The 114,525-nt window shown below is 74.1% G+C and carries 96 protein-coding genes, 2 pseudogenes and 1 riboswitch (1 of these 99 only partly in view); of the genes and pseudogenes, 42 read left to right on the forward strand and 56 right to left on the reverse strand.

Annotated features, from left to right (window positions below; genetic code table 11):
- Positions 1–107: 107 nt before the first annotated feature.
- Both ACFYXE_RS25390 and ACFYXE_RS25395 read right to left on the reverse strand, forming a co-directional pair.
- Positions 108–2,759, reverse strand: coding sequence for a polynucleotide kinase-phosphatase (locus tag ACFYXE_RS25390; RefSeq protein ID WP_389315938.1), 2,652 nt, complete (start codon positions 2,757–2,759; stop codon positions 108–110).
- A complete protein-coding gene (locus ACFYXE_RS25395; protein WP_389315940.1) occupies positions 2,756–4,306 on the reverse strand; it encodes a 3' terminal RNA ribose 2'-O-methyltransferase Hen1 in 1,551 nt (516 codons plus the stop codon). Before ACFYXE_RS25395 ends, ACFYXE_RS25390 begins: the two co-directional genes overlap by 4 nt.
- A gap of 317 nt (positions 4,307–4,623) precedes the next feature.
- Between ACFYXE_RS25395 and ACFYXE_RS25400 the strand changes: the two genes are divergently transcribed.
- The 6 genes and pseudogenes from ACFYXE_RS25400 (at position 4,624) to ACFYXE_RS25425 (ending at position 10,369) form a co-directional block, all read left to right on the forward strand.
- Positions 4,624–5,040, forward strand: a complete 417-nt coding sequence (locus tag ACFYXE_RS25400) for a hypothetical protein (RefSeq protein WP_389315942.1) — start codon at positions 4,624–4,626, stop codon at positions 5,038–5,040.
- Positions 5,024–5,674 (forward strand): annotated as a pseudogene (locus tag ACFYXE_RS25405) (caspase domain-containing protein); the annotation flags it as partial. The gene ACFYXE_RS25400 and the pseudogene ACFYXE_RS25405, both read left to right, overlap by 17 nt.
- A 180-nt stretch (positions 5,675–5,854) precedes the next feature.
- Positions 5,855–6,802: pseudogene (gene cdgB, locus ACFYXE_RS25410) on the forward strand (diguanylate cyclase CdgB); the annotation flags it as partial.
- A 120-nt stretch (positions 6,803–6,922) separates the two neighbouring features.
- The gene (locus ACFYXE_RS25415; protein ID WP_389315944.1) at positions 6,923–7,612 is read left to right on the forward strand and encodes a response regulator transcription factor; all 690 of its coding nucleotides are present in this window, start codon (positions 6,923–6,925) and stop codon (positions 7,610–7,612) included.
- 43 nt (positions 7,613–7,655) lie between these two features.
- Positions 7,656–8,369, forward strand: coding sequence for a DUF4255 domain-containing protein (locus ACFYXE_RS25420; RefSeq protein WP_389315946.1), 714 nt, complete (start codon positions 7,656–7,658; stop codon positions 8,367–8,369).
- Positions 8,366–10,369 carry an AAA family ATPase gene (locus ACFYXE_RS25425; protein WP_389315948.1) on the forward strand — a complete coding sequence of 668 codons (2,004 nt, stop codon included), beginning with the start codon at positions 8,366–8,368 and terminating at the stop codon, positions 10,367–10,369. The genes ACFYXE_RS25420 and ACFYXE_RS25425 overlap by 4 nt, the downstream gene beginning before the upstream one ends.
- Before the next feature lie 117 nt (positions 10,370–10,486).
- On the opposite strand, the gene ACFYXE_RS25430 is transcribed toward ACFYXE_RS25425, so the two are convergent.
- The 3 genes from ACFYXE_RS25430 to ACFYXE_RS25440 form a co-directional block, all read right to left on the reverse strand.
- A complete protein-coding gene (locus ACFYXE_RS25430) occupies positions 10,487–11,857 on the reverse strand; it encodes a hydrogenase expression protein (RefSeq protein ID WP_389315950.1) in 1,371 nt (456 codons plus the stop codon).
- Between the two features lie 5 nt (positions 11,858–11,862).
- Positions 11,863–12,210, reverse strand: coding sequence for a hypothetical protein (locus ACFYXE_RS25435; RefSeq protein ID WP_389315952.1), 348 nt, complete (start codon positions 12,208–12,210; stop codon positions 11,863–11,865).
- Between the two features lie 102 nt (positions 12,211–12,312).
- Positions 12,313–15,564: a BTAD domain-containing putative transcriptional regulator gene (locus ACFYXE_RS25440; protein WP_389315954.1), complete on the reverse strand. Its 3,252-nt coding sequence runs from the start codon at positions 15,562–15,564 to the stop codon at positions 12,313–12,315.
- A 479-nt stretch (positions 15,565–16,043) separates the two neighbouring features.
- Here ACFYXE_RS25440 and ACFYXE_RS25445 point away from each other — a divergent pair, with 479 nt between their 5' ends.
- From ACFYXE_RS25445 to ACFYXE_RS25460, 4 genes are all read left to right on the forward strand, one after another.
- A complete protein-coding gene (locus tag ACFYXE_RS25445) occupies positions 16,044–17,630 on the forward strand; it encodes a phage tail sheath subtilisin-like domain-containing protein (protein WP_361180978.1) in 1,587 nt (528 codons plus the stop codon).
- A gap of 102 nt (positions 17,631–17,732) precedes the next feature.
- Complete coding sequence (locus ACFYXE_RS25450; RefSeq protein WP_205040150.1) at positions 17,733–18,176, forward strand: phage tail protein; 444 nt, start codon at positions 17,733–17,735, stop codon at positions 18,174–18,176.
- Positions 18,176–18,622, forward strand: coding sequence for a hypothetical protein (locus ACFYXE_RS25455; RefSeq protein ID WP_361180979.1), 447 nt, complete (start codon positions 18,176–18,178; stop codon positions 18,620–18,622). Before ACFYXE_RS25450 ends, ACFYXE_RS25455 begins: the two co-directional genes overlap by 1 nt.
- On the forward strand, positions 18,619–18,777 hold the full coding sequence (locus tag ACFYXE_RS25460; protein ID WP_361180980.1) for a DUF6760 family protein: 159 nt from the start codon (positions 18,619–18,621) through the stop codon (positions 18,775–18,777). Before ACFYXE_RS25455 ends, ACFYXE_RS25460 begins: the two co-directional genes overlap by 4 nt.
- 857 nt (positions 18,778–19,634) lie before the next feature.
- Here ACFYXE_RS25460 and ACFYXE_RS25465 read toward each other — a convergent pair.
- A complete protein-coding gene (locus ACFYXE_RS25465; protein ID WP_389315958.1) occupies positions 19,635–20,252 on the reverse strand; it encodes a hypothetical protein in 618 nt (205 codons plus the stop codon).
- Positions 20,253–20,403: 151 nt separating this feature from the next.
- Here ACFYXE_RS25465 and ACFYXE_RS25470 point away from each other — a divergent pair, with 151 nt between their 5' ends.
- From ACFYXE_RS25470 to ACFYXE_RS25505, 8 genes are all read left to right on the forward strand, one after another.
- Positions 20,404–22,533, forward strand: coding sequence for a hypothetical protein (locus tag ACFYXE_RS25470; RefSeq protein ID WP_389315960.1), 2,130 nt, complete (start codon positions 20,404–20,406; stop codon positions 22,531–22,533).
- 84 nt (positions 22,534–22,617) lie between these two features.
- A complete protein-coding gene (locus ACFYXE_RS25475) occupies positions 22,618–23,055 on the forward strand; it encodes a phage tail protein (protein ID WP_361180987.1) in 438 nt (145 codons plus the stop codon).
- A gap of 1 nt (position 23,056) precedes the next feature.
- Complete coding sequence (locus ACFYXE_RS25480; protein ID WP_361180986.1) at positions 23,057–23,806, forward strand: LysM peptidoglycan-binding domain-containing protein; 750 nt, start codon at positions 23,057–23,059, stop codon at positions 23,804–23,806.
- Complete coding sequence (locus tag ACFYXE_RS25485) at positions 23,803–25,722, forward strand: VgrG-related protein (RefSeq protein ID WP_361180985.1); 1,920 nt, start codon at positions 23,803–23,805, stop codon at positions 25,720–25,722. Before ACFYXE_RS25480 ends, ACFYXE_RS25485 begins: the two co-directional genes overlap by 4 nt.
- A 45-nt stretch (positions 25,723–25,767) precedes the next feature.
- Positions 25,768–26,181 (forward strand): GPW/gp25 family protein, encoded by a 414-nt coding sequence (locus tag ACFYXE_RS25490; protein ID WP_361180984.1) that lies wholly within the window; start codon positions 25,768–25,770, stop codon positions 26,179–26,181.
- 6 nt (positions 26,182–26,187) lie between these two features.
- Entirely contained in the window at positions 26,188–28,149 is a 1,962-nt protein-coding gene (locus ACFYXE_RS25495; protein WP_361180983.1) for a putative baseplate assembly protein, read from the forward strand.
- A gap of 1,199 nt (positions 28,150–29,348) precedes the next feature.
- Positions 29,349–29,885: a phage tail protein gene (locus ACFYXE_RS25500; protein WP_361180988.1), complete on the forward strand. Its 537-nt coding sequence runs from the start codon at positions 29,349–29,351 to the stop codon at positions 29,883–29,885.
- 2 nt (positions 29,886–29,887) lie between these two features.
- Positions 29,888–31,075: an NADase-type glycan-binding domain-containing protein gene (locus ACFYXE_RS25505; RefSeq protein WP_389315964.1), complete on the forward strand. Its 1,188-nt coding sequence runs from the start codon at positions 29,888–29,890 to the stop codon at positions 31,073–31,075.
- An 84-nt stretch (positions 31,076–31,159) separates the two neighbouring features.
- Here the strand turns inward: ACFYXE_RS25505 and ACFYXE_RS25510 are convergent, their stop codons facing one another.
- Positions 31,160–32,083, reverse strand: coding sequence for an LLM class F420-dependent oxidoreductase (locus ACFYXE_RS25510; RefSeq protein ID WP_389315966.1), 924 nt, complete (start codon positions 32,081–32,083; stop codon positions 31,160–31,162).
- A gap of 248 nt (positions 32,084–32,331) precedes the next feature.
- On the opposite strand from ACFYXE_RS25510, the gene ACFYXE_RS25515 reads away from it, so the two are divergent.
- The gene (locus tag ACFYXE_RS25515) at positions 32,332–32,553 is read left to right on the forward strand and encodes a hypothetical protein (RefSeq protein ID WP_361164610.1); all 222 of its coding nucleotides are present in this window, start codon (positions 32,332–32,334) and stop codon (positions 32,551–32,553) included.
- Positions 32,554–32,618: 65 nt separating this feature from the next.
- Here ACFYXE_RS25515 and ACFYXE_RS25520 read toward each other — a convergent pair whose 3' ends face one another.
- The 3 genes from ACFYXE_RS25520 to ACFYXE_RS25530 all read right to left on the reverse strand — a co-directional run bounded on the left by ACFYXE_RS25520 (position 32,619) and on the right by ACFYXE_RS25530 (position 34,789).
- Positions 32,619–33,101, reverse strand: a complete 483-nt coding sequence (locus ACFYXE_RS25520; protein WP_361164607.1) for a DUF6099 family protein — start codon at positions 33,099–33,101, stop codon at positions 32,619–32,621.
- A gap of 190 nt (positions 33,102–33,291) precedes the next feature.
- Positions 33,292–33,627 (reverse strand): nucleotide pyrophosphohydrolase, encoded by a 336-nt coding sequence (locus ACFYXE_RS25525; protein WP_389315969.1) that lies wholly within the window; start codon positions 33,625–33,627, stop codon positions 33,292–33,294.
- Positions 33,611–34,789, reverse strand: coding sequence for an AAA family ATPase (locus ACFYXE_RS25530; RefSeq protein ID WP_389315971.1), 1,179 nt, complete (start codon positions 34,787–34,789; stop codon positions 33,611–33,613). Before ACFYXE_RS25530 ends, ACFYXE_RS25525 begins: the two co-directional genes overlap by 17 nt.
- A gap of 212 nt (positions 34,790–35,001) precedes the next feature.
- On the opposite strand from ACFYXE_RS25530, the gene ACFYXE_RS25535 reads away from it, so the two are divergent.
- A complete protein-coding gene (locus ACFYXE_RS25535) occupies positions 35,002–36,165 on the forward strand; it encodes a 4-hydroxybenzoate 3-monooxygenase (protein ID WP_389316277.1) in 1,164 nt (387 codons plus the stop codon).
- Between the two features lie 96 nt (positions 36,166–36,261).
- On the forward strand, positions 36,262–37,938 hold the full coding sequence (locus ACFYXE_RS25540) for a methyltransferase (protein WP_389315973.1): 1,677 nt from the start codon (positions 36,262–36,264) through the stop codon (positions 37,936–37,938).
- 51 nt (positions 37,939–37,989) lie between these two features.
- Here ACFYXE_RS25540 and ACFYXE_RS25545 read toward each other — a convergent pair whose 3' ends face one another.
- The 5 genes from ACFYXE_RS25545 to tsaD form a co-directional block, all read right to left on the reverse strand.
- The gene (locus tag ACFYXE_RS25545) at positions 37,990–38,361 is read right to left on the reverse strand and encodes a hypothetical protein (protein WP_389315975.1); all 372 of its coding nucleotides are present in this window, start codon (positions 38,359–38,361) and stop codon (positions 37,990–37,992) included.
- Positions 38,362–38,398: 37 nt separating this feature from the next.
- A complete protein-coding gene (locus ACFYXE_RS25550) occupies positions 38,399–38,791 on the reverse strand; it encodes a cell division protein SepF (protein ID WP_361164593.1) in 393 nt (130 codons plus the stop codon).
- Between the two features lie 253 nt (positions 38,792–39,044).
- Positions 39,045–40,394: an enterochelin esterase gene (gene fes / locus ACFYXE_RS25555; RefSeq protein WP_389315978.1), complete on the reverse strand. Its 1,350-nt coding sequence runs from the start codon at positions 40,392–40,394 to the stop codon at positions 39,045–39,047.
- A 154-nt stretch (positions 40,395–40,548) separates the two neighbouring features.
- Positions 40,549–41,187, reverse strand: coding sequence for a GNAT family N-acetyltransferase (locus ACFYXE_RS25560; protein ID WP_389315980.1), 639 nt, complete (start codon positions 41,185–41,187; stop codon positions 40,549–40,551).
- Positions 41,184–42,251 (reverse strand): tRNA (adenosine(37)-N6)-threonylcarbamoyltransferase complex transferase subunit TsaD, encoded by a 1,068-nt coding sequence (tsaD, locus tag ACFYXE_RS25565; RefSeq protein WP_389315982.1) that lies wholly within the window; start codon positions 42,249–42,251, stop codon positions 41,184–41,186. The genes ACFYXE_RS25560 and tsaD overlap by 4 nt, the downstream gene beginning before the upstream one ends.
- Positions 42,252–42,396: 145 nt before the next feature.
- On the opposite strand from tsaD, the gene cbiE reads away from it, so the two are divergent.
- Positions 42,397–43,644, forward strand: coding sequence for a precorrin-6y C5,15-methyltransferase (decarboxylating) subunit CbiE (gene cbiE, locus ACFYXE_RS25570; protein ID WP_389315984.1), 1,248 nt, complete (start codon positions 42,397–42,399; stop codon positions 43,642–43,644).
- Positions 43,641–44,390: a precorrin-4 C(11)-methyltransferase gene (cobM, locus tag ACFYXE_RS25575; RefSeq protein ID WP_361164581.1), complete on the forward strand. Its 750-nt coding sequence runs from the start codon at positions 43,641–43,643 to the stop codon at positions 44,388–44,390. Before cbiE ends, cobM begins: the two co-directional genes overlap by 4 nt.
- A 19-nt stretch (positions 44,391–44,409) precedes the next feature.
- On the opposite strand, the gene ACFYXE_RS25580 is transcribed toward cobM, so the two are convergent.
- The gene (locus tag ACFYXE_RS25580) at positions 44,410–45,534 is read right to left on the reverse strand and encodes a cobalt-precorrin-5B (C(1))-methyltransferase (RefSeq protein WP_361164578.1); all 1,125 of its coding nucleotides are present in this window, start codon (positions 45,532–45,534) and stop codon (positions 44,410–44,412) included.
- A gap of 17 nt (positions 45,535–45,551) precedes the next feature.
- Between ACFYXE_RS25580 and ACFYXE_RS25585 the strand changes: the two genes are divergently transcribed.
- A complete protein-coding gene (locus ACFYXE_RS25585; RefSeq protein ID WP_389315986.1) occupies positions 45,552–46,316 on the forward strand; it encodes a cobalt-precorrin-6A reductase in 765 nt (254 codons plus the stop codon).
- Between the two features lie 25 nt (positions 46,317–46,341).
- Here the strand turns inward: ACFYXE_RS25585 and ACFYXE_RS25590 are convergent, their stop codons facing one another.
- The 3 genes from ACFYXE_RS25590 to ACFYXE_RS25600 are packed head-to-tail and all read right to left on the reverse strand — an operon-like array spanning position 46,342 to position 49,801.
- Positions 46,342–47,895, reverse strand: coding sequence for a precorrin-2 C(20)-methyltransferase (locus ACFYXE_RS25590; protein WP_361164572.1), 1,554 nt, complete (start codon positions 47,893–47,895; stop codon positions 46,342–46,344).
- A complete protein-coding gene (locus tag ACFYXE_RS25595) occupies positions 47,892–48,533 on the reverse strand; it encodes a precorrin-8X methylmutase (protein ID WP_361164569.1) in 642 nt (213 codons plus the stop codon). The genes ACFYXE_RS25590 and ACFYXE_RS25595 overlap by 4 nt, the downstream gene beginning before the upstream one ends.
- Positions 48,530–49,801 carry a cobalamin biosynthesis protein CobG gene (locus tag ACFYXE_RS25600; RefSeq protein ID WP_389316279.1) on the reverse strand — a complete coding sequence of 424 codons (1,272 nt, stop codon included), beginning with the start codon at positions 49,799–49,801 and terminating at the stop codon, positions 48,530–48,532. The genes ACFYXE_RS25595 and ACFYXE_RS25600 overlap by 4 nt, the downstream gene beginning before the upstream one ends.
- A 123-nt stretch (positions 49,802–49,924) precedes the next feature.
- A riboswitch (cobalamin riboswitch) is annotated at positions 49,925–50,045 on the forward strand.
- A 37-nt stretch (positions 50,046–50,082) separates the two neighbouring features.
- On the opposite strand from ACFYXE_RS25600, the gene cobN reads away from it, so the two are divergent.
- Entirely contained in the window at positions 50,083–53,706 is a 3,624-nt protein-coding gene (gene cobN, locus ACFYXE_RS25605) for a cobaltochelatase subunit CobN (protein ID WP_389315989.1), read from the forward strand.
- Positions 53,707–53,734: 28 nt separating this feature from the next.
- Here the strand turns inward: cobN and ACFYXE_RS25610 are convergent, their stop codons facing one another.
- Positions 53,735–55,048 carry an amidohydrolase gene (locus tag ACFYXE_RS25610; RefSeq protein ID WP_389315991.1) on the reverse strand — a complete coding sequence of 438 codons (1,314 nt, stop codon included), beginning with the start codon at positions 55,046–55,048 and terminating at the stop codon, positions 53,735–53,737.
- A gap of 140 nt (positions 55,049–55,188) precedes the next feature.
- Here ACFYXE_RS25610 and ACFYXE_RS25615 point away from each other — a divergent pair, with 140 nt between their 5' ends.
- Entirely contained in the window at positions 55,189–55,863 is a 675-nt protein-coding gene (locus ACFYXE_RS25615) for a histidine phosphatase family protein (protein WP_389315993.1), read from the forward strand.
- A gap of 157 nt (positions 55,864–56,020) precedes the next feature.
- Here ACFYXE_RS25615 and ACFYXE_RS25620 read toward each other — a convergent pair whose 3' ends face one another.
- From ACFYXE_RS25620 to ACFYXE_RS25635, 4 genes are all read right to left on the reverse strand, one after another.
- Complete coding sequence (locus tag ACFYXE_RS25620) at positions 56,021–56,932, reverse strand: ANTAR domain-containing protein (protein ID WP_389315995.1); 912 nt, start codon at positions 56,930–56,932, stop codon at positions 56,021–56,023.
- Positions 56,933–57,087: 155 nt separating this feature from the next.
- Positions 57,088–58,425: an enolase C-terminal domain-like protein gene (locus ACFYXE_RS25625; protein WP_389315997.1), complete on the reverse strand. Its 1,338-nt coding sequence runs from the start codon at positions 58,423–58,425 to the stop codon at positions 57,088–57,090.
- Positions 58,426–58,513: 88 nt separating this feature from the next.
- Entirely contained in the window at positions 58,514–59,464 is a 951-nt protein-coding gene (locus tag ACFYXE_RS25630; protein ID WP_389315999.1) for a 5-dehydro-4-deoxyglucarate dehydratase, read from the reverse strand.
- 212 nt (positions 59,465–59,676) lie between these two features.
- Positions 59,677–60,459, reverse strand: coding sequence for an ArsR/SmtB family transcription factor (locus ACFYXE_RS25635; RefSeq protein WP_389316001.1), 783 nt, complete (start codon positions 60,457–60,459; stop codon positions 59,677–59,679).
- 64 nt (positions 60,460–60,523) lie between these two features.
- Here ACFYXE_RS25635 and ACFYXE_RS25640 point away from each other — a divergent pair, with 64 nt between their 5' ends.
- The 3 genes from ACFYXE_RS25640 (at position 60,524) to ACFYXE_RS25650 (ending at position 64,102) form a co-directional block, all read left to right on the forward strand.
- A complete protein-coding gene (locus ACFYXE_RS25640) occupies positions 60,524–61,996 on the forward strand; it encodes an MFS transporter (RefSeq protein WP_389316003.1) in 1,473 nt (490 codons plus the stop codon).
- Positions 61,997–62,122: 126 nt separating this feature from the next.
- On the forward strand, positions 62,123–63,028 hold the full coding sequence (locus tag ACFYXE_RS25645) for a PhzF family phenazine biosynthesis protein (protein ID WP_389316005.1): 906 nt from the start codon (positions 62,123–62,125) through the stop codon (positions 63,026–63,028).
- Between the two features lie 126 nt (positions 63,029–63,154).
- The gene (locus tag ACFYXE_RS25650; RefSeq protein ID WP_389316007.1) at positions 63,155–64,102 is read left to right on the forward strand and encodes an NADP-dependent oxidoreductase; all 948 of its coding nucleotides are present in this window, start codon (positions 63,155–63,157) and stop codon (positions 64,100–64,102) included.
- Positions 64,103–64,229: 127 nt separating this feature from the next.
- Here ACFYXE_RS25650 and ACFYXE_RS25655 read toward each other — a convergent pair whose 3' ends face one another.
- The 14 genes from ACFYXE_RS25655 to ACFYXE_RS25720 all read right to left on the reverse strand — a co-directional run bounded on the left by ACFYXE_RS25655 (position 64,230) and on the right by ACFYXE_RS25720 (position 78,352).
- Positions 64,230–65,495 carry a lytic transglycosylase domain-containing protein gene (locus ACFYXE_RS25655; RefSeq protein ID WP_389316009.1) on the reverse strand — a complete coding sequence of 422 codons (1,266 nt, stop codon included), beginning with the start codon at positions 65,493–65,495 and terminating at the stop codon, positions 64,230–64,232.
- A 74-nt stretch (positions 65,496–65,569) separates the two neighbouring features.
- On the reverse strand, positions 65,570–66,544 hold the full coding sequence (locus ACFYXE_RS25660) for a hypothetical protein (RefSeq protein ID WP_389316011.1): 975 nt from the start codon (positions 66,542–66,544) through the stop codon (positions 65,570–65,572).
- 25 nt (positions 66,545–66,569) lie between these two features.
- Positions 66,570–67,118 carry a hypothetical protein gene (locus tag ACFYXE_RS25665; protein WP_361164530.1) on the reverse strand — a complete coding sequence of 183 codons (549 nt, stop codon included), beginning with the start codon at positions 67,116–67,118 and terminating at the stop codon, positions 66,570–66,572.
- Between the two features lie 26 nt (positions 67,119–67,144).
- The gene (locus ACFYXE_RS25670; protein ID WP_389316281.1) at positions 67,145–67,789 is read right to left on the reverse strand and encodes a hypothetical protein; all 645 of its coding nucleotides are present in this window, start codon (positions 67,787–67,789) and stop codon (positions 67,145–67,147) included.
- A 245-nt stretch (positions 67,790–68,034) separates the two neighbouring features.
- Positions 68,035–68,550 carry a hypothetical protein gene (locus tag ACFYXE_RS25675; protein ID WP_389316013.1) on the reverse strand — a complete coding sequence of 172 codons (516 nt, stop codon included), beginning with the start codon at positions 68,548–68,550 and terminating at the stop codon, positions 68,035–68,037.
- A complete protein-coding gene (locus ACFYXE_RS25680) occupies positions 68,547–69,869 on the reverse strand; it encodes an MCE family protein (protein WP_389316015.1) in 1,323 nt (440 codons plus the stop codon). Before ACFYXE_RS25680 ends, ACFYXE_RS25675 begins: the two co-directional genes overlap by 4 nt.
- Positions 69,866–71,164 carry an MCE family protein gene (locus ACFYXE_RS25685; RefSeq protein WP_389316283.1) on the reverse strand — a complete coding sequence of 433 codons (1,299 nt, stop codon included), beginning with the start codon at positions 71,162–71,164 and terminating at the stop codon, positions 69,866–69,868. The genes ACFYXE_RS25680 and ACFYXE_RS25685 overlap by 4 nt, the downstream gene beginning before the upstream one ends.
- 119 nt (positions 71,165–71,283) lie before the next feature.
- Positions 71,284–72,339, reverse strand: coding sequence for an MCE family protein (locus ACFYXE_RS25690; RefSeq protein ID WP_389316017.1), 1,056 nt, complete (start codon positions 72,337–72,339; stop codon positions 71,284–71,286).
- Complete coding sequence (locus ACFYXE_RS25695; protein ID WP_389316019.1) at positions 72,336–73,436, reverse strand: MCE family protein; 1,101 nt, start codon at positions 73,434–73,436, stop codon at positions 72,336–72,338. Before ACFYXE_RS25695 ends, ACFYXE_RS25690 begins: the two co-directional genes overlap by 4 nt.
- On the reverse strand, positions 73,433–74,494 hold the full coding sequence (locus tag ACFYXE_RS25700; protein WP_389316021.1) for an MCE family protein: 1,062 nt from the start codon (positions 74,492–74,494) through the stop codon (positions 73,433–73,435). Before ACFYXE_RS25700 ends, ACFYXE_RS25695 begins: the two co-directional genes overlap by 4 nt.
- Positions 74,491–75,744, reverse strand: coding sequence for an MCE family protein (locus ACFYXE_RS25705; protein WP_389316023.1), 1,254 nt, complete (start codon positions 75,742–75,744; stop codon positions 74,491–74,493). The genes ACFYXE_RS25700 and ACFYXE_RS25705 overlap by 4 nt, the downstream gene beginning before the upstream one ends.
- A 1-nt stretch (position 75,745) precedes the next feature.
- Positions 75,746–76,552 carry an ABC transporter permease gene (locus ACFYXE_RS25710; protein WP_361164506.1) on the reverse strand — a complete coding sequence of 269 codons (807 nt, stop codon included), beginning with the start codon at positions 76,550–76,552 and terminating at the stop codon, positions 75,746–75,748.
- 4 nt (positions 76,553–76,556) lie between these two features.
- The gene (locus tag ACFYXE_RS25715) at positions 76,557–77,321 is read right to left on the reverse strand and encodes an ABC transporter permease (RefSeq protein WP_361164503.1); all 765 of its coding nucleotides are present in this window, start codon (positions 77,319–77,321) and stop codon (positions 76,557–76,559) included.
- Positions 77,318–78,352 (reverse strand): ABC transporter ATP-binding protein, encoded by a 1,035-nt coding sequence (locus ACFYXE_RS25720; protein WP_389316026.1) that lies wholly within the window; start codon positions 78,350–78,352, stop codon positions 77,318–77,320. Before ACFYXE_RS25720 ends, ACFYXE_RS25715 begins: the two co-directional genes overlap by 4 nt.
- A gap of 671 nt (positions 78,353–79,023) precedes the next feature.
- Between ACFYXE_RS25720 and ACFYXE_RS25725 the strand changes: the two genes are divergently transcribed.
- From ACFYXE_RS25725 to ACFYXE_RS25745, 5 genes are all read left to right on the forward strand, one after another.
- Positions 79,024–79,656: a hypothetical protein gene (locus ACFYXE_RS25725; RefSeq protein WP_361164497.1), complete on the forward strand. Its 633-nt coding sequence runs from the start codon at positions 79,024–79,026 to the stop codon at positions 79,654–79,656.
- A 116-nt stretch (positions 79,657–79,772) separates the two neighbouring features.
- Positions 79,773–81,389 carry a DUF6801 domain-containing protein gene (locus ACFYXE_RS25730; RefSeq protein ID WP_389316028.1) on the forward strand — a complete coding sequence of 539 codons (1,617 nt, stop codon included), beginning with the start codon at positions 79,773–79,775 and terminating at the stop codon, positions 81,387–81,389.
- A 40-nt stretch (positions 81,390–81,429) separates the two neighbouring features.
- Entirely contained in the window at positions 81,430–82,389 is a 960-nt protein-coding gene (locus ACFYXE_RS25735; protein WP_389316285.1) for a hypothetical protein, read from the forward strand.
- Positions 82,390–82,602: 213 nt separating this feature from the next.
- The gene (locus ACFYXE_RS25740) at positions 82,603–83,805 is read left to right on the forward strand and encodes a helix-turn-helix domain-containing protein (RefSeq protein WP_361164488.1); all 1,203 of its coding nucleotides are present in this window, start codon (positions 82,603–82,605) and stop codon (positions 83,803–83,805) included.
- A 348-nt stretch (positions 83,806–84,153) separates the two neighbouring features.
- Positions 84,154–84,510 carry a PRC-barrel domain-containing protein gene (locus ACFYXE_RS25745; protein ID WP_389316030.1) on the forward strand — a complete coding sequence of 119 codons (357 nt, stop codon included), beginning with the start codon at positions 84,154–84,156 and terminating at the stop codon, positions 84,508–84,510.
- Here ACFYXE_RS25745 and ACFYXE_RS25750 read toward each other — a convergent pair.
- Together ACFYXE_RS25750 and ACFYXE_RS25755 are read right to left on the reverse strand one after the other, a co-directional pair.
- On the reverse strand, positions 84,483–84,725 hold the full coding sequence (locus tag ACFYXE_RS25750) for a hypothetical protein (protein WP_389316032.1): 243 nt from the start codon (positions 84,723–84,725) through the stop codon (positions 84,483–84,485). The two genes, ACFYXE_RS25745 and ACFYXE_RS25750, sit on opposite strands and share 28 nt — an antisense overlap.
- 90 nt (positions 84,726–84,815) lie before the next feature.
- The gene (locus ACFYXE_RS25755) at positions 84,816–85,835 is read right to left on the reverse strand and encodes a winged helix-turn-helix domain-containing protein (protein ID WP_389316034.1); all 1,020 of its coding nucleotides are present in this window, start codon (positions 85,833–85,835) and stop codon (positions 84,816–84,818) included.
- Positions 85,836–86,117: 282 nt separating this feature from the next.
- Between ACFYXE_RS25755 and ACFYXE_RS25760 the strand changes: the two genes are divergently transcribed.
- The 3 genes from ACFYXE_RS25760 (at position 86,118) to ACFYXE_RS25770 (ending at position 87,686) form a co-directional block, all read left to right on the forward strand.
- The gene (locus ACFYXE_RS25760) at positions 86,118–86,531 is read left to right on the forward strand and encodes a hypothetical protein (protein WP_389316036.1); all 414 of its coding nucleotides are present in this window, start codon (positions 86,118–86,120) and stop codon (positions 86,529–86,531) included.
- A gap of 336 nt (positions 86,532–86,867) precedes the next feature.
- Complete coding sequence (locus ACFYXE_RS25765; protein WP_389316038.1) at positions 86,868–87,281, forward strand: SRPBCC family protein; 414 nt, start codon at positions 86,868–86,870, stop codon at positions 87,279–87,281.
- Between the two features lie 24 nt (positions 87,282–87,305).
- A complete protein-coding gene (locus tag ACFYXE_RS25770) occupies positions 87,306–87,686 on the forward strand; it encodes a hypothetical protein (RefSeq protein ID WP_389316040.1) in 381 nt (126 codons plus the stop codon).
- 77 nt (positions 87,687–87,763) lie between these two features.
- Here the strand turns inward: ACFYXE_RS25770 and ACFYXE_RS25775 are convergent, their stop codons facing one another.
- Both ACFYXE_RS25775 and ACFYXE_RS25780 read right to left on the reverse strand, forming a co-directional pair.
- Positions 87,764–90,052 (reverse strand): SUKH-4 family immunity protein, encoded by a 2,289-nt coding sequence (locus ACFYXE_RS25775; RefSeq protein WP_389316042.1) that lies wholly within the window; start codon positions 90,050–90,052, stop codon positions 87,764–87,766.
- 125 nt (positions 90,053–90,177) lie between these two features.
- Positions 90,178–90,444, reverse strand: coding sequence for a hypothetical protein (locus ACFYXE_RS25780; RefSeq protein WP_389316044.1), 267 nt, complete (start codon positions 90,442–90,444; stop codon positions 90,178–90,180).
- A gap of 170 nt (positions 90,445–90,614) precedes the next feature.
- Here ACFYXE_RS25780 and ACFYXE_RS25785 point away from each other — a divergent pair, with 170 nt between their 5' ends.
- Entirely contained in the window at positions 90,615–90,836 is a 222-nt protein-coding gene (locus ACFYXE_RS25785; protein WP_389316046.1) for a hypothetical protein, read from the forward strand.
- 24 nt (positions 90,837–90,860) lie between these two features.
- Here ACFYXE_RS25785 and ACFYXE_RS25790 read toward each other — a convergent pair whose 3' ends face one another.
- The 5 genes from ACFYXE_RS25790 to ACFYXE_RS25810 all read right to left on the reverse strand — a co-directional run bounded on the left by ACFYXE_RS25790 (position 90,861) and on the right by ACFYXE_RS25810 (position 98,326).
- Positions 90,861–91,334, reverse strand: coding sequence for a hypothetical protein (locus ACFYXE_RS25790; protein WP_389316048.1), 474 nt, complete (start codon positions 91,332–91,334; stop codon positions 90,861–90,863).
- Positions 91,335–91,590: 256 nt separating this feature from the next.
- The gene (locus ACFYXE_RS25795; protein ID WP_389316050.1) at positions 91,591–91,737 is read right to left on the reverse strand and encodes a hypothetical protein; all 147 of its coding nucleotides are present in this window, start codon (positions 91,735–91,737) and stop codon (positions 91,591–91,593) included.
- A gap of 593 nt (positions 91,738–92,330) precedes the next feature.
- The gene (locus ACFYXE_RS25800; protein WP_389316052.1) at positions 92,331–93,704 is read right to left on the reverse strand and encodes a class I SAM-dependent RNA methyltransferase; all 1,374 of its coding nucleotides are present in this window, start codon (positions 93,702–93,704) and stop codon (positions 92,331–92,333) included.
- A 137-nt stretch (positions 93,705–93,841) separates the two neighbouring features.
- Positions 93,842–95,911, reverse strand: coding sequence for an APC family permease (locus tag ACFYXE_RS25805; RefSeq protein ID WP_389316054.1), 2,070 nt, complete (start codon positions 95,909–95,911; stop codon positions 93,842–93,844).
- A 180-nt stretch (positions 95,912–96,091) separates the two neighbouring features.
- Positions 96,092–98,326 carry an MMPL family transporter gene (locus tag ACFYXE_RS25810; protein ID WP_389316056.1) on the reverse strand — a complete coding sequence of 745 codons (2,235 nt, stop codon included), beginning with the start codon at positions 98,324–98,326 and terminating at the stop codon, positions 96,092–96,094.
- 189 nt (positions 98,327–98,515) lie between these two features.
- Here ACFYXE_RS25810 and ACFYXE_RS25815 point away from each other — a divergent pair, with 189 nt between their 5' ends.
- From ACFYXE_RS25815 to ACFYXE_RS25830, 4 genes are all read left to right on the forward strand, one after another.
- Complete coding sequence (locus ACFYXE_RS25815) at positions 98,516–98,848, forward strand: winged helix-turn-helix domain-containing protein (protein ID WP_361164441.1); 333 nt, start codon at positions 98,516–98,518, stop codon at positions 98,846–98,848.
- Entirely contained in the window at positions 98,848–99,087 is a 240-nt protein-coding gene (locus tag ACFYXE_RS25820; protein ID WP_389316058.1) for a hypothetical protein, read from the forward strand. Before ACFYXE_RS25815 ends, ACFYXE_RS25820 begins: the two co-directional genes overlap by 1 nt.
- A gap of 195 nt (positions 99,088–99,282) precedes the next feature.
- The gene (locus tag ACFYXE_RS25825) at positions 99,283–99,951 is read left to right on the forward strand and encodes a potassium channel family protein (RefSeq protein WP_389316060.1); all 669 of its coding nucleotides are present in this window, start codon (positions 99,283–99,285) and stop codon (positions 99,949–99,951) included.
- Positions 99,951–100,619, forward strand: coding sequence for a TrkA family potassium uptake protein (locus tag ACFYXE_RS25830; protein WP_361164433.1), 669 nt, complete (start codon positions 99,951–99,953; stop codon positions 100,617–100,619). The genes ACFYXE_RS25825 and ACFYXE_RS25830 overlap by 1 nt, the downstream gene beginning before the upstream one ends.
- 456 nt (positions 100,620–101,075) lie before the next feature.
- On the opposite strand, the gene ACFYXE_RS25835 is transcribed toward ACFYXE_RS25830, so the two are convergent.
- The 9 genes from ACFYXE_RS25835 to ACFYXE_RS25875 form a co-directional block, all read right to left on the reverse strand.
- Positions 101,076–101,816, reverse strand: a complete 741-nt coding sequence (locus ACFYXE_RS25835) for a DUF3159 domain-containing protein (RefSeq protein WP_389316062.1) — start codon at positions 101,814–101,816, stop codon at positions 101,076–101,078.
- Between the two features lie 3 nt (positions 101,817–101,819).
- On the reverse strand, positions 101,820–102,218 hold the full coding sequence (locus ACFYXE_RS25840) for an OB-fold nucleic acid binding domain-containing protein (RefSeq protein WP_361164427.1): 399 nt from the start codon (positions 102,216–102,218) through the stop codon (positions 101,820–101,822).
- Between the two features lie 106 nt (positions 102,219–102,324).
- Positions 102,325–103,008, reverse strand: coding sequence for a response regulator (locus ACFYXE_RS25845; RefSeq protein WP_361164424.1), 684 nt, complete (start codon positions 103,006–103,008; stop codon positions 102,325–102,327).
- A 59-nt stretch (positions 103,009–103,067) separates the two neighbouring features.
- Positions 103,068–105,614: an ATP-binding protein gene (locus ACFYXE_RS25850; protein WP_389316065.1), complete on the reverse strand. Its 2,547-nt coding sequence runs from the start codon at positions 105,612–105,614 to the stop codon at positions 103,068–103,070.
- Between the two features lie 144 nt (positions 105,615–105,758).
- Entirely contained in the window at positions 105,759–106,472 is a 714-nt protein-coding gene (locus tag ACFYXE_RS25855) for an ABC transporter ATP-binding protein (protein ID WP_389316287.1), read from the reverse strand.
- Positions 106,473–106,577: 105 nt separating this feature from the next.
- Positions 106,578–107,807, reverse strand: coding sequence for an alginate lyase family protein (locus ACFYXE_RS25860; RefSeq protein WP_389316067.1), 1,230 nt, complete (start codon positions 107,805–107,807; stop codon positions 106,578–106,580).
- Between the two features lie 256 nt (positions 107,808–108,063).
- Complete coding sequence (locus ACFYXE_RS25865) at positions 108,064–108,996, reverse strand: ABC transporter ATP-binding protein (protein ID WP_389316069.1); 933 nt, start codon at positions 108,994–108,996, stop codon at positions 108,064–108,066.
- Entirely contained in the window at positions 108,989–111,700 is a 2,712-nt protein-coding gene (locus ACFYXE_RS25870) for a hypothetical protein (protein ID WP_389316071.1), read from the reverse strand. Before ACFYXE_RS25870 ends, ACFYXE_RS25865 begins: the two co-directional genes overlap by 8 nt.
- Positions 111,701–111,962: 262 nt before the next feature.
- Positions 111,963–114,525, reverse strand: the 3' portion of a protein-coding gene (locus ACFYXE_RS25875) for an FtsX-like permease family protein (protein ID WP_389316073.1). The gene runs 701 nt beyond the window's last position; only the last 2,563 of its 3,264 coding nucleotides appear in the window; the start codon falls outside the window, past its right edge; the stop codon is at positions 111,963–111,965.

Consider the following 114,525-nt stretch of genomic DNA (forward strand, 5'->3'; position numbering starts at 1 on the left):
CCATCTTTCCCCGGCCGGACGGCCGACGCCCGTCTTTGCGGGCAATGGCCCGCGCCCACCACCGCGACTCCAGCGGACCCGGAGCCCCCGCGGGGCCGCGGGCCCGCTCAGAGCCGCGGGTCCACCGGCTCCGACTCCAGGGCGAGGACCGCGAAGACCGCCTCGTGCACCCGCCACAGCGGCTCGCCCGCCGCGAGCCGGTCGAGGGCCTCCAGGCCGAGCGCGTACTCCCGGGTCGCCAGCGAGCGCTTGTGGCCGAGGGTCCGGCCGCGCAGCTTCGCCAGGTTCTCCGGGCGCGTGTACTCCGGGCCGTAGACGATCCGCAGGTACTCACGGCCGCGGCACTTCACGCCGGGCTGCACGAGCCGGCCGTCCGCGTTCCTGGCGAGCGCCTCGACCGGCTTGACGACCATGCCCTCGCCGCCCCGGTTCGTCATCTCCAGCCACCAGTCCACGCCCGCCCGCACCGACGCCTCGTCCGCCGTGTCGACGTACTGGCGACGGGTGGTCTGCAGCAGGTCGGAGCCCTGTCCCCCGTCGTGCTCCACCATGCGGTCGATCAGGGCCAGTTGTGCGTCGTGCGCGAGCCCGGCGAGGCTGCGGCCCTGGACCGCGAGGAGCTGGAACGGCGCCAGCCGCACGCCCTCCAGGCCGTCGGTGGGCCAGCAGTAGCGGCGGTAGGCGTCGGTGAACGCGGCGGCGTCCGCGGCGCGTTCCCGCTGCCGGGCCAGGAGCGGGCCCGCGTCCACCCCGCGTGCCGTCGCGGCCTCCAGCGCGGCGAGCGCGCCGGGAAAGACGGCGGCCGACGCGGCGCCCACCGCGGCGTACTGCGTGCGGAGCAGGCCGGATGCCTTCAGCGACCACGGCATCAGCTCCGCGTCGAACAGCAGCCAGTCCGTCGCCAGCTCGTCCCACAGGCCCGCCTCGGTGACGGCGTCGCGGACCCGGCCGAGGATCTGCTCGGTGACGGCGGGGTCGGCGAAGAAGGGGCGGCCGGTGCGGGTGCAGAGGGAGCCGGTCGGACCGTCCCCGACGCCGAACCGCTCGCGGGCCACGTCCGCGTCGCGGCAGACCAGCACCACCGCGCGCGAACCCATGTGCTTCTCCTCGCACACGACCCGCCCGACCCCGTCCGCCGCGTAGCCGGCGAAGGCCTCCGCCGGGTGCTCCAGGTAGCCCTCGCGGTGCGAGGTCGCCGTCGGGGCCATCGTCGGCGGCAGGTACGGCAGCAGCCGCGGGTCGACCGCGAAGCGGCTCATGACCTCCAGGGCCGCCGCCGCGTTCTCCTCGCGCACGGCGACGCGCCCCGCGTGCCGGGTCTCCACCACGCGGCGGCCCCGCACGTCGTCCAGGTCGAGCGGCCGTCCTTCGTGCCCGCCGGGGGCCTCGGTGCGCAGCGGCTTGACCGGCTCGTACCAGACCCGTTCCGCGGGTACGTCGACGAGCTCGCGCTCCGGCCAGCGCAGCGCGGTCAGCCGGCCGCCGAAGACGGCACCGGTGTCCAGGCAGATGGTGTTGTTCAGCCAGGTCGCGGTGGGCACCGGCGTGTGTCCGTAGACGACGGCGGCCCGGCCGCGGTACTCCTCCGCCCACGGGTAGCGCACCGGCAGGCCGAACTCGTCGGTCTCGCCGGTCGTGTCGCCGTACAGGGCGTGCGAGCGCACCCGGCCCGACGTGCGGCCGTGGTACTTCTCGGGCAGCCCGGCGTGGCAGACGACGAGGCGTCCCCCGTCCAGGACGTAGTGCGAGACGAGGCCGTCCACGAACTCCCGCACCTGCGCGCGGAACTCCTCGCTCTCCCCCGCGAGCTGCTCGACGGTCTCGGCCAGGCCGTGGGTGTGCTGGACGGCGCGGCCCCTGAGGTGGCGGCCGAGCTTGTTCTCGTGGTTGCCGGGCACGCACAGGGCGGTGCCCGCGGCGACCATCCCCATGACGCGGCGCAGCACGCCCGGGGTGTCCGGGCCGCGGTCGACGAGGTCGCCGACGAAGACGGCGGTGCGGCCCTGCGGGTGCACGCCGTCCGCGTAACCGAGCTTGCCGAGCAGGGTCTCCAGCTCGGCGGCGCAGCCGTGGATGTCGCCGACGATGTCGAAGGGACCGGTCAGGTGGGACAGGTCGTTGTAGCGCTTCTCGGTGACGACGGCGGCGCCCTCGATCTCGTCCACCCCGCGCAGGACGTGCACCTTGCGGAAGCCCTCGCGCTCCAAGTGGCGCAGGGAGCGGCGCAGTTCGCGCTGGTGGCGCTGGACGACGCGGCGGGGCAGGCCCGCGCGGTCCTCGCGGGTCGCGTTGCGCGCGGCGCAGACGTCCTCGGGGACGTCGAGCACGATGGCGATGGGCAGCACGTCGTGCTTCCTGGCCAGTTCGATCAGCTGCCTGCGGCTCTCGCTCTGCACGCTGGTCGCGTCGACGACGGTACGGCGGCCCGCGGCCAGGCGCTTGCCCGCGATGTAGTGGAGCACGTCGAAGGCGTCGCCGCTGGCGCTCTGGTCGTTCTCGTCATCGGCGACCAGGCCCCGGCAGAAGTCGCTGGAGATGATCTCGGTCGGCCTGAAGTGCCGTCGCGCGAAGGTGGACTTGCCCGATCCGGTGGCGCCGACGAGGACGACGAGGGAGAGGTCGGTGACGGGGAGCGTGCGGCCCGGGGCCGGGGCGCCGGTCGCGCCGGTGCCGGTGACGTCTTCGTTCTCGTCGGCTTTGGCGTCGGCATTGGTATTGGTGTTGGTGTTGGTGTTGATGTTGGTGTTGGCGTTCGTCATGCGGCCCGCACCTCCTTCGTGGCGTTCGAGTCGTTCTGGGCGGGCCGGCCGTTCTCGGCGGTCCGGTCGTTCCCGGTGTCGGCGGTCTTCTCGGCGCGGGTGAAGAGCGCCATCTGGGTGGGCGGTCCGACCTCGGGGTCGTCGTCGCCGACCGGGGCGAACTCCACTCCGTAGCCGTGCCGTTCGGCCACCGCGGCCGCCCAGGCGCGGAACTGCTCGCGCGTCCACTCGAAGCGGTGGTCGCCGTGGCGGACGTGGCCCGCGGGGAGCGACTCCCAGCGGACGTTGTACTCGACGTTCGGCGTCGTCACCAGGACGGTGCCGGGCCGCGCCGAGCCGAACACCGCGTACTCCAGGGCGGGCAGGCGGGCCTCGTCGAGGTGCTCGATCACCTCGCTGAGCACGGCCGCGTCGTACCCCGCCAGGCGCTGGTCGGTGTACGCGAGCGAGCCCTGCAGGAGCCGGACGCGCCGCGCCTGCCGCTCGCCCATGCGGTCGAGGCCGAGCCGCCGCGCGGCGACGGTCAGCGCGCGCACGGACACGTCGAGCCCGACGATCTCCGTGAACCGCACGTCCGTGAGCAGCGCCTGCAGCAACTGGCCCTGCCCGCAGCCCAGGTCGAGCACCCGGCCCGCACCGGCCGCGGTGAGCGCCGCCACGATCGCCTCGCGGCGCAGCACGGCGAGCGGCACCGGCTTCTCCTCGGTGTCGGTGTCCTCGTCGACGGCGTTGTCGAGCTGCTCGACGTCGGTGTCGTCCGCGTCGGCGAGCCGGACCAGTTCGAGCCGCTCCCTGGCCTGCCGGGTCAGGGCGTAGCGCCCGGCCAGGTAGCGGCTGGTGATGAGCTGCTGCTCGGGGTGGCCGGCGAGCCAGCCCTCTCCGGCCCGCAGCAGCTTGTCGACCTCGTCCGGCGAGACCCAGTAGTGCTTGCTGTCGTCGAGGACGGGCAGCAGCACGTACAGGTGCCGCAGCGCCTCGCCCAGGGTCAGCGTCCCGTCGGGCGCGTCGAGCACGAGCCGCACGTACCGCGAGTCGCCCCACTCGGGGAACCGGGTGTCCAGCGGCACCGGCGTCACCGTCACCGTCCAGCCGAGCGGCTCGAACAGCGCCCGCACCAGGCCGGCCCCGCCGCGCGCGGGCAGCGCGGGCAGCTCGACGTGCAGCGGCAGCGGCTGCGCGGCCCGCTCGGGGCGGGCGGCGCACACCCCGCGCAGCGCGCTGGAGAACACCGTGCTCAGCGCCACGGCGAGCAGCGAAGAGGCCGCGTACGGGCGATCGTTCACGTACTGCGCGAGCGCCGCGTCCGGCCCGGTGCCGTGGTCCTTGCCCTTGCCCTTGCCCTTGCCGCGCCGCACGAGGGCGACGGGATCGACCTCCAGGAGGAGCGCAGCGGTGCAGCGCTCGGCGGTCGCCTCGGGGTAGAGGACATGGGCGGTGCCGTAGGAGGTGGAGAACGCCTGGGACTTGTCGGGGTGCTTGTGCAGCAGGAACCCGAGGTCGGTCGCCGGGCGTTCGGGGGTGCCGGTGGTGCTGATCGTCAGGAACACAGTGGGTGGGCCTCGAAACGGGGTGTGAGCCGCGGCGACCGGCGGGCGCGGCGGCACGCGGGGTGCGGACGCGCCGGGCCGGAGGGACCACGGCGGTGGGAGCGCGCTGCGGCGACCACGGCTCCCGGCCCCGGAGGGGCACGGCAGCCGTGCCGGTGCCGCGCGGCGGCCGTCCGCCCGCGCGACGCCGTGTCTCCGGCGCGCCCCTTCAACGTACAGCGAACATCACCGGCGGGCCCGGGGATTTCGTCCCGGGCCGCAGGGCCGGAGCGCACGCCGGAGGTAACCTGTGCGGACACGACCTAGGGGGCCCGCGGGTGCGGTTGGAGTTGAGTCTGCCCGGCACGGGTGTGCCGGAGGAGGAACTGCGGTCCCTGCACGGGTGGCTGCTCTCGGAGCCCGCCGCGCGCCGGCACGCCCGCCCCGAGCTCGGCGCCTCGCAGCCGTCGCCCCCCGGCGCCCAGGGCGATCTGATCGACCTCGTGTCGCTGCTGGTCGGCTCCGGTTTCAGTGCCGCCTCGCTGGCCCTTTCGCTGCACGCCTGGCGCGCGACGCGCCCGCAGGGCCCGACCATCACCGTCGAACGGCCCGACGGGCAGCGGATCACCCTCTCCGCGGCCACCGCCGAGGAGGCACGGCTCCTCCTCGCCTCGCTCGTCGACGGCGCCGCGCCCGCCGGCGGGAACGACGGGAACGACGAGGACGACGAGGACAGCGATGACGGGTCTGCCTGACCCGTCGGCCTCCCGGGCGGTCCTGATCGGCGCCAGCGCCTACGAGACGCTCGACGACCTGCCCGGAGTCGGGCACAGCGCGGCGGTCCTGGGGAGCCTGTTCACCCGGAGCGACGTGTGGGGGCTGCCCCCGGAGCACTGCCAGGTGGTCCTGGACCCGCGCGCCCCGCGCCAGTTGTCCAAGCCCGTGGCCGAGGCGGCACAGCAGGCGACCGACGCCCTGGTGATCTACTACGCCGGGCACGGGCTGATCGAGCCCCGCACCGGCCAGCTCCACCTGGCCGTGGGCGACAGCGACCGGCTCTCGGTGCACGACACGGCGGCGCCGTACGAATGGATCCGGCGCTCGATCGAGCAGAGCCCGGCCGCCCGGAAGATCGTGGTGGTCGACTGCTGTTACAGCGCACGGGCGTTCGGCGTGCAGTCCGCGGAGGCCGCCCTGGAGGTGGAGGGCACCTATCTGCTGGTCGCCTCGGCGGAGCACGCCGTCGCGATCGCGCCGCCCGGCGATCAGTACACGGCGTTCACCGGGGAGTTGATACGGCTGATCTCCGACGGCGACCTGGAGGGCGGCGAGTTCCTCGACCTGGACACGGTCTTCAAGAAGCTGCGCCTGGAACTGCGCCTGAAGGGCATGCCCGAGCCGCACCGGCTGTGCCGCAACAGCCTGGGCGGGGCACCGTTCGTCCGCAACACCGCCTACGAGCCGCTGCCCGCGGCCCGGTCCGGCTGGAGCACGTGGACGGCCGACCAGCCGGGGGACGCGGCGTCGGCGGCACCGACCGAGTCGGAGCCGTACGTCCGCCTCGCCACCCTGCGCAGCCTGCTGGACCAGTTGATCCACCAGGTCGCCCCCGCGCAGAGCCTCGCGGACACCCTGCAGACCATCACCGACGGCGTCGTGGCCGGTCTGGGCTACGAGGTCGCGGCCCTCAACCTGGTCCGGCCGGACGGCGATCTGGTCGTGGCGGCCGTCGCGGGCGACCCGGCCGCCGCGTCGCTGCTCACCGGCCGCGTCGGCTCCCGCGACGCCTGGGACCGCCGCCTCGCCATGGGCGAGGCCTGGGGCGCGCTGCGCTTCATCCCGCACACCGAGGGCCGGGTCCTCGACGACGACGATGTCCCGCAGTGGCACACCGAGGGGCCCGAGCCCCGCTTCGAGGACGCCTGGCACCCCTCCGACCGCCTCTTCGCGCCCCTGCACGCCGCCGGGGGCAGGGGGCCCGACGAGTTGATCGGGGTCATCTCCGTCGACCGGCCGCGCAACGGCCGCCACCCCGGCGCCTGGGGCCGCGAGGCCCTGCAGGTGTACGCGGCGCACGCCGCCATCGCGATCAGCAACGCGCGGCTGCGGGCCAACATGCAGCGCGCCCTGGTCCGCCTGGAGCGCGAGCAGCAGGCACTGCGGGCCAGCGAGGAGTCCTTCCGCCAGGCCTTCGAGTACGCGCCCTCCGGCATGGCCATCGCCGAGATGGGCGGCGACCGGCACGGCCGGATCCTGCGCACCAACGACGCGCTCTGCCGCCTCCTCGGCAGGCCCGCGTCGGCCATGCGGCGCTACTCCTTCTCCGACCTCGTGCACCCCGAGGACATCGGCACGCTCCTGCGCACCTCCGCCGAGGGCGGCCGCGCCGAGCTGCGCCTCGCCCGCCGCGACGGCACGTACGTCTGGGTGTCCCTGCGCAACTCCGTGGTGGCCGACGCGGCCGACGGGCCCCGCTTCCTGCTCACCCACGTCGAGGACATCGAGGACCCGCGGCGCGGCACGGCGGCGGCCGGTCAGGGCCGCTGAACGCCCGCGTTGATTCATCGGCAATCGTTTGTTGATCCGGCGGGGTCACCCTGTGCCCGACGCTATTCGGGGGAAGACAGGGAACATCAGTTGTCGGATACACGAATACCGGTGGCGGTGCACGCCACGGACCCCCTCAGCCGGGCCGGGGTCATCAGTCATCTCCGGCACCAGCCCACCGTGGAACTGGTGGACCGCATCGGCGACGACCCGCCGCCGCCCCCGCTGCCCGGCCGGCCTGCCGCGACCTCGCAGGACCGGGTCGCCGTCATGCTCGTCGACCGGCTCGACGACCCGGCGGGCACCGAGCTGCGCCGCCTGGCCCGCTCCACCGAACAGCGCGTCGTGCTCATCGCGAGCGAACTGCGCGAGCCGGAACTGCTCGCCGTCGTCGAGTACGGCGTGCGGGCCATCCTCTGGCGCCACCAGGCGACCCCGCAGAAGCTGCTGCGCGCCGTGCACAGCGCCGCGCGCGGCGAGGGTGAGCTGCCGCCCGACCTGATCAACCGGCTCATGACGCAGCTGGGCCGGCTGCGGCTCTCCGCGCTCGACGGTTCGCCGTCCCCCGCGGGCGCCCACGTGCCGACCCTGGGCATGGCGCCCCGCGAGGTGGACGTGGTACGGCTGATCGCCGAGGGGATGGACACCAAGCAGATCTCGGAGAAGCTCGCCTACTCCGAACGCACCGTCAAGAACGTCCTGCACGCGCTGATGACGCGCCTGCAGCTGCAGAACCGCGCGCATGCCGTCGCGTACGCGCTGCGGGAGGGATACATCTGATGCGACCGAACCACCTTCCCGCACACCTCCGGGGAGTCCGGCCGTGATCCACGAAGTCGACGAGGCGCTGCGCGCGCTGCTGCGCGGGGCGCTGCCCGAGGGGACCGGCGACGTCGTCTTCGAGGCGCCGACCCGCGACTGGGCGGCGCGCCGCAACGCCCCCACGCTCAACTCCTACCTGTACGACATCCGCGAGGACGTCGCCCGGCGCGAGCGCGGCGCGTTCGCGGAGCGCGGCGCGGACGGCACGGTGCTGCGCAGGCGGCAGCCGCTGCGCTGGTTCCGGCTGTCCTACCTGCTCACCGCCTGGACCAACCGGCCCGAGGACGAGCACCGGCTGCTGTCGGCCGCCCTCGGCACCCTGCTCGGCCACGAGGTGCTGCCGCCGGACGGCCTGCCGGACGCCCTGGCCGCGCTGCGCACCACGCTGCCGCTGAGCGTCGCGGTGCCGCCGCCCGAGTCCCGGTCCATCGCGGACATCTGGTCGGCGCTCGGCGGCGAGCTCAAGCCGTCGCTCGACGTGGTGCTCACCGTGCCGTTCCCGGTCTCGCCGACGTACGAGGTGGCCCCGCCGGTCACCGAGGGCGCGGCCGTGGGCATCCGCGGGCTCGACGGCGAGCAGGGCGAGGCGCGGCCCCGGATGCTGCGCAAGCAGCGGACCGAACCGCTGCCGGCCGAGACGGACTGGGGCCGGGCGAACGCGCACCGGGACGACGCGCACCGGAGCACCGGGCCCCAGGGCAAGGGCACGCGGTGAGCGCCGACGCGGTACCGGCGCACCTGGAGAAGCTGCGCGGCCGGGTGGCGGAGCTCGTCGCCCGGCGCGCCGCGGACGACCCGACGGCGGCCGACCCGCTGCGCGGTCTGTACGTCACGCCCGAGGCGGCACATCGCCTCGCCACGGCGCCCTCCCCGGTGCCCGGCGCCCCGCCGCAGGACGACGGGCACGGGCCGGGCGATCCGCTGGCGGACCTTGCGGAGCGGTTCGGCCTGAGCCCGCTGGACCTGCGGATCCTGCTCGCCGCCCTCGCACCCGACGTGGACCGCCGCTTCGAGCCGCTGTACGGCTACCTCAACGACGACGTGGGGCGCCGCAGGGCCACCGTCGCGCTCGCCCTCGACCTGGCGGGCACCGGGCCGCACGACGCGTCCGCGCGGGCCCGCTTCCATCCACGGGCGCCGCTGCGGGCCGGCGGCCTGGTCGTCGTGGAGGACGAGGAGCGGCCGCTGCCGGGGCGGGCCCTGCGTGTCCCGGAACGCGTGGTGTCCCAGCTGCTCGGCGACGACGCGGTGGACCCCGAGCTGACGTCCCACCAGGTGGAGTTGGTGCCCGCCGGGGCGGCCGAGCCCGCGCATCCGCTCGCCGTCCGCATCGCCGCACTCGCCACCGCGGCGCCCCTGCTCGTGCACCTGCGCGAGCGCAGGGAGGGCACCGCCGCCGGTCCGGTGGTGGACGCGCTGAGCGCGGCCGGGCTGCCCGTGCTGTGCCACCGGCCCGCGCCGCGCGCCGGGGACGACGCGACCGCGGCGGTCACCGCGCTGGTGCGCGAGGCCCGGCTGCGGCGGGCCGCGCTCGTCGTGGGTCCGCTGCCGTCCGAGCCCGGCGCCCTGGTGCGGTCCCTGGCGACCGGCGACGTGCCGGTGGTGTTCTTCGGGAGCGAGGCGTACGACCCGGGCTGGGCGCCGGACGCGGGGCTGCTCGCGCTGGAGGCGCCGCACGACGGCGTCGACCCGGCCCGCGCCTGGCACACCGAACTCGCCCGGCACTTCCCCGCGTACGCACCGGACTTCGACCTCGGCGAGGCCGTCGCGCCCTACCGGCTCAGCGAGCCGCAGATCCGCCGGGCCGCGCGGGACGCCGCGGGGCTCGCCGCGTTCGACGGGACCGCGCCGACCGCCGCGCACCTCCAGCTCAGCGCCCGGCTGCAGTCCGCGCCGCTGCTCGACAAGCACGCCCGGCGCATCCGCCCCGAGGTCGGCTTCGACGACCTGGTGCTGCCCGGGGAACCGCTCGGCCTGCTGCACGAGTTGACGCTGCGCGCCCGGCACCGCGACAAGGTGCTCGGCGAGTGGCGGCTGCGCACGGGCGGCGGCCGGGGCCGGGGGGTGATCGCGCTGTTCGCCGGGGACTCGGGCACCGGCAAGACGCTGTCGGCCGAGGTGGTCGCCGGTGAACTGGGCCTCGATCTCTACGTGGTGGACCTGTCCGCGGTCGTCGACAAGTACATCGGCGAGACGGAGAAGAACCTGGAGCGGATCTTCGTGGAGGCGGACCGCACGGACGCGGTGCTGCTCTTCGACGAGGCCGACGCCGTCTTCGGCAAGCGCTCGGAGGTCAAGAGCTCGCACGACCGGTACGCCAACCTGGAGAGCGCGTACCTGCTGCAGCGTCTGGAGGCGTTCGACGGGATCGCGGTGCTGACCACGAACCTGCGGGCCAACATCGACGACGCGTTCACCCGGCGCCTGGACCTGGTGGTGGACTTCCCGTTCCCGGACGTCGAGCAGCGTCTCATGCTGTGGCGGACCTGCCTGGCCGGGACGCCGTGCGCGCCGGATCTGGAGGACGAGATCGCGCTCTGCGCCAAGGAGTTCGAGCTCGCGGGCGGCGCGATCCGGTCGGCCGCGGTCACCGCCGCGTATCTGGCCGCGGGGCACGGCGGGCCGCTGTCCGGCGCGGACGTGCGGGCCGGGGCGCTGCGCGAGTACCGCAAGATGGGACGCCTCGCCCCGGGCACCTCGCTGCCCTGGCAGTGAGGCGGCACGGCCACCGGCCTCACGAGGGTGGGGCGCCGGGGGAGATCCCCCGGCGCCCCACCCTTTGCCGTCCGGCCGTCCCGGTCCGGCTGCTTCGACCAGTCGGAAAGGGCCCGGCTACTTCGGCCAGTCGGAGATCGTCCAGCCCATGCTGTTGCGGTCGTCGCACTTCCAGGTGAGCGCGCTCTTGTCGTTCTGCATGTCGACGAGGCACTCGCCGGAGCCGACGGCGACGATGCGGGTCAGTCCGTCGTCGCGCCGCTCCAGCTTCCACTTCTGGTTGTCCGGCAGGCGGCCGGTGCGGATGTTCTCCGCCGGGGCGTGGAAGATCTGGACGATGTTGGTGTTCACCTTCTGGTCCATGATCGCGCCCGGGGCACTGGCGGACTCCAGGGAGTAGGTGTCCGACTCGGGGTAGTGGTGCAGGATCCAGTCCTGGTTCTTGCCGAACTGGTCGGACTGGGAGGCGTTCTGGCCGATGTAGGTGCCGTCGGCCTGCTTGCCCTCCTTGACCTCCAGGTACCAGCCGCTGCCCTCGTTGCTGCGGATCGTGCGCAGCTTGGGCCCCTTGGGCTTGTCCTCCTGGGGGCCGCCGCCGGGCTTGGGCTTCGGCGCGTCGTCCTTGTCCTCCTCCGGCGGGGGCTCCTCCTTCTTCTCCTTGCTGGGACTCGGCGACGGGCTCGGCGCCTTCTTCATGCCGTCGTCCTGCGGGAGGACCTGCTGGCTGCCCGGCTTCTCCGTGGCCTGCGTGGCCATGGTCGGCTTGTGCTGGAACCACATGACGGCGAACGCCAGGAGCAGCGCGAACAGGATGGAGAGCAGCACCATGGCCCAGCGCGGGATCACCGACGGCTGTTCGTAGGTACCGCGCAGCTCGATCGGTTCGGGCACCCCGGAGCGCAGCACGGAGACGGTGAAGGGGTGCTTGCGGGTCCCGCCGACCCAGCTGATCGCCCCGGGCTTGATGCGCAGGTCCGCGAAGCCGGCCCGGCCGGGCTCGACCTGCACGGAACCGGGCTCGGACTCGACCTCCAGGGCGTCGCCGTTCTCACGGCCGGACAGGGAGGCGGTCAGCTGCTGGTTGCCCAGGTTGTCGACGGCCACCGCGGCCTTGGCGCCCAGCCGGCCGCGGACGACCAGCGGCAGCAGCTCCGGGCGGATCTCGGCGAACGGGCCGACGGTGACCTGCCCCTCGGCGACGTTCCCGGCCTGCGGCGTCTCACGGGGCGTCACCCGCACGCCGAACGGCGTCGGGCCCGCCAGCGCGTCCGGGGTCCTCGGCGGCGCGAACCGCACCTCGGCGGTGCCTTCCGCACCCGGGTACAGGCGCAGCACGTCGGGCTGCACACGGGCCCAGCCCGCGGTGGCCCCGACCACCTGGAGGCGGTACTCCTCGACGGTGTCGCCGGTGTTGCGCACCCGCAGCCGCACACTGGCGCTCGCGCCGGGCTCCACGGTGGTCGCATCGGGTTCGAGCGAGGTCCACATGCCGCTCACCGCCCCGTCACGGCGGTGTTCTCGACGACGGCCGCCGGTCGGCGCCGCGGTCCTGCGGCCGTGTCCTGTGCGCTGTCGTGCCCTGGGTTCTGGCCGGTGGGGACCACGGCCTGCTGGTAACGAATGAGCTCAGCCTCTGTGTCGGCGTCGGTGACACCGGGCCTCCGGGCGCCGGTGGGTGTGCACGGGTTCCTGGAGCCGGGAGCCGCCGGACGGCGCCGGGCGTGCACGACGCCCGCCCGGTCCTCGACGGCGTCACGGGCCTGGGATGCGACGTGGGACCGGCCCGCCGGGCGCCCGGGTTCGAGTACCGCGGCCGGGTCGAGGGAGGTGCACCACGTCATACGGGCACGGTAGAAGGCACGCCCGGTTCTCGCCCTGTACGAAAGGGCGGCGTCGGGGGCAAGGCCCGCTGCCCTCGCGGCCGTTCGCCGGGCGGCCGCGGCTCAGCGGTGCACCGAGAGCGCGGGCCCGCGCGCCCCGGCCCGCGGTTCCAGCCGGCCGAGCAGCGCGGCGATCTCGGCGGCCTCCAGGGCGCCGCGCCGCTCCATGACGCGGTGCGCGATCCGCAGCGCGGCCCTGGCCCGGTCGAGGTCGCCGAGGGCGAGCAGCGCCCGCCCGCGGGCGGCCATCGCGAGCGCGTGACAGAACGCGTCGCCCAGCTCGCCCTCGACGGCCAGTGCCGCGTCCGCGCAGCGCAGCGCCTCGCCGGGTCTGTCCTGGTCGAGTGCGCAGTACGCGAGGCGGGCCCAGCACAGCGCCTCCCAGCGCGGGTTGCGGGAGCGGCCGTGCAGGATCTGGGCCTCGCGCAGCTGCTCGGCGGCGGCGGCCGCGCGGCCGTCCCGCAGCAGCGCGCAGCCCGCCTGGTAGAGGACGTGCGCGAGCGTGGAGGTGCTGCCCGAGAGCCGGGCCTGGCGCACCGCCTCGACGATCGCGGTGTCGGCGGCCGTGCGGCGGCCCAGGCAGACGTAGGCCCGCGCCATGTGGGACAGGATGCGGAGCCGGTCGCCGTGGCCGCCCAGGGCGCCGAACCTGGCGTAGGCCAGGCGCAGTTTCTCCAGCGCCTCCTCGTAGCGGCCGGTGCCCATGAGGACGATGCCCAGCTCGTGGCTGCCCTCGGCGCCGACCAGCAGGTCGCCGCAGCCCGCGGCGAGGCTCAGGCTCTCGCGCAGGGCGCGCTCGGCGCGTTCGTAGGTCTCGGTGCCGTAGTGCGGGGCGCCGATGAGGCGCAGCGCGCGGGCCGCCGACCGGTCGTCGCCGTGGCCGCGGGCGGTGTGCAGGGCCAGTTCGGCGAGCGGCTCCAGGTCGCGGTGGCGGGCGGTGCCGACGATGAGGTGGGACCAGGCGGTGAGCAGGTCGACGGTGGGGCGCAGGCCCGGCGGGCCGCCCGCCGGGGCGCCGGCGGGGTCGCCCGCGGCGTCCGGGACGTGCCGCAGGGCGTTCTCCGCGGCGGCGCAGAGCCGGGAGTGCGCGACGACCAGCCAGTCGCGGGCGGCGCTCTCGTCGGGGAGCGCCTTGCCCGCGGAGCCGGGGGTGTGCAGCAGTTCGGGCAGCACGCTGTGCGGTTTGGTGCGGCGGATCGCGGTGACGACGGTGGCCAGCACGTAGTCGAGGAAGCGGAGCCGGGCGTCGGCGCGTTCGCGGGCGCTCTCGGTGCGCTCGCACCGGCGGCGGGCGAAGAGCCGGACCAGGTCGTGGAAGCGGTAGCGGTCCTCGCCGTGCAGCTCCATGAGTCCGGCGTCGACGAGGCGTTCCACCAGCGCCTCCGCCTCCTCGTCGGGCACGTCGAGCAGGGCTGCGGCCGCGCCCCGGCAGAACGAGGGCATGTAGCAGAGCGAGACCATCCGGAAGGCGCGGGCGAGCTCCGGCTCCAGGGCTTCGTAGCCGAGCCGGAAGGTGGCCTCGACGCCCAGGTCGTCGACCCGCAGTTCGTCGAGCCTGCGCTGCTCGTCGCGCAGTCGTGCCACGAGGTCGGCGACGGGCCTGCCGGGGCGCGCGGCGAGCCGGGCGGCGGCGATGCGCACGGCCAGGGGCAGGCCGCCGCACAGGGCGACCAGTTCGCGCGCGGCCTCCGGTTCGGCGGCCGCGCGGTCCTCGCCCGCCATGGCGCAGAGCAGGCCGAGGCCCTGGCGCTCGTCCATCGCCTCGACGTCGACGAGGCGCGCGCCGGGCAGGGTGATGGTCCGCGAGCGGCTGGTGACCAGGACCGCGCAGCCGGGCGTGCCGGGCAGCAGCGGGCGCACCTGGGCGGTGTCGCGGGCGTTGTCCAGGAGGACGAGCACGCGGCGCCCGGCCAGGAGCGAGCGGTACAGGGCGGTCTGCTGGTCGAGCCCGTCGGGCACGGCGCTCTCGGGCACGCCGAGGGCGCGCAGGAACCCGGCGAGCGCGCCGCCGCTGTCCGCGCCGGGCGCCGGGTCCGAGCCGCGCAGGTCCACGTAGAGCTGGCCGTCGGGGAACTCGTCCCGTAAGGCGTGGGCGACGTGCACGGCGAGCGCGGTCTTGCCGACGCCGCCGAGCCCGGTGAGGGTGGCGACGGCCATCGCGCTGCCGGACGCGGCGGCGCGCAGCGTCTCGGTCAGCCGCCGCGCCTCGCTCTCGCGGCCCGCGAAGTCGGGTACGTCGGGCAGCAGTTGGGCCGGGACGAGGGGGGCGGACGCGGCGGCGGCGCGTCCGGCGGACGGTACGGCGGGCGGTGCGGCGGCGGGCGGGGGCAGGGGCCGGGCGGCGGGCTCCGGACGGCCGGGGGCCGCGCCGGGTATCGCTTCGCGCGCGCCGCCGGGGGGTGCGGCCGGTTCCCGGTCCGGCCGGGGCCGGGGGGCGTGCCGCTCCGGCGGTACGGGGGTCCGGTGCCGCTGCGCTCCGACGCGCGGGGACTGCGGGTGCGCGAGGGGGCCGGGGGTGGTGTGGGCGGGGAGCGGGGTGCCGTGCAGGAGCCCTTCGTACAGGGTGCCGAGTTCCTTGCCGGGGTCCACGCCGAGTTCGGTGGCGAGGGTGCGGCGCGTGCTCTCGTACACGGCGAGGGCGTCCGCGCGACGGCCGCCGCGGTCCAGGGCGAGCATCAGGAGGGCCTGGGCCCGCTCGCGCAGCGGGTGCTCGGCGGCGAAGGCGCTCAGTGGTCCCGCGGTCTCGCCGTGGCAGCCCAGTTCGAGCGCGCAGGCGAAGAGCTCCTCCTGGGCGGTGACGGTCAGCTCGGTGAGCCGGTCGCGCTGCCGCTGGGCGTACGGGCCGGGCAGGCCGGCCAGCGGGGCGCCGTCGGACAGGGCGAGCGCGGCGGTCAACTCCGCGTGGGCGGCGCCGTGTTCACCGGTCGCGCGCAGCGCGCGGGCGGCGGCGACCCGGTCCTCCAGTTCGCAGGCGTCGAGGGCGGCGCGCGGCACCCGCAGGGCGTAGCCGTCGCCCGCCGAGACCAGGATCCTGGCCGGTTCGCGGGCGCGCCGGTCCGGTTCGAGCAGGGCGCGCAGCCGGGAGACGTACGTCCGCAGGGCGCCGACCGCGCGCGGCGGCGGCTCCTCGTCCCACAGTGCGTCGACCAGTTCGGCCGCGGACACCGGGTGTCCGGCGCGCAGCAGCAGCGCCGCCAGCGTCGCGCGCTGCTGCGGCGGCCCGAGCGCCAGGGGCTGCCCGGCGCGCCGCGCCCGCACCGGTCCGAGCACCTGGAACCGCAGCGCCCCGCCCAGGTCGTCCGCGTCGTCCCGCATGGTCAGCCCGTACTCCTTGCCCCGTGACGCACCGCGAGGTGCCCGTTCGTACCGGTCACGGATGACCGTACGCACCAAACGTTACGTCAGCCCCAGAGGTCGCCCGACCCTCGAGGGGGGACGGCTGCACCATGTTGACCAGGTATTGACGCTGTGTGCACGGGAGGGACGGCATATGCGCCACCAACCCTTCACATTCGGCCGGGGCGGCGGCCCGTGCGGCGGCGGGGGCGGGGCGGCGGCCCGCCGGGGGTGACCGGACGGGCAACGGCCGCCCGGCGTCGCGGTCCGGCCGCGCACCGCCGCGGCCCTCCCGGTCCCCGGGGGCCGTTCGGCGGCTGAACGGGCAGCGGCATCTGCCCTCGCTGACGTCCGTCCGTCTCTACGCACCAGCCCGCGCGTGGGACATCGTCGACACGGTACGAACCCGTGCCGGCTGTGCGCCGGTCCTCTCGCCCTCGAACTTGGAGCACAGCAGCATGCCCAACTACCTGTCCCCCGGCGTCTACATCGAGGAAGTCGCCAGCGGTTCGCGTCCCATCGAAGGGGTCGGCACGTCCGTGGCGGCCTTCGTCGGTCTCGCGCCGCGGGGACCGCTGAACGAGCCGACGCTGGTGACCAACTGGTCGCAGTACGTGGCCGCGTTCGGCGAGTTCACGGACGGGTACTACCTGGCCCACTCCGTGTACGGGTTCTTCAACAACGGCGGCTCCGCGGCGTACGTCGTGCGGGTCGGCGGCACCGACGGCGACGAGCCGCAGCAGCGCCCCTCGACCCCCGCGCAGGCGCCCAAGGAGCTCACCGCGGGTGAGCCGGTGGCGCTCGGCGGGTTCTCCGTGTCGGCGATCACCGCGGGCTCCGCGGACAACGGCGCGCTGACCGTCGAGGTGCAGGACGCCGAGGGCGAGAGCGCGGCCGACCGCTTCAAGCTGATCGTCAAGGACGGCGACAAGGTCGTCGAGAGCTTCGACGTCAGCGCGAAGAAGACGGCCCGCAACTACGTCGTCACGCAGGTCAAGCAGCGCTCCAAGGCGATCGCGCTGGAGGAGGCGACGGCGGGCGGCCAGGTGGCCAAGCCCGACGCGCAGACCGTGACCCTCGCCCCGCCGACGCCCGCCGTCCCGGCCGTGCCCACGTCGAACGGGGCCGTGTCCCGCGTCGAGACCGCCCAGTTCATCGGCGACTCCGCGGACCGCACCGGCTTCGGCGGTCTGGAGGCCCTCGACGAGATCAACATGGTCGCGGTGCCCGACCTCATGGCCGCCTACCAGCAGGGTCTCATCGACGAGGAGCAGGTCAAGGCGGTCCAGCTCGGCCTCATCTCGCACTGCGAGCTGATGGGCGACCGGATGGCGATCATCGACCCGCCGCCCTCGCTCAACGCCCGCCAGATCCGGCAGTGGCGCCAGGAGCTGGCCGGCTACGACTCGCGCTACGCCGCCCTGTACTACCCGTGGATCAAGTCGTTCGACCCGGCCTCCGGTCAGTCCGTGATCGTGCCGCCGTCCGGTCACATGGCCGGCATCTGGGCGCGCAACGACGCCGAGCGCGGTGTGCACAAGGCCCCGGCCAACGAGATCGTGCGCGGCGCCGTGGACCTGGAGCTGCAGATCACCCGCGGCGAGCAGGACCTGCTCAACCCGGTCGGCGTGAACTGCATCCGCGCGTTCCCCGGCCGCGGCATCCGCGTGTGGGGCGCCCGCACGATGGCCTCCGACCCGGCCTGGCGCTACCTGAACGTGCGCCGCTACTTCAACTACCTCGAGGAGTCCATCCTCATCGGCACCCAGTGGGTGGTCTTCGAGCCGAACGACCACGCCCTGTGGGCCCGCATCCGGCGCAACGTCTCGGCGTTCCTGGTCAACGAGTGGCGCTCGGGCGCCCTGTTCGGCCAGCGTCCCGAGGACGCGTTCTACGTGAAGTGCGACGAGGAGACCAACCCCCCCGAGTCGGTCGACCTCGGCCGGGTCGTCTGCGAGATCGGCATCGCGCCGGTCAAGCCCGCCGAGTTCGTGGTGTTCCGGCTCGCGCAGTTCTCCGGCGGGGGCGGCGAGCTGGAGGAGTAGAACCGGCCCGTCCCACCCGCACGTCCGCTCAGCCACCCGCAAGAACCGCAGGATCCACCGCGGCCCGCAGGCCCGTGAGATCCGCAAGAGGAGTGAACTTCCTTGTCCCTTCAGCCCGGTGACGCGCTCACTACACACAACTTCGGCCTGCAGATCGACGGCGTCATGGTCGAGTACCTGCAGGAGGTCAGCGGCCTCTCCATGGAGCAGGACGTCATCGAGTACCAGCAGGTCTCGGCCGACGGCAAGCCCGTCGTGAAGAAGATGCCCGGCGTGAAGAAGGCCGGCGAGTGCACGGTCACGCGCGGCATGACGCAGAGCCCCGTCTTCAGCGAGTGGATCAACAAGTCCATCGCGGGCGACATGGGCTCGGCGCGCAAGAACGCCACGATCATGATGATGGACTACCAGAACAGCCCGGTGAAGCGGTACAACCTGCGCAACGCCTGGTGCAGCAAGGTGGAGACCAGCGGGGTCAAGGCGGGCGACGCGGCCGCGCTGACCGAGCAGGTCACCATCGTCTTCGAAGAGCTGGTCATCGAATAATGCGGCGCGAAGGCCCGGCGGGGCTGCCGGCACCCGGCACGGCGGCCCCCTCGGCGGCGGCCGGTGACCGCGAACCGCTGCGCACGGAGTTCGAGTTCGAGCTCCCGCGCGGCTTCGTGGACGAGTCCGGCACCGTGCACCGCAACGGTGCGATGCGGCTCGCCACGGCACGCGACGAGCTCGTGCCGCTGCGGGACGTCCGTGTGCGCGAGAACCCGGCCTACCTGTCCGTGGTGCTGCTCGGCCGGGTCATCACCCGGCTGGGCACCCTCGGGTCCGTCCACGACGGCACGGTGGAGAACATGTTCGCCTCCGACCTCGCCTTCCTCCAGGACTTCTACCGGCAGATCAACGCGGAGGGCCACACCCGGGCGGCCGTGGCGTGTCCGCACTGCTCGGAGTCCTTCGAGGTGGAGCTGGCCGGGAGCCGCCTGGGGGAATCGTGACGTACGCGGCCGACCGCATCGAGGAGGAAGTCGCGTACCTCGCCTACCACTTCCACTGGGGCATGAACGACATCCTCGACCTCGAACACGCGGACCGGCGCGCGTACGTGTCGCGGACCGCCACGCTCGTGGAGCAGGCGGAGGCGAGGCAGTGAAGTGACGGGGGCGGAACAGGGCGGGGCGGGGCGGCGGTGACGTGTCCGGTCGGTGAGTCGAGGTAAGTGATGGGCTTGTTCAGGTGGCGGCGGGGGTCGCGGGACGACGCGGCGGTGCCGGGCGGCGTGACGGCGCCGGGCGCGGTCACGGGCCCGGCGGCCGGGGAGTCGGCGCGGGACGGTGCCGGTGTCGACACCGGGGCGGGGTCCGGGGCCGGGGCGGGTTCTGGCGTGGGTGCCGGTTCTGGTTCTGACGTCGGTGCCGGGGCCGGTTCTGACGTCGGGGCCGGTTCCGTTTCCGGTGGCGAGTCCGCTGCCCGTGGGGCCGCCGGTGACGGCTGGGTCGGCCTGCCGCCGGTCCAGCGGGTGCTCGCGGCACCCCGGACGGTCGCCGAGCAGGGCTTCGGCGCGATGCTCGCCACCCACCAGAACCCTTCCTTCGGCGGCGAGTTGGGCCACGCGGTGCAGTCGTCGGCCCCCGGAGGCCTGCTCCGCGACGTCCTCACGCCGGTCGCGGGGCGCCCGGGCAGCCTCGACCTGCCCTCGCTGCGGCTTCCGGTGCGCGGGCGGGCGGAGTCCGCGCCCGAGGAGCCCGCCGTCACGCCGGTCTTCACGCATACGCGTCGGGCGCGGCCGGTGAATCCGTCGCCGCCCCCCGCGTCGGGCGCATCTCCGGCGGCTCCGGTGTCTCCGGTGTCGTCTGCGTCTCCCGCGTCTGCGGCGTCCGCAGTGTCTCCGGCCTCTGCTGTGGCTCCCGGTTCTCCGGGGGCCGCTTCGTCCGGTTCGCCCGCTTCTTCGTCGGCCTCGCCCTCGGCCTTGCCCTCGTCCTCGCCGTCCTCGTCTCCGGCTGCTTCCCCTCAGGCCCGTGCCGCGTCTCCTGGCCGGTCCGTCCAGCGGGCGGCCTCGGGGGCGGACTCGGCTTCAGGAAGCGGCAGGTCCGGACCCGGCACCCCCGCGTCCGGCGCTGCGAGGTCCGGCGACGCGGCGTCCGGTGCGTCCGGTGCTTCCAGTTCTTCGACGTCCGGCGCTCCGGGCGTCCTCGCCGCACCCGGCACCTCCCCGTCGCCGGGCCCCGCACCCCGTACCGACGCGTCCGCGCCGTCCGCGCCGCCCACCGCTTCCGCGAGCAGGCCGCTCGTCGGCGGGGCGCCGACTCCCGTACCGGACACGGACGTCCAACGGTCCGCCGCCACGGGGAGCCCGTCGGCTCCCGCCCAGGGCGAGGCGGTACGCAGGACTCGTACCGACGCCTCCAGGAAGAGGCCCGGCCTCGGCGCCCCGACCTCCGGCCCCGCGACGCAGGCCCCGCGGCCCGCCGGTCCCGGCGCCCCCGCGGACCGACCCGTCCAGCGCAAGGCCTCGCCCGAGCCCGGCGGACAGTCCTCCCCCGCCTCCCCCGCGCCCGCGCGACCGGACTCCGGCCCGGCGAACACCTCCGCGCCGCGCACCCCGGCGAGCCGCCCCACGCCGCCCAAGACCGAGACAGCACCGGGCGGCCGTACCGACGCCTCAGGCGTCTCCAGCGCCCCAACTGCCGCCCCCAGCGCCTCCAGCGCTCCCAGTACTCCCAGCACCCCCAAGGACAAGCCGCTTCTCGGCTCGCGGGCTCCCGCGTCGGACACGCAGGTGCCGCAGCCGGACCCGCAGGCCACCCCGCCCGCCACCCCAAGTGCCGCCGCCGACCGCCCCGTCCAGCGCAAGTCCCCCGGTCCGTCCGGCGCACCGGCCGCTCCCCCCCGTACGCACGCGCCCACGCCCCCGGCCGCGAACCCGGCACCCGCCCCGCAAGCGGGCACGCGCCCGTCCGCCGCCCCCGCCGACCGCTCGGCGCACGGCAGCAGCGGCGGCACCGCTCCCCGTACGAGCCGTACGAGCCGTGCGAACCGTACGAGCCGCACGGGCGAAGACCGCCCCGTCACCGGCCAGGGCGGTTCCGGCAGCACCGCGGGCCCCGCCGCCCCCGCGCCCGCGTCCGGCGGTCCCGCCGTCCAGCGCTCGGCAGCGGCGCCCGGCGCCGGGCCGAGCTCCACGCCGGGGACCGCCACCGGGAACGCACCGGGCCGGACCGCGCCCCTCGCCAGCGCCCGGGCCCTTCCCGTACCGGGCGGGGAGGCGACGGAGGCCCCGCGTCAGGACCGGCGGGCTTCCGGGCCCGCACGGACCTCCGAAGGCACCGCAGCCGCCGGAGCCGCCACCGCAGCCAGTCCCGCCGCGTCCGCCGCCGTCCCCGTGGTGCAGCGGGTGCGGTCCGGGCGGTCCCCGCTCGTGTCGGCGGCGCCGTCCGTGGTGCCGCAGCGGCAGGTGTTCCCCGTCGGGGCCGCGCGGCCGAAGCCGTCCGGCACGGAGAACACCGCCAAGGACACCGCCAAGGACACCGTCCGGCCCGCCGCCCAGGGCACCGCACCGGACGCCTCCACCGCACTCCCCGCCGTGCCGGACGCCGCCGACCGCGTCCGGCCCACCGCTGTCCCCGGGCCGGTATCCCCCACCGGTCCGGGGGCGCAGGCCGCGTCCGCGGCCCCCGACCCCGTCGCTGTGCGGGCAGAATCCCCCGTTCAGCCCGTACAGCGGCGGCCTCACGTGCGCCGGGTCCGACGCGCGCAGGCCGACGGCACCACCCCGGCGGGCGCCCAACGCCCGGGCCTTGGCAGCCCCTTGTCCGCGTCGGATGGCTCCACCCCGGGACCCGCGCCGCAGGACCGCCCGCGCCGGACCCCGATCGGCGCGCCGGTCCCCCCGGGCCGGCAGGCGCCGGGCACCGCCACCCCGCCGTCCGGCACGGCCCCGGCGGAGCCCACGCTCTCGCCCACCGTCGTGCCGGGGCCCGGCCCCGCCGACGCCACCACCCACCGGGCCGCGGCCCCGGCCACCGAAGCCGCACCCGCGTCCACGTCCGCAGCCACACCCGCCACGTCACCGGCGTCACCGGCCCAGGCGCCCCGGCCGAAGGCGAAGCCCCAGCCGCTCCCCGTCGTCCCGGTCAACCGCCGTATCGCACCCGGCAGTTACCGGCCCGCCGAGCAGGGCGCCACCCGGCCGCGTCCGCTGGCCCCCTCCCGAGGGCTCACCGTCCAGCCCGCGGCGGCAGGCGGCCCCGCACCCGCGTCCGCCGGCCACCCGGCCGGCCCCGCACCCGCCCCAGGACGGCCCGCCGTCTCCCCGGCGATCGCCCCGGCCGCCGTCCCCGCGCCCGCTCCCACCGCCGTACCGCTGCAGCGGTCGTCCGGCGGCCACGGCGCGCGGACCACGGGCGGCCACCGCGCCGCCGCGGCGCCCGCCCCCGTCGTCGTCCCGCTCGCCACGTCCGGCCCGGCGGCGGCGCGCAGCATGCCCGGCCCCGCCGCGACCCCCGCGCCCGTGCGCCCCGCAGCACCCCGCACCAGCACCAGCACCAGCACGGTGCGCACCTCGCCGCTCGCGGCGGCCCGGCCCGCCGTCCAGCGCCGTGCGGCCCCGCCGACACCTGCCCCCGCTCCCACGCCCGCCCGGGCCGCGCAGCCGCCCGCCGCGCCGCCGCCCCGGCAGACCGGCGTCGGGGTCCCGCCGACCGGTTCCGGGCCCGGCGGCGGTCCTGCCGCCGCCGACCAGGGCGCCCAGTCGGACACCGCCGCGGCTCCCCCGGCCGCATCCGAATCCAGCCCCGCCGAGCTGGACGCCCTCGCCCGGCGCCTGCTCGCACCGCTCTCGCGGCTGCTGCGCGCGGAACTGCGCAGCGACCGCGAACGCGTCGGCCGGCTCCGCGACCACGGCCGCTGACCGACGCACCCGCACCCACCCCCCGCCCCCGCCCCCGAGACCGCAACCGCCACCGCCAGCGCAGGAAGAACCAGGAAAGAACCGATGCCCTCGACCCAGGACCCAGGCTCCACCGTCTTCTTCAAGCTCACCATCGACGGCCAGGACCTCGGCCTGTTCAACGGCTGCGACGGGCTCTCCTCCCAGGTGGAGGTGGAGCAGCGGCAGGAGGGCGGCAACAACGGCTTCGTCTGGCAGCTGCCCACCCGCGTGACCTTCTCGACGATCCGGCTCACCCGGCCGCTGACGGCGGACACCGCCCGGGTGGCCGCGTGGATCTCGTCCATCGCCACCGGCATCTCGCGGCCCACCGCGCAGATCGCGGCGCTGCGCGCGGACGGCTCCATCGTCGCGCAGTGGGGGCTCGTCGAGGTGCTGCCCGTGAGCTGGCAGGGGCCGAGCCTGAGCCCGGACAGCCCGTCCGTGGCGACGGAGACGCTGGAGATCGCCCACCACGGCTTCACCGACGCGGGAGGTGCCTGAGATGGCCGCGCCCACCGGCGGCAAGGCAGGCGCGAGCCTGGTCCGTGCCGCGCTCGCCATCCACCAGCCGCCGACCGACCTCGGCGGGTCGATGGGCGGGCGGATCGGCGAGGTGGAATTCCAGTTCAACCCGACGCAGCTGCAGATGGCGCGCTCGGCGGAGTGGCGCACCCAGCGCGCCGTCGCCTACACGCGCGGCGCCCCGCCCAAGTTCACCGGCGCCGCCCCCGCCACCCTGCAGCTGGAGGTCTTCCTCGACTCCTCGGGCACACCCAACTCCGGCAAGGTCCAGAAGCAGGTGGAACTGCTGCTGTCCTGCTGCGAGGTGACCCCGCAGAGCGTCACCTCCAAGCGTCCCTCGCCGCCGTGGGTGCGGTTCTCGTGGGGGTCGTTCAACACCGTGCAGTTCGTGGCGTACGTGACCAACGTGAGCGCCACGTACACGCTGTTCAACCCGACCGGTGAGCCGATCCGCGCCGCCTGCTCGCTCGCGCTCACCGAGATCTCGATGCCCACCAAGGGGCAGAACCCGACCTCCGGCGCGCTCTCCGCCCGCCGGGTGCACCGCACGGTCGCCGGCGACTCGCTGGCCTCGCTGGCGTGGCGGGAGTACGGCGACGCCACCCGCTGGCGGCTGATCGCCGAGGCCAACGAGATCGACGACCCGATGCGGCTGAGACCGGGCACCGAACTGCTGCTGCCCGCCGCCGAAGAGGCCCGCCCCACCCCCACGCACGTGGAGTCCGCATGAGCGAGAAGACGTACACGAGCGTCCTGCACGCCGAGATCGGCGGCTCCGTCCTGCCCGACAAGCTGGCCGTGCTGCTCGTCGAGGGCTGGGTGGACTCCAGCGTGAACGTGCCGTCCGCCTTCCAGTTGACCTTCGCCGACGACGGCGGCGACATCCTGGAGAAGTTCCCGCAGATCAAGGTGGGCGCGGAGGCGGTGCTGTGCCCCTTCACCGACGGAGTGCGCGGCAAGCCGATGCTGACCGGTGAGGTCACCGCGCTGGAGGTCGACTCGGACGGCGGCGCCAAGTCCCTGGTCGTGCGCGGCTACGACCCGGGGCACCGGCTGCTGCGCAACCGCCGGGTCAAGGGCTTCCCGAACATGACGGCCTCCGACATCGTGCGCCGGGTCGCCACCGCGAGCAAGCTGAAGCTCGGGAAGATCGAGTCGACGCCGACGGTCTACGAGCTGGCCACCCAGCCGGGCATCACCGACTGGGACTTCCTCTCCCGGCTCGCCCAGGAGAACGACACGCACCTGTCCTTCGACGAGGACGGCAAGCTGTGCTTCGCGAAGCTCAAGCCCGCCTCGGGCGCGCCGTCCGACACGACACCGGCCGCGCAGAGCCCGTACGTCATCGAGTTCGGGGCCAACGCGCAGCACAGCCGGGTCGCGGTGACCTCGGCCGGGCAGGTCTCCACGGCCGGGGTGCGCGGCTGGAACATGCGGGCCAAGCGCGCCCTGTCCGCGCAGTCACCGGCCCTGCGCAGCAAGGACATCGACGCCGACATCACGCCCGCGCAGCTCTCGAAGCCGTTCGGCAAGGCCGAGTTGACCGACACCTGGACGCCGTACACGACGCAGGCGCAGGTGACGCACGCCGCCAAGGCCCTCGCGGACGACGTGACGGGCTCCTTCGCCGAGATCGAGGTCGCCGTCACCGGCAACCCGGACCTGCGGCCGGGCCAGCCGGTGGCGCTGAACGGCGCGGGGTTCCCCTTCGAGGGCAAGTACACGGCGACCGGGGTGCGCCATCTCTTCGAGTCCGGGCGGCCGTTCACGACGTGGCTGACCGTCTCGGGGCGGCAGTTCCGCTCGCTGTACGGGCTCGCCTCGGGCGGCGCGGACGCCGCGCCGCCGATGCCGGGCGTCGCGATGGCGCTGGTCAGCAACGCCAAGGACCCGCTGCGCCTGAACCGCGTCAAGCTGCGCTTCCCGTGGCTCTCCGACTCCTACGAGAGCGACTGGTGCCGCATCGCGCAGCTCGGCGGGGTGCGCGGCGGCGGCCTGATGATGCCCGAGGTGGGCGACGAGGTCCTGGTCGCCTTCGACCGGGGCTCGCTGGAGCACCCCTATGTGCTGGCCGGGCTGTACAACGGCATCGACAAGCCGACGCCCAGCACGGACGGGCTGCAGCCGATCGACCCGACCAGCGGCCGGGTCAACTGGCGCTCGCTGTCCTCGCGCAGCGGTCATACCCTGGAGCTGGTGGACGCCAAGTCCCGGATGAAGAGCGGCATCCGGCTGCAGACCGGCAACGGCAGGCTGACCGTCCACCTGGACCAGACGCGCACCAGCGTGACGATCCGCAGCGACGGCTCCGTGTCGATCTCCGGCACCCGCAACGTCAGCATCCGGGCGGGCGGCAACCTGTCGCTGACCGCGGGCGGTTCACTGACGATGAGCGCGGGCGGCGCGGTCGACATCAAGGCGGGCGCCAAGTTCGGTGTCAACGCGGGCGGCATGGCGGACATCAACGCGACCGGCGCGGTCAGCCTCAAGTCGGCGGGCGCGGTGGCCGTCAACGCGGTCGGCGCGGTCTCGGTCACGGCGGCGGCCGCGGTCGCCATCAACGCGGGCGCGGCGGCGGCGATCAGCTCGCCGGCCACCGTCGCGCTGAGCGCGCCGGCCGTGCTGCGCAACGGCATTCCCTTCTAGGGGCGTGCGAGATGAACGACGTGTGCCTCAAGGGGGTCACCGCAGATGAGTGAGCAGTTCGTCGGCGCGGGCTGGACGTTCCCGCTGCGTACGGACGCGGGCGGCGGCATCGCGCTGGCCCGGCGCGAGCGCGAGATCGAGGAGTCGATCCGGCTGGTGCTCGCCACCGCGCCGGGCGAGCGGCCGATGCGGCCCGAATTCGGCTGCGCCGTCCACGACATGGTGTTCTCACCGGTCAACGAGGCGACGGCGGGCCGGATCCGCTACGAGGTGCGGTCCTCGCTCGACCGCTGGGAGCCGCGCATCGAGGTCCTGGACGTCGAGGTCAGCCCGGCGCCCGACGACCCGTCCGTCCTGTTCATCGACGTGAGCTACAGCGTGCGCGGCACCAACAACCCGCGCAGCCTCGTCTTTCCCTTCTACGTGATCCCGTCCACGGAATCAGAGAGCGGAGTCTGAAGTCCGATGGCCCTGCCCGCACCCCACCTCGACGACCGGCGCTTCCAGCAGTTCGTCGACGACGCCAAGCGCTACATCCAGCAGCGCTGCCCGGAGTGGACCGATCACAACGTGTCCGACCCGGGTGTCACCCTCGTCGAGGCCGTCGCGCACATGGCCGACCAGGTCGTCTACCGGCTCAACCGCGTGCCGGAGAAGAACCACCTGGCCTTCCTCGACCTGCTCGGCGTCACCCTCTTCCCGCCGTCGGCGGCCCGCGCCGACGTCACCTTCTGGCTGTCCGCGCCGCAGACCGAGCCGGTGGTGCTGCCCGCGGGCACGGAGGTGGCGACCGGCCGCACCGAGACCGAGGAGGCGGTGGCCTTCGCGACCGAGGCGGACCTGACCGTGGTCCCGTGCGAGCTGGACTCCGTGCTGCGCAAGGAGTCGGGCGGCACCCCGCAGGACTGCGGGCAGGACGTCTTCGCCGGGCAGGACGTGGCGGTGTTCGCGACGTCCCCGCAGCCGGGCGACACGCTCCTGTTCGGGCTCAGCGACGCGGTGCCGCACTGCGTGGCGGTGCTGCAGCTGGACAGCCGCGTCGACGGTGTCGGCGTCGACCCGCGCCAGCCGCCGCTGGTGTGGGAGGCGTGGACGGCGGACGGCTGGGCCGAGTGCGAGGTGGACGAGGACACCACCGGCGGTCTCAACCGGCCCGGCGAGGTCGTCCTGCACATCCCCGGCGGGCACACCGTCTCGCGCGTCGGGCGGCGGGACGCGGGCTGGCTGCGCTGCCGGGTCGTCGAGGCCGCGGTGGGCCAGCCCTTCTACAGCGCCTCGCCGACCGTGCGGTCCGCTGCCGCGTTCACCATCGGCGGCACGACCGCGGTGGCGCACGCGGACGTCGTCCGCGACGAACTCCTGGGCGACTCCACGGGCGTGCCCGGCCAGCGCGTGCGCCTGGCGCAGGCGCCGGTGGTCGCCGACCGGCCGCCGCTGGTCCTTGAGGTCTCCGACGGGGAGGGCACGGGCTGGCAGGAGTGGCAGGTCGTGGACGACTTCGCCCGCTCGGGCCCCTACGACCGGCACATCACGCTCGACGCGGCGACCGGCGAGGTCGCCTTCGGCCCCGCGGTGCGCGAACCGGACGGCTCGCTCCGGCAGTTCGGCGCGGTGCCCGGCAAGGGCGCGGCGATCCGCGCGACCCGCTACCGCACCGGCGGCGGCCGCACGGGCAACGTGGCCCGCGGCGCGATCCAGGTGCTGCGCAGCTCCATCCCGTACGTCGCCCGGGTGGAGAACCGAGAGGCGGCGCGCGGCGGCGTGGACGGCGAGACCGTGCAGGAGGCGAAGGTCCGCGCGCCGATCGCGCTGCGCGCCCAGGAGCGGGCCGTGACGGCGCGCGACTACGAGGAGCTCGCGCGGCGGGCCGCGCCCGAGACGGCCCGGATCCACTGTCTGTCCGCGGACGCCAAGGACGCCGGCGAGAACGCGGTGCGGGTCCTCGTCGTGCCCCAGGCCGTGCCGGACCGGGGCGGCCGGCTCCGCTTCGAGCAGCTGGTGCCCGGTGAGGAACTCCTCTCCCGTGTCACCCACTTCCTCGACGACCGCCGTCCGCTGGGCACCCGCCTCTCGGTCGGCCCGCCCTTCTACCAAGGCGTCACGGTGGTCGCCACGCTGCACTCCTTCCGCGCCGCGCAGGCGGAGCGGGTCCGCTCGGAGGCGCTCGACGCGCTGTACGCCTATCTCGACCCGCTGACCGGCGGCTCGCACGGCGAGGGCTGGCAGTTCGGCCGTCCTCTGCGGGCCGGCGAGATCTTCGCCGCGCTCCAGCGCGTCCCGGGCGTGGAGCTGGTCGACGAGGTCCTGCTGCACCCCGCCGACCCGCTCACGGGCCGCCGCGGCGACGCCACGGACCGCATCGAACTGGCCTCCTCCGCGCTGCTGTTCCCCTTCGACCACCGCGTCCGCGTCATCGAGGCACGATGACGACGGGCGAGCCGGGCAACCCGGGCAACGACGAGGCGCGGGACCAGGAACAGGAGCGGGGCCGGAGGCAGGGAGCGCAGGGCGACTCCGGGGCTCCCGAGGGATTCGGGCCCGCCGAGGGCTACGGACCGGCCGAAGGGTTCGGCCCCGCCGAGGGCTACGGACCCGCGCAAGGCCACGGATCCACGGAAGGCCACGGGTCCACCGAGGGCTACGGATCCACGGAGGGTTACGGACCTGCCGAGGGCTATGGATCCACGGAAGGCCACGGACCCACCGAGGGCTACGGATCCTCAGCAGGCTACGGACCTGTCGAGGGTTACGGGCCCGTGGAGGGGTCCGGAGAGACGGGTGCGCCGGGACCGCGGCACGCGTCCGGACCACGGCACGCGGCAGGTTCGCCTTCCGCGCCGGACGCCGACCCCGCGCCGGGCGCCGGGCCCGCGCGGCGAGCGGACCCCACCCGGGGCGCCGAGGCCGTCCCGGGGGCGGGTCACGGCGCCGGACCGATGCCCGACCCGGAACCGCGGCACGTGTCCTGGCCGGAACCCGCGTCCGGCACGGAGCACGGCCCGGAACACGGCACGGAGCACGCCCAGGGGGCGGACACGACGGCGGGCGCGGGCCACGACTCGGACCCGTCCGCACCAGCCCCGGACCCCACACCGGCACCCGCACCCGCACCCGCACCGAAGCGCACCGCGAAGCCGAAGCACGCGTCCGCCCCGAAGCACGCCTCCGCCTCGGACACGCCGTCACCGGCGCCGTCGTCCCCTCCCTCGCCGTCGTCCTCGTCCCGTACGAACGACCCGGCGTCCGGCGCGGACCACGCGCGAGGTCCCGAGCCCGTGTCGGGTCCTGGGCACGAGCCACCCGCCCGTACCCAGTCCCGCCCGGAACCGGAGCAACCCGGCGCGGCCGCCCACACCACCGGCCCGCAGCCGCCCTCGGCGACCGGCCACCGGGCGGCGTCGGCCCACGCGTCGGCGGTGCCCGAGGACGCGGGGCGCACCCCGACCGCGCAGTTCCCGACCTTGGCGGCGCTCGCCACGGAACGGGTGTCGGCACAGCTGTCCGCGGGGGACGGCGGCGCGGGCGGCGGGCACGTCTCGTGGGCCAAGGAGACGCCCGAGGCGCGGCCGGACCCGGCGACCGGGGCGGCGGCGGAGGGCGGCTCGCGGCGCGGCTCGCTGCCGGAGCTGACGTCCGCCCATCCGATCGGGGAGCAACTGCCCGCCGTCTTCGCCGACGACGACTTCGCCCTGCGCTTCGTGTCCGGCCTCGACGTCGTCCTCGCGCCCGTGTTCACCGTCCTGGACTGCCTGGACGCGTACTTCACGCCCGCGCTGGCGCCCGAGGACTTCCTCGGCTGGCTGACGGACTGGGTCGGCACGGAGCTCGACGGCACCGAGCCGCTGCCGATGCGCCGCCACGCCGTCGCCTCCGCCGTCGACCTGCACCGGGTCCGCGGCACCCACCGCGGACTCTCCGCCGCCGTCCGGCTCGCCTTCGGCGTACGCCCGGAGATCACCGAGAGCGGCGGCGCCACCTGGTCCGCCCGCCCGCTCGGCCCGTTCCCCGGCACGCCCCGCCCCGCCCTGCACGTCACGCTGCGCGTGCCGGACCCCGCGTCGGTGGACACCCACCGCCTGCGGTCCGTCATCGCCGCGGCCCGCCCCGCCCACCTCCCTTTCACGGCCGAGGTGACCGCCGCACCTTCCCCCGAAGGGAACTGACCATGCCCGATCGGCCCGAGATGAACGAGATGCCTGACTCCTCCGCCCCCACCCGCCCCTGCCCCGAGTGCGGCACCCCCGCCCGGCAGCACGGCCAGTCCTTCTGCGACTCCTGCGGCGCCTTCCTCCGCTGGGACACCCCGGCCGGAGGGCCCGCGGACACCTCCACGTTCGCCGCCCCGCCCGCCGCCGCCCCCGACCTGCCGGGCGCCGCCCCGGAGCGTCCGGCGGCGCCGCCCGCGGCCGCTCCCGGCGCCACCGACACCACCGTCCCGCTGCCGTCGTCCGGGCCCGCCGAGCCGGCCGCGCACCGCACGCCCCCGCCCGCCCAGCCGCCCCACTCCGACACCGCCATCCGGTCGCTGCTCGTCCCCGTCCCGGAGGCCTCGGACGCCGTCGCGCCCCCGGAGACGCCGGGCAGCGTGCTGCCGGGGCGGCCCGAGGCGGCCCGGCCCCGCGTGCGGCAGGCCGCGGTGGCCGCCGCGCCCGAGTCCGGCCCGCCGTGCCCGAGCTGCGGGACGCCCAACGCCCCCCGCCGCCACTTCTGCCGCAGCTGCGCGAACCTCCTCAGGGACTCCGGCGCGCCGGCCGCCGAGGGCCCGTACGCCGGCCAGCGGCCCCGGCTGAACCGCGACCGCACCCGGTGGATCGCCCGTGCGGTGGGGATCGCGGTCGTCGCCGGCCTGGTGATCGGCGGCATCTTCGGCGGCCCGCCGGCCGCCCGCGCGGTGCAGGACCACTTCGCCAAGCGCGTGCCGGTGCACCCCACCAAGTACAGCGCTTCGCACGCCGCCCCCAAGCAGCCGGCCAAGCTCGCCTTCGACGGCTACTCCAACACCTGGTGGGGCACCGGCTACTCGGGCGACTCGGCGGGCCAGTGGCTGCAGGCCGACTTCGGCCAGCCCACCGACCTGCTCAACCTCCTGATCACGCCGGGCACCTCGCCGCGCAGCGCGCAGGCCGCCGAGCAGGCGCGGCCGATGGAGTTCGACCTGGTGGTCGGCGACTCGTCGGGCAAGGAGCGCACGCTGCACCGCCGGATCAACGACGGCGGCGTGCAGAAGCTCGACGTGCGCGTGCGCAACGCGGTGAGCGTCCGTCTGGTCCTGCGATCGGCCTACGGCGCGGCCAAGAAGCGCCAGGTGGCCATCGCCGAGCTGGAGTTCCTGGGTCGCTCCACCGGGCAGTAGCACCGCGTCGGGGCCGGGTGGCCGCCGGGCACCGGAGGGGTGAGCCCGGCGGCCACGTCCTGGGGGCCGCCCGCGGGAGGGCGGCTAGGACAGCTGCGACTGCACCTGCGAGGAGATGAGCTCCAGGTGGTCCAGGTCGGCCAGGTCCAGGCACTGGAGGTAGATGCGGCTCGCGCCGATCGCCTCGTAGCGCCCGATCTTGTCGACGACCTCGGCGGGGGAACCCGCCAGGCCGTTCGCCTTGAGCTCGTCCACGTCGCGGCCGATGGCCGCCGCGCGCCGGGCGACCTCCGCGTCGTCCTTGCCGACGCAGACCACCAGCGCGCTGGAGTACACCAGGTCGCCGCCCTTGCGCCCGGCCTGCTCGGCGGCCGCGCGGACCCGGCCGAACTGCCGCTCGCTGTCCTCGATCGAGGCGAAGGGGATGTTGAACTCGTCGGCGAACTGGGCGGCGAGCCGCGGGGTGCGCTGCGCGCCGTGGCCGCCGATCAGGACCGGCACCTTGGGCTGGGCGGGCTTGGGCAGGGCCGGGGAATCGGTGAGCCGGTAGTGCTTGCCGTCGTGGCTGAAGGTCTGGCCGACCTCCGTCGCCCACAGGCCCGTGACGATCTCCAGCTGCTCCTCCAGGCGGGCGAACTTCTCCTTGGGGAAGGGGATGCCGTACGCCTTGTGCTCGTCCTCGAACCAGCCTGCGCCCAGGCCCAGTTCGACCCGGCCGCCGGACATCTGGTCGACCTGCGCGACCTGGATCGCGAGCACGCCGGGCAGCCGGAAGGTGCCGGCGGTCATCAGCGTGCCGAGCCTGATCCGCCGGGTCTCCCTGGCCAGTCCCGCCAGCGTGATCCACGCGTCCGTGGGGCCCGGCAGGCCGTCGGCGGAGCCCATGCGCAGGTAGTGGTCGGAGCGGAAGAAGGCGTCGAAACCGAGGTCCTCGGTCGCCTTGGCGACGGTGAGCAGGGTGTCGTAGGTGGCCCCTTGCTGGGGCTCCGTGAAGATTCGAAGATCCATGGCTCCATCCTGCACGCTCGAACGCCCGTCAACCCCGTCGGTCCCGCCGATCGCCCGCCACCCCGGTCGGGTGAAAATCCGTCAACACGGCGGCCGGTGCGGGCCCGCCCCAGTGACCCCGCCGGAGGGATGATCGTTGGCTCGGGCGGAGCCGGACCGCCCGGCCCCCGCGCCGGCGGTCGCTGCCGGTGCGTCGCGTGCGTCAACTGCCCTTCCGCACCGGGAGGGCGAGGGCCGAGGAGGCCGTCATGTCCCAGGAAGCCGCGCCCGATCAGGGGGCCGCGCACGATGCGTCCGTGCCCGCGCAGGAGGGTGCGCCCAAGGGCCTGCTGCAGCAGATGGAGGAGTTGATGGCAGCGCTGAACGCCGATCTGACCCAGCTCGACGCCGATCTGCAGCAGTCCGCGCCGCCCGCCGCCCCGGCCGGGAGCGGCCGTCCGCGGGGCGACGACGAGCCCGGCCGCATCTGATCCCGCCGGCGCACCCCCGGCGCCCGTGCGGCCCCGCACTCCGGCGGGGCCGGACCGCGGCCGCCTCATGACGGCCCCGCCGCCGAGTCGGGCTCGGGCAGGCTCTCCTCGCGCACCGCGAGCCTGCGCAGCATTTCGAGCACCCGGTCCCTGGACTCGTCGGCGGCGTCGATCGCTTCCATGCACTGCCAGTACACCCCCTCGTCCTCGGCGCCCATCGCGACACCGACGAGCGCGATGCCGACCTCGCCGAGAAGACGGTCGAGTCCGAGCAGGACCCGCTGGGCGTCGCCGGTCTCCGTGAGCCGGGTGGCCCGTATGTCCTCGGTGCCCAGGCGCGGGACGTCGAGCACCCCGCAGGCTCTGCCGCCGACCTCGCTCAGGCCGAGCGCCTCGCCCCGTAACTCGGGAGGGCCCGCGACCGCCAGGTGGCTGCCGATGGCCTGCGCGAGGGCCTGGGACTGCCAGACCTCCACGACGATGTCCGCGGGCTCCTGACTGTGCGCCAGGGCGCGGCGGTTCGCCTCGATGAGCCGCATGGCGTCCATGCCCTGCCCTCCATCCCGCGCGCACGCTCCGCACGATTGCCCGATCTCCCCCGTCCACTACCCAGAGTGATACCCATCCGGGCGAAAAGCCAGGGGAAGCCGGAAATCTGTGGACAGCCCGCCGAGTTTGGCCAAGCCATCCACTCCGGAGAGTGACGAAAATATCGGAATGAGGGATTCCAGGGGTGGTTCAGGGGCCTTCGGGCACCGGGAAGCGCCGCTCGTTCCGCTCGATCTTCGCCGCGAGGGCGGCCAGCACATCGATCCCCAGGACCTCGCAGAACTGCAGCAGATACGCGAGGACGTCGGCCACCTCGTCCGCCACCCGGGGCGCGGTGTCGGGGTCCCGCATCACGCCCTCGGACTGCTCGGGCGTCAACCACTGGAAGATCTCGACCAGTTCGGACGCCTCCACGCTCAGCGCGGCGGCCAGGTTCTTCGGGGTGTGGTACTGCTCCCAGTCGCGGGCCGCCGCGAACTCGGCCAGCCTGCGCTGCAGTACCGCCACATCAAGTCGTTCCGTCACGCTCCAGGTCTACCACCGAGGCTCCCGCGGCGTCCGCCGCCCACGACGCGTCTCCGACCGCCCCCACCAGGCGGATGTGCCCGCGCTCGCAGGTGCGCGCCGCCAGGTCGGCGAGGGCCCGCACCTGCCGGGCGTCCAGACGCCGGTCCAGGCCGTCGGCGATGACCGTGAGGCTCTGGTAGGCCTGCGGGACCTCGGCGACCGGGTCGACGGCGAGCACGCCGGGCCCGGTGAGCAGGACCAGCGACAGGGCGAGGAAGCGCAGTTCGCCGTCCCCGAGCCGGCCGAGCGGGGTGCGCACCCCGCCGCCCCGCTCGACGAAGGCGTGCACCGCGCCGTCCGCCACCTCCTCGGCACGGACGTCGGTGACCGGGCCCGCGCACCCGGAGCGCAGCGCCGAGACGAGCAGCCCGTGGCGCACCGAGCACTCCGCGCGGGTGCGCCACAGGACTTCGGCGAGGTTGTCGCAGCCGCTCAGCAGGCGGCCCGCGCCGATCCGCCCGGCCGGCACCGGGGCACGCATCCGGCTGGGCCTCGGGTCGCAGGCGAACACCGAGCGCAGGGCGACCACGACCTGCTCGGCCGCCGCCAGCACGAGCCGCTGCCCGTCGGTCTTGCCCGCCACCCGCAGCGGCACGAGCGCCGTGCCGAGCCGGTCGTCCGGCAGCGGCGCGCGTGTCACCGGCGCGCTGCCCGCGGTGTGCCAGGCCGCCTGGACCACGGGGCGGCCGGGGTCGCGCAGCGCGGTCTCCAGGAGGACGAGCCCGTCACGGGTCAACCGTTCGCCGACGACGCGCAGTTCGGGCTCGGCCTGGACGGCGAGGTCGAGCCGGACGGCGCCCGCGGGTCCGTCGACCGTGCAGCCGATGCGGAATCCGCGGCGCCGCTGGCGGTCGGCGCGGGCCCGCTCGGGCACGCAGGCCACCGGATCGGCGAAGACATCGGGCAGTTCGGCCCCGGCGCAGAGCCGCGCCAGCGCCTCGTACGCGGCGAGCGCGCTGGACTTGCCGCTGCCGCTCGGCCCCGTGATCAGGGTGAGCGGGCCGAGCGGGAGCACCGCGGCGCGATGCCCGGCGAAGGCGGACAGGCGCAGTTCGGTGACCTGCGGCCGGTCCTTGCCCACCGGTGGCTCGGCGGTCGGTACCCGGGGAAACACCGTCATGCCCGGACGGTAAGCGGCGGCGGGCGCGGCGAACCGTTACGCCCAACCGACCTTCCTACATATGAGGGATTCCCCCGGAAGATTCCGCACGCCGCTGTCCGAAGAGGTAAGGCATTCAGGTGATTTCGGTACGACCACAGATTTTCCGCTCCTTAGTATCTGGTTCCGTGACAGACGGGAAGAGTCGAAGACCGGCCGAGCGCACCGCCGACGTGGTCGTTCTCGGGGCGGGGCCCGCGGGCCTCGTGCTCGGCAACATCCTCGTGGACCGGGGGATCGACTGTGTCGTCCTGGAGCGGTCCACGCGCACGCACGTGCAGACCCGGGCGCGCGCCGGATTCCTGGCCGCCCACACCGTGCGGATCCTGGAGCGGCACGGTCTCGCCGAGGGGCTGCGGCGGCGCGGACAGCCGCACAGCACCTGCGAGTTCCGTACCGAGGACGACCGGTTCCGGCTGGACTACAGCGGTCTCGGCCGGGGCGAGCGGCACACCGTGTATCCCCAGCAGGATCTCGTCACGGACCTGGTGACGCGGTTCCTGGCGCGCGGCGGACAGATTCGTTTCGGCACCGAGGCGGTGGCCGTGCGCGACGCGGACGGCGAGCGGCCGACGGTGGCCGTGCGCGAGGCGGACGGGCGGCCCGGCCGGTGGCGGGGACGGTACGTGGCCGGCTGCGACGGGCAGCACGGCGCGGCCCGGCGCTCGCTGCCGCCCGGCACCGTCCGCCACCACCGCGACCACGGAGTGACCTGGCTCGGGCTGCTCGCCGAGGCGCCGCCCAGCCTGGACGCCGTCGGGTACGCGGCGCACGGGCGCGGCTTCGCCGGGCACATGGCCCGTACCAGCGAGGTGACCCGCTACTACCTGCAGTGCGAGCCCGGCACCCCGGCCGACGCCTGGTCCGAGGACCGGATCTGGGACGAGCTCGACCTGCGGATGGGGGCGGACAAGTACGGCCCGCTGCACCGCGGCCCCCTGATCCAGCGGTCCGTGGTCGACCTGCGGTCCGACGTGCTCGAACCGCTGCGCCACGGCGCGCTGTTCCTCGCGGGCGACGCCGCCGGTCTGATCAGCCCGTCGGCCGCGAAGGGCGCCAACCTCGCGGTCCTGGAGGCGGAACTCCTGGCCGACGCCCTGACCGACGCCCTGCGGGCCGGGGACCCGGCGGGCCTGGACGCCTACTCGGCACGGTGCCTGACCCACATCTGGCGGGCGCAGGAGTTCTCGCACTGGATGATCGGGCTGCTGCACGGCCCGTCCGGCGCGGACGGCGAGTCGCTGTTCCACAACTCCCTGCGCCGCTCCCGCCTCGCCTCGCTGCGCACCTCGCGCGCCCAGCAGGACTGGTTCGCCGAGCACTACGTCGGCGTATAGCCCCTCTCCCGCGGACCGTCCGCGCCCGTGGACGGTCCGCACCCCGCGTACATCCGTACGCAGACACCCGAACCCCGGAATGAGGTTCCACCCGCAATGATCACAGCATGGTCGGACGATACGTCCCGGCTGCGCGCGGCGGCCGACTTCGTCAAGGAGCAGGACACCGCCACGCTGCTCCCGCTCCTTCTTCCCGGCCTCGACGGCCCGGAGCTGCGGGCCCTGGTCGAGTGCTGCGACTTCTCGCACGCGGCACTGCTCCTCTTCCCGCCCGACACGGCCGGGCTGCACACCGCGCTCGCCGACTGCGGGCTCGTCGCGGACACGCCACCGCGGCCGAGCGTCGTGGTGCGCGAGCGCCTCGCCGTACGGCACAAGCGGTCCGCGGCGGAGCTCGACGTCGGCATCCTGCGTCCCGCGGTGGAGTGCCGGGACGCGGCGCGGCGCTCGGTCGAGGTGTTCGCGCTGGCCGTGCCGCCCGGCTCGGACCTCGCCGCGGTCGCCGCGCACGAACGGGAACACCAGCACGAGGCACACGTGGCCTTCGAGGTCGCGGCACCGGATCCGCTGGTGCTGCGCGGCCTGTGCGCGGCCTTCACGCGGTACGGCGCCCGTCCCGACGGCGGCGGCTACAACCCGCACGAGAACGGCACGGTGTTCTACTTCACCGCGCCCGCCGAGGCCAAGGCCGGGTACCGGCGCGTGGAGCTGTACGTGCCGGGCGACCACCGCGACATCCTCGCCGGGCACCTCGACGCGCACCGGGCGGGGCAGCCCGCCGAGTCCCTGCTGCGCCTGCTGACCGGGGCGTGGACGACACAGGCGCTGGCCGCGTTCGCCCGCCTGGGGGTGGCCGACGCGATGGCCGTGGAGCGGGACGTGGAGGTGGCGGAACTGGCACGGGACATCGGTGTCCTCGCGCCCAACCTGGCCACCCTGCTGCGCTACCTCGCGATGCTCGGCGTGGTGCGCGAGGGCAGGGACGGCTTCCGCCTCACCGGGACCGGGCGGCTGCTGCGCGCGGACGCCGAGGGGTCGATGCGGCCGCTGGCGCTCCTGTACGGGGGGCCGTTCTACGAGTCGTTCGCCGGGCTCGACCACACCGTACGGACCGGCGAGGTCGCCTTCGAGGAGCGGTTCGGCGAGAACCACTTCGACCATTTCGCCCGCGATCCCGAACTGGCCGGGCTGTTCGACCGGTCGATGGCCGCCGGGTCACGGATGTTCGACCCGCTGCCCACGCACCCGGTGCTCACCGCGGCGGCCGACGGGGCCACGGTGGTCGACGTCGCGGGCGGCAACGGCGAACTGCTCAGCCGAATCCTTTCCGCGCACCCCCGGCTGCACGGAATCCTCCTCGAGCGCCCGCACACCGTCGAGGCCGCCCGCGCCCTTCTGGACACGGCCGGGCACACGGCGCGGTGCGCCCTGCGCGCGGGCGACTTCGCGGACGTGCCCGCGGGCGGCGACGTGTACGTGCTGTCGCGCGTCCTGCACGACTGGGACGACGACCGCTGCCGGGAGATCCTGCGGCACTGCGCCCGCGCGATGTCCGCAGGCGCCGATCTGCTCGTCGTCGAACGCGTCCTGCCCGACGACGGCTCGGCCTCGCTGGCCACGGCCTGGGACCTGCACATGATGTGCAACGTGGGCGGCCGCGAACGGCGCGCCGACCACTACGCCCGGCTCTTCGCCGACGCGGGCCTGACCCTGGTGGGCCGGTCGGCGCTGCCCCTGGACGGCAGCGTGCTGCACGTCAGAAGGGCGGGCTGACGGCACGGCCCGGCGGCGGCAGGGCGGTGGTGGGCCCCCGGACCGCCGCCCTCAGGCAGGGACGAAGAGGTCGCCGTGGGCGCCGTCGAGGATGAGGCCGTTGTCGAAGCGGACCCGCACGCTCACGCGCGGCGCCCGTTCCTGGAAGGCGGTCCACGCGGGTTCCAGCGAGGCGATCTTCTCTTCGAGCTGCTTCCTGCTCGCGGTGGGCATGTCGCGTCCGAAGGCGTCGAGCAGCGACGTGAGCCGCTCGTACTCGCGCACGTCGTGGCTCTCGTCCTGCTGCCCGGCCACCTGCTCGACGGTGCCGACGGTGCCCGCCGCCAGGGACAGGAACCCGACGACGACCCCCGCCGCCTCGGCCGAGTCGGTCAGCGGGGTGTCCGCCGCCAGCGCCACGCGCTGGCCCACCTTCAGAGTCATCCGTTCCGCGTCTCTCCCGCGTCCGTCGCACAGCCCCTCAGGACTGTGCCACCGCCTCCACCAGACCCTGTACCTCCGTGCCGGGCGGCGCGAGGAGGAAGACGTTCTTGTCGACCCGGTGCATGCCGCAGCCGAGGCCGAGGACGACGCCGCTGCTGAAGTCCAGGACGCGCTTGGCCACTTCGGTCTCGGCGCCCGTCAGGTCGAGCAGCACCGGGATCTGCGCCATCACGGTCTCGGCGACCTCACGGGCGTCCGAGAAGACGTTGACGCGCATCACCACGAAGCGGCGGCGGGTCTCCGTCTCGGCCTCGGGCAGGGCGCGGTGCCCGGGCCACGAAGGCCATTCGTTGCGGCTGCGCAGCGGTACGACCTGGGCGAGCCCTTCCCACTGTTCGTCGGTGACGTCGTGGCGCTGACTGCTGCTCACTTGCCCACCCCGTCCTGGCTCGCACTTGTTCTCTGCACCGGGCAATTCTTACGCCAAGTCACCCGTTCAGCCCAACAGCGACACGGACACGGCTTGCCCACAGGTCACTCGGATCCCCCTGGAGGCCGCCTCGAAACCCCTTCCCGGGACCTCCCGGCGGCCGGCTCCGTGAGGTTCGCCACCTTCGCCGCCCACGCCACCTTCGCCGCCCACGCCGCCCACGCCGCCCGCGCCGTCTCCGGCGCCCGGCCGGTCAGCGGGCGAGCAGGCCCACCAGGCCGTCGGCGAGAGCGCCCCGCCAACAGGCGTAGTCGTGGCCGCCGTTGTACTCGCCGCGGGTCACCGCGTGCCCGCGTGCGACCAGGACCTCGTGCAGGCGACGGCTGTGGTCGACCATCGCGCCCTCGTGCAGTCCCACGTCGAGATGGACGCGCAGCGACGGGTGCCGCTCCTGCTCGGCGAACCGCTCGGCGAGCCAGGGCGTCTCGTCGGCGGGCGCCGCCTTCGGCACGCCCTGGGGCAGTCCGGGCCGCCACCACAGGGACGCCGACTGGGCGAGGACGGCGCCGAACCGGTCCGGGCGCAGCAGTCCCGCGTACAGGGCGGTGAGTCCGCCGAGGCTCTGGCCCGCGGCGACCGTGCGGGCCGGGTCGGTGGTGAGGGGCCAGCGGCCGGCCGCCCAGGGCAGCACCTCGTCGGCGAGGAAGCGGACGTAGGCGTCGCGGGCGGTGAGGTCCTGCCAGCGGGTGAGCCGGTCGACCGCGTCGGGGGCGAGGACGACGGGCGGGGGCACGGCGCGGTCGGCGGCGAGGGCGTCCAGGGTGTCCTGGAGCGCGAGCCGCCCGAACCACATGTCGCCGTCGCAGAGCACGACCACGGGGCTGTCGGGGCGCGGCCCTTCGGCCGGCAGGTGGACCCAGACGTCGCGTTCGGCGCCGAGCGCGCCCGCGGGCAGCCGGTGCCGTTCGACGCGGCCGCGCGGGATGTCCTCGCGCCGCTCGGTCCAGGGCTGTGCGGGCGCGTCGGGCAGCGCGAACACCGAACCGTCGGGCTGGCTCCAGCGGTCGCCGATGCGGCGGGGGTTGAGCGGGTCGTGGGACGCGTACCCCGACAGGGCGCGCAGCCGGGTCTGGCGGGCCTCGGGCGCGGCCGGGACGTCGCCGGGCGAGAGATCGCCGGCCATGCGGTAGGAACCGCGGTGGTCGGCGCGCAGTTGGTGGGTGAGGTGCCAGACGTCGGTGCCGGGCAGCCGGGTGAGCAGGGCGTCGGTGAGGCGGTCCCGGTCGACGAGGCGGTTGGCGAGCAGCAGCACCTGGCGGGTCGCGCGGTGGCCGCGCCAGAGGAAGGTGACGGCCCGGCGCCCGGGGTCGCCCTCGACGGGTTCGACGAGCGGGGTGCCGCCGCGCTCCTGGACGTCCCGCCAGAACGCGTCGAGGAGCGCGGGGATCTCGCTCTCCGCGGCGGCGGCGACGCGGGCGGCCAGCGCCTGGAGGGTGGGGCTGAGACCGGGGGCCGGGGCGTGGTCGCCGAGGGGCTCCGCGCCGGGGCGCGGTTCGTCCGGTCCCGCCTCCAACAGGCCTCTGTCGCACGTGCGCACGGTCACCGCCCCTTCCGCGTCGGATGGTCTGGCGCGTGCTCGGGGAGCGGCTCGCGGGGCACCGGCGGGCGGCACCGGGGCGCACGGGGCGTACCGGTGGGAGCGCAGGCGGAGGTCACCGCGGCCTCGACGCACCAACGTCAACTTAGCTTAGCCTAAGCTAAGTAAATCGTGCCGGTGCTTCCTCGCCCGTGTCCCGCGACGCGGCGGCGGCCGGGTGGTCGGGCCCCAGGAACACCGCCACGCCCCGGCCGCCCTCGGCGGGGTGCGTGACCTGGTGCCAGCCCACGCGCCGGTAGAACCGCACCGCGTCGACGGCCTGCGCCGAGGTCAGCAGCCAGCACCGGCCGTCCGGCGCGTCACGCGTGACGGCGGCGAGCAGCGCGCGGCCCGCGCCGAGGCCGTGGGCGTCGGGCCGCACGGCCAGTTCGTCGATCTGGCGGGCGCCGTGCAGCCACTCCTCGGTGCGCGCGGCACCGAGCGCGGCGGCCACCTGGGGGTAGGAACGGCTGTCGGGCAGCGGCGCCTCGGTCGCCCAGGCGGTCGCGAAGCCGATGGCGCGCGGCGCCGGGCCGTCGCTCCCCGAGCAGGTCCCGGGGCCGTCGAACGCGACCGCGGCCGTGAACCCGGGCCGCGCGGCGTCGGCGGCGAGCCGCTCCAGATAGGCGTCCGCCGCGGCCGGTTCCTCGTTCCAGGGCGGCTGCCCGAACGCGGCGGCATAGACGGCCCGTACGCCCGGCGCGCAGCACGTGCGCAGTTCGGTGCCGGTGACCCGCCGGACGACGGCCGCGCCGCTCACGCGGCCACCGCCCGGCCGAAGCGGCCGACCGGGTTGAGCGAGGCGAACTCCAGCGGCGCCGACGGGTCGATCGAGACGTCCAGCGGCGCGGGCCCGGCGCCCGCGCGCACCAGCAGGTCGCCGACCGCCGCGATCATCGCGCCGTTGTCGGTGCACAGCCGCAGCGGCGGGACGCGCAGCGCGATGCCCGCCGCCCGGCAGCGCTCCTCGGCGAGCGCGCGCACCCGGGAGTTCGCGGCGACGCCGCCGACCACGACGAGCGTGCCGACGCCGTGCTCGCGGCAGGCGGCGACCGCCTTGCGGGTCAGCACGTCGGCGACGGCCTCCTGGAGCGAGGCCGCCCCGTCGGCGACCGGCAGGGCGCGCCCGGCGTGCCCCTCGGCCCAGCGCGCGGCGGCCGTCTTCAGGCCGGAGAAGGAGAAGGCGTACGGGGCGTCGCGCGGCCCGGTGAGCGGGCGCGGGAAGGACACCGCGGCCGGGTCGCCGTCCCGCGCGGCCCGGTCGATCGCGGGACCGCCCGGGTAGGGCAGCCCGAAGACCCGCGCGACCTTGTCGAAGCACTCCCCCGCCGCGTCGTCGAGGGTGTCCCCGAGGTGGACGATCGGGTCGCGGGCCAGGTCGCGCACGAGAAGCAGCGAGGTGTGGCCGCCGGAGACGATCAGGACCATGCAGGGGTCCGGCAGCGGGCCGTGCTCCAGGGTGTCGGCGGCCACGTGCCCGGCCAGGTGGTGCACGCCGTACAGCGGCACGTCCAGGGCGTACGCGAGGCTCTTGGCGCCGGCGAGGCCGACCTGGAGGGCGCCGGACAGGCCCGGCCCGGTGGTCACGGCGACCGCGCCGACGTCGGACATCCGCAGTCCTGCGGTGTCCAGGGCGCGGCGGACGACCGGGGTCAGCGCGTGGACGTGGGCGCGGGCGGCGATCTCCGGCACGACGCCGCCGTAGCGGGCGTGTTCGTCCATGCTGGAGGCCACCGCGTGGCCGAGCAGCCGTCCGTCGCGGACGAGGCCCGCGCCCGTCTCGTCGCAGGACGACTCGATGCCGAGCACCACGGGAGAGCCCATCGGGGGGTGGCCTTTCTGCCCAGGGGGCCGCGCGGGACGGCCGCACGGCTTATTGCAAGTAGTTCGCAATAAGGGTACGCCGCCCGGTCCCCAGTAGAGTGCGGCTGCGCAAACCTTCCCGAAACCCCGAGGTCAGGTACCAGCAGTGACCCCCGCATCGCCCGCAGGCACCCCGGCCGTGACCGTCGTCGGGATCGGGGCGGACGGCTGGGACGGCCTCCCCGCCGTCTCCCGCACGGCGCTCGCCGAGGCCGACGTGCTCATCGGCGGCCCCCGCCAGCTGGACCTGCTGCCCGCCGCCGCGTGCCCGGGCGAGCGGGTCGCCTGGCCCTCCCCGCTGCGGCCCGCCGTGCCCCGGCTGCTCGCCGCGCACGCCGGACGCCGCGTCGCCGTCCTCGCCAGCGGCGACCCGATGTTCCACGGCATCGGCCGCGCCCTGACCGAGGAACTCGGCGCCGCCGCGCTGCGCGTGCTCCCGCACCCCTCCTCCGTCTCGCTCGCCTGCGCGCGCCTCGGCTGGCCCGTCGAGGACACCGAGGTCGTCACGCTCGTCGGCCGTCCCGCGGCCCGGCTGGCCGCGGCCCTGCACGACGGCCGCCGCCTCCTCGTGCTCAGCGCGAACGCCGCCACCCCCGCCGAGGTCGCCGCCCTGCTGCGCGCCCACGGCTTCGGCCCGAGCCGGCTGCGCGTCCTCGAACAGCTCGGCGGGGACGCCGAGTCGTCGCACGAGGGGATCGCCGACGCCTGGTCGCACGCGCCCGGCGCCGCCCTGAACGTGGTCGCCGTCGAGTGCCGCCGCTCCCCCGGCGCGCCGCGCCTCGGCGTCGTGCCGGGCCTGCCCGACACCGCGTACGAGAGCGACGGGCAGCTCACCAAGCGGTACGTCCGCGCCGCCACCCTCGCCGCCCTGGCCCCCGCGCCCGGCGAACTGCTGTGGGACGTGGGCGGCGGCTCCGGTTCGATCGCCGTGGAGTGGCTGCGGGCGCACCCGGCCTGCCGTGCCGTCACCGTCGAGAAGAACCCGGTGCGCGCGGAGCGCATCACCCGCAACGCCGAGCGGCTCGGCGTGCCCGCGCTGCGCGTCGTCACCGGCGCGGCGCCCGCGGCGCTGGCCGGACTGCCCGCGCCGGACGCCGTGTTCGTCGGCGGCGGCCTGACCGCGCCCGGCCTGCTCGACGCGGCCTGGGCGGCGCTCGCGCCCGGCGGGCGGCTGGTCGCCAACACCGTGACGCTGGAGTCCGAGGCACTGCTCACCGAGTGGTACCGGCGGCACGGCGGCGAGCTGGTGCGGCTCGCGGTCGCGCAGGCCGTCCCCGTCGGCGGCTTCACCGGCTGGCGGCAGGCCATGCCGGTCACCCAATGGTCCGTCACCAAGTCTGGAGAAGAACGATGACCGTGTACTTCATCGGCGCGGGACCCGGCGCCGCCGACCTGATCACGGTCCGCGGCGCCCGGCGGATCGCCGCCTGCCAGGTCTGCCTGTACGCGGGCAGCCTGGTGCCCCGCGAGCTGCTCGCCGAGTGCCCGGACGGGGCCCGCCTGGTGGACACCGCGCAGCTCACCCTGGACGAGATCGTCGCGGAGCTGACGCACGCGCACGCGCAGGGCCTCGACGTGGCGCGGCTGCACTCCGGCGACCCGTCCGTGTTCAGCGCGGTGGCCGAGCAGATGCGGCGGCTGGACGCGGCCGGGGTGCCCTACGAAGTGGTGCCGGGCGTACCGGCGTTCGCCGCCGCGGCGGCCGCGCTGAAGCGGGAGCTGACGGTGCCGACCGTCGGCCAGACGGTCATCCTCACCCGCATCGCGCAGCGCGCGACGGCCATGCCCGCGGGCGAGGACCTGGACACGCTCGGCCGCAGCGGCGCCCTCCTCGTCCTGCACCTGGCCGCCGGCTACGTGGACCGCGTCGTCGACGAACTCCTCCCGCACTACGGCGCCGACTGCCCGGCCGCCGTGGTCGCCCTCGCGAGCCGCCCCGACGAAGTCGTCCTGCGCGGCACGCTCGGGTCCATCGCGGGGCAGGTGAAGGAGGCCGGAATCGTGCGGACCGCCGTCATCATGGTGGGGCGGACGCTGGGGGCCTCGCAGTTCCGCGACAGTCACTTGTACTCGGCGGAGCGGGACCGTCACGTCTGCTGACGGCCCCGGCCGCGCCGCCTCATCCGAGGGCGCCGCGCCCCACCACGTTGCCCGCCCGGTCGATGCACAGGACGTCCACCCGCACCGGCGCGCCCCGCAGCACGCCGAGCGCCTCGTCGCGGGCCCGCGCGGCGACCAGATCGCCCAGCGGCACGCCGGCCGCCGCGCACAGCTGCAGTGCCGCGAGGCCCGTGTTGGCCCCGGCGACCTGTGCGGCCAGCGCCGGGGACGCGCCGCCCCGGCGGGCCAGCTCCGCGAGGAAGCCCTTGTCGACCTGGGAGCGGGCCGAGTGCAGGTCCAGGTGACCGGCCGCCAGCTTGGACAGCTTGGCGAAGCCGCCGCAGATCGTGAGGCGGTCCACGGGGTGGCGGCGCACGTACTTGAGGACCGCGCCCGCGAAGTCCCCCATGTCCAGGAGGGCGTCCTCGGGCAGCCCGTACTCGGCGACGACCGTCTTCTCCGACGTCGAGCCCGTGCACCCCGCGACGTGCGTGCGCCCCGCCGCCCGCGCCACGTCCACGCCCCGCCGGATCGAGTCGATCCACGCCGAGCAGGAGTAGGGCACGACGACCCCGGTGGTGCCGAGGACGGACAGGCCGCCGAGGATGCCGAGGCGCGGGTTCCAGGTGGAGCGGGCGATCTCCTCGCCGTGGTCGACGGAGACGGTGATCTCGACGTCCGGGGCGACCCCGGCGCGCCCGGCCACCAGCGCCACGTGGTCGCGCATCAGCTGCCGCGGCACGGGGTTGATCGCGGGCTCGCCGACGTCCAGGGGCAGCCCGGGCCGCGTGACGGTGCCCACGCCGGGGCCCGCCCTGAAGACCACCCCGGAGCCGGGCGGCAGCCGCCGCACCGTGGACCGCACCAGGGCGCCGTGCGTGACGTCCGGGTCGTCGCCCGCGTCCTTCACGATGCCCGCCATGGCGTGCGACGCGCCCAGCTCCTCGGCGGCCAGCGCGAAGGCGGGGGTCTGCCCCTTGGGCAGGGTGATCGTCACCGGGTCGGGGAAGTCGCCGGTCAGCAGCGCCGTGTACGCGGCGGTGGTGGCGGCGGTCGCACAGGCGCCGGTCGTCCAGCCGGGCCGCAGACCGGTGTGCTTGAGTTGGGCGCTGCGCCCGCCCGTGGCCCCACTTGCCTCACTCATGAAGGAAACCGAACTCCGTGCACGTACTGATTCTGGGGGGAACGACCGAGGCCCGCCGCCTGGCGGAACTGCTGGCCCGGACGCCGGGGCCGCGGGTGACCAGCTCCCTCGCGGGGCGGGTCGCGGCGCCCCGGATGCCGCCGGGCGAGGTCCGCGTCGGCGGATTCGGCGGGGCGGAGGGGCTGGCCGCCTGGCTGCGCGGGCACGGCGTGGACGCGCTCATCGACGCCACCCATCCTTTCGCCGGGACGATCTCGTTCAACGCGGCGACGGCCGCCGCGCTCGCCCATGTTCCCCTGCTCGCCCTGCGGCGGCCCGGCTGGGTCGCGGGTGCGGGCGACGACTGGCACCCGGTCGGCTCCCTGGCGGAGGCGGCGCGGGCGCTGCCCGCGCTGGGCGAGCGGGTGTTCCTGACCACCGGGCGGATGGGCCTCGCCGCGTTCGCGGGCGAGGAGCTCGCCGCCCTGTGGTTCCTCGTACGCTCCGTCGACGCGCCCGAGCCGCCGTACCCGGCGCGCACGGAGGTCCTCCTAAACCGCGGGCCGTTCACGCTGGACGGGGAACGGGCGCTGTTGCGCGAGCACCGGATCGACGTCGTGGTGACCAAGGACAGCGGGGGTGCGGCGACGGCGCCGAAACTGGTCGCCGCGCGCGAGGCGGGGGTGCCGGTCGTCGTCGTCCGGCGGCCCGCCGTGCCGGAGGCGGGGACCGTCGTCGCCACGCCCGAGGAGGCGGCGGACTGGGTCCGCCGCCTCCTCGGCGAAGGACGCCGGGGCGCGTAGGCCGGTCGCGCAATTCCCCGCGCCCCTAGGGGTGCTGCGGGGTCCCCGGCGGCTCCGGGTACTGCCTCGGGGTCCAGACGATCTGTTCCTCGCCGGATCGCCGGGTGACCCAGCGGGTCTGTGAGGAGCCGACGATCAGGAGGGTGCGCATGTCCACCTCGGCCGGGTCGAGGTCGGCCAGGCGGACGGTCCTGATGCTCTCCCCGGGGCCGCCGACGTCCCTGCCGAGGACGACCGGGGTGTCCGGCGCCCGGTGTTCGAGGAGGAGTTCGCGGGCCTTGCCCACCTGCCAGGTACGGCTGCGCGAACCGGGGTTGTAGAGCGCGAGGACCAGGTCGGCGGAGGCGGCGGCGGCCAGCCGTTCCGCGATGACCTCCCACGGCTTGAGGCGGTCGGAGAGGGAGATCGTGGCGTAGTCGTGGCCGAGCGGCGCGCCCGCGCGGGCCGCCGCCGCGTTCGCCGCGGTCACCCCGGGCAGCACCCGGACCCGCACCTGCGCGTACGCGTCCTGCGAGGCGACCTCGAGGACGGCCGTGGCCATCGCGAAGACGCCGGGGTCGCCGCCCGAGACGACGGCCACCCGCCGCCCGCGCCGGGCGAGCTCCAGGGCGAACTCGGCGCGTTCGGACTCGACGCGGTTGTCGGAGCCGTGCCGCCGCTGTCCGGGGCGGTGCGGCACCCGGTCGACGTACGTGGTGTAGCCGACCAGGTCGTCCGCCGCGGCCAGCGCCCCGCGCGTCTCGGGCGTCAGCCACAGCGGCCCCGCGGGCCCCGTGCCGACCACCACGACCTCGCCCCGCTCCGGGGTCCCCGAAACCGGCTCCGGCGCGGGGCCGCCGGTCAGCGGCGCCACCCGGCTCGGCAGCACCGCCACGGAGAAGTACGGCACCGAGTCCGGGTCCACCTCGGCGAGCATGCCGGTGCGCTCGCCCGCCATGGTGGCCCGCTCGACGTAGCGGGCCTCGTCGAGCCGGCCCGCCCGCTCCAGGGCGCCGCGCACCGTGCCGAACGTCCGGCCCAGCTTCATGACGACCGCCGAGTCCGTCGCCGCGAGGCGCGCGGCGAGCTCCTCCTCGGGGAGCGTGCCGGGCAGCACGGTGAGCACCTCCTCGGCCTCCACCAGCGGGGTGCCGAGGCGGGCCGCCGCCGCGCTGACCGAGGTCACGCCGGGGATCACCTCGGTCGGGTAGCGGTGCGCCAGGCGCTTGTGCATGTGCTGGTAGGAGCCGTAGAAGAGCGGGTCGCCCTCGGCGAGGACGGCGACCGTGCGGCCCGCGTCGAGGTGGGCGGCGAGCCGGGCCGCGGCCTCCTCGTAGAAGTCGTCGAGGGCCCCGCGGTAGCCGCCGGGGTGGTCGGTGGTCTCCGTGGTGACGGGGTAGACCAGCGCCTCCTCGATGTGGTCGGCGCGCAGGTGCGCCGCCGCGATCGAGCGCGCTATGGAACGGCCGTGCCGGGCCGAGTGGTACGCGACGACGTCGGCGGCGGCGATCACCTCGACGGCGCGGACGGTCATCAGCGACGGGTCGCCGGGCCCGAGCCCGACGCCGTAGAGCCTGCCCTGCTGCTGTGCGGTGTTCACTCCGACTCGCTCGCAATCGCGTTGATCGCCGCCGCGGCCATGGCGCTGCCGCCCCGGCGGCCGCGGACGACCAGGTACTCCAGGCCCGAGGCGTGCGCGGCCAGGGCGTCCTTGGACTCGGCCGCGCCGACGAAGCCGACCGGGATGCCGAGCACGGCGGCCGGACGCGGCGCGCCCTCCTCGATCATCTCCAGGAGGCGGAAGAGCGCGGTGGGCGCGTTGCCGATGGCGACGACCGAGCCGTCGAGGCGGTCGCGCCACAGTTCCAGGGCGGCGGCGCTGCGGGTGGTGCCGAGGCGGGCCGCGAGGTCGGGCACGGACGGGTCGGCCAGGGTGCAGATCACGTCGTTGTCGGCGGGCAGCCGCTTGCGGGTGACGCCGCTGGCGACCATGTTCGCGTCGCACAGGATCGGCGCGCCGTCGCGCAGCGCCTTGCGGGCGTCGGCGATCACCCGCGGGCTGTACGCGAGGTCCTGCACGAGGTCGACCATCCCGCAGGCGTGGATCATCCGGACCGCGACCTGGCTGACGTCGGCGGGCAGACCGCCGAGGTCGGCCTCCGCGCGGATGGTGGCAAAGGACTCGCGGTAGATCGCCGCGCCGTCCTTCTCGTAGTCGAACACTGTGCTCTCGCTCATTTCGTGGCCGTCGTTGTCGGAGTGGTACGTGCCGTGGTGACCGTCTCGGTCAAGGTGCCGCCCGTGACGGGCGTCCACTCCTCGCCCGGGACGCGCACCGTCACCTCATAGGTGCCGTCGCCGGTGGCGAGGACGTCGACCCAGTCGCCGCGCGGGTGGCCGCAGCGCCGTTCGCAGCCGGACCAGTGGACGGGCAGCCCGCCGGCGCCGGGCACGGCGTCCGCGCGGACGTCGGCGAGGGACTTGGCGCAGCCGGGGCGGCCGGTGCAGGCGCCCACGCCCAGCCAGGGCGAGTCGGCGGTGGTCAGGTATCCGGCGTCCGCCAGTGCGCGCAGTCGCGCGCGGGCGTCCGCCCCGTCGGCGAAGCCGGGCAGGACGAAGCCGCGCCACGGGGTGACGCGCAGTTCGTCGGCGGGCAGGGGGAGCAGGGCGCGCCACTGGGCTGCGGTGACCCGGCCGAGCCGGGCGTGGACGGCCACGGCGCGGCCGACGACGCCGGGGGCCGGCGGGGCGCTCCGGGAGACGGCCCACGCCTCGGCAGGACCGGCGTCGACGCCCGCCTGGGCCAGGGCCCCGGCTACGTCCACGGGGTGCCCGCCGGGCAGTTCCCCCACCCGCCAGGCGCCGTTGCCCGCGGCGGCGCGGAACGCCCCGGCGGCGGCGAGGGCGGCGCGCGGCGCGTCCGCGGCAGCCACCCGGAAGGCGCGGCCCCCGAGCCGGACGACCGCCGTGCCGCCCGATTCTGCGATCAAGGTCACATCGCCGCCGAGCCGGGCCACGTCCCCGCGCCCGTCGTCCAGGGCGAACAGGAAGCGGCCGGAGAGGTCCGTCGTCCACTCCTCGGCGCACAGCAGCGCGTCCAGCTCACGGACCCACCACCGCAGGTCGGCGTGGCCGAGTCCGTCGGTTCCCGCCAGCGGGGACGCCACGATGTTGCGGACGCGCTCGTGCCGCTCGGAGGGCAGCAGGCCGGCGTCCGCGAGCAGCCGGGAGAGCTCGCCGCCGCAGCTCTCGCCGAGGCCGCGCAGCTCGATGTTGCCGCGGGAGGTGATGCTGAGGTTCCCGTCCGCCAGACGCTCCGCCGCGGTGCCCAGCACGGCGGCCTGACGGGACGTCAGAAGCCCGCCGGGCAGCCGGAGGCGGGCCAGTCGGCCGTCGTCGGCGCGGTGCAGGCGAAGGGCTCCGGGGCAGGCGTCACCCCGGTCGCGTATGAGGGATTCGCCCTGGTCTGGGGAGGGTGCTCGGGTGGGCGGCATGGCGGCGAGCATACCCACGCGGATCCGGCGGGGCGCCCGGCGAGACGGGTCGTCCCGGCAGGTGCCCGCCCCACCGGCGACGGGCAGGACTTACTATGCAGGCGGCGGTCCGCTCATCGGACCGCCGACGCCAGCGACGGCGTGGGTCCACCAGGACCCGAGGGAGGAAGCCCGGTGCGAATCCGGCGCGGTCCCGCCACTGTGAACCCCACCCCGTGTGGGGCGAGCCAGGAACTCCTGCCGTCCATACGACCACCCGGGGCGCGGACACCCCGAGGAAGGCCTGCGCCCGCATGCTTCTGCTGTTGTCGACCTCCGACACCGACCTGCTCAGCGCCCGCGCGGCGGGAGGCCCGGTCGACTACCGGTTCGCCAACCCCGCCCGCCTCGACCTCACCGAGCTGCCCGCCCTGCTCGACGGCGCCGACCTCGTCGTCGTGCGCCTCCTGGGCGGTGTCCGCGCCTGGCAGGACGGCCTGGACCAGCTCATCGGCACCGGCCTCCCGGTCGTCGTGCTCACCGGTGAACAGGCGCCCGACGCCCAGCTGATGGCCTCCTCCACCGTGCCGGTCGGCATCGCCGCCGAGGCCCACGCCTACCTGGCGCACGGCGGACCGGCGAACCTGGAGCAGCTCGCCCGCTTCCTCTCCGACACCGTGCTGCTCACCGGCCACGGCTTCGAGCCGCCCGCGCCCGCCCCGTCCTGGGGCCCGCTGGAGCGCACCGCGCGCCCGGTCGAGGGCCCGACGGTGGCGGTGCTCTACTACCGCGCCCACCACATGAGCGGCAACACCGCCTTCGTGGACGCGCTGTGCGGCGCGATCGAGGACGCGGGGGCGCGGCCCCTGCCGCTGTACGTGGCCTCGCTGCGCGCCCCCGAGCCCGAGCTGATCGACACGCTGCGCGCCGCCGACACGATCGTCACGACGGTCCTCGCGGCCGGCGGCACCAAGCCCGCCGAGGCCTCCGCGGGCGGCGACGACGAGTCGTGGGACGCGGGCGCCCTGACCGGCCTGGACGTACCGATCCTGCAGGCGCTGTGCCTGACCGGTTCGCGCGCCTCCTGGGAGGAGAACGACGAGGGCGTCTCGCCGCTGGACGCCGCGAGCCAGATCGCGGTGCCGGAGTTCGACGGCCGCCTGATCACCGTGCCGTTCTCGTTCAAGGAGATCGACGAGGACGGCCTGCCCGCGTACGTGGCCGACGCCGAGCGCGCGGCCCGGGTCGCCGGCATCGCCGTACGGCACGCCCGCCTCAAGCACATACCGGCGGCCGACAAGCGGCTGGCCCTGGTGCTGTCCGCGTACCCGACGAAGCACTCCCGGATCGGCAACGCGGTGGGCCTCGACACCCCCGCGTCCGCCGTCGCGCTGCTGCGCAGGCTGCGCGCCGAGGGCTACGACTTCGGCCCCGAGGCCGACCTGCCCGGCCTGGTCTCCGGCGACGGCGACGAGCTGATCCGCGCGCTCATCGACGCGGGCGGCCACGACCAGGAGTGGCTCACCGAGGAGCAGCTCGCCGCCAACCCGGTGCGCATCCCGGCCGCCGACTACAAGCGCTGGTACGCCACGCTCCCCGCGGAGCTGCGGGAGTCCGTCGAGGGCCACTGGGGTCCCCCGCCGGGCACGATGTTCCTGGACACGTCCCGCGTGGGCCGGGGCGGCGACCCGGAGGGCGACATCGTGCTCGCGGCCCTGCGCCGGGAGAACCTGCTGATCCTCATCCAGCCGCCGCGCGGCTTCGGCGAGAACCCCATCGCGATCTACCACGACCCCGATCTGCCGCCCTCGCACCACTACCTGGCCGCCTACCGCTGGATCGCCGCCCCCGCGGCCGACGGCGGCTTCGGCGCCGACGCGATGATCCACCTCGGCAAGCACGGCAACCTGGAGTGGCTGCCCGGCAAGAACGCGGGCCTGTCGGCGGCCTGCGGCCCGGACGCCGCGCTCGGCGACCTGCCGCTGATCTACCCCTTCCTGGTCAACGACCCGGGCGAGGGCACGCAGGCCAAGCGCCGCGTGCACGCCACGCTCATCGACCACCTGGTGCCGCCGATGGCGCGCGCCGACTCCTACGGCGACATCGCGCGCCTGGAGCAACTCCTCGACGAGTACGCGCAGATCAGCTCCATGGACCCGGCGAAGCTGCCCGCGATCCGCGCGCAGATCTGGACGCTCATCCAGGCCGCGAAGCTGGACCACGACCTCGGCCTCGAGGAGCGCCCCGAGGACGACGGCTTCGACGACTTCCTGCTGCACGTCGACGGCTGGCTCTGCGAGATCAAGGACGCCCAGATCCGCGACGGACTGCACGTGCTCGGCCAGGCCCCGGCCGCCGCCGACCGCGTCAACCTCGTCCTGGCGATCCTGCGCGCCCGCCAGATCTGGGGCGGCACGGCCGCGCTGCCCGGCCTGCGCGAGGCGCTCGGCCTCGACGAGTCCGCGGCGACCCGGGTCACCGCCGACGAGGCGGAGGAGAAGGCCCGCGCCCTGGTGCAGGCCATGGACGACGCGGGCTGGGACCCGGCGGCGGTCGCCTCGGTGGCCGCGGGCCACGGCGAACAGGTCGCCGCCGTCCTGGAGTTCGCGGCCCACGAGGTCGTCCCGCGGCTGGCCGGCACCACCGCCGAGCTCGACCACGCGGTGCACGCGCTGCGCGGCGGCTTCGTCCCCGCGGGCCCCTCGGGCTCCCCGCTGCGCGGCCTGGTCAACGTCCTGCCGACCGGCCGCAACTTCTACTCGGTCGACCCCAAGGCCGTCCCCTCCCGCCTCGCGTGGGAGACCGGCCAGGCCCTGGCCGACTCCCTGGTCGAGCGGTACCGGTCGGACAACGGCGACTACCCCACCTCCGTGGGCCTGTCCCTGTGGGGCACCAGCGCGATGCGCACCGCGGGCGACGACGTGGCCGAGGCCATGGCGCTGCTCGGCGTCCGCCCCGTCTGGGACGACGCGTCGCGCCGGGTCACCGGCCTGGAGGCCGTCCCGTACGAGGAGCTCGGCCGCCCCCGCATCGACGTGACGCTGCGCATCTCGGGCTTCTTCCGCGACGCGTTCCCGCACACCATCGGCCTGCTCGACGACGCGGTGCGGCTCGCCGCCTCGCTGGAGGAGCCCGCCGAGCACAACTACGTCCGCGCCCACACCCAGGCCGACCTGGCCGAGCACGGCGACGAACGCCGGGCCACCACCCGCATCTTCGGTTCGCGTCCGGGCACGTACGGCGCGGGCCTGCTGCAGCTCATCGACTCCCGCGACTGGCGCACGGACGCGGACCTCGCCGAGGTGTACACGGTGTGGGGCGGCTACGCCTACGGCCGCGGCCTGGAGGGCCGGCCCGCGCGCGGCGAGATGGAGACCGCGTACAAGCGCATCGCGGTCGCCGCGAAGAACACCGACACCCGCGAGCACGACATCGCGGACTCGGACGACTACTTCCAGTACCACGGCGGCATGGTGGCGACCGTCCGCGCGCTGCGGGGCACCGCCCCGGAGGCGTACATCGGCGACTCGACGCGCCCCGAGACGGTCCGCACCCGCACGCTGGTGGAGGAGACGAGCCGGGTCTTCCGCGCCCGCGTCGTCAACCCCAAGTGGATCGAGGCGATGCGCCGCCACGGCTACAAGGGCGCCTTCGAACTCGCCGCCACCGTGGACTACTTGTTCGGGTACGACGCCACGACGGGCGTCGTCGCCGACTGGATGTACGACAAGCTCACCGAGACGTACGTGCTGGACCCGACGAACCGTCAGTTCCTCCAGGAGAACAACCCCTGGGCGCTGCACGGCATCGCCGAACGCCTCCTGGAGGCGGAGTCGCGCGGCATGTGGGCCAAGCCGGACCCGGCGGTGCTCGAAGCGCTGCGCCAGGCCTACCTGGAGACGGAAGGCGACCTGGAGGACGGCGGCGACGAGGGCTGAGCCCCCGTCACCGCCGGGCGCCCGGCCGTCACTTCGCCGGGCGGGCGCCGTCCAGCCAGGCCAGTGCGGCCGTCGTCAGCGCGGTGACCCCGGTGGACAGGGTCGGCTCGACGAGCGGCGCGAAGAAGGGCGAGTGGTTGGAGGGGATGTCCCGCTCGAAGGTGCCGCCCCGCTGCGCGGCGGCGACCTTTTCCGGGTCGGCCCCGCCGAACAGCCAGTAGCAGAGCGGGATGTCGCGCTCCGCGCTCGTCGCGAAGTGCCCGACGTCCTCGCTGCCGGTGACCGGACCCGGGTCGAGGACCCGGTCGGCGCCGATGACGTCCCCGATCGCGGCCGCCGTCCGCTCGACGGCGGCCGCGTCGTTGCAGAGCACCGGGAACGCGTCGATCTCCGTGATCTCCGGTTCCTTCTCCGCGCCCGCGGTGGCCGCCTCGCCCTTGACGATCCGCTCGACGGCCGCGAGGACCCGGGCGCGCACCTCGGGCGTGTACGTCCGGATGTTGACCTTCAGCTCGGCCTCGTCGGGGATGATGTTGTCCTTCGTGCCCGCCTGCAGCGAGCCGACGGTGACCACCGCCGTCTCGGTGCCCGCGATCTCCCGCGACACGATGGTCTGCAGCCGCATCACGGTCGACGCGGCCATCACCACGGGGTCGATGGACGCCTCGGGCCGCGAGCCGTGCGCGCCCTTGCCGAACAGCCGCACGCGCAGCGCGTCGGTCGCCGCGAAGGCGGGCCCCGCGTGCACGCCGACGAGCCCGGCGGGGAACGGCGCGACGTGCTGCCCGAGGACCACGTCCGGGGTGCCGAACCGCGCGTAGAACCCGTCGTCGACCATCACCTGGGCGCCCTGGGCGATCTCCTCGGCGGGCTGGAAGACACCGACGATCCGCCCCGACCAGTCGGCGCGCGCGTCCGCGAGCAGCTGCAGGGCGCCGAGCAGGCAGGTGACGTGCATGTCGTGGCCGCAGGCGTGCATGACGCCCTCGGTGCGCGAGGCGTAGGGCAGTCCGGTGCGCTCGGTCACGGGCAGCGCGTCCATGTCGGCGCGCAGCAGGACGGTGGGCCCCGGCCCGTTCTCCAGGACGGCGACGACACCGGTCCCGCCGACGCCTTCGGTGACCTCGTACCCGTACGAGGCGGCGCGGCGGGCCGCCTCCGCGGCGGTGCGGTGCTCCTCGAAGGAGAGCTCGGGGCGGGCGTGCAGGTCACGGTAGAGGTCCGCGAGGCCGTCCTTGATCGCGTCGAGGCCCGCGAGCGCCCGCGACGGCGGCGCGCCGGTGCGGCCGGCCCCCTCGGTCTCCTCGGTCCGGTCGTTCCCCGCGGTGCCGTCGGCAGCCATGTCGCACTCCTTGTCGATCGCTCCCCGCCACTGTACGTACGCGGCCGGGTCGCGCGTCGGCGACGGAACCGGACCGGGCGTGATCACGTCACTTGAGGCTACGAGCCCACGCCACGACCGACGCGAGGAGAGCCCGCACCATGACCGGCACCGCCCCGACCCCCGGCCGACCGCCCGCGCCCGCCCCGCCCTCCTCCGGCACCGCCACCCGGCACCTGTACGTCACCCGGCACGGCGAGGCGACGCCCGACGAGAGCGGCCTGACGGCGAAGGGCCGGCGCCAGGCGGCGCTGCTCGGCGAGCGCCTGCGGGACATCCCCCTGTCGGCGATCCACCACGGTCCGCTGCCCCGCGCCGAACAGACCGCGCTCCTGGCGGCCGATCGCCTCGACGGCGTCCCCGTGCACCGCTCGGCCGCCGCGGGCGACTACCTCCCCTACGTCCCGGGCAGGGACGAACTGCCCCCGGAGACGGCGGACGCGACCCTGGAGCGCCTGGCCGCCTTCCCCGAGGAGGAGCGCACGGCGGGACCCGCCCTCGCCCGCGAGGCGCTCGCCCGCTTCACGGGCCCGGTCCCCGGCGACGAGCCGCGCCACGAGCTGCTCGTCACGCACAACTTCCTCGTCGCCTGGCTGGTCCGGGAGGCCCTGGAGGCCCCACCGCACCGCTGGCTCGGCCTGAACCACTGCAACGCGGCGCTGACCCTCATCCGCTACGCCCCCGGCCGCCCGGCGACGATCGTGTTCTACAACGACCTGCGCCACCTGCCCGAGGACCTGCACTGGACGGGTTTTCCCCCGGAGCTGCGGGGCTGACGCGGCAGCACGGACGCCGAAGCCGGACGACGGGAACGGGCATGAGATCGCCTCTGCTGGTTACTCCGGAACCATGCGGGTTGGGACCACAGCCCGCCCGGGCCCTTCGGGCCGAAGCGGCCCGAAGGGCCTGCCCCCGCCGTAGGTCGCGGCGGTCTCAGGCGTCCGTGCGTGCGTCCATCGCGCTGCGGTGCAGGTCTTCCAGCGCGTCCAGGACGACGGTCCTGCTGTGCCACTCCAGCCACGGCCCGACCGTCTGCTGGATGCGTTCCAGGGCGGACAGCTGGGTCTGGGAGAAGCCCTCCACCGGGCGGGCGTGGTGGCTGGAGATCACGCCGCGCACGACGCCGTCCGTGCCGCTGAGGGGGACGCTGTGGCAGGCCCGGCTGCCGCTCGCGAGGATCACCTGGCGGGTCTCGTCGTCGAAGATGCCGGTGGTGGCGACGTCGCGCACGGTGACCTGCTGGGCCGCCGCCGCGGCCCGCGAGCAGGACGTGCCGTCCTCGACGAACGCGAAGTAGTCCGTGAAGGCCTGCGGGTGGCCCTGGTGTCTCTCCATGCGCAGCACGCCGGCCTCGGCCAGCTGGGCGTTGCCCGCGTCCCCGCCCGCGATCTCCCGCACCCGGTCGAGCGCCGCGTCGAGCACCTCGGCCTGGTTCTTCGCGTCGAGCTTGCCCGCGTGCAGGGCCGCGAGGGAGGGCGGGGGCGTGCGGGTGCGGCCGGGGAACCACACCGGGGCGCCCGGTTCGGGCTCGCCCGTGGTCGTGAGCGCGGCGGCGATCTGGTGCAGCTTGATGTTGGAGCGCTGGGAGGCGTCCCGCATCACGGTGAACGCCGTCTGCGCGTCGGCCAGTCCGTACCGGCCCACAAGCACTCCCTGGGCGAAGGCCACCCGCGTGCGGGCCCGCACCTGCTTCTCCAGGCCGGCCACCCGCTCCCGCAGCGAACGGGCCTCCACCCGCAGCGCCTCCTCCCCCGACCACACCGCGTCGACGGACAGACCGGCGGTGCCCGCCCCGACGGCGGGCACGACGGCCTGGCGTACGGCCGGGGGCTGGTTCTCGCTCACGGACGGCCTCCTTCTGCCGGGACCCGGCCCCCGGGGCCCCGGCATCACAACAGGGCCCCGGCGGGGCCCCGTCCACGCGTGCGTGCTGCTCGTCAGCACTGCCCCGACCGTATCCACTTCACCCCCTCCGGTCACCCCGCGCGCGGGGTGACCGGTCAGCCCCCGGAGCGGACCAGGCTCGGGCGCTTCGCGTCGAACTGCCAGCCCGGCACGAGGTGGCGCATGCCGATGGCGTCGTCCCGGGCCCCCAGGGCCTTGCTCCGGTACAGCTCATGGGCCGCGCGCAGGCGCTCCTCGTCCAGGGTGACGCCGAGGCCGGGGGCGTCCGGGACGGCGATCTCCCCGTCGACGATGCGGGGCGGGTCGGTCGTCAGGCGCTCCAGGCCCTCCTGCCAGATCCAGTGCGTGTCCAGCGCGTTGTAGTCGCCGGGGGCCGCGGCGCCGCAGTGGGTGACCATGGCGAGGGAGATGTCGAAGTGGTTGTTGGAGTGACAACCCCAGGTCAGGCCCATCGCGTGGCACAGCTGGGCGACGCGCACCGAGCCCTGCAGCGTCCAGAAGTGCGGGTCGGCCAGCGGGATGTTGACCGACTGCAGCGCCAGGGCGTGGGTGAGTTGGCGCCAGTCGGTGGCGATCATGTTGGTCGCGGTGGGCAGGCCGGTGGCCCGGCGGAACTCGGCGAGGATCTCGCGCCCCGAGTAGCCGCCCTCCGCCCCGCAGGGGTCCTCGGCGTAGGCGAGCGTGCCGACCAGCGGGGCGCACAGCTCGACGGCCTCGCGCAGCGACCAGGCGCCGTTCGGGTCGAGGGTGATCCCGGCCTCGGGGAAGCGGTCCTTGAGGGCGCGGACCGCGGCGACCTCCTCGGCACCGGCCAGCACCCCGCCCTTGAGCTTGAAGTCACGGAAGCCGTACCGCGCGTGGGCCGCCTCCGCCTGCCGCACGATCGCCTCCGGGGTGAGGGCCTCCTCGTGCCGCAGGCGGTACCAGTCGACGTCCGCGTCCGGTTCGCGCACGTAGTCCAGGTCGGTGCGGCCGGGATCGCCGACGTAGAAGAGGTAGCCGAGCACGCGCACGGACGCCCGCTGCTGACCGTCGCCGAGGAGGGCCGCGACGGGCACGTCGAGGTGCTGGCCCAGGAGGTCGAGCAGCGCCGACTCGACGGCGGTGACGGCGTGCACGGTGGTGCGCAGGTCGAAGGTCTGGGCGCCGCGGCCGCCGGCGTCGCGGTCGGCGAAGCGGTCGCCGACGGCGCGCAGCACCCGCTTGTAGTCGCCGGTCCGCGCGCCGAGGACGAGCGGCGCGGCGTCGCGGAGGGTCCGCGTGATCCGCTCGCCGCCGGGCACCTCGCCGAGGCCCGTGCGGCCGTCGGAGTCCTTGAGGACGACGATGTTGCGGGTGAAGTACGGGCCGTGGGCGCCGGAGAGGTTCAGCTCCATCGAGTCGCGCCCGGCCACGGGGAAGACGGCGAATTCGGTGACGGTCGGCTGGGTCATGTCGGTCGCGTTTCCTTGTCGGGGAAGGGAGTCGGCGGGGGAAGGACCGGTGGGGAGGGGGCCGGTGGGAAGGGGGCGCCGGGGCGCGTTACGGGGCGCCGACCAGGTCGAGGCCCGCGCCGACGATCTCCTCCAGCTCCGCGAGGTCCGCGGGTCCCGGGTCGGTGAGCGGGGCGCGGACCGGGCCGACCGGCAGGCCGCGGAGCCGGGCGGCGGCCTTGACCAGCGAGACCCCGTAGCCGGGCACCCGGTCGCGGAGTTCGACCAGGGGGACGTAGAAGTCGCGCAGCAGCCGGTCGGCCCGGGCGTCGTCGCGGTCGCGCAGGGCGGCGAAGAAGGCGTCCGCGATCTCGGGGGCGAAGGCGTGCACGGCCGACGAGTAGGCGGGCACACCGACTCCGGCGTACGCGCGTGCCTGGATCTCCGCGGTGGCGGCGCCGTTGAAGAAGAGGAAGCCGTCGGGTGCCGTGAGGGTCAGGCGCTGGAGCCGGTCGAGGTCGCTGTGGCCGTCCTTGAGGCCGATGACGTTCGGGATCCCGGCGATCCGGCGCAGCCCCTCGACGGTGAAGGCGACCTGGTCGCGCTGGTAGGCGATGAGGGGCAGCGCGGTGCCCTCGGCGATCCGGCGCAACTGTTCGACCAGGCCGTCCTGCGGGGCGGCGACCAGGTAGTGCGGCAGGACCAGCAGGGCGTCGGCGCCCGACTCCTCGGCGATCCGGGCGAAGCGGCGGGCCTGCGCCCAGCCGTAGCCGACGCCCGCGACGACGGGCAGCCGCCCGGCGGCGACGTCGACGGTGGCCTCGACGACCGCGCGGTACTCGTCCTCGTCCAGCGAGAAGAACTCGCCGGTGCCGCAGGCGGGGAAGACCGCGCCGGGTGCGGCGGCCAACTGCCCGGTCAGATAGGTGCGGTAGGCCGCCACGTCGAGGCCGCCGTCGCTCCGAAAGCTCGTGAGGGGGAAGGACAGCACCCCGCCCGTCATCCCCGCGCGCAGCCGCTTGACCGTGCTGCGGGCCGCCGCGTCGCCGATCCGTTTCATGAGCCCCGTCTCCATATGCAGATGGTGTCTACGTATGAAGATGGAGGCTAAGTTGGTGAACATGAGGGGTCAATGGGTGGCGCAGGGTGGACCAGTGGGGGCCGCCCCCGAGGACCGAGGGCGCGGTGTCGCCGACGGCGGGCTCGCCGGACTGGCGGTGAACGGGGCGCCGCCGGGCGGGACGGCGGTGCGCGGAGGTCACCGGGGCCGGGTCAGGACAGGACCAGGCCCAGGGTCCGTTCGAGCCCCGCGGCCCCCTCGTCGGTCAGGTGGACCACGCGCGGGCCGACGCCCCGCCGCACCCACTCCAGCGCGAACAGGCGGGCCGTCAGCGCCGCCCCGAGCCCGCCCGCCAGGTGGTGGCGGTGCTCGCTCCAGTCGACGCAGTAGCGGATGGCGGGCCTGCGCGGCGGCAACCGGTCGGCGTCGACGCCGAGTTCACGCAGCCGCTCCCGGCCCGTGCCGGTGAGTTCGTACGTGACGTCGCGCCCGTAGGAGGCGGGCCGGTCGTGCGCGGCCCGCCCGGCACGGTGGACGCCGTCGTGGCCGGTGAGCACGCCGCGGTCCAGCAGCGCGCGCATCAGACCGGCGCCGAGCTGCCCCGCCAGGTGGTCGTAGCACGTGCGGGCGATGTGCAGGGCGTGGGTGCGGTTGCTCTGCTTCAGCGAGGTGATGGGCAGCGGCGGCGCGATCACCGCGAGGGCCTCCAGGGCGGCACTGATGTCCGGCCCGGCGAGCCGGTAGTAGCGGTGCCGCCCCCGCGGCTCGACGGTGACGAACCCGCCCTCGACCAGCCTGGCCAGATGCACGCTGGCCGTGGCGGCGCCGACCCCCGCCTCCCCCGCGAGCGCGCCCGCGGGCAGCGCCCGGCCGTCGGACAGGCACTTGAGCATCCGGGCCCGCGAGGGGTCGGCGATCAGGGCGGCGGCCCGCGCGATGTCGGTCTGGTGCTTGAGCGGCTCACCGCCGGGGGCGGAGCCGGCGGTGTTCGGCATGAGCCCAGCGTACGACGACGACATTTTGACGTACGACGAAGCATCCGGGCCCGAGGATCTGGGCATGACGACAACGGACCTCGGTCACCCCCGGAACGTGCGGGTCGAGCGGGAAGCGGGCGGTGGGAAGCCCCCGCTCGCCCTCGCCCCGCTCATCGCGCTCAGCCTCGGCTACTTCCTCGTCATGCTGGACGTCACCGTGGTGAACGTCGCCCTGCCGGACATCCGCGTCTCGCTCGGCGCCCGCGCCGCCGCGCTGCAGTGGATCATCGACGGCTACAGCACCGTCTTCGCCGGACTGCTGCTGCTCGGCGGCACGCTCGCCGACCGGATCGGGCACCGCAGGACGTTCCTGGCCGGGCTCGCCGTCTTCACCCTCGCCTCGCTGGCCTGCGGGTCCGCCGGATCGGCGGGGGCGCTCGTCGCGGGCAGGCTGGCGCAGGGGGCCGGCGCGGCGCTGCTGGTGCCCGCGTCCCTCGGCCTGCTCCGGGCCACCTACCCCGACCGGGCGGTGCGGGCCCGTGCCGTGGCCGTCTGGGGCGCGGTCGCCTCGGTGGCGTTCGGCGCGGGGCCGGTGGTCGGCGGGCTGCTGGTCTCGGGGTCCGGCGCCGGCTGGCGTTCGGTGTTCTGGGTGAACCTGCCCGTCGCGGCCCTCGCCGTCGCCCTGACGCTGCGGCACATCCCGTCGGCCGCCGCCCGCGCGGGGCACCGCGCGCCGCAGGCGGATCCGCTCGGCCAGGCGCTCGGCATCGTCGGCCTGGTCGCGCTGGCCGCGGGACTCAACGAGGCGGGCCCGCGCGGCTGGACCTCTCCCCCGGTGCTCTGCGCCTTCGGCGTCGGCGTCGCCGCGCTGGCCGCCTTCGCCGCGGTGGAGCGCGCCCTCGAAGCGCGGGCGTCGGCCGGTGGCCGCCGGGCGCCACTGCTGCCGCCGTCCCTGTTCCGGGCCCGCTCCTTCGCCGCCACCGCCGCCGTCGGCCTGCTGATCAGCCTCGGCTACTACGGCATGCTCTTCCTCGTCACCCTGTACTTCCAGCAGGAACGCGGTTTCAGCGCCCTGGCCACCGGCCTGGCCCTGCTGCCGTCGGTGTGCATGGGCCTGATCGCCGCGCCGCTGTTCGGCCGGGTGGCCGCCCGCACCGGCCCGTACGTCCCGATGGCCGCGGGGCTCGTGCTCGGCACCCTCGGCTTCCTCGGCTGGCTCGCCGCCGGACCGGACACCCCGTACCCCGTCCTGCTGTTCGCCCTGGCGGCCACCGGCCTCGGCCAGACGACGACGGCCCTCGCCGCGACCGCCGCCATCGTGGACGCCGCGCCCGCGTCGGGCGCGGGCATCGCCTCGGCCGTCTTCAACGTCTCCCGTCAGATCGGCAGCGCCATCGGTGTGGCCCTGTTCGGCACGTTCGTCACGGCGTCGGCCGGCTTCACGGCGGGGCTGCGGCTGTCGGCGTGCGTGGCGGCGGGGGCGTTCGCGACGGGAGCGGTGCTCGCGGTGGCGACCCGGCGCACCGCGACGGCGCCGCACGCCGCGGCCGGGTAATCCACCTGCCCCGCGCCTCGCGCCTCGCCCACTCAGTCCTCTCCTCCTGTCCCCGACAGACCGCATTCGGACAGCCCCCACCCATCCACTCCCGGACCGTCCACTCCCAGAAGGGCCCCACCTGCCATGACCGACCACGCGCAGACCTCCGCCGCCGGCCGCGACGCCGTCACGGACACTCCCCTCACCCCCGACGTCCTGCACTACACCGCCTTCACCACCAGCCCGGCCGGCGGCAATCTCGCCGGAGTGGTCCTGGACGCCTCCGCGCTGGACGACGAGCGGATGGTGGGGATCGCCGCCGAACTCGGCTATTCGGAGTCGGCCTTCGTGACGCCCGGCCCCGACCCGTCCGACTCCCGTTCCTTCACGCTGCGGTTCTTCAGCCCCAAGGCGGAGGTCGGCTTCTGCGGCCACGCCACGGTGGCCACCGCGGTGGCGCTCGGCGAGCGGCTGGGCGCGGGCGACTACGTCTTCCACACGTCGGCGGGCCGGGTGCCCGTCAGCGTCGTACGGGAGGACGGCGTGCTCAAGGCGACCCTCACCAGCGTGCCGCCCGCCGTGCACGACGCGGCGCCGGACGTCGTGGCGGAGGCGCTGGCCGCGCTCGGCTGGCGGGCCGACGAGCTCGACGCGGCCCTGCCGCCGAGGATCGCGTACGCCGGGGTCCGCCACCTCGTCCTGGCGGCCGCCACCCGCGAGCGGCTCGCCGACCTGGCGTACGACTTCGACCGCCTGCTGGACCTCATGCACCGACTCGACCTGACCACCGTGCAGTTGGTGTGGCGCGCGTCCGGGACCGTCTTCCACGTCCGCGATCCCTTCCCCGTGGGCGGAGTGGTGGAGGACGCGGCGACGGGCGCCGCGGCCGCGGCCTTCGGCGCGTACGCCCGCGAGCTCGGCCTGGTCCCCGCCGACGCGACCCTGACGCTCCACCAGGGGCACGACATGGGGCGCCCGTCGCTGCTGGAGGTGGACCTGCGGGCCGGCGAACCGCGCGTGCGCGTGACGGGCGCGGCGATCGCCGTCTGACTCGCGCCGACACGCGCCCGCGGACGTCCGCCCGCGCGGAGATCCCGCGCGGGACCGCAGACTGGGGTACGCGGCCGCACCCCACGCCGATCAAGAGCCACCCGGCGGCCGCGAGAGGAGCGCACCGTGAAGGCAGCACGTTTCACCCGGTTCGGCGGACCGGAGGTCCTGGAGATCGCGGAACTCCCCGATCCGCGGCCGGGCCCCGGCCAGATCCGGATCGCGGTGCGCGCGGCCGGGGTCAACGCGAGCGACTGGAAGAAGCGCCGGGGCCTGATGGACGAGGAGCTGCCGCAGACCCTCGGGTACGAGGCGGCGGGCGTCGTCGACGAACTCGGCGCGGACGTGCGGGACGTGGCGCTCGGCGACCGGGTCTTCGGCTTCTGCACGGAGGGCGCGGCCCAGGCGGAACTGGCGGTGCTCTCGTACTACGCGCCCGTCCCGCCCTCGCTCGACTTCCCCGGCGCGGCGGCGCTCCCGGCGGCCGTCGAGACGGCCACGCGGGCGCTGGACCAGCTCGGCGTTGACGGCGGCACGCTGCTGGTCAGCGGTGCGTCCGGGAGCGTCGGCGCGGCCGCGGTCCAGCTCGCGGTGGGGCGCGGCGCACGGGTCATCGGCACGGCGAGCCCGGTGAACCACGACTACCTCCGCTCGCTGGGCGCCGAACCCGTCGCCTACGGGGAGGGCCTGGCCGACCGGGTCCGCGCGCTCGCCCCCGACGGCGTGGACCTCGCCCTGGACGTGGCGGGAAGCGGCATCCTCCCCGAACTCATCGAGCTCGCGGGCGCCCCGGAGCACGTGGTGACGATCGCCGACTTCAGCGGCGCGCAGGAGCACGGGGTCCGGTTCAGCAGGGGCGACACGGGCCGCGCGCTCCACGCCCTGACGGACATCGGCGCCCTGATCGAATCGGGCCGCTTCGCTCTGCCGGTCGCCGGCACCTTCCCGCTCACCGACATCGCGGAGGCCCACCGGGCCGCCGAGGAGGGGCACGTACGCGGAAAGATCGTGCTGGTGGTCGGCGGCGCGCGGGGGAACGACGGGCGGGCGGCGTCCCCCGACGTGGTGTCGTAGGACGCCGCCCCGCTCCGGCGGACGCTGCCGCGGCTGCTTCGCTCCTTCGGGTCGCGGTGGAACGTGACGGTCGCCCAGGCGTAGCCGAGGGCGGTCAGGCACCACCCTCCATTTCCGGCCAGCCCCGTCAGTCCGGGCAGGAGGGCTCCTGTCCGGGGTCGGTCGGGTCCGGGGTGGGCGTGGGCGGGGCGTCGGGGCTCTGCGAGGGGCCCGGGGAGTCCGTCGGGCAGTCCTGCGGGGTGGACGGGGACGGGGAGGGGTCCGACGGGGACGGGGAGGGGTCCGACGGGGACGGCGACGGAGTGTCGGACGGGGAGGGGCCGGGGTCCGACGGGGAGGGATGCGGGGTCGGTGAGGGGCGCGAGGAGTGGGAGGGGGAAGGGGACGGTCTGCCCGGGTCGGGGCCGATGATGATGCCGCCGTCACCGCCCTTTCCGCCCTTGTGCCCGTCCTTCCCGTTCTTCCCGTCGCCGTGCTTGCCGCCCTTGCCGGCCTTGCCCCCGCGGCCGTCCCTGTCGACCGGCTTCTTCGCCTGCTGGTCGCCGCCCGCTCCCGGGGAGCGCGGGATGACGCCCTTGCCGTCGGGCACCGCGTGCACGCCCCCGCGGTAGAAGGCCAGCCAGGAGCGGACCAGTTCGAGGTAGGAACGCGAGTGGTTGTAGCTGAGGACCGCCCGGTCGAGGTCGGCGGCCCGGCTCAGGTCGCGTCCCCCCGCGCACAGGTAGTGCCCGGCGGCCAGGGCCGCGTCGAAGACGTTGTTGGGGTCCTCGCGGCCGTCCCCGTTGCCGTCCGCGCCCCAGCCCGCCCACGTCGACGGCAGGAACTGCATCGGCCCCACCGCCCGGTCGTACACCGTGTCGCCGTCGTGGACGCCGCCGTCGCTGTCCCGTATCAGCGCGAAGTTCCGGCCGTCGAGCGCCGGTCCTGTGATCCGGCCGAGCGTCGTGCCGTTCCGGTCGACCGAGCCGCCGCGCGCCTGTCCGGACTCCACCTTGCCGATGGCGGCGAGCAGTTCCCACGGCAGCGCGCAGCCGGGATCCGTCCGGCCGACGGACCGCTGCGCCGCCCGGTAGGCGCGCAGCACGGTCCCCGGAATGCCCGCCTGGGCGCCCGCGTGGACGGCCCGCTCGGTGCGCGCCGGGGCGTCGGGCGACACCAGCGGCGGGAGTTCGGTGTGGTACGAGCCGTCATCGGGCGGGGCGGCCTCCGAGTAGGAGGGGTCCGCGGCCGGGGCGGGGGCGTCGTCGGCGGCAGCCGCGCGGGCGATCTCCGTGTGGGGGAACCCGGGCGCCTGCGAGGCGGTGAGCGCCGCCACCGCGGTCACGGCGACCGCGGTGGCCCGCAGCCCCTGACGGGTCCGTGCGGGCAGGCGTCGGGCACGGTTTTCGGGCATGGTCTGTCTCTCCCTGCTGGGTGGGGCACTCCCTGCTGGTCCTGGTGCTCTCTGTTCCTGGTCCGCGGGCGGGGTCAGCGGCTGAAGGTGTCGATGCCCGAGACGAGCCAGCGGCCGCCGTGCCGTTCGACGTCGACGGCCAGCATCGCCCCGGCATACGAGCCGTTGTCCTCGGCCTTCTTGCCGCCGGCCGTGCTGACGCTGCTCTGGTCGGCGTAGACCAGGACGCGGGCCCGGTCGCCGTCGATGCGCTCGACGGCGCTGTCGGTGACCGTGGTGGTGATCACCGCCTTCTGCCGGTCGGCGCGCGTGCGGATGCCGCCGAGCAGGTCCCGGTGCTGGGCGACGGCACGCCCGGTCAGCCACCGCTTCGCGGTCTTGTCGTACGTGCCCGCGTCGGCGTGGTCGTACGAGAAGAGCACGGCGACGGCCTTCGCCGCCTGGCCCTTGATCTCGCTGGTGCGGGCAGTGTCGGAGAGGGCGGAATTGCGGGCGGCCGGGGCGTCGTTCAGCGCGTCGGCGCGGGACTGCGCCCAGCCGGCGAAGCCGCCGAGGAGGAGCGTCACCAGGCAGAGGGCCACGAGGGTGCGGTTGCGGACGGACGGTCGGCGCGTCTTCTCGCGCGGTGGGTCCGTGGCCTCGGCCGTACTCGCTTCCGCGGCCTTGGACTTGGCGTTGGACTTGGACTTGGCCGGGGAAGTGGACGTGGACTTGGGCTTGGCCGTGCTCGTACTGTCCGTGGCTGTTTCTGCCGCGTCCGCCGTCTCCGCCGCTTCCTTGGCCGTGTCCGTGGCCGCGGCTCCGGCCTTTGTCGTGGCGGGAGTCGGTGAGGCTGGTCGCGACGTCGCCGTCGCCCCGGGGCCCGGACGCCAGGTGCGCGCGGGCCGCGGCTGGGCGCGCGTCTCCTCGGGCGTCTCGGCGACCTCGGTGGCGGTCGACGAGCGCGGGGCTCCGCGGGGCGCGGAGCCCTCCGTCGCGGGCGGGGTGCGGAGGGCCTCGCGGGCCTGGCGGCGGCGCAGGTTGTTCAGGTGGTGGCGGGTCGTCGGCATCGTGTGTCGTCCTCTCCTGCGGCCGTCAGCCGGCCGACGTGCCGCCGACCGGGGCCTGGCCCAGGGCGCTCAGCTTCCAGTCGCCGTCGGTGCGGGTCAGTTCGCCGAGCATCCGGCTGTCCTTGTCGGTGCTCGCGTCGCCGGGCGCCTTCACCGTCACCCGCAGGGCCACGAGCACGCGGGCCCGGCCGGCCCGGTCGTCGAGTTCGGTGAGCGCGCCCGAGAGCACCTTGGCCGTGGTCACGGTCTTGGCGGTCTTCACCTGGGCGGCGAACTTGTCCCGTCCGGAAACCAGTTGCTCGTGCAGCTCCCCGGTGGTGGAGGACTCCCAGAGGTCCAGGCCGCGGTCGATGCCGCGGTGGTCGAGCGTGTTGAGGTTCTGGACGGCCTGTTCCCCGGCGGCGAGTGCCGCGTCGCGCTGCTCGGCGTAGCCCGTGCTGTCGTCGTGGGCCGCCCGGTACCAGCCCCACCCCGTCCACGCGGCGAAACCGCCCGCGATCAGGGCCAGTGCGAGGGCGAGGGCCGTGACCGGCGATGCCCCGAGCCGGGCCCGTACGCCCGTGCCGCGTCTCATCCCTGTTCTCCTCTCCGCGCGCCCGCTCAGCGGGTCCTGATGTCGACGATTCGCCACCGGTCGTCCTCCCGTTGCGCGGTCACCGTGAGCTGGGCCGCCGCGGCGGTGTCCGCCTTTCCGCGGTGCGAGATCTGGTCGAGGAAGACCAGCAACCGGGCGCGGTCCCCGTCGAGTTCGATCACTCCGGTGCGTACGGCCTGAGTGCTGAGGGTCACGCGCCGCGCGGCGAGGTCCTTGCGGACCCGGCCCATCAGCTCCGTGTACTGGCGCTCCGCCCGCCCGGCGAGGACCGAACGCGCCGCGCTCTCGGTGGTGTCGAGGCCGTCGGGCGTGTACGAGAAGATGTGCGCGAGGGCGTTGCCGACGTCACCGGCGACCCGGGTGGTCTCCTCCGCGTCGGTCAGCGCCTGGTTCCCGGCGGACGGATCGGACCTCAACTGGTGTGCCCCGTAGAAGAATCCGGAGCCGCCGAGGACGAGCAGAGCGGCGCACACGGAGGGGACGACGTACCGGACGAGGACCCGCGACCGTCGCAGCCCACCCCCACGACCAGCCGAACCCTCCCCCTGCCCCTCCTCCGAGGCCTCCCCCGAATCCGCGTCAGCATCCACCGCCGAAGCCACCCCGGAGCCCGCCTCCGAAGCCACCTCGGGGTCCGCCTTCGAGGCCACGTCGGAGCCTGCGTCCGCGGTCACCTCGGGGTCCGCCTTCGAGGCCACGTCGGAGCCTGCGTCCGCGGCCACCTCGGGGTCCGCCTTCAAGGCCACGTCAGGCCCCTCCCGACCCGGCGCCTCCGGAACCGCCTCCGCGACCCCCTCGACCGCCTCCGTGCCCCCCTCACCCCGCTCGGGCCTCGCCCCCTCCTCCGCACCGGCGACCGGCCCCCGGCGCAGTCCGAGCTGCGGCAGTCGTGCCATCAGTCCTCGTCCCCCTTCGCCGTCCGCGCGAGCGGTACCGCGTTCAGTGCCCGTACCTTCCACTCGCCCTCGCCCGTGCGGGCAAGGACCGCCTCCAGGCGCTTGCGGTCCGTGGTCGGCGTCTTCTTGCCCTCGGGGGTGACCTCGACACGCACGGTGGCGATGATCTTGGCCGTGCCCGCGCGGGTGTCGAGGCCGGTGAGCGCGGCCTCGGTGACCGTGCCCCGCGCCGAGGCCCCCGTCCTGGGTGCGGTCTCGCGCAGCTCGTCCCGCAGCGGCCCGGTCGACGCGGCACGCCAGTCCTCGATGCCCGCCCGCGCACGCTGCCGGGACGAGGCGTCGAGGGTGTTGAGCACGGCGATCGCGGTGCGCCCGTCGGCCAGCGCCTCGTCGCGCTCACGGCCGTACGCGAGGGAGTCGTCGCCCCGCGCCTGCGCGTACGTCCACGCCCCGGTGCCGCAGAACGCCAGCGCCACGGCGAGTCCCGCCCCGGTCAGGACGCGCGCCCGCCTCACCGGCCCGCCCCCGGACCGGACGAGCCGGCCGGATCCGCGCCGAGCAGCCCCGCGAACCCACTCGCCCCGGTGCCGCCCGTGCCCGGCAGGGCCAGCGCGCCCGGCAAGGACGCGCCGGACTTCGACGGGGCCGCCCCCGCCGCACCCGTACCGCCCGGGCCCCCGCTGCCCGAGAGCAGGGAGCCGGGGCTCGCCGGGTCGGGGACCGCGCCGCCCCGGGGCGCGTTCGCGGACCCGCGTACGTTGACGCCGCTCGCGGCCGGTGCCGTACACCGGGCGGCGGTGTTGAGGGCGGGGGCGGTGCCGAGGTCGAGGCCCGTCCGGTACCGCGTGCCGCCGTAGCCGTCGGTGCACGGCAGCGGCTTGAAGAAGGTGACGGCCAGGCCGAGTTTCATCGTTCCTCCGTCGACGGCGGTGGCTCCGGCGGAGACGGCCGCCGGATACTTCACGAGGAGTTCCTCGATGCCGCGCTGCCGGGTGACGGCGACCTCGGAGGTGGTGAGCAGATTGGCGAGGACCACGCCGAGGCTCGGGTCCAGGTCCCGGAGCACGCCGCTGACCTGCGTGGCGGCGTCCGGTGTGACGGTGAGCAGGCGCCGCAGGTCGGCGTCGGAGCCCTTGAGGGTGCGGGCGAGGTCCGTGGCGCCGTCGGCGAAGCCGCGGATGGCCTTCGCCTCCTCGGCCTGGGTGCGCAGCACGGTCTCGCCGTCGTCGAGCAGCCGGGTGGTCGACGGCAGGTTGCGGTCGGCGGCCTCGATGAAGGAGCTGCCGTTGTCGAGGAGTACCCGCAGGTCGTCGCCGTGCCCCTGGAAGGCCTTGCCGAACTCCTCGACGACCGTGCGCAGATCCTTCAGCGGCACGGAACGGACCAGGTCGTTCACGCTGGTGAGCACGGAGGTGACGGGCGCGGGCACCTCGGTCTCCGGCTGTGCGATCCGGGCGCCGTCGACGAGGTGGGGCCCGTCGTCGCTCTCGGGGCGCAGGTCGATGTACTGCTCGCCGACCGCGGAGAGCCCGGCCACCACGGCCCGGGTGTCGGAGGGGATGCGCGGGGCGGACTTCTTGATGCGCAGCTCCGCGACCACGCCGTCCGCGGTGAGCTCGATCGGCCCGACCCGGCCCACGGACACGCCCCGGTAGGTGACGTCGGAGTGGGTGAACAGGCCGCCGGTGCGGGCGAGTTCGACCTTGACGGTGTAGTAGTCGGCGACGCCGACGTACCGGCCGAGGTCCGCGTAACGAATGCCGAGGAAGCCGAGGACCAGGACGGCGATGAGGAGGAAGGCGAGGTTCTTCAGGCGTACGGCGAGGGTGATCATCTCTGCGCGTCCCCCTTCCCGGAGTTCCCGGAGTTCCCGGAGTTCCCGGAGTTCCCGGAGTTCCCGGAGTTCCCGGCCCGCGCCGGCGCGGAGGCGGGGCCCGACGCGGACCCGGAGTCGGGCGTCGAGACGGACGGCAGCGGCAGCGGCGCCGAGGGCGAGGCCGTGGCGCCGGGGCCGGACCGCTTGCCGGATGCCGCGCGCCGCTCGCTCCCCGCCGTGGGCGTCGGGGTGGGCGAGGGGCGGGTCTGCGGCACGAGGGGCGGGATCACCTGGGTGCCGGGCACGGCCGTCATCTTCAGGTACACGTTGAGGTAGTCGCCCTTGACCCCGTTCATCACCTCGTCGGTGAACGGATAGGTGAGCAGCACCTGGAGGGAGTCGGGAAGGTCCTCGCCCGCGTCGGCGAGGGCCTTGAGGGTGGGGGCGATGGCTTTGAGGTCGGCGACCATGTCGTCCTTGCTCGCTTTGACGGTGGAGACGGCGACCCCGGACAGCGTGTCCAGGGAGCGCAGCATGGTCAGCAGGGAGCCGCGCTGTTCGTGCAGGGTCTTCAGGCCGGGCGAGAGGTCGGTCAGGACGGTGCGCACGTCGTCCTTGCGATCGGCGAGGGTGGTGGCGAGCTGGTTGACGCCGTCGAGGGCGTCGGTGATGTCACCGCGGTGGTCGTCGAGGTTCCCCACCAGTTTCTCGACCCGCCGCAGCACGGAGCGGACCTCGGGTTCGCGTCCGCCGAGGGCCTTGTTGAGTTCCCCGGTGATGGTCTTGAGCTGGTTGACGCCGCCGCCGTTGAGCAGCAGGGACAGCGCGCCGAACACCTCCTCGACCTCGGTGTTGCGGCCGGTGCGGGCGAGCGGGATGACGGCGCCGTCGCCGAGTCTGCCCCGGGCGGAGGAGCGGGGCGGTGCGACGAGGCTGACGTACTTCTCGCCGAGCAGGCTGGACTGTTCCAGGCGGGCCCCGGCGTCCCGGGGCAGCCGGACGTCGCCGTTGATCTCCATGGTGACGCGGGCCGACCACGCGTCGCCGCCCAGGCGGATGGAGCTGACCCGGCCGACGGCGACGTCGTTGACCTTGACGGCGGCGTGCGGCACCAGGCTGAGGGCGTCGTCGAGTTCGGCGGTGACGGTGTAGGGGTGGGAGCCGAGGTCGGCGCCGCCCGGCAGGGGCAGGTCCTCGATGCCGTCGAAGCGGGGGGCGCTGACGGTGAACGCGCCGAAGGCCAGCGCGAAGCCGAGGCCGAGGGCGAGGAGGCCGCCGAGGCCCGCGCCGGTGGCGGCGCCGGTGGTGAGCACCCGCCGCCGTACCGTGCCGCGCGGCCCGTCGGCGCGGTCCTCGTCGGTGGCACCCGTCGAATCCGTGCCCGGGGCGTCCGCCGGCTCCGGGGCCGGGCCCCTGCGTCGTGGGACGCGCTTCACCGCTCTCCCTCCCCGGTCGCCGAGGGCGAGGCCGAAGGTGAGGCCGGGGGCGACGGTGTGGAGCCGCCGGTGGCCGGCAGGGGCAGCAGGGGGCCGCCCATGCTGATCTCGTTGAGGTTGGCGCGGCCGTCGATCCTGCCGCTGTCGGAGTCGTAGGCGCCGACGAGGTTGCCCGCGGCGAGCGGCGCGACGTCGAGGGCCTCGGCCAGCGCGGCGCGCTGGCGGACCAGGGTCTTGGTGATCGGGACGAGCCGGTCGACGTTCCCCTTCAGCTCGCCGCGGTTGTCCTTGATGAAGGTCTTCACCTTGCCGAGGGCGGTGCCGAGTTCCTTGAGCGCGCCCGCGAGGTCGTCCTTGTTGTCGGCGAAGTAGCCGACGACGGTGTCCAGTCGTTCCTGTGCGGTGCGGACGTCGGTGTCCTTGTTCTTCAGCATGGTGGTGAAGGTCTGCAGGCTGCGCAGGGTGGCGAACAGGTCGTCGCTCGACCCGTCGAGGGTCTTGGTGGCCTTGCCGAACTCCTCGATGCTGCGGCCGATGTCCTCGCCGTTGCCGTCGAGGTTGGCCGCACCGGTCTTGAGCAGGTCGGACAGGGCGCCGGAGGAGTTGGCGCCGTCCGGCCCCAGCGCCTCGCCGAGGTCGGTGATGGAGGCGTAGAGCTGGTCGATCTCGACGGGGGTGCGGTTGCGTGCGGCGGGCAGCACGGCGCCGTCGTCGAGGGCGGGGCCGGTGCGGTAGGCGGGGGTGAGCTGGACGTAGCGGTCGGCGACGATGCTGGGCGCGACCACCAGGGCCCGCGCCGACGCGGGTACGCGGACTCCGTCGTCCACCGCGAGTTCGACCCGTACCCGGGTGCCCTGGGGGTGGACGGACTTCACCTCGCCGACCCGGACGCCGAGGATGCGCAGGTCGGAACCGGCGTAGATGCCGACGGCACGGTCGAAGTAGGCGGTGATGCGAGTGCCGGTGGAGTCCAGGGCGCGCACCGTGACGATGCCGGCGGCGACGACGACCAGGGCGATCACGGCGGCGAGGAGTTTTCTGCGTCTGCTCATCGCGCACCGCTCCCCCGGGCCGCCGACTGCTTGGGCGGCATGCACGACGTCGTGGGCCCGGACCGCGCGGGCAGGTAGTCGCGGGGCACCACTCCGCACAGGTAGCTGTCGAACCAGTGGCCATTGCCCAGGCTGTTGCCGACGAGCCGGTAGTAGGGGCCGACGAGGGCGAGCGTCCGGTCCAGCTGGCCGCTGTTCTTCTGCAGGACGGTGGTGACGCGGCCGAGCGCCTTCAGCGTGGGGCCGAGCTGTCTCTCGTTGTCGTCCACCAGGCCGGTCAGTTGGGTGCCGAGGGCGCGGCTGCCCTTGAGCAGTGCGGTGATGGCCTTGCGCCGGTCCTGGAGCTCGCCGAGCAGCGGACCCGCGTCCTCGATGAGGGTCTCGAAGCTGGACTTCTTGTCCTTCAGCGTCTTGGTGAACCGGGCGCTGCCCTTGAGGAGTTCGGACAGTTCCCGGTCGCGCTTGGAGACGGACCGGGACAGGTCGGAGAGTCCGGTGGCCGCCTTGCGGACGTGCGCGGGCGACTTCTCGAAGGTCTTCGAGATCGTCTCGAAGCTCTTGGCGAGCTGCTGGGTGTCGATGGCGTCGACGGTGGAGCCGAGGTCCTGGAACGCCTGGGTGACGTCGTACGGCGAAGTGGTCCTGGAGGCCGGGATGCGGTGGCCGGCGTCCTGCTCGGCGGTGCCGAGCGGGTCCAGGGCCAGGTACTTGTCGCCGAGCAGCGTCTTGATGGCGATGGCGGCGGTGGTCCGGTCGCCGATCCAGGCGTCCTTGACCTCGAAGCTGACCTTGACCCGGCCCCGGTCCAGCGCGACGCCGGTGACCTCGCCGACCTTGACGCCTGCGACGCGCACCTCGTCCCCCTCGTCGAGCCCCGCCGCCTCGGTGAAGTCGGCGCTGTAGGTGGTGCCGCCGCCGGTGAGGGACAGCCGGTCGGCGTTGTACGCGAACACGGTGAGCAGGGCCAGCAGGAGCAGGCCGACGAGGGCGACCGCGATGGGGCTGCGCTCCCTGACGGGCTTGAGGCGCGGCGGGCGGGAGCGGCGGGGCGCGGGAGCGGGGGTGTCGGGGCGTTCGGGCCGCGTCAGCAGGGTCATGCGCCGCACCTCGCTTCGGTGACGGCGATGCCGGTCGGTGGCTTCGCGCCGGTGGAGGTGGTCACTCCGTCCACGCGGGCCTCGCAGAGGTAGAGGTTGAACCAGGAGCCGTAGGAGGAGAGCCGGCCGAGCGCGGTCAGCTTGGCGGGGGTCCGGTCGAGGAAGTCCTCGATCTGCGGGGTGGCGCCGCCGAGGTGGTCCGAGAGGCGGCCCAGTTCGCGGATGTCCTTCTTCAGGGGCGCGCGGCCCTCCTGGAGGAGGTCGGCGGTCACGGTGGTCAGGTCGCCCATGGCCGTGACGGCCTTGCCGAGCGGCTTGCGGTCCGCGTTGAAGCCGGTGACGAGCTTCTGGAGGGTGTCCACCAGGTCGTCGAATCCGTCCTCGCGGTCGTTGAGGGTGGTGACGACCGTGTTGAGGTTCTTCACCACCTGCCCGATCACCTTGTCCTTGGCGGCGACCGTCGTGCTGACGGAGCCGATGTGGCGGATCAGGCTGTCCACGGTGCCGCCCTCGCCCTGGAGGATCTGCACGATGGATCCCGCGAGTTCGTTGACGTCCTTCGGGGAGAGGCCCTCGAAGAGCGGCTTGAAGCCGTTGAAGAGCAGGGTCAGGTCGAGCGCGGGCACGGTCCGGTCGAGCGGGATGGTCTCGCCCGCCTCCAGCGTCCCGGAGAGGTCGCCGCTGCCGCGGTCCAGGGCGATGTAGCGCTGCCCGACCATGTTGAGGTACTTCACCGCGGCGGTGGTGGACGTGGGCAGGCTGCGGTCGTCGCGGACGGTGAAGGTGACCTGGGCGGTGCGCCGGTCGACGACGCGGACGTCGGTGACCTCGCCGACCTCGACCCCGGAGATCCGTACGCTGTCGCCGTCGATGACACCGGTGGCGTCGGTGAACAGCGCCTTGTACGAGAGGGTGTTCTCGCCGACGCCGGTGCCGGAGACGCTCAGCCCGAGGACGGCCGTGGCCAGCGCGGTGACGACCAGGAACACGAGGGACTTGAGCACCGGGCCGGTCAGCGGGCGGCGCCGGGTGTGGGCGGTGGTGGGCCGGGGCGTCATCGCAGGGTCACCTCCGTGCCCCGCAGGGCCGGGCCCGCGAGGAGGCTGCTCCACTCGGGCAGGGCGGTGGGTGCCTTGCCGGTGGCGGGGGCCAGGAGTTCGTTGACGAGGTCGTTCTCCTGCGGCGAGTTGGCGGGGCCGAGGTCCTGCCCGGCCGTCGCGGGGGCGGGGACGGCGGGTTTCGCGGTGACGCCGAGGTAGGGCACGGGGTAGCAGCGGGGGCCGCCGCCCGCGCCGTAGGAGGGGGTGTCCTTGCCGGGGCGGTAGGCGCCGCGGGACGGGGTGGTGGTGACGTCGACGTGCAGCCCCGGCCGGTCGGTGCCCTTGCCCAGCGCCTTGTCCATGGCCGGCACGAAGTCGGCGAGGGTGCGCAGCGTGCAGGGGAAGGCCGAGGAGTACTCGGCGAGGAGCTCCAGGGTGGGCCGGGAGGTGGCGGAGAGCCGGATGATGTTGTCCTCGTTCTGCCGCAGGAAGGCGGTCAGGTCCTCGGCGGTCCTGGTGGTGGCGCCGAGGGTGCCGGACAGTTCGCTCTCCTTCTCGGCCAGCGTGCCGCTGGTGGTGGTGAAGTCGGTGAGCGCCGTGAGGACGTCGGGGGCGGCGTCGGCGTAGACGTGGCTGACCTTCACGAGCTCTTTCAGGTCGCGGTTGAGGGTGGGCAGGTGGGGGTTGAACTTGCGCAGGTGCGAGTCGAGCAGGGTGAGCGTCTCGCCGAGCCGCTCCCCGCGTCCCTCCAGGGCCTGGGAGACGGCGGACAGGGTGGCGGAGAGGTCCTGCGGCCGGACCGCGGTGAGCATCGGCAGCACGTTGTCGAGGACCTGCTGCAGTTCGACGGCGCTCGCGGAGCGGTCCTGCGGGATGACGGCACCGGCGGCCAGCGTCCGCGGGGCGGGCGACGGGGGCGGTACGAGGGCGACGAAGCGTTCGCCGAACAGCGTGGTCGGCAGCATCTGGGCGCGCACGTCGGCCGGTATGCGGTCGAGGGTGCCGGGGCGCAGGGCGAGGGTGAGCCGGGCGCCGTCGTCGGTGGCGTCGATCGAGCGGACCTCGCCGACGACGACTCCGCGCAGCTTGACCTCGGCGCCCCGGTGCATCTCGTTGCCGACGCTGCCGGTCTCCACGACCACCCGGGCGGAGTCGGTGAACTGCTTGTCGTAGACGGCGACGGCGAGCCACACCAGCAGGGCGGGGACGACCAGGAAGACCACACCGGCGAACCGGCGGCGCGCCGTCGCGCCACGTGCACCGCTCATGTCAGCCCGCCACCTTCACGGTCGTGGTGGCGCCCCACAGGGCCAGCGACAGGAAGAAGTCGGTGACGCTGATCAGCACGATGGCGTTGCGCACCGACCGGCCGACGGCCACGCCGACCCCGGCCGGGCCGCCGGAGGCGCGGTAGCCGTAGTAGCAGTGGGCGACGATCACCATCACGCTGAAGATCAGCACCTTCAGGACGGAGAGCAGCACGTCCGTGGGTGAGAGGAACAGGTTGAAGTAGTGGTCGTACGTGCCGCGGGACTGGCCGTTGAAGAGGACCGTGACGTAGCGGGAGGCCAGGAAGGAGGAGAGCAGGCCGATCGCGTAGAGCGGGATGATGGCGACGACGCCGGCGATGATGCGGGTGGTGACCAGGTACGGCAGTGAGCGGATGCCCATGCCTTCGAGGGCGTCGACCTCCTCGTTGATGCGCATGGCGCCGAGCTGGGCGGTGAAGCCCGCGCCGACCGTGGCGGACAGGGCGAGTCCGGCGACGAGCGGGGCGATCTCGCGGGTGTTGAAGTACGCGGAGACGAAGCCGGTGAAGGCCGCGGTGCCGATCTGGTCGAGGGCCGCGTAGCCCTGGAGTCCCACGACGGTCCCGGTGAACAGGGTCATCGCGATCATCACGCCGATGGTGCCGCCGATGACCCCGAGCCCGCCGGTGCCGAAGGCGACCTCGGCGAGGAGGCGCTGCACCTCTTTGAGGTAGCGGCGCAGGGTGCGCGGGATCCAGAGCAGGGAGCGTACGTAGAAGAGGAGTTGGTCGCCGGAGCGGTCGAGCCAGGTGAGCGGGGAGGCCACGGCGTCAGCCCCCCTTCGGCGGCACGATTTGGAGGTAGACGGCCGTCATCACCATGTTGACGAAGAAGAGCAGCAGGAAGGTGATGACGACGGACTGGTTGACCGCGTCGCCGACGCCCTTGGGGCCGCCGCGCGGGTTGAGGCCCCGGTAGGCGGCGACCACACCCGCGATGAACCCGAAGACCAGGGCCTTGAGTTCGCTGATGTAGAGGTCGGAGAGCTGGGCCAGCGCGGAGAAGCTGGAGAGGTAGGCGCCGGGCGTGCCGTCCTGGAGGAAGACGTTGAAGGCGTAGCCGCCGAGGATGCCGACCACCGAGACCAGGCCGTTGAGCAGGACCGCGACGCCCATGGTGGCCAGGACGCGGGGCACCACCAGGCGCTGCACCGGGGAGACGCCCATGACCTCCATGGCGTCCAGCTCTTCGCGGATGGTGCGGGAGCCGAGGTCGGCGCAGATGGCGGAGCCGGCCGCGCCCGCGATGAGCAGGGCCACGATCAGCGGGCTCGCCTGCTGGACGACGGCCAGCACGCTGGCGCCGCCGGTGAAGGACTGGGCGCCCAACTGCTGGGTGAGCGAGCCGACTTGCAGGGCGATCACGGCGCCGAACGGGATCGAGACCAGGGCCGCGGGCAGCAGCGTGACACTGGCGATGAACCAGAACTGCTCGATGAACTCGCGGAACTGGAACGGCCGCCGGAAGATCGCGCGGGCCACCTCGACGGCGAGCGCGAAGAGCCGGCCGGTCTGCCGCAGGGCGCCGGTGATCATGCGCCGCTCCCGGTGGCCGGTGCGGGGAGCGGCTGGGTGGCGGTGGTGCCGGGGGTGCCGGTGGCGGGGTGGGCGGCGTACGTGCGCTGGATGGCGGCGCGGGCGGCGGGCGGCAGCCGGTCGAGCATGCCGAGGACCCGCTCCCTGCGGCGGTCGACGGCGCGGCGCGGCGGCAGCCCGGGGGACGGCTCCAGCTGCGGGATGATCTCCCGCGGTCCGGCGTTCGCGCCCCGGCCTCCCGCGGCCTCGGCGGCCAGGGTGGCGGCGTCCTTCTCCTCCGACATCCCGATCGGGCCCTCGCGGCGCCCGGAGAGGAACTGCGCCACGACCGGCTCCTCGCTGGTCAGGAGCACCTCGCGCGGGCCGAAGGTGACCAGTTCGCGGCGGAAGAGCATGCCCATGTTGTCGGGGACCGTGGCGGCGATGTCGAGGTTGTGGGTGACGATGAGCATCGTCGCGTCGATCTGCGCGTTCAGGTCGATGAGCAACTGGGAGAGGTAGGCGGTGCGGACGGGGTCGAGCCCGGAGTCGGGTTCGTCGCACAGGATGATCTGCGGGTCGAGCACGAGCGCGCGGGCGAGTCCGGCCCGCTTGCGCATGCCGCCGCTGATCTCCCCCGGCAGTTTGCCCTCGGCGCCGAGCAGCCCGACGACGTCGATCCGCTCCATGACGATGCGGCGGATCTCCGACTCCTTCTTGCGGGTGTGCTCGCGCAACGGAAAGGCGATGTTGTCGAAGAGGGACATGGAACCGAAAAGGGCGCCGTCCTGGAACATGAGCCCGAATTTCTTGCGCGTCTCGTAGATATCCCGTTCGGGACTGTTCGCCATGTCGACACCGTCGACGAGGACACGACCGCGCTCCGGCTTCAGCAGTCCGATGAGCGACTTCAGAAAAACGGTCTTTCCCGTTCCGGAAGGACCGAGCATGACGCTCACTTCTCCGGCCGGCAGGGTGAGGCTCACGTCCTGCCAGATCTTCTGTGTGCCGAAGGATTTGGTGAGACCCTCGACCACCACTTCTATTCCCATATCACCTCCAAAGCGGGTGGGCAGCGTGCGCCGAGGAGCACGAGGCGTTCACATCGTGTACGTGACGAGCGGTGTGCGGGGCGGCGTCGTGCGCTGCCCGGGGGCTGGGCGCCGCACGACGCCGCCGACGGATGTACGCCCCGGCAGGAGGGCAGGGCCGGGAGCGAACCATCCGTCACGCCTCCTCGGCAGGGGGGCCCACCAGGAGATCAGCGCCGTGTCCGGCACGCTACGACCGAGTAACCTGAGCGGGCAATAGACGGATACGAATTTCCCGAAGGTTTGAGTTCGCCCCCGGCGTCTTTGTCATCGCGGTGACAAGTATTCGACTTCTCCTTGTCATCCGGTGAGCAGTACGGGCCGCCGCGGACTACCGCACGTGATATCCGCCCACCTCGGACGCTTCCCTCGGCAGTTCCCCCGGCGATATCTTTTTAGCAGCGGATGACTAAGCAGCGTCCCGGACTGCTCACCTGAGGCACAGGCATTTCAACTACCCGAAAAAATCATGGTCAGCGCCATTGTTCGGCTAAGTTTCCCGCAAGTAACGTCATGGCTCGCGGTCGAGGATTTCCGAGCCGCGGACCGTCCGTTCTTCCGCTCGACTTCCGCTCGACAAGTACGGGTGCGGTCCCCCTCTGCCGGTCAATCCACAAGGGAGTCCCCAAATCATGAAGAAGTCCCTGACAAAAATCGCCGTCGTGGCGGGCGCGGGCACTGCCGCCTTCGTCATGGCGGTCGCCCCCGCCTCGGCCGTCCCCTCCACGGTCTGGACCGTCACTCCGTCGCCGGCCAACTTCTCGGCGACCAACAGCGGCAACATCGTGCTGACCGCCAACATCCCGATGACGTGTACGACGTCGAGCGCCTCGGGCACGATGGCCAGCGCGACCGGCAACCCGGCCACGGTGGGCAACATCAACGCCATCAACTTCGGTACGAGCGGCTCGCCCTGCACCAGCGTCCTGGGCAACGTGACGACCGTGGCGACCACCCCCTGGACCGTCGTCGCCCAGGACTACACCGCCTCGACCGGTGTGACGAAGGGCTACGTCGGCAACGTCAAGGCGAAGGTGACCGCCGGCGCCTGCGTGTTCAACGTCCAGGGCAAGGCCTCCGGGACCTACACCAACTCCACCGGCATCCTCGACGTCAACAGCGTCTCCGGTGAACTGACCGTCACCTCGGCCACCGGCTGCGGCAGCGTGGTCACCACCGCCACCAAGCCCACCTTCAAGGGCAAGTACGCGGTCAAGGTGACGGGTACGTCGACCATCCCGAAGATCGTCGGCTCCAACCCGTAAGCCGAGCACGGCTTAGCGCCGCCCGGCCGGTGACCCCGGCCGGGCGTGCGGCCCGCCCGCACACGGCGGCAGCCGTCGGCCGTCCGGACGTGGCACGACCCCGAGCGGAGTGACAGATGACAGGCCCCCGTACCGCCGTCCGCCGGACGGCCCGCAGCCGCGCCAGGGCCGCGGCCATCGCCGCGTTCGTCGTGCTCGCGGCCACGGTGCCCGCGGCGGCCGGGGCGTCCGGTACGCAGAAGGTCGACGTCACCCTGCCCTACGCATGCCTGTTCCCCTCCGGGAAGCACGCCGCGGAGGTCCGGATCTCGGCGTCCCTCCCCGAGCGCGTGGCGACCGGTGAGCCCATCGAGCCCGAAGACGTGACCACGGACGTCACCCTGCCGGCAGCGGCCGTGGCCGACCTCACCAAGCTGGGCGCGGCCGAAGCCAGGGCGGCGACCCGCCTCACGGTCGGCGTCACCCAGGGCGAGGCCGGCGCGGAGGCGACCTGGCGCGGCGACTCCGCATCCACGGCCCTGCCCGCGGAGGGCGCGCTGACCCTGACCGCGACGGGGGACGTCCCCACCGTGACCGGCCGGAGCACGGGCCGACTGACGATGAAGGCACAGGACTTCTCCCTGGACCTCGCGCTGACGAAGGCGGACGGCGGCGCCGCCGACCCCGCCACGGTCACCGTCGACTGCGCCCTCGCCGACGACGCCCCGGACCAGGGCCGCCTGGCCGCCGTCGCGGTCGGCGACGACGGGGGCGACCCGGGCACCCCGAGCGGATCACCGTCCGGATCGCCCTCCGGCACGCCCTCCTCCTCCGGCACACCGGGGCCGACGGAGGAGGACCCGGAGGGCGGCAAGGACGGCAAGGGCGGCCGGGACGGCCGGGACGCCAAGGACAACGTCGCGCCGAAGGTCGACGCCCCCGGCGGCGCCGCCCCCCGCGCCGCCGCGCCGACCTGCAAGTACGACGAGAAGTACCCGGCCGGACCGATGTCGCTGAACTCCTACCTCACCGGCTACTCCAACGTGAACAAGCTGGACGGCGCCGCGCTGATCCCGCCGTTCTGCGCCCTCATCACCCAGGGGGAGCCGGAGTTCGTGTTCTTCCCGGACTTCAGCGGCGCCACCATCACCCAGCACTCCACCGGCGACCTCTACAACGGGCAGCGCCGGCAGACCCCGCCCTTCGAGGCGACCTTCCTGACCTTCGACTTCACGCCCACGACGGCCACGATGGTGCTGGAGCAGGCGGGCCCGATGACCATCGACTCGCACGGCACCACCGACTTCGTGTTCACCAGCACCGACACCTACGTCCGGGCGCCGCTCGTGCTCCGGGTGACGTCGCTGAAGGTCAACGGCACCCGGCTGGACGTCGGTTCGAAGTGCCGTACCAAGTCCTCGCTCACGTCCCCGGAACCGGAACCGGCGAAGTTCCCCGGCGACCACCTGATCCTGCACGGCCGGGGTGAACAGGTCACCGGCGAACCCGCCACCGGCTACCTGCTGCTGTCCGGCGGCCCGATGACCGGCAAGGTCACGGTCCCCGCGTTCACCGGCTGCGGCACCGCCGACGGCGAGAACCTCGACCGCCTGCTCACCGCCTCGGTCTCAGGACCGGACAACTACGTCAAGCAGATGCAGGGACAGACCTGCTACGTCTCGGCCGACGAGCTCAACCCGGACGAGTGCACCGACGACGCGCAGCCCCTCAAGGTCCCCGTGGCGGAGCGATGAGCCCCCGCTCCGTCAACTCCTTCACCCGAAAGGCCACATGATGCGGTTCTCCCACGGCACCGGACTCGGCGCCAGAGTCGCCACCACCGCCACCGTCCTCGGCACCGCGCTCGGCGTCTTCGCCTCGGTGGGCTCCGCCACCGCGGCCACGGCCGCACCGAACGGCGAGTGGGCGCCCTTCACCCGCTGTCCCGTGGACGCCCCGGCCATGCTGGCCGCCGACGGCCTGGCCAAGACCCCGCAGTGCGTGGTCTCCAGCTCGCCGAACGGCTCCATCAAGCTGGGCAAGACCACCGTGCCCACGGGCCGCACCAACCTCCAGATCGGCGTCGTCCAGAACTCGGACGGGACGAGCAGCGTGGTGGCCCCGCCCGGCGGCGCCCTCATCGCCGACTCCGCGACCGTCCCCGGCGGTCTGCTCGGCCTGATGTGCCCGAGCAACGTGCCCGCGATCACCGAGATCTGCAAGCAGCTCGACAACAGCTCGCTCAACAAGATCACGGCGACGGTGGAGTCGGTCGGCGCGCCCTACGACTTCGACCAGACCGCCGGCATCGTCACCGACAAGCCGATCATCGCCATCCCGGTCCGCATCCACCTGGAGAACCCGTTCCTCGGCGGCAAGTGCTACATCGGCACCGCCGCCAAGCCCATCGTGCTGCGCCCCAAGAACCTGGACTTCCCCGAGTTCGGCATGTCGTTCTTCCGCGGTGACGGCACGGTCACCGACGACGGCGAGATGAGCCGGATCAACCTCACCGGTGCCGCGCAGAACGACAGCACCTTCGCGGTGCCCGGCGCCAGCGGCTGCGGCCTCGGCCTGTTCGGCCTGATCGACGCGGCGGTCAACGCCAAGACCGGACTGCCCTCCGCCGCCGGGAAGAACAGCCTGACGCTCAACAACGCCCAGACCTACCTCGCCGGCCTGACCGCCCCCGGCACCGCCGCCCCCGACGCGGGCAAGCGCCTCGCGGAGAACTGGCACTCCGCCGTCGATTAACAGCCGCGCAACGGCGATTCTCAGCCGTACCGGCAGTCGCCCCACGCCCCACCGCTCCGAAATGTGCACGAACTGTGTACGTCCCATGAAACTTGATTTAGCTTCAACAGCCCAGACACGCGTCACCTCAAGACCGGTCGTGTGCCTCCCCCGTGATGCACCGGAGCACACGACCGGTGCATCGTGGGCACCGAAGAGCAAGGGACGGCACTCATGCCCTCATCCACGCGACCACCTGAAGTCGGTGAACCGCTGGAACCCCTCCCCAAGGAGTTCGCCGTCTTCATGAGACCGGAATTACCCGGCCTCATGAAGGAGATCGGCGCCGAGGTCACCCGGGCCTACCCCGTGTACGGACGCCTGCTCAACGGCCCCAACGCCGAACCCATCCGACAGGGCCTGGAGCAGGCCCTGTCCGCCTTCGTGGACCGCGTCGCCGAACCCGGCAAGAACTCCGTGCTCCGCGACGAACTGCTGCGCAAGTTCGGCCGGGTCGAGGCCTACGAGGGGCGCGCGCTGGAGACGCTCCGCGGGGCCTACCGGCTCGGCGCCCGCATCGCGCTGCGCCGCGTCAAGGCGGTGGGCCAGCAGTACCGGCTCTCCCCCACCCTGATCCTGGCCTTCGCCGACGCGCTGTTCGCCTACGTCGACGAGCTGGAGCAGATCTCCCGCGAGGGCTACGTCGAGGTGCAGTCGCGGGCCTTCTCCGAGGTCCCGGCGCGGCGCCGCCGCCTGCTCCACCTGATCCTCGCCGCGCCCCCGCTGCCCCAGTCGCTCGCCACGCTCTGCGAGGCGGCCGCCTGGCAACTGCCCGCCTCCGCCACGATGGTGGCCCTGCGCACGCCGCTCCCCGAGCACCTGGAGGCGGCGCTGGCCGACGACGTCCTGCTGGACCTGGACATCCCGCAGCCGCACCTGCTGATGCCGGGCCCGCTCACCCCGGAGCGCCTGGCGATGCTCGACGCGGCCCTCTCGGGCGCGCACGCCGTGGTGGGCCCGACCATGCCGCTCGTCCAGGCCGCGGACTCCATCCGCTGGGCGCGCCGGACGCTCCAGCTCATCGACGAGGGCGTCGTGGCCGACGCGCCCGTGGTCCGCTGCGAGGACCACCTGGTGACCCTGTGGCTCCTGTCGGACCCAGCCCTGGTCACCCACCTGGCGGCCGCGGAACTGGCCCCCCTCGACCACCTCCCGGCCAACCGCCGCGACCGCCTGGTCGAAACCCTCCGCGTCCACGTCTCGACCCGGGCCCCGGCGGAACAGGTCGGCGAACTCCTGGGCGTCCACGCCCAGACGGTCCGCTACCGCCTCCGCAACCTGGACGTACTCCTGGGCCCCCACCTCACCGACCCCAACCACCGCTTCGCCCTGGAGGCGTCCTTGCGGGCGCTGCATCTGTTGGAGGGGGAGGGCTAGACGCCGCCGGCGCCCAGGGCCCGGCGCGCGGCGGCCCCGACGCCCCCGGGGATCCGGCCTTCCCCGGGCAGGTAGGCGAGCACATGGCGCTACAAGAAGACCACGAGCATGTCCAAGGCCCGACGGTCAGGCTGCCCTCGTGGTGAATTGCGTACGAGTCCGGGACGGCTCGGGGCGGTGACGGTGATGTGCGGCGTCCGGGACCGGCCTTCCGCTGGGCGGGGGACTTTCTCCCCTCCCCTGTCGCACCGGGGACCCGTCCCCGTATGACGTCCGTTTGCCCGGTGTTTCGGCCGGGCACTAGGTGCGCCGGAGCATCACCCGAGGACATCACCCGAGGAGGACTCGATGAGCAGCGACATGTGGAGTTACGCCCCCACCGCCGGGCACGGACCGGACGCCGACCTGACGGGATACAAGGTCGAGGCGACCGACGGCGACATCGGCAAGGTCGACAAGCACTCGAACGAGGTGTCGAACCAGTACCTCGTCGTGGACACCGGTGTGTGGATCTTCGGCAAGGAGGTGATGCTGCCCGCCAGCACCGTCACCGCCATCGACCACGAGGAGCGCAAGATCATCGTCGCGCGCACCAAGGACCAGATCAAGGACGCCCCCGAGTTCGACAAGGACAAGCACCTGGGCGACCCGGCCTACCGCGACCAGCTCAGTGGCTACTACGGCGGGTCCGGCCCGGGCCACTGATCCCCGGCGCGGGCGGCGATGAACCGTGCGCGCTCCAGCGACTCCGCCCCGGTGTCCGTCGTGTCGACCGGCGTGGCACGGCCGAAGGTCGGCCACGGGTCAGGCAGGACGGCCGGGAGACAGCGCGCGATGCCGGGCTTGCCGGCCACCCCTGGGTCGTCGGCCACGTGGTCGTCGGTGTGGGGGCCGTACGTGGCTCCCCGCATGGACGGCACGTGCGGATCCCCCGACCGCACGTGCCGTCGTTCCTGCTGGTGCGACGGGACAACTGTCTCCGCGGGAGCAGCGGGGCGGCAATCCTTTCGTCAGGGACCGAAACCTGGGGTGGTGGAGGCCAGCAGCGCGGCGCCCAGGCGGGTGGTCATGTGCAGGACCGCCTTGCCGTCGCGGCGGGTGGTGATCAGCGCCGCCTTGCGCAGCACGCTCGCGTGCTGGCTGGCCGTCGCGGGTGAAATGCCCAGGCTGCGGGCCAGTTCGGTCGTACTGCAGCCCTCGGCCGCGGCCGCGAGGACGGCGGCTCTGGTCCGCCCCATCAAATCCTCGAGCGAACGCTCGGCGGGCCCCCGCGAGATCCAGAGTGCGCTGCCGTGTGCCCGCCCGCCGACCGTGGGCAGGGCCAGGACGGGCGGCTGCTCCTCGTCCACGGGGCTGTGCAGCACCTCCGCCTGCTGCGACGAGAAGACGGTCGGCACGATGATGAGCCCGCGCCCCCGCAGGTGGATGTCCGACTCGCAGGGATGGCGTACTTCGAGCACGGGAGGCCGCCAGCGCACCAACGGAATGCCCACCGTCTCCAGCAGCCTCTCGACTCCCCCCTCGGCCATCGTGTGCACGTAGTCGGTCCGGACCGACGTGAGGTGCGAGTGCATCTGCTGCCAGTACGGGGCGACTGCCGCTCGGTGGCAGGCCCGCAGCGCCTCCGCCAACTCCAGGCGTGCCGCACGGTCGCCGCCGGCCAGGAGCCCGGCCCACGCACGGTGGGCCGGGTGGATGTCGAGGTACTCCACTTCCAGGCGCACCAGAGCGCGTGGGGCAGCCAGCAGGTGGTCGACCGCCTCATCGATGTCGGTGGCGTCGCCCGCGAGGCTCGCCATGTCGATCTGGGGCCCGCGGTCCGGCATCAACGCGAGCAGGGGACCTGCCTGTTCCCGCAGGCTTCCGGCCGACTCCGCGCCCACCGCGGTGCGCCAGCGGTGGAAGGCCGGGGTGCTGTCTCCCGCGCGCAGCCGTTTGATGCTGTCCAGGGTCTCGGCGGCGACCCCGAGGGTGGTGGCCACCCTGGTCCGCGCAAGATCCTCCGCGGTGAAATGAATACGCTTGGTCACCCGCCGCCCCGTCCCCCGCCGTTGCCGGTCCGCAGCCCAGTGTCCCACTCCCCCGGGCGGCCAAGCCGGCCAGCCGGAGGCCGAAGGGAGCACGCTCCGCGCGCTGGCCCGCAGCGGTCGGCATATCCGCCACGCCCGTGTGAAGGACCGGTGAACCGTCTCTTTCCAGCGTCCAGCCAGCAGCGGAGCGGCGCCGTCGTCTCGTGTGAAGGCCGCTCCGGGAGGTAGGAGGTATACGGGCAGAGGCGCGGCGGTGTCGCGCTCTCGGCGAGGGGAGCGACGATGGAAGCGTCCAACTGGGTGATCGACCGGGAGCGTCTGGCCAAGTGGGTGCCGGAGGGCGAGGAGTTGGCGGGCGGTTGCGGCGTCTCGTACGGACCACGGTGGTGGGGCCTGGGAGCCCGGCAGGCGTCATTGCTGCTCACGGACCGCCGCGTGCGACTGCTGCGCCATCGCGGCAACGATCGCCAGTACGGGATACGCGGCATCTGGTTCGAGATGATGCGTGGGCAGGCCGAGGCGGTCTGCAGCAATCCGCGGGTGCGAGTGCAGTTCGATCGCGGCCAGGAGGTCGAACTGCGGTCCGCGGACGGCCGGGTGGAGCGGCTGCGGATCAGCCGGTGGGACGAGCCGCACGCGGAGGCGCTCTACCGGGCCTTCCCCGCCGGTGAGCAGGGCTCCCGGCGCGAAGGCTGATGCAGACCAGGACGGCCGTCCGCTTCCCCCGCCGAGCCTCCCCGACGGTGCGCGCAGGAGCCCTGGGAGCAGTGCGCGGGATGGATGCGATGGACGTGATGGACGTGATGGACGTGATGGACGTGATGGACGTGATGGACGTGATGGAGCGGTGCACAGGGTCGGTCGGCCCCGCGCAGGTCCTCGTCCTGTCGGGTGGTGCTGCCGACGGTCGGTGCGGGCTCGGACCGCCCCCGCCCCGTGTCGATCGTCGATCGGTAGGGCCGCCGTACGTACAGGGGGATGGTGCTGGTAACCGGTCCGTTACGGTGCGCTTGAGAGGGGCACCCATGAGCCATGGGTGACTACGATCAATCAATCACGGTGTCCGTGCCGCCCGAGCGGCTCTTCGCCTACCTGGCCGACGTGAAGAACCTGCCCTCCTACCTGCCCCGGCTCACCGCCGCCCGGCCCCACGACGGCGACCAGGTGACGGTCACCGCGCACATCGACCCGCCCGGCCGGCCCGAGCAGGACGTCACCAGCGAAGCCTGGATCCAGGTCCTGCACGAGGGCAAGACCCTGGAATGGGGCGCGCCCGGCCCGCACGACTACCGCGGCCGCCTCCACGTCGACGCCGGTGCGGCGCCCGGCACCTCACGCCTGACGGTGGAACTCCACACCGAGCACGCCGAAGGCCCGGCCATCGACCACGGCCTGACCGAAGCACTCACCGGCATCAAGAACGCCGTCGAACAGGCCGAGCACTGACCACTCCGAGCATCCGGAGACAGCATGCGTGACCACATGGCCCGTGCCCTGGGCGCCGCCACCGTCCTCTACAGCGCCGCGATCATGATCAGACCACGGTGGCTGGCCGGGCCCTGCGGTCTGGCGGAGACCGACGGGTCCGTCTCCACGGGGACAGCCGTGCTGGTGCGCGCCATCGGCGCGCGCGATACGGCACTGGGCGCAGCCATCGTGTTCGCGCCCACCCCCGTCGCGCGGCGCACCGCCCTGTGGTGCCGCGCGGCGGCCGATCTCTCCGATGCCGTGCTGTTCGGCGCCGCGCAGCAGGACCCGGCCCGCCGGGCCAAGATCGCCGCCGTCGCCGGGGGCTGGGCCGCGCTGAACGCCGCGGCCGCACAGTCCCTCACCGGCCGACCCCACTCCTGACCCACCCGGACTGCGCCAGCTGACCCAGCCGACTTCCAGGCCGAACGCCCCGTGATCTCCGCCGGGCTGGGCAGGAGTCAGTGGTCCATCAGGGCGATGCCCCAGATACCGGCCGCGGCGCCGGCCGGGTCCAACGTGGACTGGAGTCCCTTGACCCGTGAGGGGATCTCCCGGGTCTCGATGCCGTCGCCGGTCTCCGTGAACACGAGGGCGCCGAGCAGCCACACGGAGACCATCGCGAGGAAGTCGTGCAGGCTCCGGCCCACGATCTCGGCGCGTACGGCGCCCTCGTCGCCCTGTTCGGACAGATGGAGGACGGCGCCGGTCGGGCCGTCGATGACGACGTCGTCGCCCATCCATTGACCGATCCTGAAGTACGGGCCGCTCGGGCCGGCGTGGTCGCTCCCGGCGTCTTCGGGGGCGATGCCCGTGGGTTGTCCGATCTCGCGCAACAGCCGCTCGGGGCTGGGCGGCGGCGGGCCGGTGTGCGTTCCGTGGGCCATGCTCCACCAGGCGGGGTCGCGTTCGAGGCCGAAGAACCCGAGGCCGTGCACGTCCCGGAATGCCGGGACCCCCTGGTCGACCAGGAAGTCACGGGTGGCCGCGTGCGTCAGGCCCGCGGGAAGCAGCGGCCGCGGCACAGCGATGAGCGTGCCGTCCTCGGAGGCGACGAGAGAGTCCAGGTCGGCCGGCCGGGGGGCCGGGCCGTGGCGCGGGACGGTGGCGGGCGTCTTCAGGAGAGCCGGGCAGGCGGCCTCGACGTGGCCGCCCGGGTGGCGGGTGATCCCGGTGAAGGGCGTGCCGGGCGCGGTGTGGATGCCGAACAGGCCGCCTCGGCCGGCGATCACCACGGTGTCGCCGATGGTGAGGGGGCCGGCGTCCAGCAGAGCGGCGTTCAGCGGCTCGGGCTCGGGCCGGTCGGCCTCGCCTCCGGGGGTCGGCCAGCACAGGCCCGGCAACGCCTCCTCCGGGTCTTGGCCCAGTTTCCAGGGGGCCGCGGCCAACTCCTCCCCGCTGTGCGGGTCGTACAGGGTGACGCGGCGCTGCCGGTCGCGGTAGGCGACGGCGGCCGCCACGGGCCGGTCGTGAAGGCGCAGTTCCATCAGGTCAACGACCGAGGAGCAGGCGAGGTAGGAGGGGTGCAGCGCGGCGGGCGGGCGCCACCGCGACCACGTCACCCGCCATGGCGTCCGGACGCCGGCGGCGGCCAGGCCGTCGGCCAGCTCGGTGTCGCCGCGCACCGTCGCCTGGAGGTGCAGCCAGGCCACCCAGGTCCCCTGGTCGCACGGCAGGAGCGCGTAGTCGCGTGCGTGCGCGGCGTCGGCGAGGACCGAGCCGCCCGGGGCCTCGCCGAGGCCCGCGCCCTCGGCCGCCTCCAGTAGTGCTTCGGGGGCGAGGTGGGCCACGTGCCGTGTCCGGCGCAGCAGTTGGGTGAACCGGGGGTGCGTGGTGTCGCCCGCGTCGAGGTCGGCCGCCGCGCAGTGGGCGGCGAGCGCCGTCGTCGCGTAACGGACCAGGGGGTCGTCCTGCACGGGTGGCTCCGCGCTCGTGGACCGTGCCGCCGCCGGCTGTTCGAGCGCGTCGGCGAGTACGTCGCCGAGCAGGTCGGCGAGGTGATGGTGCGTGCGGGCCCGGTCCTCCACCGGAATCCGCCTCCGGAGCACGCGGGCTACGGACTCGTCCCGGAACGACACGGTCTGCGTGTCCGTATCCACGAGGAGCAGGCTTTGATCCACGTGCCTGGTCGCCAGGCCCGCCGTGCGGCCGCCGTCGGGGCGCTGTCCGGTGAGCCCCGCGACCAGTTCCTGCCAGACCGCGTACGGCACGTGCCGCGCCTCGGCCAGCGCCAGCGCAAGCACCTCGGCGGGGACTCCGTCCAGGGCCGGGGGCTCGGCCGCGAGGCGCAGGGAGCGGGACGACTCGTCGCCGAACTCCGGATCACGTACGGCCACGAAGACGGTGTGACCCAGCCCGCCCAGCCTGTTGAGTGCCTGCAGCAGCCGTCGCGGGTCGCCGCTCGTCCGTGTGCGTCCGACGAGGTCGGCCCCCGCGAGCAGAACCAGTCGCGCCGGCTTCTTCGGCAACCGTCGTGACCAGGCGCCGGGCGTCTTGAAACGTGCCCCGAGGGCGGTCACGGCCTCGGTGAACACGTCGTCCGCGGTGCGCCCGGCGGCGTCGACGAGAACGCTGCCGGACACGCGCTCGTGGACGGCCCGCAGTACCTCCGCGCCCTGCGCGCCGGACGGGTCCACGACACGGTGCACGCCCCAGCCCTTCAGCCGGGACCAGTCGTGGACGACCCTGTCGACCCCCTCCTGAAAGGTCACCGCTTCGGCGAGGACGGGCCCCTGGTTCCCGCTGGTCATGCTGCTCCTACGTTGCTGTGATCAGATGGCGGCCCGGCCCCTCACCCGAAGTGGCGGTGCGACGCTCGATCGCTCGAAGTGGGCGGTGCCACGCTCGATCGCTCCAGCACGCCGAGCTCCGCGCGTCAGGCCTCCTCAGCGCGGCTGTCCGCGAACGCCCGCTGCAAAAGGAGTCGCAGCGCGGCGAACAACCCGCCCAGAGCACACACGATCGCGGCGGGTTGCGCCAGAGGGAGATCGGAAAGCCACGCCAGGAGGACGGCAACTACCGAGATCGCCAGGTGTGTTGCCGTAAGCCACTGTCCGAGGGGACCTCGGGGCAACACGATGGGCAACACCGTCCACGCCAGGAACAGCACCAAGTAGGTGATCGGAATCAGAAGCAGGATCATGCGCCCCTCCCCAGCCTTGGAGACGAGGCTACGCCCCCCCACCGCGTGGATCAGCACCAGAAGCCTTCCCCAGATTCACCAGCAAGACGAGCTGGGCCCAGCCATGCGCCCGCCGAAGAGTGCGGGGTCATCGCCCCGGGTCCGGGCCGCTGGGTGAACCCTTCGGACGTTTGGAGTATGCCCAGTTCCTCCTGCACGAGACAGCCGCACACGACGACGACGCCCTGGTGTTCATTACCGCCAGCAATGACCTGTCCTCCATTGCCGACACCCCTGGCGGGATCCCCGACGAGCGAGAGCGCTTGCGGGAGATCGCGGCGCACGCCAGCGAGCCGACCCGGCGGCAGCCGTCATGGAAGGGGCGCCGCATCCCTGCCTTGAGGCGATGGTGAGCTGCGAGGACCTGGCGGTGCGGGTCAGGTGGCTGCGAGGCGGCGGGCTTCGGCGGTGACCTCGGCATCGACCTGTCCTACGGTTCTGTCGCCGTATTCGAGAATGTCGTACTCGTCGTCGAGTTCGGCGAGGCGCACGGTCAGGGGCACCTCATGCCCGTGATGCTGGTGAGTCCGGAAGGTGAACTCCCGAGGCGTGAGCTCTCCGGCGAGCATGCGGCGTGCGAGGGCTCGGGCGACGGCTTCCCGACCGGCCTGGCTGCCGACCGGATGGAAGGCGAGGCCGAGTTCGTCGAGTGCTGCGGGAAGCAGGTCGTGGACGTCGTAGTCCGCCTCGGCGCGCGTGCAGGCGGCGAGCATGCGAAGGCCGGGGGTGTCGAGTCCGGCGACGAGCGCATCACAGGCGGCCTCCACCACGTCCCTCGCGCGGATTTCCCCCGTGCTCCAGAGAGCGGCATGGTCCTGGAGAGCGATTGCTGCTGCTTCGATCTGCGTCACTCGCCCATGCTTCCTTCGCGGTGCGTCCAGGTCGAGCAGATTTCATCGGATGTGCTGTTCAGCGACCTGTCCAGGACCTGTCCAGGTTCTCTTCGAACTGTCGGCCATCACGGAGCCGTTCCAGGCTGGCCCTGCGCTCACAGCGGAGCCTGTCGAACAATTCCCCCTGGAACAGGGCTACTTCGGACTGTTAAAAGACTGACGTGATGGCCATTGAAATGTCACCCCAGAGCGGCCCTCGACGTATTCGCGCCACTCAAGTTACGGCAGGAAGTACAAGCTGCAAGCCGATCCAAATCGCAACGATCAATACAAGGGCGACCAATAGCCCCAGGATCGGTCGGTTGAATATGCTTGAGATGAAATCCCGAGTGGGGCGCTGCGCTCCGGCATGTTCGTTCATGTCGTGACCGTATACGACAGTTGAGGCCGACGAGGCCGACTGCAAGGATGGGTGCGACAACGTCCTCGGTAGAGCAGCCCACGTCCAAGTCGGCGGACGGGAGCGACCAGGTGAGGGTGATCAGCGTGAAGGGCTGCCGCAACGTCAGGGCCTGCAACATCCGCTGTCCACAACCTGTTTATGGGTCCGTTCCTCGTGACTGGGGAATTCGGGTGCGAGGCGGGAAAGGTCGATGATGGGACTGGCCGCACCTGGCGGTGGACCAGATCTCCCTGTGTGGGGGCAAGTCGCCTTTGTCGTCGTGGCGGCAGCGATCGGCGTAGTGATCGTGTACGGGCTCTGGAGTGGTAAGGGCAAGTGACCCTGCCCCTCACCACCGGTCGGAGACAGCCTTTGTCTCGCGGGCCGGTGCTCTCCCAGCCGGCGAGCGCGGTTCGTGCCGCGTCGAGCCGAGCGACGAGGACGGCTCACGCATCGCTACTGGGACCCGCACCGCACAGGTCTCGACCTGCCTGACAGCGATCCGACAAGCGTCGGACGAGCGTCGAGATGCCGCCGTGACGCCCGTCACGCGCACCACCCAGACCTGCAGGTCAGCGGCCCTTTTCGGCAGGCTCAAGGATCGCCACGCACTCCACATGATGCGTCATCGGAAACAGATCGAACGCCCTGAGCGTCCGCACCCGGTAGCCGCCCTCCTTGAAGTAGCCGATGTCCCGTGCCAGCGCCGCCGGGTCGCAGGCCACGTAGGCGATGCGGCGGGCGCCCAGGCCCGACAGGTGGCGGACCGTCTGCTTGCCCGCGCCCGCGCGGGGCGGGTCCAGGACGATGAGGTCCACCTCGGTGATGCCCGTGCGCGGGAGCGCGGATTCGACCTTGCCCTGTTCGATGCGGACGCGGTCGAACCCCGCGAGGTTGTGCCGCGCGTCCTCCACCGCACGCTTGCCGGACTCGATGCCGAGCACCGCGCCCTTCTCGCCGACGCGGTCCGCGAGGGCGCCCGCGAAGAGGCCGACGCCGCAGTAGAGGTCGAGGGCCGTGTCGCCCTTGCGAGGGGTCAGGCCCTGCATGACGGCGAGCATCAGGGTCTCCGCCGCCTTCGGGTGGACCTGCCAGAAGCCGCCGTTGCCGACGCGGTAGGTGCGGCCGTCCGCGCGCTCGCGGACGAAGGGGCGGCCGTGGACCCGGTGGATGCCGCCGTCCTGTTCGGCGACGCGCAGGACCGAGACCGGCTTGTCCAGCTCGACCAGCGGGAGCCGCGCGCCCGGCTTCGGGGCGAGGATCACCTGGCGGTCCTGCGAGCCGGTCGCCGCGATCGCCTCGACCGACGCCATGCCGGACCAGTCGCGCTCCTCGATGCCGAGCTCGGAGACGCCCTCGGCGGCGATCATGCAGCGCTCGATCGGCTCGACCTCGTGCGAGCGGTGGCGGCGCAGGCCCGCGTTGCCGTCGACGTCGACGGCGTACTGCACGCGCGTGCGCCACTGCGGGACCTCACCGGCCGGCAGCTTGTCGCCCTCCGCGGGCATGACCGTGCCGTCCCAGCCGGCCTCCTCGGGGGTCAGGCCCGCGAGGCGCTGCAGCTGCTCGGCGATGACCTCGCCCTTGAGGCGGCGCTGCGCGCCCGGCTTGGCGTGCTGCCAGTCGCAGCCGCCGCAGCGGCCCGGGCCCGCGTACGGGCAGGGGGCCTCGACGCGGTCCTTGGAGGGGTCGAGGACCGTCACCGCGTCCGCGCGCAGGAACCGCGCGCCCTCCTCGCCCTCGGTCACGCGCGCGACGACCTTCTCGCCGGGCAGCGCGTGCCGTACGAAGAGGACCTGGCCCTCATCCGTACGGGCGATGCAGTGGCCGCCGTGCGCGACGGGGCCGACCTCGACCTCGTACTCCCGGCCGACCAGCGAGACGGCCGTCTCGGCGGCGTCCGCCGGTGCGTTCCCCGCCTGCGTCTTCTTCGGTTCTGCCTGCATGGCGGGGTGACTCCACAACGTAAAAAGGGGAACGGCCGGACAACAGCCCACCAGTCTACGTGGGTGTCGTCCGGCCGCTCGCCACGGAGCCGTGCCCGGCGGTGTCCCGCCGGGGTCCCGGCCGGGCCGGGCCCGGGTCAGGCCTTCTTGCTCGGCTCCTTCTTGTTCTGCTCCTTCAGGCGCCGCGGCTTCTCGACCGGTCCCCGGCGCACCGCGCCCGGCGCGTTCCACTCCGAGCGCCTGCGGGCCCGCTTCTTCGCGGCCTCGGAGGAGTCCAGCTGGTACGGCACCGAGGTGACCATCACGCCGGGCGTGAAGAGCAGGCGGCCCTTCAGGCGCAGGGCGCTCTGGTTGTGGAGCAGGTGCTCGTACCAGTGGCCCACCACGTACTCGGGGATGATCACGCTGACGACGTCGCGCGGGCTCTCCCGGCGCAGGTTCTTCACGTACTCGATGATCGGCCGGGTGATCTCGCGGTAGGGCGAGTCGAGGACCTTCAGCGGCACGGTGATGCCGCGGCGCTCCCACTCCTCCTTGAGGGCCTTGGTCTCCGCCGGGTCGACGTTGATGCTGAGGGCCTCCAGAGTGTGGGAGCGCATCAGCTTGGCGTACGCGAGGGCGCGCAGCGTCGGGCGGTGGATCTTGGAGACCAGGACGATCGAGTGGACCCGGGAGGGGCGCACGCTGTCGTCGTTGGGGGTCTCCGGGGCGGCGATCTCCTCGGCCACGCGGTCGTAGTGGCGGCGGATCGCCGACATCGTCGCGTAGAAGATGCACATGCCGAGCAGCGCGACCCAGGCACCGTGGGTGAACTTGGTGACCAGCACGACGACCAGGACGAGGCCGGTGAAGAAGGCGCCGAAGGTGTTGATCGCGCGGGAGCGGATCATGTGGCGGCGCTTGTTGGGGTCCTTCTCCTTGGCCAGGTGGCGGTTCCAGTGCCGGACCATGCCGATCTGGCTGAGGGTGAAGGAGACGAAGACGCCGACGATGTAGAGCTGGATGAGGCGGGTCGAGTCGGCGCCGTAGATGACCACCAGCAGCGCGGCCGCGCCGGCGAGCAGCACGATGCCGTTGGAGAACGCGAGGCGGTCGCCGCGGGTGTGCAGCTGGCGGGGCAGGTAGCGGTCCTGCGCCAGGATCGAGCCGAGCAGCGGGAAGCCGTTGTACGCGGTGTTCGCCGCGAGGAAGAGGACCAGCGCGGTGGCCGCGGCGAGCACGATGAACAGGAAGCTGCCGTTGCCGAAGACCGCCTCGGCGACCTGGGAGATCACCGGGTTCTGGACGTAGTCGCTGCCGACCGGCACGCCGTTGTGGACCAGGTCGTGCGCGGGCTTCTCGGCCATGTGGACGTTGGTCGCCATGGCGAGGCCGATGATGCCGCAGAACATGGTGACGGCCAGGCCGCCCATGAGCGCGAGCGTGGTCGCGGCGTTCTTGGACTTCGGCTTGCGGAAGGCGGGGACGCCGTTGCTGATCGCCTCGACGCCGGTGAGGGCCGCGCAGCCGGAGGAGAAGGCCCGCAGGAGCAGGAAGATCAGCGCGAAGCCGGCCAGGCCCTGGTGCTCGGGCTTGATCTCGTAGTCCGCGGTGGGCGCCTTCATCACGTCGCCGAGGACGACGCCCCGGAAGGCGCCCCACGCGATCATGATGAAGACGCCGGCGACGAAGACGTACGTCGGGATGGCGAAGAGCTTCCCGGACTCCTTCACGCCGCGCAGGTTCATCAGCGTGAGGAGGATGATCACGGCGACCGCGCAGAGCACCTTGTGCTCGACCACGAACGGGACCGCCGAGCCGAGGTTCTCGATGCCCGAGGAGATCGACACGGCCACGGTCAGGACGTAGTCGACGAGCAGGGCGCTCGCGACGGTGAGTCCGGCCCGGGGGCCGAGGTTGGTGTTGGCGACCTCGTAGTCGCCGCCACCGCTCGGGTACTCGCGCACGTTCTGGCGGTAGGACGCCACGACCGTGAACATCAGCACGACGACCGCGACGGCGATCCACGGGCTGAAGTGGTAGGCCGACACACCCGCGATGGAGAGGACGAGAAGGACCTCTCCCGGCGCGTACGCCACAGACGAGAGCGGGTCGGACGCGAAGACGGGGAGTGCGATGCGCTTCGGCAGGAGCGTTTCTCCGAGCCGGTCACTGCGCAGTGCGCGCCCGATGAGGATCCGTTTGGGCACGTCGGTCAGTTTGGACACGCAGAGGATCGTAAGCGTTCGAATGGGGGCGCGCCCACCCACCACCCCCAACTGCACGGGTCGGCGGCCCTGTGCGATCCTGCGCCCCTCTTTCTTTTCCGGCATCAGGCCTGGAAGAGGGGCCGGGGGCGGTCTCGGGGGCCTTTTCTCCGGTGGTTCGAGGCGTCGTCCACCGATCCTTCAGCGCTGCCCGGTGAGCGGACGCGTCTCCTCGGCCACCGGGCCGCTGCCGTGCCGCCGTGCCGCCTTCTCCTCGGCCCGGCGGATCGCGCCGGAGGGCCACCAGGTGGCGCGTCCGAGCAGGAGCAGCGCCGCGGGCAGGATCATGATGCGGATCACGAACGCGTCGAGCAGGACGGCCGCCGCGAGGACGAAGCCCATCTGCTTCATCTCCAGGATGTGCAGCATCACGAAGCCGGCGAAGACGGTGACCATGACGATCGCCGCGCTGGTGACGACCTTGGCGGAGGAGGCGATGCCCTCCAGGACCGCCCGGCGCGTGGGCACCCCGTTCAGGGCGGCCTCGCGGATCCGGCTGACCACGAAGACCTGGTAGTCCGTCGAAAGACCGAAGAGGATCACGAAGAGGAAGAGCGGGACGCGCGAGGAGATGCCGCCGAGTGAGACGAAGGAGAGCAGCTCCTCGGCCCAGTCGCCCTGGAAGACCAGGACGAGCAGGCCGAGCGCGGCGGCGGCGGAGAGCAGGTTGAGGACCGCGCCGAGCAGGCCGAGGACGACGGAGCGGAAGACGAGGACCGTCATGCCGAAGGTCGTGAGGAGCAGCAGCCCGAGGACGAGCGGCAGCACGTCGTTCTGGTGGTCGATGTAGTCGGTGCCGCGCGGGATGTCGCCGCTGACGGCGGTCTCGGCGCCGGGCAGCTTGCCGACGGTGGCCGGCAGGTAGGTGGCGCGGATGTGGTCCAGGGAGCGGACGGCCCGGTCGGAGTAGGTGGCGTGCGGCGCGAAGACCTCCAGGGTGGTGATGCGGCGGTCCTCGGACGTACGGATACGGGGCTCGCCGCGGTGGTGCGTGAAGAGCGGGTCGGCCTGGGTCCTGCGGTCGAGGTCCCGCAGCGCGTCGGTGACCGCGGCCGAGCGGGCGGCGTCGGCGCGGACGACGACCTGGTGGCGGATGCGCAGGCCGGGGAAGTCGGCGAGCAGCCGGTCGTAGTCCCGCATCTCGGGGATCCGGCGCGAGAAGCTGTCCCTGGCCGGGTCCTTGAGTTCGAGGTCGAGCGCGGGCAGCGCGAGGGCGAGCATGCCGAGGACGGCGACGAGGAGCGTGGCGGCCGGGCGGGTGCGGGCCGGGCGCAGCAGCGCGCCCCAGACCTTGCCGGGCGGCTTCTCCGCGTACGACACCGGGGGCTTGCCCCGCTCCCGGCGCCGGGCCGCCCGGCGCTCCGTGCGCCGCCCCAGGGCCGCCAGGAGGGCGGGCAGGACGGTGACCGAGCTGGCGACGGCGACGGCCACGACGAGGATCGTGCCGGTGGCCAGCGAGGAGAAGATGACGTCCCCGGCGACGAAGAGGGTCGCGGTGGAGACGATCACGGCGAGGCCCGACATCACGACGGCCCGGCCCGCCGTCGCGGCGGCGGCCTCCACCAGCGCCTCGGGGCTGAGCCTGCCGCCCGCGCGGGCCCGCTCCTCGCGTTCGCGCTTGAGGTAGAAGAGCGTGTAGTCGACGCCGACGGCCATGCCGATGAGCAGGATGAAGCTCATGCCCACGCCGGTGTCGGGCACCAGGTGCGAGGCCAGCATGGCCAGGCCCATGGCCGCCATGATCGAGGTGACCGCGAGCAGCAGCGGTACGCCGACCATGGTCACCGAGCCGAAGACCAGGGCCAGTGTGATCAGCGTGATCGGCAGCGTGACGGCCTCGGAGAACGCGAGGTCCTTGCCGCGCTGCTCGTTGACGCCCTTGCTCACCGAGGCGGCGCCGGCCTCCTCGACGCGCAGGTCGGGGTGGGCCCGCTGGACCCGCTCGGTCACGGCGAGCACCGGCAGGACGTTCTTCCTCCCGTCCTGCTCCTCGCCGTGCAGGGCGATCTGGACCCGCAGGGCCCGGCCGTTCGCGGAGCGCACCGGGGCGTCCACGCGGGCGACCTCGGGGAGCTTCTTCATGCGGGCGGTGACGTCCCGCGCCACCGCGTCGGCGGCACTCCGGTCGAGCGGCCCGGAGCGGGCCCGGATCACCACCTGGTCGGTGGCGCGGCTCTGCAGCCTGCCCTCGGTCGCCATCGCCTCCGCGCGCCCGGCCTCGCCGACGCCGAAGTCCGCCGAGGTCGCCTGGTTCGTCCCGGCGGCGATGCCGCCCGTCAGGCAGAGCACCACGAACACCAGCCAGCCGACGACGGCCCGCGCCGGATGCAGCGCGCTCCACCGTGCCACGCGCACCGTGACCGATCTCCTGCTCATCTCTCTCCCACCCCTGCCCCGTCCGTCGCACCGCTCGGTGCTTCATGTGTAAGTGGAGACTGACAGGTGAAGGAATGAGCCGTCAACTGTCATGGAGAAGCGGAGAGCGCGGATTGACAGCGGAACCCGCCATGCGTAAGCCTTCGCTGACAGGTTTGACAGGTTTCGGGACCAGCACGAAGGCGGGCCATGGACAGCGAGGAGCTGCTGGCTTTTCTCGCGGCGGTCGGCCACGCGCAGCGCATCCGGATCATCAACGAGCTCGCCGCGGGACAGCTGTACGTCAGCGAACTGGCCCGGCGGCTCGGGGTGTCCCGTCCGCTCCTCTACATGCACCTCGAACGCATGGAGAAGGCCGGCCTCGTCGTGGGCCGCCTGGAGCTCTCGGACGACGGCAAGGCGCTCAAGTACTTCGAACTCGCGCCGTTCGACGTGCGGTTGAACGTGGATACGATCGTCGCCGCCGTCCGGCAGGGTCCCGGGGGCGAGGACGCACAGCACTCACCAAGGGGGACGTCCTAGTGGACGACGTGATCATCCCGGTCGCCTTTTTCCTGATACTCGCCGGCGCGATCGTGGCGGTCGCCTACTTCCAGTCGCAGCGCAACCGCGAGCGCGACCGGCAGTACGCCGAGGCCATGCAGGCCTACCGCGAGGCCGTCGAGCGCGCCCGGTCCGAGCAGGAGGCCAACCGCCTGCAGCTCGTCGAGCTCGGCCACCGGCTGGAGAAGGTCGAGGGTCTGCTGCGCAGCGTGGACTGAGCCGGCCCCGCGCGCCCGGCCCGGGCGCGCTTCGCGCCCACACGGGTGAGTGCGCGGAACCGGATGCGGCTTAAGCTCGTCTCTTGGCAACGCCGCACGCTGTTGCCCCGTTGTTGCCAGCAGACTGAGAGAGAAGAGTGAGCAGGATGTTTTCGCAGGTCAGCGGGATGACCAGGAGTGCGGGGTAAAGGACAGGTGCACATCGTCATCATGGGCTGCGGGAGAGTCGGCTCCGCTCTCGCCCAGAACCTGGAACAGCAGGGGCACACGGTCGCCGTGGTCGACCAGGACCCGACGGCCTTCCGCCGCCTGGGCTCCGGGTTCGGCGGCCGCCGCGTGACCGGCGTCGGCTTCGACCAGGACACCCTGCGCGAGGCCGGCATCGAGGAGGCGGGCGCCTTCGCCGCCGTCTCCAGCGGCGACAACTCCAACATCATCGCGGCGCGCGTCGCCCGCGAGATGTTCGGCATCGAGAACGTCGCGGCGCGCATCTACGACCCGCGCCGCGCCGAGGTCTACCAGCGCCTGGGCATCCCCACGGTCGCCACGGTCCGCTGGACCGCCGACCAGATGCTGCGCAGACTCCTGCCGTCCGGCGCCGAGCCGCTGTGGCGCGACCCCACCGGCGGGGTGCAGCTCGCGGAGGTGCACGCCTCCCCCGCGTGGATCGGGCACAAGATCAGCCAGCTCCAGGAGGAGACCGGCGTGCGCGTCGCCTTCCTCACCCGGCTGGGCGAGGCCGTCCTGCCGACCTCGCAGACGGTCCTGCAGGAGGGCGACCTGGTGCACGTGATGATGCGCACCGATCAGGTCGACAAGGTCGAAGCGGCGTTCGCCGAAGGTCCCGAGGAGGGCGGTCACTGATGAGGGTCGCCATTGCCGGAGCGGGTGCGGTGGGACGTTCCATCGCCGGTGAGCTCCTGGAGAACGGCCACGAGGTCCTCCTCGTCGACAAGGCGCCGACCGCCATCTCGGTCGAGCGCGTCCCGCAGGCGGAGTGGCTGCTCGCCGACGCCTGCGAGATCACCTCGCTCGACGAGGCGGCGCTGCAGCGGTGCAACGTGGTGATCGCCGCGACCGGCGACGACAAGGTCAACCTCGTCGTCTCGCTGCTCGCCAAGACCGAGTACGGCGTCCCGCGGGTCGTCGCCCGCGTGAACAACCCCAAGAACGAGTGGCTCTTCAACGAGTCCTGGGGCGTCGACGTCGCGGTCTCCACGCCGCGGCTGATGTCCGCGCTCGTCGAGGAGGCGGTGAGCGTCGGCGACCTCGTGCGCCTGCTCCGCTTCAGCCACGGCGACGCGAACCTCGTCGAGCTGACGCTGCCGCCCGAGTCGGCCCTCGCGGGCACCCAGGTCGGGGACGTCCAGTGGCCCGAGGACACCTCGCTGGTCACCATCATCCGCGGTACGCGCGTGCTCGCGCCGACCGCGGACGACTCCCTGGAGGCGGGTGACGAGCTCCTCTTCGTGGCCGCGCAGGCACGTGAGGAGCAGCTGGAGGACCTGCTGTCGGTCCGACGCGAGGGCTGAGGCCGGGGGCTGAGGCCGCCCCGGCGAACGGTGGGCTGAGGCTGGCCCGGACGACGAAGGAGGGGGGCACCCGGAAGATTCCGGGTGCCCCCCTCCTTCGTCGTCCGGCGTTCGGCGTCCGGCCCGGCGTCCGGCGTTCGGCGTCCGGCCCGGCGTCCGGCGTCGGGCGTCCGGCCCGGCGTCCGGCGTGCGGTCTTCGTCGTTGGGGCCGCGCCGCAGGGGCTGCCGCGCGGGGGCGTACGGCGGGGGCGGGTTCGGTCCGGCTGGGCGCGCAGTTCCCCGCGCCCCTTAGCCACGCGCCGTGGGCCCGCGCCCCTTAGCCACGCGCCGTGGGCCCGCGCCCCTGGGCCCCGCGCCCTGGGCTCCGCGACCGTGGGCCCCGCGCCCTGGGCTCCGCGAGCGTGGGCTCCGCGCCCCTCGGCCCCGCGCCCCTGGGCGGGCGGCGGTGTGTCGGCTCTACGCGTCGCGGTGTTCGCGTTCCTTTTCCGCCTTCTCGGCCTTCTCGGCCTTCTCCGCCGCTTCCATCTCCGCGAAGACGTCGATCGGCGGCGGGGCCTTGGCCAGGAAGACCCAGGTCAGGTAGACCGCGAGCAGGAACGGCGGGATCTTCAGGGCGACCAGGACCCAGCCGAACTGCGTGGTGTCCCCCCACCAGTACAGCGGGAAGAGGACCGCGCACTTGGCGAGCAGGATCAGGCCCCAGGCCCAACTGGCCTTCGCGTACGCCTTCTTGCGGCCGGGGTTGCGGGTCCGCCAGGAGAGGTTCTCCTTGAAGACCGGGCCGAGGATCAGGCCGATCAGCGGGACGCCCGCGAGCGTCGTGATGATGTAGGCCAGGGCGAGGCCCAGGGTGTAGAGCATGCCCGGCAGGTAGAAGTCCTTGGCGTTGCCGGTCATCATCGCGAAGACCACACCGAAGGCGACGCCGAAGACGCCGCTGAAGGCGTGCTTGACGGTGTCCTTCATGACCAGGCGGACCACGACGAGCACCAGGGACACCGCGAGGGCCGCGATGGCCGACATGTGCAGGTCCTTGTTGATCGTGAAGATGGTCACGAAGAGCAGGCCTGGGACGACCGTCTCCACCATGCCCCGCACGCCGCCGAACGCTTCGAAGAGCGCTGCCTCGGTCACGGCCCGGGAATCGGCTTCCCGGTCCGCGTTCCCTTGGTCCGTCGGCTTGTCGAGGGACGTCACCGGCTACTCCCGTCCGAGGGGTCTGAGTTCGTACTTCGGGTTGAAGAGCACCCGGCGGCCCCGGCTCATCGAGATCCGGCCGGACGCGATCAGCTTGCGCCCCGGTTCGATCCCGACGATGGAGCGCCTGCCGAGCCACACCACGTCCAGCGCCGCCGAACCGTCGAACAGCTCGGCCTCCAAGGCCGGAACCCCGGCGCGCGGCCGCAGAGTGACCGTGCGCAAGGTACCAGTAACGGTGACTATCTGCCGGTCGTGGCAGTCGCCGATGCGGACGCAGCCCGCCGTCTCCGCGTCCTCCCGCAGCTCCTCCGACTCCAGGTCCTCCTGGGAGGAGGAGAGCCGGTCGAGCATGCGCCGGAAGCGGCCCGCCGGCCTTTCGGAACCAGGAACAGCACTCATACAAGAAGCGTACCGGGGGGTGCCCACCGGGGGGACGGGGGTGCGCTCATCTGTGGTTATGTCCGCTCAGTACCCGCTCGGGGTCCCGCTGAAGCAACCGATCCGGTCACTTCTCGAACCGGTATCCCATTCCCGGTTCGGTGATGAAGTGGCGCGGGTGTGCCGGGTCCGCCTCCAGCTTGCGGCGCAGCTGGGCCATGTAGACCCGGAGGTAGTTCGTCTCCGTGCCGTACGAAGGGCCCCACACCTCCTGGAGCAGCTGCTTCTGGCTGACCAGGCGGCCCGTGTTGCGCACCAGCACCTCCAGGAGGTGCCACTCGGTGGGGGTCAGGCGCACGTCGCGCCCGCCCCGGTGGACCTTCTTGGCGGCCAGGTCCACGGAGAAGTCCCCGGTGTCGACCATGACGTCGTCGTCGCCCGCGCCGGTGGGCTCCGCCCTGCGGACCGCGGCGCGCAGCCGGGCCAGGAGCTCGTCCATGCCGAAGGGCTTGGTCACGTAGTCGTCGGCGCCGGCGTCCAGCGCCTCGACCTTCTCGTCCGAGCTGTGCCGGGCGGAGAGGACCAGGATCGGGACGCGGGTCCAGCCGCGCAGGCCCCGGATGACCTCCACGCCGTCCATGTCGGGCAGACCGAGGTCGAGCACGATCACGTCGGGGTGGCGGGCGGCGGCGACCTGCAGCGCGGTGGCTCCGTCGGGGGCCGCGTCCACCTCGTACTTGCGCGCCTTCAGGTTGATCACGAGGGCGCGTACGATCTGCGGCTCGTCGTCGACCACGAGCACCCGGGTCATGCTTACCTGCCTTTCCGGCTTCTGGTTCGGGGTCACGGCGTGACCGGTGTGGCCCGGGGTCACGAGGTGACCTGGGCCGAGAGCTCGGGGCCGACGGGGGGCCGTCCGGCCGCCGCGCGCAGCGTGAGGACCATGGTGAGGCCGCCGCCGGGGGTGTCCTCCGCGGCGATGGTGCCGCCCATGGCCTCGACGAATCCGCGGGCCACCGCGAGGCCGAGGCCCACGCCGGCGCCCCGCGGAGCGTCACCGTACCGCTGGAAGGGCGCGAAGATGCGGTCCTTGGCACTGTCGGGGACGCCGGGGCCGCGGTCCACCACACGGATCTCGACGCGCTCGCCGAGCGCGCTGGCGGAGACCTTCACGGTCTCGCCCTCGGCGGCGTACTTCACGGCGTTCTCGACGATGTTGGCGACCGCCCGCTCCAGGAGTCCCTTGTCGACGGCGACCATCGGCAGGGTCTCGGGGATGTCCAGCTCGGCGCTGCCGTCGGGCACCCCGCCGAGTGCCATGGGGACGACCTCGTCGAGGTCGATCTCGCGGATCAGCGGGGTGACGGTGCCGGTCTGCAGCCGGGACATGTCGAGGAGGTTGCCGACCAGGTGCTCCAGGCGGTCGGCGCCCGCCTCGATGCCCTCCAGGAGTTCGGCCTCGTCCTCCGGGGACCACTCGACGTCGTCCGAGCGCAGGGAGGACACGGCGGCCTTGATGCCGGCGAGGGGGGTGCGCAGGTCGTGGCTGACGGCGGCGAGCAGCGCGGTGCGGATGCGGTTGCCCTCGGCGAGGGTGCGGGCCTGGTCGGCCTCGGAGAGCAGGCGCTGGCGGTCCAGGACGACGGCGGCCTGCGCGGCGAAGGCGGCGAGCACGCGGCGGTCCTCCGCGGGCAGCACCCGGCCGGACAGGGCGAGGGCCATGTGGTCGCCGACGGGCATGTCGACGTCGGCGTCCTCGGGGCGCTCCAGCGGGCGGCCGTCGCCGACCCGGCCCGCGCAGGTCCAGGGGTCGGTGTCGCCCGCGCGCTCCAGGAGGGCCACCGACTCCATGGCGAAGGTCTCGCGGACCCGCTCCAGGAGGGCCTCCAGGCTGGTCTCGCCGCGCAGCACGCTGCCGGCGAGGAAGGAGAGTATCTCCGCCTCGGCGCGCAGCCGGGCCGCCTGGTGGGTGCGCCGGGCCGCCAGGTCCACGACGGAGGCGACCGACACGGCGACGCCCACGAAGACGGCGATCGCGACGATGTTGTTGTTGTCGGAGACCGTCCACAGGTGCAGGGGCGGTGTGAAGTAGTAGTTGAGGAGCAGCGACCCGAAGGCCGCCGAGGCGAGCGCCGGGAGCAGCCCGCCCACCAGCGCGGCGGCGACCGTGAGGGTGAGGAAGAGCAGCATGTCGTTGGCGAGGCCGAGGTCGGCGTCGACATGGGTGAGGAGCAGGGTCAGCAGCGCGGGTCCCGCGACGCCGACCAGCCAGCCCCAGATGACCCGGGAGCGGCCCAGGCGTGCCCCGCGGGCGACGGGCAGGCCGCGCCCCTTGGCGACCTCGCCGTGGGTGACGATGTGGACGTCCAGGTCGGGGCCGGACTCGCGGGCGACGGTCGCGCCGACGCCGGGTCCGAAGATGTACTGCCAGGTCTTGCGGCGGGAGGAGCCGAGGACGATCTGGGTGGCGTTGACGCCGCGCGCGAAGTCGAGGAGCGCGGCGGGTATGTCGTCGCCTATGACGTGGTGGAAGGTGCCGCCGAGGTCCTCGACGAGGGTGCGCTGGACGGCGAGTTCCTTGGGGGACGCGCCGGTCAGGCCGTCGCTGCGGGCGATGTAGACGGCGAGGATCTCACTGCCCGAGCCCTTGGCGGCCATCCGGGAGGCGCGGCGGATCAGGGTGCGGCCCTCGGGGCCGCCGGTCAGGCCGACGACGATGCGCTCGCGGGCCTGCCAGGTGGAGCGGATGTTGTGTTCGCCGCGGTACTGCTGGAGGTATTCGTCGACGCGGTCGGCGACCCAGAGCAGCGCGAGCTCGCGCAGGGCGGTGAGGTTGCCGGGCCGGAAGTAGTTGGAGAGGGAGGCGTCGATGCGGTCCGGCTTGTAGATGTTGCCGTGGGCCATGCGGCGGCGCAGCGCCTGGGGCGACATGTCGACCAGCTCGATCTGGTCGGCGCGGCGCACCATCTCGTCCGGCACGGTCTCGCGCTGGCGCACGCCGGTGATCGACTCGACGACGTCGCCGAGCGACTCCAGGTGCTGGATGTTGACCGTGGAGACGACGTCGATCCCGGCCGCGAGGAGCTCCTCGACGTCCTGCCAGCGCTTGGCGTTGCGGGAGCCGGGGACGTTGGTGTGGGCGAGCTCGTCGACCAGGGCGACGGCGGGGGCGCGCTCCAGGACGGCGTCGACGTCCATCTCGGTGAACGCCGTGCCGCGGTACTCCAGGTCCTTGCGGGTGACCTGTTCCAGGCCGTGCAGCATGACCTCGGTGCGCGGCCGGTCGTGGTGCTCCACGAAGGCGATCACGCAGTCGGTGCCGCGCTCGATACGGCGGTGCGCCTCGGAGAGCATGGCGTAGGTCTTGCCGACGCCCGGTGCCGCACCGAGGTAGATCCGAAGCTTGCCGCGTGCCATGGCCCCATTGTCTTCCCGAAACTGCTGTGTACGCAGCGTCGACCTTACGGCCAACAAATCAGGCAATACGGACGAGCCGGTACGGGGGTGCCGTCCTTGACACAACCCTGATGCGGGCGGGCGGCGCCGGGCGTGCCGGGTGCCTCAGTGCTCGACGGCCCGCGCGCCGGCCTGCGCGGGGACGTGCGCGCCGTGGTCGGTGATCTCGCCGTCGCACAGTTCGAGGACCCGGTCGGCGAGGTCGAGCAGGGCCGCGTCGTGCGTGGCGACCAGGGCGGTGACGCCCTCGCCGCGGACGACGGCACGGAGCAGCTCCATCACGGCGAGGCCGGTCTCCGCGTCGAGCTGTCCGGTGGGTTCGTCGGCGATCAGGAGGGCGGGCCGGTTGGCGAGGGCACGGGCGATGGCCACGCGCTGCTGCTGGCCGCCGGAGAGTTCGCCGGGCCGCTGCCGGGCGTGGTCGGCGAGGCCCACCAGGGCGAGCAGGAGACGGACGCGCTCCTCACGCTCGCGGGGGTCGGTCCTGCGCAGCCGCAGGGGGACGCCGACGTTCTCGGCGGCGGTGAGGATGGGGATGAGCCCGAAGGACTGGAAGATGAAGCCGAGGCGGTCCCTGCGCAGGGCGAGCAGGCCGTTCTCGCCGAGTCCGGCGAGGTCCACGCCGTCCACGGTGATCTTTCCGCGGTCCGCGGAGTCGAGCCCGCCGACGAGGTTGAGCAGGGTCGTCTTGCCGGAGCCGGAGCGGCCCTTCAGGGCGACGAGTTCGCCGCGCGGCACGCCGAAGGAGACGCCTCGCAGGGCGTGCACGGCCGCGGCCCCGGTGCCGTACGTCCGGTGCAGGTCCTCGACGACGACCATGTCCCCCGCGCCCACCGCCACGGCCCACTCCCCCGGTCCGCCCCCGGGTCCGCGGGGGCCGGGCGCCAGTATCGCCACCGGGCACCCGGCCGGACAAGGGACCGATCAGCTCGGGTTGCCCGCGTGCGTCAGGGTCTCCCAGGCGACGAAGAGGTTGTTGGAGCCCGCCGGGCGGTTGCGTTCGGTGAGCTTCTGGGTGTTGGTCATGGGCTGGCCGAGGCGTCCGGCGAGGGCGTTGTAGCCGACCTCGGTGACCGGGCCGAGGCCGCGGTGGAGCGTGCCCTTGCAGAGCGAGGCGGGCGGGGCCTCGCCGAGCTCGTACTTCGCCTGGAAGCCGAGGCCCTGGCGCAGCCGCTCGCCGACGTCGGTCGTGTAGAGGTCCTGGCCCTGGATGCGGCTGGTCTCGGCGACGTGCGAGATGGCGGAGAGGCCGTATCCGGTGTGGGTGAAGTCGCGGCAGGTCTCCTGGGTGAGGCCGGTGGTGAAGGTCCCCTGGCCCTGCCAGTACTTGACGATCTTGTCGCGGGTGTCGAGGTTCTGGCCGGGCACGGTCTTCGGCAGCGCGCCGTCGGACGCCAGGTAGACGTACGCGGCCGTGCGCGTGCGGAACTTCGCCATCGCCTTGTCGTACGACGCCTTGTCCTCCAGGAAGACGGAGATGCCGACGGCCGCCTCCATCATCGACAGCTCCCAGTTGCCGTTGGAGAGGGAGCCGTTGATGATCTCGGGGAGGTAGACGGTGCGCAGCATCGTGCCGAAGCGGCCGGAGTTCGCCCAGGTGCCGGTGTACGTGTGCTTGATGATCTCGGCGGCCCGCGGCCAGCTGGACCCGGCCCAGCCGGTCTGCAGCGGCGCGTTGCTGTTGGTGTGGTCCTTCAGGACGGCCGACCAGGCGTCCATCAGCTCGATGGACTTCTTCGCGTAGCGCTCGTCACGCGTGAGGTACCAGGCGAGGGCGGTGGTGTACGCGGCGATCGCGTCCTCGCGCTCGTCGGTGCAGCCGTAGTTGGGGTCGGAATAGGAGCCGCACTCCACGACGGCGCGGGGCTTGGCGGTGCGGGACAGCGAGGCGTACTTGCTGCCCATCATCTGGTCGTAGGCGGACTTCCAGGGCTGGGCGCCCGCGTCGACCTTCCCCCGGGTGAAGTCCAGTTGGGCACGGGAGACGGTGACGCCGGGGTGCACGAAGGTCGTGGGGGCCGCCTCGGCGCGCTCGGCTCCGGGCCAGGCCACGAGGCCGGCGACCAGGGCGGTCACCAGGGTGGCGACGGCCGTTCCCGCGCGAAGGCGCGATCTGCGGCGTCGGGTGCGTGCGGGGGTGGGGGCGTACGGCATGGGGGGACCATCCGTTCTCGTCTGCGAGGTCGCTGGTTCTCGTATGTGAACGTCAAGTGCCTGTCTGAACACGCGTGTTGGGCCGTGACCATAGGTACGGCCCCGACTTCCGTCAAGGCGTGAGGAAAGAAACGCTGTTCAGGGCGCGGGCGCGAGCGGCGCCGGGGGCCGGGCCGCACCGGCCGCGCGCGGCGGTCCTCGACGGCCGCGGGAGCGACGGGACCAGCCGGAAACACCGGATTCGGTGGCGGTGGGATCAGCCGGACGTGCCGGGTGGGTCGGCGTCATCCGCCGGCGCGTCGGGCCACACCCCCACGTGGTCCCGCTCCGCCGTCAGCCGCACCCGGCCCCGCAGCCCGTACCGTTCGACGTACTCCCCCGGCAGCTGCAGCCGGCCCGCCCGGTCCAGAACCGTGAACTCCTCACCCGTGCCGTCCTGTTCGCGCAGCGTCTCCGTGGCGGTGCGGCCGTCGCGGATGCGCACCGTGCGCCGGACCTGCCCGGAGACGAGGGGGTCGTGGGTGACGACCACGACGGTCGCGCCGAGCTGCTCGTTCGCGCGGCGCAGCGCCGCGAAGACCTCTTCGCCGCCCGCCGTGTCGAGTTCGCCGGTCGGCTCGTCGGCGAGAAGCACGCGCGGGGCGTTGGCGGTGGCGACCGCGACGGCCACGCGCTGCTGTTCGCCGCCGGAGAGCTCACCGGGCCGCCGGTCGCGGCAGTACGCGACGCCGAGCACGTCGAGCAGTTCGGCGGCCCGCTCCCGGCGCGCACGGCGGGGCACGCGCGCGTAGGTCATCGGCAGCGCCACGTTCTCCAGCGCGGTCAGATAGGGCAGCAGGTTGCGGCCGGTCTGCTGCCAGACGAAGCCGACGGTGGACCGTCGGTAGCCGAGGCGTTCGCGGCGGCCCATCGCGAGCAGGTCGTGGCCCGCCACCCGGGCGCGGCCCGCGGTGGGCAGGTCGAGCCCGGAAAGGATCGACAGGAGCGTCGACTTGCCCGACCCCGAGGCGCCGACCAGGGCCACGCACTCGCCCTCCGTCACCACCAGGTCGAGGCCCTGCAGCGCCTGCACCTCGACCTCGTCGGTCCGGTAGACGCGGACGAGGTTCTCGCAGACGACCAGGCCCTCCTCGCCCGCGGGGCGCCCCGCGGCACGGGCCCGCGCCTCCAGATCGGCCAGTTCAGTCATCGGTTCTCCCCAGTCGCAGGACGGCGCCGAGCCCCCGGCGCCGCCCCAGCCAGCTCTCCAGGCCCACCGCCGCGGCGACCAGGACGCCGAGTCCCGCCCCCAGGGCGGCGGTGAACAGCACGTCGATGTGCCGGTCGGGCGCGGCGGGGCCGCCGGTGAACTCCCGCAGGTCCAGGGCGGGTCCGAGCAGCGCGGGCAGCGCCACGCCGAGCGCCGCACCGCCCACGAGGGCGGCGAGGACCAGGGGCAGGAGCTGCAGCAGGTGCAGCCCGGTCACGGCGCGCCCGCCGAGGCCGAGGGTGCGCAGGTAGGCGGTGGTGCGGCCGCGCGCGGCCGCGGACAGGAGCAGTTCGAGGACGAGGGCCACCAGCGCGAGGAGCACGGCCAGGGCGGTGCAGGCGGTGTGCGCCACGGTCACGGCGGCGATCAGCCGGTCGTCGGCGGCCTCGGCCTGCTCCTCGGCCCGGATGCGCAGCTCCCCGCCGGTCGCTCCGGGGGCGGCACGCGGGACCAGGGAGCGCAGCGCCGCGGTGTCCAGGCGCTTCCCGTACAGCAGGAGCGCGCTCTCCTCGAAGTCCCGGGCGGCGAAGGCGCGCAGGTCGCGGTTGTCCGCCAGGAGCAGGCGCTCGCCGGTCCCGGTGGCGCGGAGCACGGGGCCCAGGGCGGCGTCGTGCGCCGCGCCCGCGGGCAGCGTGTCCACGATCCGCAGCCGGGTCTTCCTGTTCCCCAGGGTGAAGGTGAGCAGGTCGCCGGGCCGCCCCGCGGAGGCGAGGACGCGGATCTCGCCGCCCTTGCCGCCCCGCGTGAGGCCGCTCCGCGTGAGGCCGCCCCGCGTGAGGCCGGCCGCGCGCAGCGCCCGCGCGGCGCCCGAATCCGGTGCCGACCGGCCCAGTTCCGTCCCGTCCACGCCGACGAGGCCCGCGATCCCGTACCGCCCGCCGTCCGTGCCGCTGACCGGATCGACCCGCATCCGGCGCACCGCCACCGTCTCCCGCACGCCACGCGCGCGGGCCAGCCGCTGGGCCGTGCCGGGGTCGCGGCCCGCGCCCAGGAAGGAGGCGTCGGCGCCCACCTGCCAGGCCGCCGCGGCCCGCCGCCCCTCGACCAGCGTCCCCGAGACGAGCCCGCCGAACACCGCGCCGGCCAGCGTCACCACGAGGACCAGCAGCGCGAGCCCCCGCGCCGGGGCCTCCTTGGCGGCCCGGGACAGCGCCACCAGGGCGACCGCGCCACGCCCCCGGGCCGACCAGCGCGCCGCCACGCGCACCGGCCAGGGATAGCACCGCACCAGCACGGCGACCGTCGCGAGGCCCAGCAGCACCGGCACGGCGGCGAGCAGCGGATCGGGCCCCGCCGCCTCCTCGGTGCCCCGCGCCCGCAGCGCGAGGACGCCGCCCGCGGCGAGCAGCAGCACCAGCGCCTCGGCCACCGCACGGCGCCCGGCGCCCGGTGGCGCGCCCTCCCGCAGCACGGCGCGGTCGCGCACCGCGGTCCAGGTCAGGACGGGCAGGACCAGCCAGCAGAGCGCCGCGACGAGCAGCCCGGTGCCGTACGCCGGTGAGCTGCCCGGCACCGCCGCCGCGACCGCGCAGCCGGCGCCGTACCCGAGCAGCGCGGCGGGCACGCAGTCCGCCGCGCGGCGGAGGGCGAGTCCGGTGGCCGACGCGCCGCGGGCCCGCCGCAGCCGGTCGGCGTCCAGGCGTCCGCGTACCACCAGGAGCGCCGTCACGACGACGGCGGCGAGGCCCACGCCGAGCAGCGTGGCCAGGGCGAAGGACATCACCACGCTCGCCTGGCGCCACTGGCGCCCGAATTCCTCCAGGGGGGCGTCGAGCGCGCTGCGGATCTCCAGGTCGGTCGAGGCGTGGGCGCCGAGCATGCACCACTTCCCGCCCGCCGACTCGACGACGCAGTAGGCCTCCCGCGCGGCGGGCGGGTAGCGGGTCATGACCCGGCGCAGCTCCCGCTCCCCGCGCTCCCCCACGAACCGGGCCGCGACACCCGCCGTCAGGTCGAGGCGCATGTTCCACTCGACGGTGAGTTCGGCGTCCGACCGGCTCTGCAGCACCTCGACGCCGCGGGGCGCGACGAGGGCACCGGCGTCCTGGGTACGCCCGGTCAGGGCGGGCAACGGCCGTTCGAGCAGCGGCTGCTCGGTCCACAGCGGCCTGCCGTCCGTGCCCGTCGCCCGGTAGACGCCGACGAGCAGGCCGACGGCCCGGACGTTCACCAGAGCGCCGCCCCGCAGCGCGATCCGCTGCCCGACGCGCAGGCCGAGGGCGGCACGGGTGCGCTCGGACACGGCGAGCTCGACCACCTGGCCGTGCGCGCGGGGCGCCCGACCCGCGACGTACGCGCCGCGGCCCGGCGCGTCGGAGGCGTACACCAGGGACATCGAGGCGGCCCGGTCGCCCACGGACGCCCGCACGGTGGGCAGTTCGATGCGCGTGGAGGTGTGCCGGAGTCCGCCGCGCAGGGCGCCGGGGGCGGCGTTCTCGAAGCCTTCCGCGTACCGGGCGAGGTCGGCCCCGAGGTCGCTCTCCTCGCCGGCCCGCGGCTCCTCCGGGTCGATCCGCACGCTGTGCACCACACCGGGGGCCGCCCGCTGCACCTGCGTGAACCGGCCCGCGAGCGCTTCCCCGCCGAGCCGCGCGACCAGTCCGGGACCGGCCGCGGCGACGCCCACGAGCACGGCGATCAACAACCCGAGCCCCCACGTCAGGGGCCCACGCCGCGCCCACTCCCGCCGCACCCACCCCCGCCGCACCGACGAGCCCGCGGACCACCACCGCCCCCCGCCGCTCACCCGTCACACCCCGCCCGCCGCACCCGCACCGGACCGGGCCGCGAGGACGCCCCCCGGCCCCCCGCCCGGACGCCCACGAGCACGGCGGCCGTCCACCCCCCGGCCCCATACGTGAGGGGCCCACGCCACACCCCCGCGGACCACCGCCCTCCGCCCCCGCTCACCCGTCGTCCCCCGCCCGCAGCACCCGCGCCGGGTCGAGCCGGCCGAGGACCCGCGCGGCCACCGTCACCACCGCGCAGATCACCGCGGTCGTCGCCCCGGCCGTCGCCGTCACCCGCACCCACGGCACCGAGGCGGCCAGCCACGGGAAGACCGGGCGGCCCGCCGCGTCGACCGTCACCACCGGCATGATCAGCGAGGCGAGGGCCGCGCCAAGCACCGTGCCGAGCACCGCCGCCACCCCGGCCAGCGCGAGCTGTTCGGTCCACAAGTAGGCGGCCAGTTGCCCGCGCCGCACGCCGAGCGCCCGCAGCAGGCCGAACTCCCGTTCCCTGGCCCGCGCCGAGAGCACGGTGTGCAGGGCGAACGCGATGACGGCGAAGGCCGGGGCGAGCACCAGGCACAGCACGAGCGCCCCGCGGGCACCGCGCCGCAGCGGGTCGTCGGCCAACTCCGCCCGGACGAGCGGCACGTCGACCGCGTGACCGAGGCGCGGATCCGCCCGCACCGCCGCCAGCGCCGCCGCCGTGTCCGCGCCGCGCACCTCCACCCACCACGCGCTCTCCGCGCCCGGCAGCACCCCGCTCAGGGCCCACTGGGCGGCCATCGCACGGGAGTCGGCGAGCAGCCTCGGCCGGTCGCGCGGCGCGCCGGGCACGGCCGCGATCCGCCCGACGATCCTCACCCGCGCGCTCCCGCCCGTGCTGCGCCGCACCGTCACCGTGTCCCCGACCCGGACCGCCCCCGAGGACAGCAGCGCGTCGTCGGCGAGCGCGGACGCGGCCGGGCGCCCCTTGGCGCGGTCCGTGCCGAGCCGTACGCCCCAGGTGGGGTACTTCAGATCGCCGTCGGGCCCGCGCAGCACGGCGTCGATGAGGGTCCCGGGAGCGGGCCGGTCGGCGCACAGCACGGGTCCCGGGGCCCGGGCGGGCGGCCGTCCCCCGCGCACCGGACCGCCGGCGACGCCCGGGCAGCCCGCCGCGCGCCGGTCGGGCCGGTCGGTCCGCAGGTCCCGCCACCGCGCCTGCCGGGCGAGCCCGGGCACCCGGTCGACCGTGAGGCGGTACGTCCGCCGCACCCGCTCGCCGACCATGCTCAGATCGATCTGCACGATGCGTACGCCACCGCCGCGCGCCCCCACCTTCAGGGGCACGGTCCGGACGCCGCCCTCCTGCAGTACCAGGGAACTGGAGTGGCTCAGTCCGTCCCCGTCCTCGAAGAAGACGGTGAGCCGTACGGGCACGGGCCGGCCGCCTCCGCTCGCGGACAGGCGGACCCGCAGGGGCAGTTCCGCGCCCGGCCCCCGAGCGGGCGACCCGACCGGCAGCCCGTGTTCGGGGACCGTGTCCCCCAGCGGCGCCACCAGTTCGCGCAGCGGCCGGTCCGCGAGGTCGCCGCGCAGCGCGGGCACCGGACCCCGGTCGGTGTCGACGGCCGTGACGGACACCGCGTCCTGTCCGACGTACCCCTCGGAGAGGATCATGGGCGTGACCGCCCCGGCACCCGGCAGCGCCTGGTACGCGGCGCGCCGCTCGCCGGGCGGCACCCCCTCGCCCGGCTCGATCCGCAGGTCGGCGCCGACCCGGAACGCGGCCTGGTCCCGGTCGCCGCGGTCCAGGACGGCCAGGGCGGTGCTGCTGAGCGCGGCGACGGCGAGGGCGAGCGTCACCACCAGCGCGGGTCCGGCGTGCCGGGCCGCGCGACGGCCGAGCTGCCAGCCGCCGAGCGGCAGGACCAGGCCGCGGCCGCGCCGCGCGAGCGGGTCGACGACGCGGGCGAGGAGCGGCAGGAACCGCAGGACGAGCAGCGCGGCCGCCACGGTCATCGCGACGGGCGCGAGCACGAGGACCGGGTCGACGCCGTCGCCGCCGGTCACCGGGGAGCGGTACTGGCGCAGTTGCAGCCAGCCGAGCACGGCGACCGCGGCGAGCGCCAGGTCGGCGCCGAACCGCTGCGCCCCGGCGAAGCGGGCGACGCGCAGCCGGAGCCGGGCCACCGCCCGCCGGTCCCCGGCGACCCGCAGGGCCGGCAGCAGCACCGCGAGGCCGTGCACGACGAGGGCGGCACCCGCCGCCGCCCAGGCGGGTCCCGTCACCGCGGACGCGGGCACGTCGCCCTCGACGAGCCCGGCTCCGCGCAGCCCGTGCAGCAGCGGGCCCGCGAGGAAGGGCGCGGCCAGGGCGGCGGGCCCGGCGGCGCAGGCCCACTGGGCGGCCGTCGACAGGGCGATCCGCCGGCGCCCCGCGCCGCGCGCGGCCAGCAACGCCAGCTCGGGGCGCCGGTGTTCGGCGAGCTGGCGTGCGGTCAGGACAAGGGCGGCGACGGCGAGCGCGGCCAGCAGGGTGGCGGGGACGTAGAGCCCGGCGCGGGCCACGGCGATCGGCGTGGTGAGCCGGTCGAGCGCCCTGCGCAGCCCGGCCGACAGCGTCAGGTCCGCCACCGGTGCGCCGGAGCCGCCGCGCGCCACGGAGAGCGCGGCGTCGCTGCCCGCGAACCGCTTCACCCGCTCCCGCAGCGGCCCGATGTCCCCGAGCCGCAGCGTGTCCGTGCGCGGCACCCCG

The organism is Streptomyces sp. NPDC002564, from assembly GCF_042889645.1.
GTDB lineage: Bacteria > Actinomycetota > Actinomycetes > Streptomycetales > Streptomycetaceae > Streptomyces.

Excerpts from the sequence above, each read along its gene's own strand:
- ACFYXE_RS25495 (WP_361180983.1), top strand. The coding sequence starts at position 26,188 with ATGGCCCTGCCCGCACCCCACCTCGACGACCGGCGCTTCCAGCAGTTC.
- cobM (WP_361164581.1), top strand. The coding sequence starts at position 43,641 with ATGACCGTGTACTTCATCGGCGCGGGACCCGGCGCCGCCGACCTGATC.
- ACFYXE_RS25515 (WP_361164610.1), top strand. The coding sequence starts at position 32,332 with ATGTCCCAGGAAGCCGCGCCCGATCAGGGGGCCGCGCACGATGCGTCC.
- ACFYXE_RS25810 (WP_389316056.1), bottom strand. The coding sequence starts at position 98,326 with ATGAGCAGGAGATCGGTCACGGTGCGCGTGGCACGGTGGAGCGCGCTG.
- ACFYXE_RS25600 (WP_389316279.1), bottom strand. The coding sequence starts at position 49,801 with ATGCTCGCCGCCATGCCGCCCACCCGAGCACCCTCCCCAGACCAGGGC.
- ACFYXE_RS25615 (WP_389315993.1), top strand. The coding sequence starts at position 55,189 with ATGACCGGCACCGCCCCGACCCCCGGCCGACCGCCCGCGCCCGCCCCG.
- ACFYXE_RS25770 (WP_389316040.1), top strand. The coding sequence starts at position 87,306 with ATGCGTGACCACATGGCCCGTGCCCTGGGCGCCGCCACCGTCCTCTAC.
- ACFYXE_RS25520 (WP_361164607.1), bottom strand. The coding sequence starts at position 33,101 with ATGGACGCCATGCGGCTCATCGAGGCGAACCGCCGCGCCCTGGCGCAC.
- ACFYXE_RS25455 (WP_361180979.1), top strand. The coding sequence starts at position 18,176 with ATGCGGCGCGAAGGCCCGGCGGGGCTGCCGGCACCCGGCACGGCGGCC.
- ACFYXE_RS25475 (WP_361180987.1), top strand. The coding sequence starts at position 22,618 with ATGCCCTCGACCCAGGACCCAGGCTCCACCGTCTTCTTCAAGCTCACC.
- ACFYXE_RS25490 (WP_361180984.1), top strand. The coding sequence starts at position 25,768 with ATGAGTGAGCAGTTCGTCGGCGCGGGCTGGACGTTCCCGCTGCGTACG.
- ACFYXE_RS25815 (WP_361164441.1), top strand. The coding sequence starts at position 98,516 with ATGGACAGCGAGGAGCTGCTGGCTTTTCTCGCGGCGGTCGGCCACGCG.
- ACFYXE_RS25830 (WP_361164433.1), top strand. The coding sequence starts at position 99,951 with ATGAGGGTCGCCATTGCCGGAGCGGGTGCGGTGGGACGTTCCATCGCC.
- ACFYXE_RS25505 (WP_389315964.1), top strand. The coding sequence starts at position 29,888 with ATGCCCGATCGGCCCGAGATGAACGAGATGCCTGACTCCTCCGCCCCC.
- ACFYXE_RS25660 (WP_389316011.1), bottom strand. The coding sequence starts at position 66,544 with ATGCCGACGACCCGCCACCACCTGAACAACCTGCGCCGCCGCCAGGCC.
- ACFYXE_RS25655 (WP_389316009.1), bottom strand. The coding sequence starts at position 65,495 with ATGCCCGAAAACCGTGCCCGACGCCTGCCCGCACGGACCCGTCAGGGG.
- tsaD (WP_389315982.1), bottom strand. The coding sequence starts at position 42,251 with ATGGGCTCTCCCGTGGTGCTCGGCATCGAGTCGTCCTGCGACGAGACG.
- ACFYXE_RS25775 (WP_389316042.1), bottom strand. The coding sequence starts at position 90,052 with ATGACCAGCGGGAACCAGGGGCCCGTCCTCGCCGAAGCGGTGACCTTT.
- ACFYXE_RS25640 (WP_389316003.1), top strand. The coding sequence starts at position 60,524 with ATGACGACAACGGACCTCGGTCACCCCCGGAACGTGCGGGTCGAGCGG.
- ACFYXE_RS25680 (WP_389316015.1), bottom strand. The coding sequence starts at position 69,869 with ATGATCACCCTCGCCGTACGCCTGAAGAACCTCGCCTTCCTCCTCATC.
- ACFYXE_RS25485 (WP_361180985.1), top strand. The coding sequence starts at position 23,803 with ATGAGCGAGAAGACGTACACGAGCGTCCTGCACGCCGAGATCGGCGGC.
- ACFYXE_RS25840 (WP_361164427.1), bottom strand. The coding sequence starts at position 102,218 with ATGAGTGCTGTTCCTGGTTCCGAAAGGCCGGCGGGCCGCTTCCGGCGC.
- ACFYXE_RS25635 (WP_389316001.1), bottom strand. The coding sequence starts at position 60,459 with ATGCCGAACACCGCCGGCTCCGCCCCCGGCGGTGAGCCGCTCAAGCAC.
- ACFYXE_RS25865 (WP_389316069.1), bottom strand. The coding sequence starts at position 108,996 with ATGACTGAACTGGCCGATCTGGAGGCGCGGGCCCGTGCCGCGGGGCGC.
- ACFYXE_RS25540 (WP_389315973.1), top strand. The coding sequence starts at position 36,262 with ATGATCACAGCATGGTCGGACGATACGTCCCGGCTGCGCGCGGCGGCC.
- ACFYXE_RS25850 (WP_389316065.1), bottom strand. The coding sequence starts at position 105,614 with ATGGCACGCGGCAAGCTTCGGATCTACCTCGGTGCGGCACCGGGCGTC.
- ACFYXE_RS25700 (WP_389316021.1), bottom strand. The coding sequence starts at position 74,494 with ATGACGCCCCGGCCCACCACCGCCCACACCCGGCGCCGCCCGCTGACC.
- ACFYXE_RS25440 (WP_389315954.1), bottom strand. The coding sequence starts at position 15,564 with ATGCGGGACGACGCGGACGACCTGGGCGGGGCGCTGCGGTTCCAGGTG.
- ACFYXE_RS25735 (WP_389316285.1), top strand. The coding sequence starts at position 81,430 with ATGCGGTTCTCCCACGGCACCGGACTCGGCGCCAGAGTCGCCACCACC.
- ACFYXE_RS25390 (WP_389315938.1), bottom strand. The coding sequence starts at position 2,759 with ATGACGAACGCCAACACCAACATCAACACCAACACCAACACCAATACC.
- ACFYXE_RS25690 (WP_389316017.1), bottom strand. The coding sequence starts at position 72,339 with ATGAGCAGACGCAGAAAACTCCTCGCCGCCGTGATCGCCCTGGTCGTC.
- ACFYXE_RS25430 (WP_389315950.1), bottom strand. The coding sequence starts at position 11,857 with ATGTGGACCTCGCTCGAACCCGATGCGACCACCGTGGAGCCCGGCGCG.
- ACFYXE_RS25725 (WP_361164497.1), top strand. The coding sequence starts at position 79,024 with ATGAAGAAGTCCCTGACAAAAATCGCCGTCGTGGCGGGCGCGGGCACT.
- ACFYXE_RS25435 (WP_389315952.1), bottom strand. The coding sequence starts at position 12,210 with ATGACGTGGTGCACCTCCCTCGACCCGGCCGCGGTACTCGAACCCGGG.
- ACFYXE_RS25445 (WP_361180978.1), top strand. The coding sequence starts at position 16,044 with ATGCCCAACTACCTGTCCCCCGGCGTCTACATCGAGGAAGTCGCCAGC.
- ACFYXE_RS25715 (WP_361164503.1), bottom strand. The coding sequence starts at position 77,321 with ATGATCACCGGCGCCCTGCGGCAGACCGGCCGGCTCTTCGCGCTCGCC.
- ACFYXE_RS25765 (WP_389316038.1), top strand. The coding sequence starts at position 86,868 with ATGGGTGACTACGATCAATCAATCACGGTGTCCGTGCCGCCCGAGCGG.
- ACFYXE_RS25580 (WP_361164578.1), bottom strand. The coding sequence starts at position 45,534 with ATGAGTGAGGCAAGTGGGGCCACGGGCGGGCGCAGCGCCCAACTCAAG.
- ACFYXE_RS25860 (WP_389316067.1), bottom strand. The coding sequence starts at position 107,807 with ATGCCGTACGCCCCCACCCCCGCACGCACCCGACGCCGCAGATCGCGC.
- ACFYXE_RS25855 (WP_389316287.1), bottom strand. The coding sequence starts at position 106,472 with ATGGTCGTCGTCGAGGACCTGCACCGGACGTACGGCACCGGGGCCGCG.
- ACFYXE_RS25530 (WP_389315971.1), bottom strand. The coding sequence starts at position 34,789 with ATGACGGTGTTTCCCCGGGTACCGACCGCCGAGCCACCGGTGGGCAAG.
- ACFYXE_RS25595 (WP_361164569.1), bottom strand. The coding sequence starts at position 48,533 with ATGAGCGAGAGCACAGTGTTCGACTACGAGAAGGACGGCGCGGCGATC.
- ACFYXE_RS25845 (WP_361164424.1), bottom strand. The coding sequence starts at position 103,008 with ATGACCCGGGTGCTCGTGGTCGACGACGAGCCGCAGATCGTACGCGCC.
- ACFYXE_RS25705 (WP_389316023.1), bottom strand. The coding sequence starts at position 75,744 with ATGAGCGGTGCACGTGGCGCGACGGCGCGCCGCCGGTTCGCCGGTGTG.
- ACFYXE_RS25645 (WP_389316005.1), top strand. The coding sequence starts at position 62,123 with ATGACCGACCACGCGCAGACCTCCGCCGCCGGCCGCGACGCCGTCACG.
- ACFYXE_RS25720 (WP_389316026.1), bottom strand. The coding sequence starts at position 78,352 with ATGGGAATAGAAGTGGTGGTCGAGGGTCTCACCAAATCCTTCGGCACA.
- ACFYXE_RS25745 (WP_389316030.1), top strand. The coding sequence starts at position 84,154 with ATGAGCAGCGACATGTGGAGTTACGCCCCCACCGCCGGGCACGGACCG.
- ACFYXE_RS25510 (WP_389315966.1), bottom strand. The coding sequence starts at position 32,083 with ATGGATCTTCGAATCTTCACGGAGCCCCAGCAAGGGGCCACCTACGAC.
- ACFYXE_RS25760 (WP_389316036.1), top strand. The coding sequence starts at position 86,118 with ATGGAAGCGTCCAACTGGGTGATCGACCGGGAGCGTCTGGCCAAGTGG.
- cobN (WP_389315989.1), top strand. The coding sequence starts at position 50,083 with ATGCTTCTGCTGTTGTCGACCTCCGACACCGACCTGCTCAGCGCCCGC.
- ACFYXE_RS25695 (WP_389316019.1), bottom strand. The coding sequence starts at position 73,436 with ATGACCCTGCTGACGCGGCCCGAACGCCCCGACACCCCCGCTCCCGCG.
- ACFYXE_RS25740 (WP_361164488.1), top strand. The coding sequence starts at position 82,603 with ATGCCCTCATCCACGCGACCACCTGAAGTCGGTGAACCGCTGGAACCC.
- ACFYXE_RS25610 (WP_389315991.1), bottom strand. The coding sequence starts at position 55,048 with ATGGCTGCCGACGGCACCGCGGGGAACGACCGGACCGAGGAGACCGAG.
- ACFYXE_RS25665 (WP_361164530.1), bottom strand. The coding sequence starts at position 67,118 with ATGAGACGCGGCACGGGCGTACGGGCCCGGCTCGGGGCATCGCCGGTC.
- ACFYXE_RS25480 (WP_361180986.1), top strand. The coding sequence starts at position 23,057 with ATGGCCGCGCCCACCGGCGGCAAGGCAGGCGCGAGCCTGGTCCGTGCC.
- ACFYXE_RS25800 (WP_389316052.1), bottom strand. The coding sequence starts at position 93,704 with ATGCAGGCAGAACCGAAGAAGACGCAGGCGGGGAACGCACCGGCGGAC.
- ACFYXE_RS25630 (WP_389315999.1), bottom strand. The coding sequence starts at position 59,464 with ATGAAACGGATCGGCGACGCGGCGGCCCGCAGCACGGTCAAGCGGCTG.
- ACFYXE_RS25780 (WP_389316044.1), bottom strand. The coding sequence starts at position 90,444 with ATGATCCTGCTTCTGATTCCGATCACCTACTTGGTGCTGTTCCTGGCG.
- ACFYXE_RS25730 (WP_389316028.1), top strand. The coding sequence starts at position 79,773 with ATGACAGGCCCCCGTACCGCCGTCCGCCGGACGGCCCGCAGCCGCGCC.
- ACFYXE_RS25795 (WP_389316050.1), bottom strand. The coding sequence starts at position 91,737 with ATGAACGAACATGCCGGAGCGCAGCGCCCCACTCGGGATTTCATCTCA.
- ACFYXE_RS25625 (WP_389315997.1), bottom strand. The coding sequence starts at position 58,425 with ATGACCCAGCCGACCGTCACCGAATTCGCCGTCTTCCCCGTGGCCGGG.
- ACFYXE_RS25545 (WP_389315975.1), bottom strand. The coding sequence starts at position 38,361 with ATGACTCTGAAGGTGGGCCAGCGCGTGGCGCTGGCGGCGGACACCCCG.